This is a genomic window from Paenibacillus sp. Soil750 (assembly GCF_001428045.1).
GTDB classification, from domain to species: domain Bacteria; phylum Bacillota; class Bacilli; order Paenibacillales; family NBRC-103111; genus Paenibacillus_E; species Paenibacillus_E allorhizoplanae.
Map to the genome: position 1 here is coordinate 1 of NZ_LMSD01000025.1, position 97,012 is coordinate 97,012.

Annotated in this window: 67 protein-coding genes and 6 pseudogenes; 6 read left to right on the top strand and 67 right to left on the bottom strand. The window is 45.2% G+C overall.

The annotated features are described in order from the left end of the window. Positions 1–225: 225 nt before the first annotated feature. From ASL11_RS23070 to ASL11_RS23085, 4 genes are all read right to left on the bottom strand, one after another. Complete coding sequence (locus ASL11_RS23070) at positions 226–1,707, bottom strand: glycoside hydrolase family 68 protein (RefSeq protein ID WP_056620318.1); 1,482 nt, start codon at positions 1,705–1,707, stop codon at positions 226–228. 208 nt (positions 1,708–1,915) lie between these two features. Beyond that, positions 1,916–3,196, bottom strand: a complete 1,281-nt coding sequence (locus ASL11_RS23075) for an ABC transporter substrate-binding protein (RefSeq protein ID WP_056620319.1) — start codon at positions 3,194–3,196, stop codon at positions 1,916–1,918. Further along, entirely contained in the window at positions 3,193–4,413 is a 1,221-nt protein-coding gene (locus tag ASL11_RS23080) for a response regulator transcription factor (protein WP_063795673.1), read from the bottom strand. The genes ASL11_RS23075 and ASL11_RS23080 overlap by 4 nt, the downstream gene beginning before the upstream one ends. A 4-nt stretch (positions 4,414–4,417) precedes the next feature. Continuing rightward, positions 4,418–6,199 (bottom strand): cache domain-containing sensor histidine kinase, encoded by a 1,782-nt coding sequence (locus tag ASL11_RS23085; protein ID WP_056620320.1) that lies wholly within the window; start codon positions 6,197–6,199, stop codon positions 4,418–4,420. 776 nt (positions 6,200–6,975) lie between these two features. Between ASL11_RS23085 and ASL11_RS23095 the strand changes: the two genes are divergently transcribed. Genes ASL11_RS23095 through ASL11_RS23105 form a run of 3 tightly spaced genes read left to right on the top strand, consistent with a single transcriptional unit; the run spans position 6,976 to position 10,626 of the window. Continuing rightward, positions 6,976–8,442: a spore germination protein gene (locus ASL11_RS23095; RefSeq protein WP_056620322.1), complete on the top strand. Its 1,467-nt coding sequence runs from the start codon at positions 6,976–6,978 to the stop codon at positions 8,440–8,442. A 26-nt stretch (positions 8,443–8,468) separates the two neighbouring features. After that, positions 8,469–9,536, top strand: a complete 1,068-nt coding sequence (locus ASL11_RS23100) for a Ger(x)C family spore germination protein (RefSeq protein ID WP_056620323.1) — start codon at positions 8,469–8,471, stop codon at positions 9,534–9,536. A 1-nt stretch (position 9,537) separates the two neighbouring features. Further along, positions 9,538–10,626: a GerAB/ArcD/ProY family transporter gene (locus ASL11_RS23105; RefSeq protein ID WP_268796223.1), complete on the top strand. Its 1,089-nt coding sequence runs from the start codon at positions 9,538–9,540 to the stop codon at positions 10,624–10,626. 283 nt (positions 10,627–10,909) lie between these two features. On the opposite strand, the pseudogene ASL11_RS35970 reads toward ASL11_RS23105, so the two are convergent. From ASL11_RS35970 to ASL11_RS23110, 3 genes and pseudogenes are all read right to left on the bottom strand, one after another. Next, positions 10,910–11,172 (bottom strand): annotated as a pseudogene (locus tag ASL11_RS35970) (cell wall hydrolase); the annotation flags it as partial. Positions 11,173–11,280: 108 nt separating this feature from the next. Further along, positions 11,281–11,445, bottom strand: a complete 165-nt coding sequence (locus ASL11_RS36645; protein ID WP_157257017.1) for a hypothetical protein — start codon at positions 11,443–11,445, stop codon at positions 11,281–11,283. Positions 11,446–11,529: 84 nt separating this feature from the next. After that, positions 11,530–12,108 carry a DJ-1/PfpI family protein gene (locus ASL11_RS23110; RefSeq protein WP_056620325.1) on the bottom strand — a complete coding sequence of 193 codons (579 nt, stop codon included), beginning with the start codon at positions 12,106–12,108 and terminating at the stop codon, positions 11,530–11,532. 387 nt (positions 12,109–12,495) lie between these two features. On the opposite strand from ASL11_RS23110, the gene ASL11_RS23115 reads away from it, so the two are divergent. Next, on the top strand, positions 12,496–13,407 hold the full coding sequence (locus ASL11_RS23115; protein ID WP_056620326.1) for a LysR family transcriptional regulator: 912 nt from the start codon (positions 12,496–12,498) through the stop codon (positions 13,405–13,407). Between the two features lie 930 nt (positions 13,408–14,337). On the opposite strand, the gene ASL11_RS23125 is transcribed toward ASL11_RS23115, so the two are convergent. The 20 genes and pseudogenes from ASL11_RS23125 to ASL11_RS23235 all read right to left on the bottom strand — a co-directional run bounded on the left by ASL11_RS23125 (position 14,338) and on the right by ASL11_RS23235 (position 40,038). After that, the gene (locus ASL11_RS23125) at positions 14,338–14,664 is read right to left on the bottom strand and encodes an alpha/beta hydrolase (protein ID WP_327205113.1); all 327 of its coding nucleotides are present in this window, start codon (positions 14,662–14,664) and stop codon (positions 14,338–14,340) included. Continuing rightward, positions 14,607–14,864: a hypothetical protein gene (locus ASL11_RS23130; RefSeq protein WP_157257018.1), complete on the bottom strand. Its 258-nt coding sequence runs from the start codon at positions 14,862–14,864 to the stop codon at positions 14,607–14,609. Before ASL11_RS23130 ends, ASL11_RS23125 begins: the two co-directional genes overlap by 58 nt. Positions 14,865–15,051: 187 nt before the next feature. Then, entirely contained in the window at positions 15,052–15,387 is a 336-nt protein-coding gene (locus tag ASL11_RS23135; protein ID WP_162261675.1) for a sulfatase-like hydrolase/transferase, read from the bottom strand. Positions 15,388–15,606: 219 nt separating this feature from the next. After that, a pseudogene (locus ASL11_RS23140) lies at positions 15,607–17,890 on the bottom strand (beta-glucosidase). Between the two features lie 310 nt (positions 17,891–18,200). Further along, positions 18,201–19,037, bottom strand: a complete 837-nt coding sequence (locus ASL11_RS23150) for a tyrosine-protein phosphatase (protein WP_056620332.1) — start codon at positions 19,035–19,037, stop codon at positions 18,201–18,203. A gap of 118 nt (positions 19,038–19,155) precedes the next feature. Then, positions 19,156–21,636, bottom strand: a complete 2,481-nt coding sequence (gene galA, locus ASL11_RS23155) for a beta-galactosidase GalA (protein WP_056620333.1) — start codon at positions 21,634–21,636, stop codon at positions 19,156–19,158. A gap of 36 nt (positions 21,637–21,672) precedes the next feature. After that, positions 21,673–22,449, bottom strand: a complete 777-nt coding sequence (locus ASL11_RS23160; RefSeq protein WP_056620334.1) for an MgtC/SapB family protein — start codon at positions 22,447–22,449, stop codon at positions 21,673–21,675. Continuing rightward, a complete protein-coding gene (locus ASL11_RS23165) occupies positions 22,446–23,429 on the bottom strand; it encodes an alpha/beta hydrolase (RefSeq protein WP_235550559.1) in 984 nt (327 codons plus the stop codon). Before ASL11_RS23165 ends, ASL11_RS23160 begins: the two co-directional genes overlap by 4 nt. 35 nt (positions 23,430–23,464) lie before the next feature. After that, positions 23,465–24,112 (bottom strand): SGNH/GDSL hydrolase family protein, encoded by a 648-nt coding sequence (locus ASL11_RS23170; protein ID WP_056620336.1) that lies wholly within the window; start codon positions 24,110–24,112, stop codon positions 23,465–23,467. Between the two features lie 26 nt (positions 24,113–24,138). Continuing rightward, positions 24,139–25,014: a carbohydrate ABC transporter permease gene (locus ASL11_RS23175; protein ID WP_056620337.1), complete on the bottom strand. Its 876-nt coding sequence runs from the start codon at positions 25,012–25,014 to the stop codon at positions 24,139–24,141. Positions 25,015–25,028: 14 nt separating this feature from the next. Beyond that, positions 25,029–25,970 carry an ABC transporter permease gene (locus ASL11_RS23180; RefSeq protein WP_056620338.1) on the bottom strand — a complete coding sequence of 314 codons (942 nt, stop codon included), beginning with the start codon at positions 25,968–25,970 and terminating at the stop codon, positions 25,029–25,031. Positions 25,971–26,836: 866 nt separating this feature from the next. Further along, positions 26,837–27,850 carry an alpha/beta hydrolase gene (locus ASL11_RS23185; RefSeq protein ID WP_056620339.1) on the bottom strand — a complete coding sequence of 338 codons (1,014 nt, stop codon included), beginning with the start codon at positions 27,848–27,850 and terminating at the stop codon, positions 26,837–26,839. 429 nt (positions 27,851–28,279) lie between these two features. After that, a complete protein-coding gene (locus ASL11_RS23190; RefSeq protein ID WP_056620340.1) occupies positions 28,280–29,722 on the bottom strand; it encodes a M20 family metallopeptidase in 1,443 nt (480 codons plus the stop codon). A gap of 260 nt (positions 29,723–29,982) precedes the next feature. After that, complete coding sequence (locus ASL11_RS23195; RefSeq protein ID WP_235550560.1) at positions 29,983–31,509, bottom strand: ABC transporter substrate-binding protein; 1,527 nt, start codon at positions 31,507–31,509, stop codon at positions 29,983–29,985. A 168-nt stretch (positions 31,510–31,677) separates the two neighbouring features. Further along, positions 31,678–33,252 carry a response regulator transcription factor gene (locus tag ASL11_RS23200; RefSeq protein ID WP_056620342.1) on the bottom strand — a complete coding sequence of 525 codons (1,575 nt, stop codon included), beginning with the start codon at positions 33,250–33,252 and terminating at the stop codon, positions 31,678–31,680. Positions 33,253–33,262: 10 nt separating this feature from the next. Further along, positions 33,263–34,999, bottom strand: coding sequence for a sensor histidine kinase (locus ASL11_RS23205; protein WP_235550561.1), 1,737 nt, complete (start codon positions 34,997–34,999; stop codon positions 33,263–33,265). A gap of 697 nt (positions 35,000–35,696) precedes the next feature. Then, positions 35,697–36,255: pseudogene (locus ASL11_RS23210) on the bottom strand (GNAT family N-acetyltransferase). A gap of 881 nt (positions 36,256–37,136) precedes the next feature. After that, a complete protein-coding gene (locus ASL11_RS23220; RefSeq protein ID WP_056620345.1) occupies positions 37,137–37,424 on the bottom strand; it encodes a hypothetical protein in 288 nt (95 codons plus the stop codon). Positions 37,425–37,824: 400 nt separating this feature from the next. Next, the gene (locus ASL11_RS23230; RefSeq protein ID WP_056620347.1) at positions 37,825–38,223 is read right to left on the bottom strand and encodes a hypothetical protein; all 399 of its coding nucleotides are present in this window, start codon (positions 38,221–38,223) and stop codon (positions 37,825–37,827) included. A gap of 870 nt (positions 38,224–39,093) precedes the next feature. Continuing rightward, positions 39,094–40,038: an alpha/beta fold hydrolase gene (locus ASL11_RS23235; protein WP_056620348.1), complete on the bottom strand. Its 945-nt coding sequence runs from the start codon at positions 40,036–40,038 to the stop codon at positions 39,094–39,096. Positions 40,039–40,138: 100 nt separating this feature from the next. Between ASL11_RS23235 and ASL11_RS23240 the strand changes: the two genes are divergently transcribed. Further along, on the top strand, positions 40,139–41,050 hold the full coding sequence (locus ASL11_RS23240) for a helix-turn-helix transcriptional regulator (protein ID WP_056620349.1): 912 nt from the start codon (positions 40,139–40,141) through the stop codon (positions 41,048–41,050). Between the two features lie 363 nt (positions 41,051–41,413). On the opposite strand, the pseudogene ASL11_RS36650 reads toward ASL11_RS23240, so the two are convergent. The 16 genes and pseudogenes from ASL11_RS36650 to ASL11_RS36655 all read right to left on the bottom strand — a co-directional run. Further along, a pseudogene (locus tag ASL11_RS36650) lies at positions 41,414–41,509 on the bottom strand (macrolide ABC transporter ATP-binding protein); the annotation flags it as partial. Further along, positions 41,469–41,887 (bottom strand): annotated as a pseudogene (locus tag ASL11_RS23245) (sigma-70 family RNA polymerase sigma factor); the annotation flags it as partial. The pseudogenes ASL11_RS23245 and ASL11_RS36650, both read right to left, overlap by 41 nt. 160 nt (positions 41,888–42,047) lie before the next feature. Next, positions 42,048–43,220 carry an oligogalacturonate lyase family protein gene (locus ASL11_RS23250; protein ID WP_056620350.1) on the bottom strand — a complete coding sequence of 391 codons (1,173 nt, stop codon included), beginning with the start codon at positions 43,218–43,220 and terminating at the stop codon, positions 42,048–42,050. Between the two features lie 19 nt (positions 43,221–43,239). Beyond that, on the bottom strand, positions 43,240–45,450 hold the full coding sequence (locus ASL11_RS23255; protein WP_056620351.1) for a glycoside hydrolase family 88/105 protein: 2,211 nt from the start codon (positions 45,448–45,450) through the stop codon (positions 43,240–43,242). Between the two features lie 139 nt (positions 45,451–45,589). Further along, positions 45,590–49,621 (bottom strand): LamG-like jellyroll fold domain-containing protein, encoded by a 4,032-nt coding sequence (locus ASL11_RS23260; RefSeq protein WP_056620352.1) that lies wholly within the window; start codon positions 49,619–49,621, stop codon positions 45,590–45,592. 64 nt (positions 49,622–49,685) lie between these two features. Continuing rightward, positions 49,686–50,315, bottom strand: a complete 630-nt coding sequence (locus ASL11_RS23265) for an SGNH/GDSL hydrolase family protein (RefSeq protein WP_056620353.1) — start codon at positions 50,313–50,315, stop codon at positions 49,686–49,688. Positions 50,316–50,374: 59 nt separating this feature from the next. Beyond that, the gene (locus tag ASL11_RS23270) at positions 50,375–52,591 is read right to left on the bottom strand and encodes a helix-turn-helix domain-containing protein (RefSeq protein WP_162261676.1); all 2,217 of its coding nucleotides are present in this window, start codon (positions 52,589–52,591) and stop codon (positions 50,375–50,377) included. 119 nt (positions 52,592–52,710) lie between these two features. Further along, positions 52,711–54,255, bottom strand: a complete 1,545-nt coding sequence (locus ASL11_RS23275) for an extracellular solute-binding protein (protein ID WP_056620355.1) — start codon at positions 54,253–54,255, stop codon at positions 52,711–52,713. Positions 54,256–54,331: 76 nt separating this feature from the next. Beyond that, on the bottom strand, positions 54,332–55,249 hold the full coding sequence (locus tag ASL11_RS23280; protein ID WP_056620356.1) for a carbohydrate ABC transporter permease: 918 nt from the start codon (positions 55,247–55,249) through the stop codon (positions 54,332–54,334). After that, complete coding sequence (locus ASL11_RS23285; RefSeq protein ID WP_056620357.1) at positions 55,249–56,145, bottom strand: ABC transporter permease; 897 nt, start codon at positions 56,143–56,145, stop codon at positions 55,249–55,251. Before ASL11_RS23285 ends, ASL11_RS23280 begins: the two co-directional genes overlap by 1 nt. 136 nt (positions 56,146–56,281) lie before the next feature. After that, positions 56,282–57,469, bottom strand: coding sequence for a hypothetical protein (locus tag ASL11_RS23290; protein ID WP_056620358.1), 1,188 nt, complete (start codon positions 57,467–57,469; stop codon positions 56,282–56,284). Continuing rightward, positions 57,457–58,746, bottom strand: coding sequence for a glycoside hydrolase family 28 protein (locus ASL11_RS23295; RefSeq protein WP_056620359.1), 1,290 nt, complete (start codon positions 58,744–58,746; stop codon positions 57,457–57,459). The genes ASL11_RS23290 and ASL11_RS23295 overlap by 13 nt, the downstream gene beginning before the upstream one ends. Positions 58,747–59,157: 411 nt before the next feature. Further along, a complete protein-coding gene (locus ASL11_RS23300) occupies positions 59,158–59,349 on the bottom strand; it encodes a hypothetical protein (RefSeq protein ID WP_056620360.1) in 192 nt (63 codons plus the stop codon). 55 nt (positions 59,350–59,404) lie between these two features. Then, positions 59,405–59,503: pseudogene (locus ASL11_RS35975) on the bottom strand (sigma factor-like helix-turn-helix DNA-binding protein); the annotation flags it as partial. After that, on the bottom strand, positions 59,493–59,933 hold the full coding sequence (locus ASL11_RS23305; protein ID WP_056620361.1) for a hypothetical protein: 441 nt from the start codon (positions 59,931–59,933) through the stop codon (positions 59,493–59,495). The pseudogene ASL11_RS35975 and the gene ASL11_RS23305, both read right to left, overlap by 11 nt. A 167-nt stretch (positions 59,934–60,100) precedes the next feature. Further along, the gene (locus ASL11_RS36655; RefSeq protein WP_157257020.1) at positions 60,101–60,265 is read right to left on the bottom strand and encodes a hypothetical protein; all 165 of its coding nucleotides are present in this window, start codon (positions 60,263–60,265) and stop codon (positions 60,101–60,103) included. A gap of 141 nt (positions 60,266–60,406) precedes the next feature. Between ASL11_RS36655 and ASL11_RS23310 the strand changes: the two genes are divergently transcribed. Next, complete coding sequence (locus ASL11_RS23310; RefSeq protein WP_056620362.1) at positions 60,407–61,327, top strand: AraC family transcriptional regulator; 921 nt, start codon at positions 60,407–60,409, stop codon at positions 61,325–61,327. A 5-nt stretch (positions 61,328–61,332) separates the two neighbouring features. On the opposite strand, the gene ASL11_RS23315 is transcribed toward ASL11_RS23310, so the two are convergent. The 24 genes from ASL11_RS23315 to ASL11_RS23435 form a co-directional block, all read right to left on the bottom strand. After that, positions 61,333–62,766: a sulfatase-like hydrolase/transferase gene (locus tag ASL11_RS23315; RefSeq protein ID WP_056620363.1), complete on the bottom strand. Its 1,434-nt coding sequence runs from the start codon at positions 62,764–62,766 to the stop codon at positions 61,333–61,335. 26 nt (positions 62,767–62,792) lie between these two features. Then, entirely contained in the window at positions 62,793–64,316 is a 1,524-nt protein-coding gene (locus ASL11_RS23320; RefSeq protein ID WP_056620364.1) for a sulfatase-like hydrolase/transferase, read from the bottom strand. Between the two features lie 28 nt (positions 64,317–64,344). Continuing rightward, complete coding sequence (locus tag ASL11_RS23325; RefSeq protein WP_056620365.1) at positions 64,345–65,883, bottom strand: sulfatase-like hydrolase/transferase; 1,539 nt, start codon at positions 65,881–65,883, stop codon at positions 64,345–64,347. Positions 65,884–65,905: 22 nt separating this feature from the next. Further along, the gene (locus ASL11_RS23330; protein WP_056620366.1) at positions 65,906–67,384 is read right to left on the bottom strand and encodes a sulfatase family protein; all 1,479 of its coding nucleotides are present in this window, start codon (positions 67,382–67,384) and stop codon (positions 65,906–65,908) included. After that, positions 67,381–68,907 (bottom strand): arabinosylfuranosidase ArfA, encoded by a 1,527-nt coding sequence (gene arfA / locus ASL11_RS23335; protein WP_056620367.1) that lies wholly within the window; start codon positions 68,905–68,907, stop codon positions 67,381–67,383. The genes ASL11_RS23330 and arfA overlap by 4 nt, the downstream gene beginning before the upstream one ends. Positions 68,908–69,042: 135 nt before the next feature. After that, complete coding sequence (locus tag ASL11_RS23340; protein ID WP_056620368.1) at positions 69,043–70,647, bottom strand: extracellular solute-binding protein; 1,605 nt, start codon at positions 70,645–70,647, stop codon at positions 69,043–69,045. Positions 70,648–70,701: 54 nt separating this feature from the next. Further along, positions 70,702–71,595, bottom strand: coding sequence for a carbohydrate ABC transporter permease (locus ASL11_RS23345; RefSeq protein WP_056620369.1), 894 nt, complete (start codon positions 71,593–71,595; stop codon positions 70,702–70,704). A 14-nt stretch (positions 71,596–71,609) separates the two neighbouring features. Beyond that, positions 71,610–72,521: an ABC transporter permease gene (locus tag ASL11_RS23350; protein WP_056620370.1), complete on the bottom strand. Its 912-nt coding sequence runs from the start codon at positions 72,519–72,521 to the stop codon at positions 71,610–71,612. A 445-nt stretch (positions 72,522–72,966) separates the two neighbouring features. Next, entirely contained in the window at positions 72,967–73,308 is a 342-nt protein-coding gene (locus ASL11_RS23355; RefSeq protein WP_056620371.1) for a hypothetical protein, read from the bottom strand. Positions 73,309–73,436: 128 nt separating this feature from the next. Next, complete coding sequence (locus ASL11_RS23360; protein ID WP_056620372.1) at positions 73,437–74,048, bottom strand: hypothetical protein; 612 nt, start codon at positions 74,046–74,048, stop codon at positions 73,437–73,439. A 129-nt stretch (positions 74,049–74,177) separates the two neighbouring features. After that, a complete protein-coding gene (locus tag ASL11_RS23365) occupies positions 74,178–74,678 on the bottom strand; it encodes an SMI1/KNR4 family protein (protein ID WP_056620373.1) in 501 nt (166 codons plus the stop codon). 59 nt (positions 74,679–74,737) lie between these two features. Then, positions 74,738–75,211, bottom strand: a complete 474-nt coding sequence (locus ASL11_RS23370; protein WP_056620374.1) for an SMI1/KNR4 family protein — start codon at positions 75,209–75,211, stop codon at positions 74,738–74,740. 404 nt (positions 75,212–75,615) lie between these two features. Further along, positions 75,616–75,840: a hypothetical protein gene (locus ASL11_RS23375; RefSeq protein WP_056620375.1), complete on the bottom strand. Its 225-nt coding sequence runs from the start codon at positions 75,838–75,840 to the stop codon at positions 75,616–75,618. 168 nt (positions 75,841–76,008) lie between these two features. Further along, positions 76,009–76,194, bottom strand: a complete 186-nt coding sequence (locus ASL11_RS23380; RefSeq protein ID WP_157257021.1) for a hypothetical protein — start codon at positions 76,192–76,194, stop codon at positions 76,009–76,011. Between the two features lie 139 nt (positions 76,195–76,333). Then, the gene (locus ASL11_RS23385) at positions 76,334–76,606 is read right to left on the bottom strand and encodes a hypothetical protein (protein WP_056620377.1); all 273 of its coding nucleotides are present in this window, start codon (positions 76,604–76,606) and stop codon (positions 76,334–76,336) included. Positions 76,607–77,170: 564 nt separating this feature from the next. Beyond that, positions 77,171–77,821: an ABC transporter ATP-binding protein gene (locus ASL11_RS23390; protein ID WP_056620378.1), complete on the bottom strand. Its 651-nt coding sequence runs from the start codon at positions 77,819–77,821 to the stop codon at positions 77,171–77,173. A 425-nt stretch (positions 77,822–78,246) separates the two neighbouring features. After that, on the bottom strand, positions 78,247–84,507 hold the full coding sequence (locus ASL11_RS23400; protein ID WP_056620380.1) for an alpha-amylase family glycosyl hydrolase: 6,261 nt from the start codon (positions 84,505–84,507) through the stop codon (positions 78,247–78,249). A 351-nt stretch (positions 84,508–84,858) separates the two neighbouring features. Next, positions 84,859–88,797 (bottom strand): OmpL47-type beta-barrel domain-containing protein, encoded by a 3,939-nt coding sequence (locus ASL11_RS23405; protein ID WP_082595744.1) that lies wholly within the window; start codon positions 88,795–88,797, stop codon positions 84,859–84,861. A gap of 234 nt (positions 88,798–89,031) precedes the next feature. Then, on the bottom strand, positions 89,032–90,255 hold the full coding sequence (locus ASL11_RS23410; protein WP_056620382.1) for a hypothetical protein: 1,224 nt from the start codon (positions 90,253–90,255) through the stop codon (positions 89,032–89,034). 62 nt (positions 90,256–90,317) lie between these two features. Further along, positions 90,318–91,193, bottom strand: coding sequence for a carbohydrate ABC transporter permease (locus ASL11_RS23415; protein ID WP_056620383.1), 876 nt, complete (start codon positions 91,191–91,193; stop codon positions 90,318–90,320). A 14-nt stretch (positions 91,194–91,207) separates the two neighbouring features. After that, positions 91,208–92,122 carry an ABC transporter permease gene (locus ASL11_RS23420; RefSeq protein WP_056620385.1) on the bottom strand — a complete coding sequence of 305 codons (915 nt, stop codon included), beginning with the start codon at positions 92,120–92,122 and terminating at the stop codon, positions 91,208–91,210. 193 nt (positions 92,123–92,315) lie between these two features. Continuing rightward, positions 92,316–93,833, bottom strand: a complete 1,518-nt coding sequence (locus tag ASL11_RS23425) for an extracellular solute-binding protein (protein ID WP_235550562.1) — start codon at positions 93,831–93,833, stop codon at positions 92,316–92,318. A gap of 200 nt (positions 93,834–94,033) precedes the next feature. Continuing rightward, positions 94,034–96,307 carry an AraC family transcriptional regulator gene (locus ASL11_RS23430; RefSeq protein WP_056620386.1) on the bottom strand — a complete coding sequence of 758 codons (2,274 nt, stop codon included), beginning with the start codon at positions 96,305–96,307 and terminating at the stop codon, positions 94,034–94,036. 134 nt (positions 96,308–96,441) lie between these two features. Beyond that, positions 96,442–96,750: a hypothetical protein gene (locus ASL11_RS23435; protein WP_056620388.1), complete on the bottom strand. Its 309-nt coding sequence runs from the start codon at positions 96,748–96,750 to the stop codon at positions 96,442–96,444. Positions 96,751–97,012: the final 262 nt, after the last annotated feature.

The following is a 97,012-nucleotide window of genomic DNA, read 5'->3' on the forward strand; positions in this document are numbered from 1 at the left end:
TGGCTTCGTTCTTCTTATTGCTTTCTGAATAATGTACCACTAACCCTATCGTCATCAAAATAATGAAACAAATCATAACTACACCTGTTCGTTTTGCTGCTTTCTTATAATTTATTGTATCGTTCAAGCTGACACCTCCTCTCTTGCTGCTGCTTAATCCTTTTTACAAAAAAGAAAACGCCGATTTACATCGGCATTTTCTTTTGCTTTATTGTGGATACTTCATTATTTTTTGTTTATCGACTTCGTGTCAATCGTTAATTGCCCTTGTGCAAGGATACTATCTTTGACAACCGAAGTCTTCGAACCATTAATGTTCAGCAAGAAACTCGGCGCAAAGGTAGATTTGTGGTCTGCATAGAAACCTCTGTTGGTCATGTAACTTGTGATAACCACATTTTTACCGTCAGCTTGCGGTACTGCAAAGTGAGAATAAGTCCAAGTAAGATCTTTAGGATCAAGATTCATGTTTAATACAAGTCCGCTGTCATTTAACGGTTTGTATGTTCCCGTTAAGGAATCGGACACATAACCTAACATGTATACATCATTCGCGCCGATTCCATCAATCGTCATTTTGGAACCCCTGGAATCTGTGAACAAATACCATTTGCCATTCATTTTAAATACGTTGGCACGTTCGATTTCATCTGTTACAGTATTCGATGCAATTAACGGTTTCATGACTTTTTTCAACGTATAATCATCGTTCAATTCAATAATACCCAATGCGCCATTCGCTAACTCAGCAGCACGTTTTTTAGGACCTTGCAGCAATTTATTTTTTTCATCTTGGAAGAATTGCTTCTTTCCACCGTAGAAAGCTTTATTGAAGAGCGATGCCTCTCCTTGGTAACCAACTTCCGTTCCTGTGTTGGCTTCGAAAACAAGGTATTTATGACCTTTGTCTTCCACATAGTGAGGGTCTCTTAATGTATGATTATCTGAATAGTTCTCCGCTTCGATTCCTTGCATAACGTTTTGATAGATTTTGCCGTCTCCGCCATCAAAAATCGATTTCAGATCCTGAACGCCATCAATTTTCAGCGTACTTTTATCTGGTTGAGATACATTGACTTGGGCCGTTGTTAAAGTTTGTTTACCATAGAACCCGTGATTGGGGTCCCAACCCTGACGATCTGTATAGAATAAGCGAACTTTTCCATCCGATGTTAAGGTTGCGGAGCCTGACCATTCTTCTGCTTGATATTTGAGAAAAGGATCGTTAGGAACGAATTTATCGCTATCCTTAAATACTCTGCCAGCATTTTTCCAGCTATCAATGGAAGTATCACCTACTTTTTGATAAAACATGTAGACAAATGTGTCCCATCCTCTTTTAGGGTCTCCTGCTAAAGCAAAAACGATATTGTAGCCATTATAATTTGCTACTGTTCCATCAGCATTTTGCAGCGGCCAGCTATCCCAAACATCGATATCGATCAAGTTGCCCTGCTCATCATAACCTTTTGCCGAAGAAAGATTTTTTATTGTTGATGCATCGAATTGAGGCGCTTGAAATTGTGCACTCTTTTGTTGTTCAGGTATTTTCAGCATGTCAGAGCGTGTAATATGGGAAAAACCATAATTTTCATTGTAATCCATAGTGTCTTTCTCTTTCGCAAATGCTTGAGCACCACCCCCTACCAGCATTGCTGTCGTCAAGCTTACTGTTGTTGCTCGTTTAACCAATTTTTTGATGTTCATTACCTTACAACTCCTTTTTCTATGTTTTTTCTCTCCACAATTACTAGTTTAAGGCAAAGGAAAAGTTAAGAACATGTCGTACATTGATAGATTTACAGGCTTATATTGATTCTTGCAGACGGGAATACTCGATTCCCAACACAAAATAACCCTTACCGCCTTGATACTAAGTATCAGAGGCGAAAGGGTTATGAATCTAAAAAGTCAATTATTTTTGCTCAGCTTTTTCCCAGGATTTCTGGAGCTCCTGCAGCAATTGATCGCGGTTAAGCTGTTTGCCTACATAAGCTTGCATTTCATAGCCGAACTCATCTTTTGCCCGCGAAGAAAATTTAAACCAGTACCAGGACAACGTTTTCTTCTCCTTTGTGTAACGAATAATATCGTCCACGAGTGGTCCTGAACGGTCCGTCTCTATATTTTTAAACGCAGAAATAAAATGGAATTGGTCCTTCATAAACGTTTTGCCTTGTTCCGATGAAACCATCCAGTTTAAGAATTTCTTGGCTTCTCTCTTTTTCTCCGGTGAAGATTCTTTATTTACAACCCAGTTATTGGATACGCCCACCGGCAAGGCATCGTTTCTGGCATCATCATTAATCGGAATGGGCAAAAAACCGATACTCATATATGGCGTTATTTGATCAATCTTTGCTTGAGCCCAATTTCCTTGTTTCAGGATCGCCGCTTTGCCGGTAGCAAACAAAGCAACTTCGGCATTATAGTCGGTCGTCAGATAATCTTTATTTCCATATTGAACGGTCAAATCGAGCATGCGAGTCAGATCTTCGAACTTTTTATTCCCTTCGATGGATTGCGTCCCGTCGTTCAATGCTCGAATAAAAGCGTCTGGGTCATCCTGCTGGGCAAAAGCAATATTCAACATGAGAATGAAAAACCAACTATCTGAATATCCGACTGCAAAAGGGGTAATACCAGCGGAATGCAGCTTTTCCGCCGCTGCCTTTAATTCAGAGAGCGTTTTTGGCAGTGTGTCGATACCAGCCTTTGTGAATAAATCCTTATTATAGATAAAGCCGTAGCCTTCCAAATTTACAGGCATCCCATAAATTTTCCCGTCCATCTTCATCGGCTCAAGTGCCTCATCAACTATATTTTTCACCCACGGCTGATCGGATAAATCCTCCAGATACCTTTTCCATGCCTTCGCTTCTTCGTAACCGCCGTTAGGGAAGATATCGGGACCTTTATTTGCTGCAAATCTTGCTTTCAATTCTGCAAGGTAATTTGCCCCTCCGCCAAAGGTTAAAATATCCAGTTTAACATTCGGATTTTCCTTCTCGTATTCCTTTGCCATCTGCTCGAACTCCGTGGAAATTTCCACTTTGGGATTAAGCACCTCCAAAGTGATGTTCTGATTAGCACGCTTTGTATCCACTTCTTTTACCGAACGATTGTCCCCCCCGCATGCAGAAAGCAATAGAGTAAGCAATCCGGCTAAAATGTACGGATAAACCTTGATTATCATGATTCCCCCTCGTTACATTTACAACTTTTATGAAGCAATCCCAATTCCGTTATTCCCCGTTTTCCCTCCTCATTCCGATATTCAAGAGGCGTCATGCCAACAATTCGTTTAAACAATTTCGAAAAGTAAGTTTCATCCTGGTACCCGAGCTTTAATGCAATCGAGTACATTTTCTCGTCCGTTTGGCTTAACCACTGTTTGGCTTGTTTTATTCTTAATTGAGTAACGTAGTTGGAGAGGGTCATCCCTATTTCTTGCTTGAATCGTCGCGAAATATGTTCGCGGCTCAGAAAGAACCGGGTTGACAGTTTGTCCAAACTTAACTCTTGCATATAATGTTCATTTACAAAAGTAACAATATCATGCATACGCCTGGCATCATCCAAATCCGTCAAACGATGTATGGATCTGAAGTTTTGCTCAGCCAATGCCCTTTGGGCAGATTGAAAAGATTGCGGGAGTTCTGTAAGCGAAGTCATTGGTTCGCCGCTAACCAAACGAACAGGAATATCAATGTGTTGGGTAATCCATTCCTCTATCGGGAAGAATTGGCCGTGAACAGAAAGTATCACACAAACATTAGGGTCGTTCTGAAGAGCATAGGCATTTCCCCATTCTCGAGTAACCAGCTCATCCGTCAAATGCTGGAGGTAGGGATCCAAATGATGGGTTTGGTAAAAATAAATTAAAGTAAGATCGTATGCGTCCGCTTGCGGAAGAGACATGGCTATTTCGTCGGAATCAAACAGTTCCCCGTTACATGCCGCGGTAACTCCCCTGTTTAAGAGAAGCTTCTTGGCCTCTTCATAGACGCCTGTCTCTACATTGCTGCGTTCTTCCTCTTCTTTTTTCCAGGTTTCTACCGCTCCCGCAAGTGCTTCATTTAGCATTTCATTTTCGATAGGCTTCAACAAATAATCGTAGCTGCCGTGCTTAATCGCTTTACGCATGAAGGAATAGTCGTCAAACCCTGTAATCAAAATCACTTTTCCTGGATAGGAATTGGCATCCAACCACTCGATCAACTCAATCCCGTTCTTTTTGGGCATTTTCACGTCTGTCATGATGATTTCCGGACTTTCCAGATCAATCAACGCTTGTGCCTCTTCACCATTTCTGGCTTCCAAAATATCGGTAATCCCATGTTTCTGCCACTGTCCCATAAAGCGAATAATTTTCCTTACATTGGTCTCATCATCGACGATAAGAGCTTTCATTACGTCATTCCTCCTTTAGATAGAATGGAATCACCAGCTTCACGGAAAACCCTTGTCCCTGCATCGAATCAAGTAGGATTCCTGCTGTCGGATCATAATTAAGAACCAAGCGGTCATGAATGTTTTTCAAGCCGATATGCTGGGGCGAGTAGTTTCCTTCGTAAGCCGGCGTGTAGATTTTATTTTTTAATGCCGCCAGCTCATCACTCGTCATACTGCGGCCGTTATTTTCCACAACCAGATTCAAATATTCACCTCGCACTTCACCGTAAATACGCAAATGGGCTTGTTCGAACCCCTCTTCATAACAGTGTTTAAAGAAGTTTTCAACGAGCGGCTGCAAAATCATACTCGGAACTGAAATATCAAGAATGTCCTCGGGTATGTCGATGGAATAGCTAAAATCAGTTTGAAAACGCTCCTCTTGAAGGTTCAAATACGCTCTTACATAATCCACTTCACTCCGAACTGTGGCCTGTTGATCCACACGAATGGCGTACCGCATCATTTTGGATAAGGAGACTACCAATTGGTATACTCGCGGAGATTCGCTAAATAGGGCAACCGCACCAATGGATTGGAGAGAGTTGTATAAAAAGTGAGGATTAATCTGGGACTTTAGCGCCCTATGCTGGTTCTTCCTGTTCTCAATCTCCAGCTTGTACTCACGGTCGATGTGACGATTGATCCGGCTCATCATTTCCTTGATATGCTTCTCCAGATTGCCGATTTCATCCTCCCTCTTATCGTCAAAAGGAGCATTCATGTTCCCTCCTTCAATGCTCAGCACTTTTCGGCTAAGCAGCTTGATCGGACGAGTAATTTTGTATGATATGATGGCTATCATGATTACGCCCAGAACTCCCACGATGACACCGACGATGATGTTCGTGTAGGCGGTTTTCCTCACGTCACTAAATAAGAATTTGCTTGAGGTTATCTTAACAAAGTGCCATTGATTTAACGGTTCCGACAACGTTCTGGAAAAGATAATATCGCCATTCGAAAACAGAGCGCCTGCAGCCGACTGATTGATTTTCTTTTTTAGTTCTGCCGGAACGGCCTTGCCAATCATGGCTTCATCACTTGCATAGATGACATGACCTTCCGAATCGGATAGCAAAACGGATTCTTTATTTTTTTGAATAAAATGATTAGATATGCGAGCAAATTTGTCCAAATTGATGTCTATCGTGATGATACCGAGAAATTCTTTCGAAAGTGCGTCCAAAATTTTGTGATGAATCGTCAAAACCATCGTTTTATCCGATGGGGGAATAATTGCTGTATCGTTATAATTTTCAATTTGATGAGGCGGTTCGATTAAAAAGTTTGAATCAGACTTTATTAGCTTCTGAATAGAAGCTTGTTTCAATAAATCCGGCTGCCGCTTACGGGCACTTATCATCGCATTATAAACCGTAAATGAGTTTTTTCCTTCCTCGATGTATAACCGAACCTGCCTAATTTCGTTCCTCATCAGATAAAAGGTTGTCATGCCTTTATAGATTTCAAGCTGGTTGAGATATAGGGAACTTTCGAAGCCTTTTTCGAAAATCATGAACAAATCGGGATTTCGGTATAAAATATACGGAAGATTAACGATGTCATCAAAGTATTGCTCCAGGTCTTCGGACGCCTGCCCAATTTGCTCGCGGCTGTTCTCAAGCTCATGCTGTTCCACATTCTCTCTCGTTTGCCGATAAATCAACAGCATGGACAGAAAATACGGAAGGATAATAAACAAAAGCAGCATGATTAATAAACGGCTTTGAATGGTTTTCACGAAAAATACTCCTTTATTAATAATCGCCTTGCTATTATTCTAACCTTAGCAATGTGATTTCTTTCACAAATATCAGTAAAGAATTCGGTCTTTGAAGATAAAATCAGTCCGTAGTACTGTTTCAAGTGCATTTCAAAGGGTATGTTCAAAGGAACAACTGTCCCTGTATAGAAGGAAAAAAGCCTTCTGCTGGAGGCCGCACTTCAGCCGTACGGCGTATCTCCCGTCTTTGACCAGCTGTGCGATCACTTTCGCATCTTTAATGTCATTCTTTGTTGGAGAATTGTCATCTAATTCTTTACTTTTTTTCACGTGCAGTGGATCTGTCGCTGGCCAGCAACTGGGATCCATAAACATCATACCAAGGAGTCTTTTTATTTCTCAAATCTCGTAATTCCTCATAATAGGAATGCTGCCCGATAACGTAATGGAGGTTGCCGATTATACTGGCAGCCTCCCATTGGTGTGTTTATTGAACAAACTTTCTCCGTTAGCTCAATGATGCTCTTCGATATCACCTTGAAAAATTGAGTAATGTGCCGGATTCTTTTCAGAATAAGTAATAACTCTCCAGAATCTTTTCCCCACAACTCAACAAAATAGAAGTAGTTAAGGGGTAAGCCTTATTTTCTAAGCCTTTCACATCGTCGGGATAGATTCTGAAAGGAACTCCCACGGTATGTATCTCGGTTACGAAAAAGGTTATAAAGAGTGCATAATTTTCCATCTAAATCAGCAACATAAGAACAAAGCTATAACAGGGCGGTATTCGAAAAATGGAAAATATTCTAGTTTTGTTACAAGCAGCTTCCAAGTCGGATGATTTTATGCAATCCGATATGACGATCCGACATATGCTTCTACATTTGTCGTTTTACAATTCCATTATTAATCACGAAATGCTGCATCGGGATCTATTCACCGCTATTCAATACTCAAACGCAGAAATCCATGATTTAAACGATCTGAAAAATGTCATCCCCATTGAAGGTATCAAATTTTCATCAAACCTAAGTGAGATTTCACTCAGTCTTCTTCATGGTTTCATCTATATACAATTGGATACCAATCTAAATGAAGGCTTATTAATTAATATTGCCGATGTAGAAAAGGGCTATCGCAAAAATAACTTATCCGAAAACGAATATAGCGTAATCGGTCCGCAAGTGGCTTTCGTCGAAGATCTCGATACCAATTTGAATTTACTGCGAAAAGAAATTATCTCAGATAAGCTGGTTTTTGAGGAACAAATCAAAGGTTCTATTTCCAAAGCAAGAGTCGTCATCGCCTATATGGATGGGATCGTTAATCCTCAGCATCTAAACACAGTAAGACAAAGACTCATGGATTTGGACTTTGACGTGATCTTTGATACCTCTACACTCGCTCAAATTATGTCCGACAACTCCAATACACCGTTCCCTTTAATTATGTCGACCGAACGGGTGGATCGAATGAAGTTTAACCTTATTAATGGGCATGTTGCTGTTTTAAGCAGTGGTTCCCCTTATGTCATATCAGGACCGACCACCATGTTTGATTTTTTTTACTCGCCAGAAGACTTTTATTTGCCATGGGTCCTGGGGTCATTTTTTAGACTCATTCGTTATGTGGGGGTCACATTTTCCATTTTTGCATCGCCCATATACGTTTCCGTCATTACCTTTCATTATTCAGTCGTTCCAAGAGCGCTGTTAGGTCCAATTATCGAATCAAGAACAAACGTACCCTTCCCTCCTTTTTTGGAAGTACTCTTTATGGAGATAACCGTTGAGCTGTTACGCGAGGCTGGAGCCAGGCTTCCCACTAAAGTAGGTCAAACGCTAGGGATCGTGGGTGGTGTCGTTCTAGGCGAAGCAGCAGTTCAAGCCGGCTTAACGAGCAATAACTTAATTATTATAGTTTCGCTTTCCGCGCTAGCGTCTTTCGCAACGCCGATTTTCAAAATGGCCAACACGATACGCTTCCTCAGATTTCCTATGATCTTCTTGTCAGCCGCATGGGGCGGCTTGGGGATAATGATTGGAGTAATGTTCCTATTGGGTCATCTGCTGCGTTTGAAATCTTTCGGTGCCCCTTACCTTGTTCCGGTATTCCCTTTTCGAGCCAAAGGGTTTAAAGAATTTTTACGCCTTCCCTATAGCCTGACATGGAATCGACCTGGTTTTTTACGTCCACGCTTTGCTAGAAGATATACCGTCCGAAAGCATAAAGATATCGGTGACGATTACAATAATGAATAAACTTCGCAGTAAAGGAACTAGCATGAATGAAAATGTATGTAAGCATTCTTCTCGTTTGCTTCCTTTTATCCGGGTGTGCAAAACGAGATATTATAGATCAGATTAAAATTGTGCAGTGCCTCGGTTTTGACGTCCAAGGAGATACATTTAAGACAAGCGCCTCTTACGCTTCATATCAAAAGAAAGAACGTTTGCGATTGATGATCGCAGAAGCGCAAACATTTTCCGGAATTTGGATCCCTCACAATAAGCAATCGGATGAACACATCGTAAGCGGACAAGTAAGGTCACTCGTTATTAGTGAAAAGTTTGCAAGAAAAAGCATTCAAGATCTAGCCAGCAGTCTTCTTCGAGATCCTGTTATGAGTAATAACGCTACTATCGTTATAACCAAACAAGAGGTAAGCACAATTATGTCTGAAACCTTAAAAAATCCCCCATTCTATCTGTCAGATCAAATCAATCAAAACATGAAAAATGGGAATACACCTTTGACAAATGCGCATTTGTTGCTTGATCAATATTATGGAGAAGGTCAAGATGTATATTTACCTCTACTGGATCAAGACAAAAATGGCCTATTTCGCTTGGATGGGGTTGGTGTATTTAAAGAAGACAAATTACGCCTTTTACTGAACGATAAAGAAGCCCTCATGCTGAAACTCCTAAAGGATAAATCGAAAACGATGACCGGCGCCTACGAATTTTTGGGAAGAGAAAATAAACCGATTTATTTTAAGATATTGCATGGAAAAGGAAGTATATCGCATGAGCAGAATGACTCTGTAGTTATTTCCTTGAAACTACATATACAACTTAGAGAACTTCCAAAAACAATAAGCTCTGTCAGTAAAAGCGATTTACTTGAACTTAAACATGACATCGAACAACATTTTACAAGCGAAATTAGTGACATGTTGAAAAAATTCCAAATAAATGCTGTTGACCCAATTGGTTTTGGTGAGATATACAGAAGCAAGAATAGAAATTGGAACGAGCTAGAATATAAAAATAAAACGTACCCTAATATCAAATTTGAAGTGAATTCAGAGATTAATATTTCTCACTCGGGAGTTGGCATTGGTGCAGAATAGCGTGAAGGAGAATTACTTGATTTCAGGATTTTTCGTGTTTTTCTTGATCTTTGCTACACAGTCTGGCATTGGAGGTCTAGGTTCTTCAAATATCGTGTTTACATACGCGGGTCAAGATGCCTGGATCTCCGTGTTCATCATGGGTTTAAGCCTTCATTTAATTATCTGGATGATGTTTAAGATGCTGGGTAATCCCGCTAAGGACATCATTGACTTGCACCAAATGATTTTCGGGCGTTTCTTGGGCAATGCCTTCTCGTTACTAATGATCGGATATTACTTCATCTCAGCCTTATATGTCTTCCTAACTTATATTGACATTGTACAGGTATGGGTATTTCCGACCATAAGAACTTGGGAATTGGCCGCCTTATTCATTTGTTTGATTTATTATCTTGTTTCCGGAGGATTCAGGGTTTTAACCGGATTTGCTTTGTTCTCTACGGTAACTGCCTTCCTATTATTACCCCTGATTTATTTCCCGATTGAATTTGGAAACCTCAATTATTTAATGCCAGTATGGAATCATTCCGCTCCTGAGCTGCTCAAGGCTTCTAAAGCTTCTTGCGGCATCTTTATTGGTTTCGAAGCGCTTCTCGTTTACTTTCCTTTTATTAAAGCAGTTGAAAAGCAAGCGAAATGGGCTCATTTAGGCTTGTTAAGTAATACTCTTCAATTCGTTGTATTAAACATTTCCATCCTGCTGTTTTACAGTCAGGGCCTGCTAAAAAACACGCTCTATCCCCTTTTAGGCATAACCAAAATTATTCAGTTTCAATTCATGGAAAGAATCGAATTTATATTTATTATTTGTTGGCTTATCATGTTTATTTCATCAGTTTGCATTTCAATCTGGAGTTGCACGAGAATTTTGAAGAGAGTCACGAATCTCAAACCCCGAATATCCTTAATCTTGATATTAACGATATTCTTCATAGTTGTTGTTCAATTCAACGAAAAATTGAAGATTGATGCGCTAGGAAACTTCACTATTAATATTGGAATTTATTTTGTTTTCACCTACATACCATTACTTTTTATTCTTTACTTAATCCGTAATAAAAGAAAAGCTAAGTTGAATGTAGTTTAATTCCTTTAACTAGAAAACAGCGCCTATACGTCTCGAACTTTCGACGCGCAGGCGCTGTATTTTTTGAGCCATTATGCTGTCCCGTCCTATATCGACTAAGACATCTCGTAAGTAGTGTCCCCTAAACAACAAAATCGGTCTTGTTGAACGGCCACGATCGCTGAGAATTGATAGAACGGACTGTTAATTTCAATACATCTTTGCCTACTCCTTTATTGACAACGAAAATATATGTGCGGACCCCGCGGGGTTAAGAGATCATGAGCTCTTCACGTTTATAAATTTAAAAAGTATTATATACATTTTCACATTCTTTCGCCGTCGGTTCATAGAAACAGCCCTTCTTCCATCGTCCTACGAGCGGCTGATTATACCAAGTTGGCGGACATGGTCCGGGATTTTCGAACGTTCCTGGACGGAAATACCATAGGGAGAATTTACCTGGCCAATTCCGCTCCCCATTCACGGCCCGTTGCGCCAGACGGCGTTCCCTCTCTCTTGCGTTTTGATAGTACAAACCATGTGCAATGCTTCGAACGCATGCGTGTGCGATAATAAATTGCCTCATCCCACCACGCTCTACTGCCCTTTAGTTCAACGAATAGCAGCTAATCATTTTAATCGGCTGCCGCGGTATTCATATTTATCTAACTTTTACCGAGGGAGTGTAACGCGGCTACCGTTCCACGCCGGCGTGTTATTTAGCTCCTCTATATCCATCCATGTCTTAGCGCGGTCCGTCGGGAATGTCATAATATTATTATCGATTTCAGGAATGTTCTTGTCACCCGACATCGTTGGACAAGAACATATATCCATACCCCTTATATCCATACCCAACCGCAATTTAAAAATAAGAATAACCGCCGATTGGCGGTTACTCTTAAAACCTTAATTTCATAATTACAAAGCAATCTCAAGCCCCTTGCCGACAGGCTGAACCGTCTCCAGAACACGCTGGGTCATTTCATTCCCCATCAAAGAATCAATCACCCAAGCGGACAAATCTTGTCCGGCCAAACACCCGGCGGCCGTGCTGATGTTACCGATATTTACAAAGCTCTCGTTAACGACCTCTACGCCAAACGCGGCTAACTGTCCGGCCGCAGTCGGATAAGTGGTAGCCCTCTTTCCTGTCAAATAACCCAAAGTTCCCAAGAACAAAGCTCCCGAACACATGGATCCGATCAATTGCCGATCCGGAGAAAGTTGCAATCGGCTTAGATAAGCCGGGTCCTTGAACAAGGGTTGCACCCCTCTTCCGCTTGCGAACAGGACGGCATCCAATGTATTCGCCTCCTCAACCATCCCATGCATGGGGATTCTTAATCCCGCCATAGATACATGCGAAGATGCGGTCCCCAGCAGCTTTACTTCCCAATCGGTGATACCACCGACCAATCGCACTCTATTCAACAAATCCCAAGGCAGGAACACATCAAGATCCGTAAAATCATCAAAGCAAATGATAGCTATTTTCATTTGTAAACAGCCCCTCTCACCTTTTTTTTGGGAAACGATACCAATTCCCTAGTTTAGCGCATCTTTACGAGTTTACTATTCTTAATTATTTTCTTTTTTTATAACAAAATTTCTATATAATTATCAGATGCTTCAAAACAATAAGGAAAACGGAGGATTTTTAAATGCTTACTGTTTTAAAAGAAAAGAAAAAACCTATGAACTACGCGACTTTTAAAATTTTTTCATGATTGCCGGCTTCATCTATTAACCTCCATTCCCAAGAAAACCAAACTGTGCTTTTGTTGATGATTACTTTACTACAGTTAAATTGATAAGAAAAAGACATATATGTTATTGTAGCAATATGATTTACTTATATCTTGAGAATTAGGTGATCTCGGAAATATGGAGTTTAGACAATTAACTTACTTCGTTGAAGTCGCGAGATTGAACAATTTTACACGAGCGGCTGAACGGCTGAAAGTCGCCCAACCGGCGCTCTCGCAGCAAATCAGAAACCTGGAACGAGAACTTAGTGTAAGGCTGTTTAACCGCTCTGCCCGCGGTGTAGCGCTTACTGAGGCAGGAAAGATATTTTTTATTGGTGCAGAAAAAACATTAGCTGAGGCGGAACGGGCCAAAGATTCCGCCAAAGGATTCAATAACCAGCTAAGAGGGAAGGTAACTGTAGGTGCGCTAGAATCCGTAGTGCAAACCAGACTACCGCGAATGCTGGCAACCTTCGGGATTGAGTATCCGGGGATTAAAGTATTTATAAGGGAGAATACAACCAGATCGCTTCTTGAGGCACTTAAGAAGGGCGAATTGGATCTCGCTCTTGCACATGAATGGGATGATAAATATTTTCCACAGTTGGAAGATTCAAATCCTCCGTCTGGAATTTGTGCGAAATCGCTGTATAATGACGAGTTAGTTCTTGCCGTTGCTAAGGGTCATCCATTGGAGAAACATAAAGCGGTTTCTATCCGGGAATTAAGGGAAGAATCGTTTGTATCTTTTAAAGAGGGATCGAGATTACGCTCACTTGTATATGCGGCGTGCATCAGAGAGGGTTTTGAGCCAATCATTACCTACGAATGCGCTTCTCCGCGGATACTGGTGGCAGAAGGCCTCGGGATTTCGATACTCCCTAGGCTGATGGCAGAGACGCCAGGGCCATCTATTTCGATTATCCCACTGGACCTTCCTCTATCTCGTTCGGTGGCCGTCTTTTCCTTCGAGGGACGTTATCTCTCGCCGGCAGCCGATATTTTTATGCGTTATGCAGAAAAGTATCTAGGTACGGGTATTCCATGAGGGGATAGACTCACACTCTCATCAACACTCCCGCACTTTCCCCAACAAATTTTTTATGGTAAGGTTCACCTTAACGGTCATAACGGCGAAAAAGGCGAAGGAGCTACCTCGGCGGCTCCCTTTTAGTTGCTATACTTATTACGCTATTGTCTCCCGTTAGCTTAAAGGTTTATTGAGTTATCGTCTCTTATTAACAACAGGGTTTACTGCTTAAATGGAAGTATATGTTCATACTTTTCTATATTTAAATCTTGAAAATAATCCTATTAAGAGAATACTAGCTGAAAATAATACGCCAAGAAAATATAAACTTAAATTATCAAATTTAACTGCGTATCCGATCCTAGAGGTTTGAATTAACGGAAAATTTTCCATATTGTCCAAGTACAGATGAATTACAATTAACGAGAAAAAAGAAAACAGAGTGCCACTTACGATGGATATTATGAATATTCTTCCAATATTCCCTGCCTTTAATCTTTGGTAAAACATAGAAGGCATAATCAAAACGATTGGGAGAGCACACCAAAAGTAATAAAGAACTGCACCAATATATGGGTTGCTAAAATTATTAGAAAATATAGCGGATCCAATAAAAAATGATAGAATGAACGATATTAATACTGAGAAACAGCTTAAAAATAAAACAAAAATTGTAACTTTAATGAATTTACTTTTTTCAATACCCATTGCTTTTCACCTCCTGATACCTTGTTAATTCCATGATCAAAAAGTCTTGTAAGTGATAGCTGCTCAAAGAAAATACTTCATATTCCTTACTGACCCCCAGATTACCCAACAATGAGCGCAACGGCTGTGTTTATGGTGAATCAAGTGGAAAATACCGTATCTGTCATTCGCGGGTAAACGGAAAGAAAGGCCACCTGGAGTCAATGACGCCAAGTGGCCTTTTGGTTTGCGATGAGCAGGCTACGTCCGAATATACTTCGCGATAAATGCGGTGACGCGGCTTTCGTATCCGGTCGGATCCGTTTGGTACGCTTTGCCGTGGCGGGCCTGCGGGACGACGAACAGCTCCTTCTCGCCGCCGGCGGCATCGTAAAGCTCGCCGGCCATCTCGAACGGCACGAACGTGTCGGCATCTCCGTGAATGAACAGCACGGGCAGCTTCGTTCGCCGTACCTGCTCAAGCGCCGACGCTTCCGCGAAGCCGTAACCGGCAATCCCAATCGTACATACTACTCTTCCGGTGCCTGTTCGCGTTCCAACGCTTGAATCAACAATTCCGTATAGGATGCAATCAGTGCCTCGTCCTCAATGGGTGCCAACAGACCGTAATCGGATTGATATGATAGAGTAGAGAAAGCTGCCCATAGAACGCCGGGCTGGCTGATCGGAATTTTAAATACAGGATAAGCCGTGTAGGGCAAGTAACGACCGGCCTGAATGCGTTCCGGCATTTGATTGCCGATGCAAGTACCGAGAGTTGTGGGCATGGCGGTGTACATATGGCACGGGTGATTATCTTCCCGGATTGGCGCCCGCAAGTAGGTGTAGGTCCCGTCCGTCATTTTCACGGTCGTACCGAACATGCCGTAAAGCGCGTAATCCCGTATTTTAGTTTCGCTTCCTTAAATAAGCGGCAGTTAGGACCTCCCTCTAACCGTCTGAGGATTATCGATGCTAAAATAGCCAAGGATCGTCGGCATCAAGTCGATGTTTTTGTGTGATGGCCGAAATCCTGTTGGAGTCGGGATCAGTCCCCGGCAGATGGATCATGAGCAGAGGATGGGCAATTTCGTTATAGGTATGCATAATATTTTTCCCAGTCAACTTATGCTCGCCTAACAGAAATCCATGATCGGTTGTCATAATAAGAAGCGTGTCATCCCATAGGTTGTTCCTATCCATGACATCCAACAATTTTCCCAGCCAATGATTGATCATGACGGAGAACTTGATCCGATAAGTAAAAAGCCCGCTAATGTAGCGAGCTTGATTCTGACAGCATTTAGTCATTCGACATATCATGTCATTTTCAGGAATCCTATTAACATTGGAGCACGCGCGCCGAATAGGGCAAGCTGCCTGCATAACACCTGTCGAACGCGACCATTCTTTCCGAGAGCCTTTCAAAGTTGGGTGCTTTGATCCAATCGCATCCGTAATTCGAAAGCATATTTTTATTCAACGAATCGAACATAAGCATGAATGCTCTCATACCTGTTAACTCTCCTTTTACATATCTGATCCGGTTCCATTCAGCCGTTCAACCATATTATTTAGCATTTCTTCCGTAAATGCTCCCTGGCTAAAGGCTGCGGCGGCACGCAAAGGCATGAATTTCAGTATGGCGGCGAACATCTCCGATGTACCTTCGTCGTTCGCAGCACTGAACAAAGGATTTCCTTTGAATCCCCGTAAAATTTGTTGTGCGATATCTGCAGCATAAGGATCCGCCAGTAAATCTCCGATCGTTGTATTTCGCGTGTAAGTTCTTCGAATGAGAACGGTGGATTGTATTTGTACGGTTTCTTTCAAACGAATTTCGGCTGCTGATTGCCCGATCATCATTTCGTAATCACCGCTTTCTACGTGCCAATCTCTGATGTCCGTGTTGTAATACGCGAATGCCCGCTTATCGAGGATAAAACGTACCGTCTTCTCTTCACCGGGCTGCAAAGCGATTTTGCTAAAGCCTTTAAGCTCTTTAAATGCTTTGCTAACCGTGCTTTCAACGTCCCTCACATAGAGCTGCACGATTTCTTTCCCGGCTACGTCACCTGCATTTTTCACCTTCAGGCTCACCTGAAGCTGATCCGTATCCAGCATAGCTTTGCGATCCAGCTTCAAATCAGAGTACTCGAACGTTGTATAGCTTAGCCCGTGACCGAACGGAAACAACGGTTCGATCTCTTTTTTATCGTAATACCGATAGCCTACGAACAAGCCCTCGCTATATTCGACCGTATCTCCTTCACCCGGGAAGTTCAGGTAGGACGGGTTATGCGACAACTTTTGCGGAAATGTTTCGGCAAGCTTCCCGCACGGATTCGCATCGCCGAACAGCAAATCAGCGATCGCTCCGCCAAGCGCTTGTCCTCCCAGATAACCTTCCAGCACGCCTTGCACCTTATCGATCCAAGGCATTTCAATCGGAGCTCCGTTGCTTAATACGACAACAATATGCGGCTGAACCTCGGCGACTGCATGAATCAACTGCGTTTGATTAACCGGGATTCTCAGATGCTCCCTGTCATAGCCTTCGGATTCATAGCGATCGGGCAACCCTGCGAAAATAACGGTCACCTGCGATTTCCCGGCAGCTTCTACGGCATCTTTTACAAGCTGTTCATCGATCTCGTCGTTCTCCAGGTTATAGCCCTTCGCATAAGACATTTGGGCCTGACCGGCTACTTTCTTGGTCATTTCTTCATAGATGTTATCCAGTTTCGTCGGCTTTATGTGGGAGCTTCCCCCCCCCCTGGTATCTGGGCTGCTGCGCAAAAGCTCCGATCACGCTGATAGCGGCGTCTTTGGACAAAGGCAGAATGCGCTGTTCATTTTTTAGAAGCACCATGCTTTCTCTGGCCGCTTCTCTCGCTAATTGATGATGCTCCTCCTGGTTGAAGATCACAGCCTTCTTATTCTCCGCCGCCTTAAAAACCACAGTTAATATGCGTTCTACCGCTTTGTCGACTATATCCTCGGAAATGCTCCCGTTCCGTACAGTCTCGACTATTTTACGATCGCCCGCTCCGTTGCTTGAAGGCATCTCCAATTCCAGACCGGCGATCAAACCAGGAACCCTTTCATCCACGGCGCCCCAATCCGAAACGACGAACCCTTCCAATCCCCATTCTTCCTTCAAAATATCGTTCAACAAGTACTTGTTCTCGGAGCAATACTCTCCGTTCACCTTGTTGTATGCGCACATGACGGTCCAAGGCTGAGCCTGTTTAACAGCACCCTCAAAGCTGGACAAATAAATTTCACGAAGGGTTCGTTCGTCTACAACCGCATCCACGGACATTCTTCGGTGCTCTTGGTTATTGACGGCATAATGCTTGAGCGACGTTCCTACGCCTTGACTTTGAACGCCTGCGATATGATTCGCCGCCATCTCGGTTGACAAATAAGGGTCCTCTGAAAAGTATTCAAAATTTCTGCCGCATAACGGGGAACGTTTGATATTGGCAGCCGGCCCAAGCAAAATCCCGACATCCTCCGCTTGGCATTCGACGCCAAGCGCCTCGCCGACCTTACGGATCAAATCCCGATCCCATGAACAGGCTAATCCTGCACCGGAAGGGAAGCATGTAGACGGCACGCTATCCATAATACCCAAATGATCGGAATCGCCTTTTTGTTTGCGAAGACCATGAGGTCCGTCGGTAAGCATAATGGACGGGATCCCCAGCCGTTCAACGCCTTTTGTATGCCAGAAATCCAGGCCCGAGCATAATCCGGCTTTTTCCTCCAGAGTCAGTTGGCTGATCAATTGCTTGATTCGGTCTTTCAAATCGAATCCCTCCACATATTCAATGTCGTTATCCCTTTACCGAGCCCGCGATTCCTTCCACAAAATAACGCTGGAATAGAATGAAGATTATGATAATCGGTACGATCGCGATTCCCGCCCCGGCCTCCCGACTTTATCGATTCGACTAACGTTTTCAGTTGCTCGCGATCATTCGTCATCCCGATCGTACAAAGCAGCTGTCCGACTTTTCCTCACATCCATCGCAGCCAGCGTTTCTCGGACCCAATGAATATCCTCTTCCTGCAAAAAAACGGATTTGCCGCCAAATTTACCACGATTGTTTTCCTCTTTATTCCAAACACATGCTCTGCAAATCTTCCCGTCTCGACTTTGTTAAGCCGAATTCTTCAGAAAAATAAGCATCATAACCTCCATACGTATTCTTGATAGACCCCAAAGTGGCTGACAAGAACGCTTCGTTAACCGTGAGTATATGGTTCAAATTTTGCAAAACTGCTTCGTCCGCATGTTCAGCCAACTGTTTCAGAAGTTTCCTGTTGAACGATTTCAGCGTCTCATTACTTAAGAGATAGTCTTCCATGACCGTTTGTTCGGAGACACCCAGCGCAAGTAAGATGAGAGCGGCTCCGATCCCGGTTCGGTCTTTGCCCGACGTACAATGATGCAGTAGCCCCAATTGATCCGGATCCTGGATCGTTTCCATTAATCGTTTGAACGAATGATTGTTAATCGGAAGTTTCGTATACAATTCCGTCATGTAGGTTTCCGCTTGGAAACTTTTGAAGAAGTCGTTTTTAACCAATTCTTTCAGAATATGACCTTGCTGTTCCTCCCCTTCAGGAGCGGCCGGCAAATTCATTTTCTCATGCTGATCCTCAGTGTTCGCCGGTATCCGTATATTTTTTGCATTAGGGAGAACCGGATCCGGCATTATGCGCGATTCATGATCGCCGCGGTAATCGAAAACCGTTTTGATATTCAACGTTTGCAAGAATGTTAAATCCTGCTCCGTTAAACCGGTCAAGTGATCGGAACGAAAGAAAAGGCCGTATTTTACTTTGCGGCCATCGGACGTTTGATAGCCTCCCATATCTCGGAAATTATGTACGCCTTCGAAGGGAATGACCCGATTGGCGGGATATGCGGCAAATTGGCTTATTGACATAACTGCACCTCTTTAGCGGAATATTTATTATTCAATCTCATCACCATAAAAATCCCCCCCTCTTCTCGATATGGCTTAAGAACAGAGGGGGAAGGCTTTTTTAATAATCACTGATCGTTCAATTCGTTAGGTCTTTCCGGGATTGAAGGGTCAATACGGCCGATACTAACCCTTCCGAAGACGCCTCAATGCGTATCTCTCCTGCCTCATCCAGTGACTGAATCAATGCCAAGGCGTAGCCATTGAACAGGCTTCTCGCATCACCTCGATCTGGCTCATGACATCCCGGATCTCCATTTCCCAGACCAAGCAGCTTGCCCTCACCTGTAACATGGAACTGGATCCGATTATTGGCAATAGGCACTACCCGTCCCGATTGATCCTTTACCGAAACTGTAACCATCGATACGTCCTGGCCATCGGCGAGCAGTTCCGACAGGTTAGCCTCCAAGTGGATAGAGTATTCGTCCGTAGTAGTTTCTTTCCGTTCTGTTGCTACCACCACGCCATCCCGATAAGCGATGGCCTCGAGAACACCGGGTTCATAGGCTACCTGCCACGATAATGTGTGCTCGCCCGCTTCAGCATCCGCTTGCTTCTTGCCCAAGCTTTGGCCGTTCAGTACCAGCTCCACCACGCTGCAGTTGGTATATACGCGGACTTCCACCTGCTGTCCAAGCCGGTCCGGCCAGTTCCAGTGCGGCATAAGATGGACGATAGGCTCGTCCTTCCAGATCGATTGATAGAAATAGTACGAGTCCTTGGCAAATCCGCAATAATCCAGGATGCCGAAATGCGATAGCACAGACGGCCACTGGAATGGCGTCGTCTCCCCGCGATAATCGAAACCCGTCCATATGAACAATCCGCCCGAAAAACGGTTTTCTAAGAAATAACGCCAGCTTCGTTCAGGCGTTGACGTACCGCCCGCTCCGCCCAGATTACCTACATCCATCTCCTTGCCTTGCATATTATATCTCGAGCCGTAGCTGGAGCAGCGCCCGCCTTCCGGATCATCCTCATAGACGCCTCTTGCCGAGAAGAAAGAGACATTTTCCGTATTCAGCACTTTGGCTTCGGGATGGGATTGAAACCATTCACCGATCGATTGACCTATTTTTACGGACTCACCGTAATTAACGCCATTAACCTCGACGTCCATACCTTTCTGACTTAGATTGGCTGCCGTAACAGGACGGGTGGGATCGATTCGTTTCGCCAAATCCTTAGTGCGCTTCAGCATCCGATTGGCTTGATAACTGCCGCTGATCTTTTCTTCATTACCGAGGCTCCACATAAAGATACTTGGATGGTTGCGGTCACGGTACAACATGGATTTCAGATCATCGAGCTTGATCTCTGTACTCTCCGTGATCCGGTTCTCGTTCATAACCAGCATCCCGAGTCTGTCACAAGCATCGAGCAGCTCCGGGGCCGGCGGATGATGGGCACAACGGTAAGCGTTACAGCCCATTTCCAGCAGGCGTTTGATTTTATATTCATGCACGCGGTCCGGCAGCGCGATGCCCACGCCGGCGAAATCCTGGTGATTGCAAGTACCTTTCACTTGTACGTACTTACCATTAAGGTATAATCCATCCTGACGGTATTCCACCGTACGGATGCCGAAAACGGTCCGATACGTGTCGACAATTTGCCCTTCGTGCAGCAGTTCAGTTACGGCCTCATACAGATGAGGCGTGTCCTGCGACCAGAGCAGCGGCTTCGCCACTTGAACCGATTGAAGAACTGTTTGCTTGTCGATTCCGGGCGTTTCGCAGTCGGTTTCCGTGATAGCAACGAGTTCCCCAGCCGGATTCAGAATACTCGTTCGGATTCCGTACTTCATCTTCTGCGGATATTCGTTGCTCACCGTCGTTTCGACCGTAACCGCGGCCATTTCATTGTCAACTTGCTCAGTTCTGACGAAGGTTCCCCAGCGGTCCACATGCAGGTAATCATGTTTAGTTAACCAGACATGACGGTAAATGCCCCCGCCTTCGTACCACCAGCCTTCATCTCCGCCGGTCGTATCCGTTCGGACGAGGATAACATTATCCCCTTCCTCATCCCCATATTTCAGCAGGTCCGTGATGTCATAATGAAAGCTGGTATAACCGCTGAGATGGTCACCGACGAAGCATCCATTCACCCAAACCGAACTGCTCCGCATCACACCGTCAAATTCGATGATGATTTTCTTGCCTTCATCCTCCTGTGGAATTTGAAATACTTTGCGGTAATAGCCCACTCCATTAGGCAGATAACCTTGAAACGCGCCACCGCGTTCCGGGTTGTACGGCTGTTCCAACCGCCAATCATGCGGCAGATTAACACCCACCCAGCCTGTGATCTTATCCTTGGGCGTATCCGAGCCGTACATTTGGGTAAGATCGAAGTTCGGATCTCCCAGATATTCTCGAGCGATGTTCTGGATGATACGTGCAGCTTCGCCCATCGCAAATGGCTCATGTCTCTCTTCCCCCAGCGCATTCGTCAGCCCGGCGATCATGCCGGCTTTTTTTACCGTCTTGACAATTTTCCCTACCTCACCGACATGAAACATCCAATTTCGATCAAAATTTTCTCTGGTTCTCATAAACAACGGCTCCTTTTGCGTCTAAATCTTATTTATTCATAGATTCGTCGAATTTTTTCCGGTTACCGGAATAGCCGGTTTCAAAGTAGGCAAATAACTGGATTCCGTCCACAGCACCATGTCCAGTGCCTTAATTTCTTCCAGCGCTTGGACGATATTTTCTTCTTGATGATTTTTGACCGTGAAGCAGAGTTGCATCGTAGGCATACCCCCAGCCTCAGGCGGCGCATGTTCATCCGGCATCATTTTGACGTTTGCGATTTGGATCCCTTGTTCGCCCAATTTGGAAGCAACCTTCCCAAGAACGCCTGGTATATCGATAATCGTACACTTGACCTCAACATTTTTGCGGTGGCGCATCAAATGTTTCTCCCACTTGTTCAGCACATATAGACTGATGATGACGAAAAACGTACACAGAAATGCGACAAACAAAAACCCCGCTCCGACGCAAAGGCCGATTGCCGCCACAACCCAAACCGAAGCCGCCGTCGTGAGCCCTTTGATGACAGACCCGTTGCGCAGAATCGCGCCCGCACCCAAAAAGCCGATTCCGCTGATCACCTGAGCGGCTAGACGGGCAGGGTCAACCCGGACGTTGGATTCGTCAACAAAGTCGGAGAATCCGTAAATCGAAAGCAGCATAATGGTGGTCGAGCCGAGACAGACGAGAATATGGGTGCGGAACCCTGCCGCATGGTTGTTCCACTCCCGCTCGATGCCGACCAATCCGCCCAAAACAGCGGCGAGGACCATGCGTACGAACAAATCCCAATGACCAAGTTGCCAAACATTAGCAGCAGCGACAGTCAATATTGTCCCCTCCCCGATTTCAAGTCTTTTAAGATGGCCGCCATTTTCTCGTCCGTAAACATCGGATCGGAAAAATTGAACAGCGACTTCAACGAAAACGCTTTGATATAGTCGATCTTCGGCGATGCCAAAAGATCCGGAAGATACCGCTCCAATACGGCACTGCTGCAATCATCGGCCAGCAACTGGCCTACTTTTGTATACTCGTCAATCACTCGTTCCACAAGAAGGAAATTCCTGGATTTCAACCATGCCTCGCACAGCGTTGTCCATGCTTGCGCTTCCCGATCGCCACTGGCCAGTCCGAGTCCATGAGGGCCACTTTCAAAAAGATGCATTTCGAAAGAAACCCTAAACTTCCTGAGCGCTGCCGCGAACATTAAACAATTCTCAGCCTGAACGACCGGATCGTCTGCCGTGATCCACATAAAAGTCGGCGGCGTTTCCTCCGTTACTTGCTTTTCACTTGATAACAGCTCGATCAGAGCACGGTCGTTCTGCCGCTCCCCCATCAATACCGACTTGCACGATGCATTCGTAAATTCGCCCATCGTAATGAGAGGATAACAGAGCACGAGCGCATCGGGACGGCTGCTGTATCGCTCGATCGGATCATTGGCTTGCGGATTGCCGTTGTCAAAACGTGTACCTGCCATCGAAACAAGATGGCCTCCTGCTGAAAATCCCAGCATTCCGATTCGCTCGGGATCAATATTCCATTCCGTCCCTCTGTGCCTGATCGTTCGTATGGCCCGCTGAGCATCATGAAGCTGGCTCGGATATTGTGCCGGAGAAACCCTATAATGAAGGACAAAAGCCGAAATGCCGATCGCGTTCAACCACTTGGCGACAGGCTCGCCTTCATGACCAGCCCGATGCGTATAGCCTCCGCCAGGACAAACGATGACGGCAGGAAACGGTCCTTCCCCTTCCAGCAAGTACGGTGTTAAGCTGGGACAACCTTCGTTGAATCCCTGCAATGCGGGTTGGTCGTGCCACAAAGGAATGTTCATTGTTAGGACTCCACCATCATACTTTTTATTTTTTCCGCAACGGCACTTCCGAGCTTCCGGTGTTGTTCCGCTTCGAAATGAATGCCGTCTGCATCACTGGAAACGATCACGGTCGAAGCATCCATAATAGAAGCGTCGGTATACGGACTAAGCATTGCGAATGCCTCGCCCAATTGTTTGGACTTCTCTTCCCCGCCCTTGAACATGCCTGCGAATAATCCAGTTTCCTTGATTGGCGGCGGAACTAGAATTAGAACCTGAGGGACTATCGTAATCCCCGGCCTTGAAAAAGTCGTTTTTACGAGTCCGGCAAGCGACAGGGTGCTCATCGCGATATCCAGCGCCGAGACGGAAAACCGCTCTTTCAAATCATTCGTTCCGAGCATGATCACGACAAGATCAAGCGGCCTGTGAGACAGCAGGCAGGACGGCAAGTACTCTTTTCCACTCATGATTCCATCAATCGGATCCGTCCACACTGTCGTCCTCCCGGGCAAGCCTTCCTCGACAATGTCGTAACCGTCTCCCAGTTCCTTACGCAGTACGCCCGTCCACCGAACATCCGCCGGAAACCGAACTCCTCGATTCTGCGGATCGGCTCCCCATGTATTTGAATCTCCGAAGCATAAGATCGTTCTCGTGCCGGTCATCTGTAACCACCTCCAACATAATAGTTTCAACCTTTGACGGCGCCAACCGTCAGGCCTTTTACGAAATACTTCTGAAAGAATGGGTATGCGACCAGTAGCGGAACGACCCCGATCGCGGCTATGGCCATGCGCATGGAGGTGAGCGGAAGATGACTTGTCGCGACAATCTCCGTCGATGACTGCAAAAATTGCGCATCGAGTAAAATCCGGTTGAGCATGTTTTGAAGGCTGAAGTATCGGCTATCGGTAATGTAAATCAGTCCGTTAAACCAATCGTTCCAGTACATAATCGTATAAAACATCCCGACCGTAGCCAATACCGGCGTCGATAACGGCAATACGATTGTCGCGAAAATTTTCCATTCCTTCGCCCCGTCGATATAGGCCGATTCGATGATCGGCTTCGGAATCGAGCTTGCAAAGAACGTTCGCATCAGGATGACGAAAAAACCGTTCATCAACAGGCTCGGAATGATCAGAGCCAGTATCGTATTTTTCAAATTGAAGAAATTGGTGTATAACAGGTAGGTCGGCACAAGGCCTCCGTTAAACAGCATCGTGAAAAATACGTAGAAGGACAGTATCTTGCGAAATGGCATCTCGGTCCGTGACAGCGGATAGGCAAGCAACGCCGTTAGCGTCAATCCTGCAGCTGTTCCGACTACCGTCACGAGAATCGTAATTCCATAAGCGCGCAGTATATTAGCTGAGTTCGTCCATAAATATTCGTATGCCGAAAAACTAACGACTCTCGGGAAGAAAGCATACCCATGACGAATGATTTCCATGTCGTCCGTAAGAGAAGCGGAGAGCAGCAACCAGAATGGCATGATGCAGAAACATGTAAATGCCAGCATGACGATGTTGATCGTCCATTGATAAAGTTTACCGGATGATAGCATGGGAGCGCCCCTTTCTAGAACAGTGCATTGTCTTTGTTGAATTTTCTCACGACCGCATTGGAAGCCAGTACCAGAACAAATCCGACGAGCGCTTGATACAAGCCTGCGGCCGACGACATCCCGATATCGCCCATATTGATCAGCGCGCGGTACACATACGTATCGATCGTGTTCGTGACCGGCATTAAGGCGCCCGTGTTAAGCGGCACTTGGAAGAACAGGCCGAAGTCGGAATAGAAAATGCGCCCGATCGCAAGTAGCGTCAAAATTGTAATAACCGGCGCAATGAGCGGAATCGTAATCGTCCGGATTTGCTGCCACCGGTTCGCGCCGTCTATTTTAGCCGCTTCATAGTACTCTTGATCGATGCCGATAATCGCAGCCAAGTAGATGATGCAAAGTTGTCCTACACCTTTCCAGGCGTGTACGATCGTCAGGATCCACGGCCAGTATTTTGTTTCGCTATACCAAGAGATAGGCTCTAGGCCGAACAAGGGGAGCAGAGTCTTGTTCATAAAGCCTTTTTCGACGTCCAGGAAACCGAGCACGAGGTAACCGACGATCACCATGGAGATCAAGTACGGAAGCAGGATCATCGTTTGGTACGCTCTCGATAAAATGCGCTTGCGGATTTCAGTCAGCAGGATCGCAAGCGAAATCGCGATTGCCGTATTCAAGAAAATGAAAGAGAGATTGTACAATAGCGTGTTGCGGGTGATGATGTATGCATCCTTCGTCTTAAACAAATACTCAAAGTTCTTAAAGCCGATCCACTCGCTCCCCCATATGCCCCTCGCGAAATTGACGTTTTTGAACGCGATGACGATGCCGAACATCGGCAAATAATTGTTGATGAGAAAGTAGAGTAGCCCCGGCAGCGTCATGAGCACGAGCATCCGGTATTTTTTTGCCTTCCTCATCTCAAGCCGCAACACCGACATTTTGCTTGCCTTCATACGTTACAACCACCTTTTGCTGTCATTGTTTTGTGCATGTTTTCATCTTATAGCAATTTGTCCGCCCCTACTTCCATGATCCCGACATCCTATTTTTGAGTTTCCGACATCGGCTTGACTGCATCCGCGATGGCCTAAAGAATCCCCCCGTTCGATGGCAGTAATGATCTTATTCTCAGGGTTCTTTGGTGTTCTGAAGATAGATCTAAAATAAATGTGATGAACACGACAAATTCGTTGAAAGCAGGGATTCCAAATATGAAAGAACCACTTCAACCATTACATCCAAACCAATAACTGGATTCATGACATCACTCCCGTAGTAAATTCACCGGCAACCCCTAACCTTCTTGTCTTCCACACTATCGCATGTGATACGGGATCAACGTCCCAACCAGCCTAACCATGGTTGAACAAGTAGAGGGGATGAACTGAATAGCCCTCGGGATCCAAGTCCCACGGGCAGATACGTTCAATCCCCGGCTACCGCAATTTTACGACCATACAAAAAAGAGGCCGACCAGAAAAATCTGGTGACCTCATAATACGAACAGGCAGATTAGTTGAAGATCAATCACGGTGAACCGTACCATAAGTGACGACGAAAAATTTATGTCGTTGGACAACTCGGACTCCAGTTGACGAAAACCAGGCAATATATTTCACTAGCGCTACCGGAGCGGTTCCGTCCCGGTTCAGGTTTTCAATGTCCTGAGGGGTATTGATGGTTGTATGGTTCATTCCTCCCGAAACAGTCAAAGCCCCTCGAGAAAGGGAGCTTCGATTGGTTCAAGAACATTTATGGTTGGAAAGGTAAATTGTTTCAGCAGTACAAGGGCAATTTAGAGGAGTCGGGTTATTTTCTCTTAGCTAGAGGAAGTGTCTTCCTTAAGAAACTCCTTTGTCTGCTTCAGGCTACGTATGCTAGCCTGGGAGGCCATATCAAACTGATAGCCATGACCTGCTTTCATCACTGCGGGGTCGAAAAACAGAGAGGTGACCGGAACGCCCTTTTCTTGAAGAGCAGTCACGAAAACCCTAGCTTGCTTTTCAAACGAATTCGTGTTGCCGTCGGTTACAAATGCAGGGGGAAAGTCTTTTGTGATGTACTTTGACAGATTTAAGACATCAAACTTCGGGTTGTTCATCCAGTTCTTATCGCCCAAAATGCCCCAGCCCATACGCTTGAGCATGAATTGTTGCACGGGCTTTACATCGCTATGTTGAAATGCTGTGATATCGTAGGGAGCGCTATATAACAATAAGCCCTTGATTGTATTAGTCGGCACGAGTTGTGGGACCCCCACGAGCTTTGCATATTCGGTATTGGTTTGGATCAGGGCAAACTCCCCGGCCAAGAAAGCCCCCGCTGAGGAACCGGCAAAAATCACCCGTGATGGGTCCAAGGGGTATTTCTGAGCCAACTGCTGCAAATAAGACCATACCTCGCCGACTTGTTTCGTCTGATCGAACAGAGTTGCTTTGGGTGCCAACTCGTAGTTCATTGATATTACGGCAAAGCCGTCAGAGGCCAAAGCCCTTGAATAGTTGGCGGGCATAAATTTATCTCCCGTAACGAAGCCTCCGCCGTGGATAAAGATGATGACGGGCAGCGGCTTCGAAACACCTTGAGGGAGGTAAAGGTCGATTTTATTTTCGTGGTACTTGGATGGATATGAGATGTCGGAGAACACATGTGTTTGCACCATGAGCTCGGGATGATCGGATGGCTTGGAGCCATAATTGTCCGGACCGATCTTTCTGGTTAGAAAGCGGGCCAGCCAAATGGTTGGCTGAGGTGTCCAGATGGTGAAGGCAGCCGGGATAAGAACAATCGTCAAGACAGCAATCAATATAAGGGATACTTGTACTTGTGTCATCGGTTAGCCTCCTGCAGTCATTTTATGGTGTCGGATACGAAGTTGAGTTTCAGTGCCAAATATATGGACCCTATATACTGTTTTAAGTCGCATGCGCATGAATGATGAGCATCGAAAAGCGTATGTGGGAAAACCTCATGTATGATTTGGTAAGGAGAGGCTGAATTTTACTCAGCCCTTCACTCTAGTTCGAAGATGGAGGGATCAGGTTTAGCGCGAACGAATTGGGATAAGAATTTCAATCAAGTAGGCTAGGATTTGCTCCGGATCGAGTCCAAATTGCTTTTGAATAACATGACCTCGAGTTGCCATTCGAAACACCATGCTTGTGAGGGTATGCGAGATCATGCTCCCAAGCAGGACGGGATCAAAGTAAGAAGAATCGATCCGTCTTTCATGCCCTTTTCAAAGCTTCAACCAGGCAGGAAGTCAACGACTCCCTACATGTTTAATTTCAGACGGGATCGGGCTTATATAGCTGGCACCACCCAATCTTTCTCTCAGCTCTGCTTTTGCCTGGTCAATGACCTCCTGACGGAGAAGCACTTCAATTGCGGTGGAGGCCATTACCTTGCTTGCTTGAAGCATCCCTTTGTGGCCGATAGATGTTCCTACCTGGGACACAGCCTGCCAGGAATGTAGTTGTGTCCCCATTGCAAAGCAAGTGGTCACGCATTGCACAGTGGGCACGACCCAACTGACGTCACCCACATCGGTTGAAGTGGACAAGTTAAGCGTTTTGTTTAGATAAGGAAGAAGATCGGTGGAAAGCTCTAGTTCTTTCAACTGCTGCACGAATTCCTTGCTTGCCTGGACCGGTAGGAGCGCCAGGAGATCCAAGACGCTTTGCTTTTCCGCTTCAGTTAGGGATTTACGGATTTGACGAGCAAATTCCTTTTCCGCTTCGTCAAAAGTATGTACACCCAACTCATAGAAGTTGTTGTACATGATGGTTTCCAGTGTTTGGTTGGGAATCAGGCTGGAGCATGCCTTGTCAAAAATAATTTCTACTTCCGTCTCCGTCATCATGGCGGCACCACGGGCAACCTTGCATACGCGCTGATAGAGATCTTCCACCTGCGGCGTTTTCGGAGCGCGAATCAGGTAGAGCACTTCCGCTTCCGCCTGCACAACATTGGGGGAGAATCCACCTGAATTCGTTATGGCATAATGAATACGGGCTTCCGGCATGATGTGTTCACGCAGATAGTTACACCCGATGTTCATCAACTCGACGGCATCCAGCGCACTACGTCCGAGATGAGGAGCGGCTGAGGCGTGGGACGCCTTTCCCTTAAACTTGAAGAAAACCTGATAATTGGCCAGATTGGTTACAGACATTACCGCGTTCACGATTTCAGGATGCCAGCAGATGGCGATGTCCGCATCGTCAAACAAGCCTTCGCGAACCATGATAGTTTTTCCGGAGCCGCCTTCTTCGGCCGGGCAGCCGTAGTAACGGATCGTTCCTTTAATCTGGTTTTCCTCCATATAATGGCGAACTGCGATCGCTGCAGCAAGCGAGCCCGTCCCCAGTAAGTTATGTCCGCAGCCATGCCCATTGCCGTCTTGCTGAATAGGCTGATGGGATACTTGCCCCCTTTCCTGGCTCAGTCCGGAAAGCGCGTCATATTCCCCAAGGATAGCCACAATGGGTTTGCCGCTTCCATAGCTGCCGATAAAGGCGGTTTCCAAGCCGCCGACTCCTCGTTTTACCGTAAAATCTTCTTCTTCGAGTGTCTTGCAAAGCAGGTCGGCAGAGCGGAACTCTTTGAATTGGGTTTCGGCATAGTCCCAGATGTTATCGCTCACATTGATGAATTTTTCCCTTTTTTGTTCAATGATTTCCGTAATTCTGACACGATTAAACATGAAGAACACCTCTCTTTTTTCATCTTGTCTTGCCACGGTAAACCGTTAACTGTTTGCAGCAGTTCTATCTATCTATCTATCTATCTGTGAATTTGAAAACGTTTTCTAAAGCAATTCACCTGCTCCCTTTGATACCTCAATGATTAAGGATAAAGGTACAGCTCCTCATTTTTTTGAGGAGCTGTACCTTTTTAGTTCAAAGAAGCTTTTTCAGTCGCCTCGTTCGAGACATTACGTCTTTTACAGGAGGATCCGTCGGATTATTTATTGGCCGCTGCCCAAGCGTCAAGCTGCTTTTGCTTCTCGGCAATGACCTTGTCGACGCCCGCCGCTTTCATTTGCTTGATATACTCGGGCAATACCTTAGCGGGATCCACCGTGCCGGTCTCCAAAGCGAGAGCGTACTGGTTCGTCACATTCTTAAGAGCCGCGATTTCTGTCTTAACAGGCTCCGGATTGTAAATGAAGCCGAGCGCTTTCGATTTTTTCGAGTTCTTAATGAATTCCGTCAGCTTCTTGTTACGGTCCGGATTTTCCCCGTTGAACAAATAGGAGAGGAACATATTTCCGAATAGCCAGTTTTCGGAAGGGTAGTAGCCGCTATTCGAAGCATTGACGCCCTGTGGGAAATCGATGACATTATCCGATTTTTTTACGTAATGCTGCCCTTCGATCCCCCAGTCGAGCAAATTGATAAAATCTTTGTCTGTATACATCAAATTAAGCAGCATCATAGACCTTTCCGGGTTCTGCGCGTTTCTAGGAATGCTCCACATATACGAGGTGATGTTGGTAGTGGTCGCGACGGCCGGCAACAGGCGCACCTCGACCAAATCTTTTCCTACAGTTAAGGAATTTGCCGCTTCGCTAAATGGACTCATATGATGTAACGTCGAGAAGACCTTTCCTGCCTTCATCAAATTTTGCCAAATTTCATTACTGGTTGCCGCATCTTTAGCAACATATCCGGCCAAATACCATCCTCTTGTTGTATCCAGCAGCTTGGCATATTCCGGAGTTTCAACCCAATTGACTACCTTCATCCCGTTATCGTGCGCCGGCAGCACACCGAGTCCGTCTCCCAAAGGATCCAGCATGCCACCGACGAAAGGGCTGCCCAGAATCGAGTTGGCAAACTTGGTCACCGGAATCACATCAGGCTCATTCTCCTTGATCACCTTGAATACGGCGTCAAGGTCGTCCAGCGATCTGATCGCTTTCGTATCGATTTTGTACTTGTCCACAAGATCCTTGCGCATTGAGATGCCGAAGTCGTTCGCAAAGTCCCGGATACTCGTTATCCCGTAAGTTTTCCCGTTGATCCTGGGCGCTTTTAGGTAAGCCGGATCCAAATCGTCCAGCACTTTTTGAACGCCTTGACCGTATTTGGCAATGTAGTCGTCAAGCTCAAGATAGTTGCCCTTGGCTACTTGCTGCTCGTATGTGCCTCGGCCGCTTACGATGAGGTCCATTTTCTCGTTGCCGGACAGCATCAGTGTGGTTTGCTGCGCCCAGGCGCCTTTCGTGATCTGAACGAGCTTCACGGTCGCATTGATTTTTTCCTGCGTAATCTTGTTGATTTTTTCTTGTACCGCTTTCAAGTCTTTCTGCTCGCTGTCAACCGGAAACACCATCGTCAGTTCAACGGGCTTCAGGTCCGGCTTCGCGCTGCCCGACAGTCCAGGAGCTCCGCTCGCATTCGGTTGGTTGCTCGAGCCCGAGCTGCAGGCCGTGACCAGAGTAGACGTTGCCATTACGGAAATCAGAAGTATTGCAGCGCTCTTCATTTTTTTCTTCATGTAAGAACCCCCTATTTTGATTGGTCTTGCCGCTTGCTATTATTATTTTATTGAAGTTCCCGTTTACCCGCTTTCAAGAATCCGTTCTCTCGGTTTCGAGATTCCGTCCACATAAAGAGAAAACGCCAGTCGGCGTCCTTGATGTACATATTTCGTTTACATGCTGGAAGAGAATCTTTTCCGATATTCTTGAGGCGTCATCAAGACTTCCTTCTTGAAGAGGGTGGAGAAATAAGAGAAATTAGCGAAGCCTACCGCCAAAGCGACGTTGCTTATCGAAGTTTCCGATTTGGCCAGTAGTTCTTTCGCAAGATCGATCCTTTCTTTCAGAATATACTCCGATATCGAGAGACCTGTTTCCTTTTTGAAAAGCTTGACAATGTGGTCGGGACTGAGCCCAATGTAGTCGGCAATGTACTGTCTGGACATCTCCTGATCGATATTCGTCGATATATACCGCTTGATCTTGTTCACCACTGTCTCGTTCGAACCAAGCGCTTCGATGGAAGTCATTGCAAATTCAAGGACATCCGTTACCCAGTCTTGCAGATTCCTGACGCTCTCAGCGGCAGACGAAATACGTTCCGGCGCGAAATGATCCGCTAAAATATCGTCCAAATACAACCCTTTCTGCTGAAGCGTATGCAGAACCATCTGCAGGAAGCTTAAATAAAACTGCTGCAGACTTTTCGAGTTCAGCCCTTCGATCCACTTAAGCGACTCCAGAAAATCTTGCGACTCAGCCATCAGCTTCTTCTTGTCCCCCTGCTTGATCAGCTCGGACCATATTCTCATCGGAGGCATGGGAAAAGGCGTTTCATTTGGCATTTTCTCGTCGATAAGCACGACGCGGTCGACGGCGTTCACTTGATTCTTTCTAAGCGCTGCCAAATTTTCAACCATATCGCGAACGCCGTGTATCTCTGACGGTTGACCGATATAACAGGATAAATGGCAATAAAAATATCGGTTACACGTCTCGATGAACAAACCGCAGCGTTGTATGAGCTCTTTGCGGAACTTCTCTCCGCTCACCTCTAACTCATGTTCCGTAAAAAACACCGCCAATAACTGATTGGCCTTGACGCGAACGATGTGAGCCGCTGCAGCTTGATGGATGACCAATTCCTCCAAGGCGTTCGTTAGCGCGTACTCCATAATTTGGGCATCGCGAGCGCTCAGTTCTTTTTTCCAATGTTGAATGCCGATCAAAATGGGTAAAAACTTCATCCTGCTCGTATACGGTATATTATGCTTCCCGATAGCCTCCATGATTTTGTCCGGCTGGGATGGAATGACCTGCTGCAGTACATCCTGCCAGAACCGCTCGATGACGATCGATGACGATTTCCGGTCTTTGCTTATTTTCTTAATCAGCTCTGTCATGACTTGCTCCAGCTCTTCGGGTGGCGCAGGCTTGAGCAAATACTCGAAGCTCCCTAGCTGGATCGCTTTTTTCGCGTATTGAAAGTCGGCATGACAAGTCAGAAAGACACACTCCGTCCAAGGATGCTCTTCCCGTACCCACTTATAAAGTTCGAGTCCGCTTCCTTGCGGCATCTCAATATCGCATATCATCATATCGAATGAATGTTCGCCAAATTTCTCCTTCGCTTGACGTGCATTGTTCGCTACAGATACGTGAATGATGCCGAATTTTGACCAGTTCACACTTGCCCTAATGCCGTTCGCGGTAAATTCTTCGTCGTCCACGATCAATAACCGGTACATACTCTCGCCCCTATCCTTTCATGATCGGCAAATAAATATCCACAATGGCGCCGTTATCGTTTGAAAACCCCATGATCGCCTGACCCCCGTACAAAAGCCGCAGTCTTTGCTGGGCATTCCAAATCCCGATATGCTCACCTTCTTCAGTCGTCAGCTTAATCTCTTGTCTCAGCTTCTCGAGCACCTCGTTCTCATAACCCATGCCCGTATCGCGAATCCGGATGTGAAGCCGTTCCTCATCATTCCGGCTATCCCGTTCGATTGAAATCTCGATATGGGTAGGCTCGTCCGTGTTGACCGTATGCTTGATCGTGTTTTCTGCAAAGCTTTGAATGATCAGCGGGGGAATACAACAATCGAGCAGGTCATCCGGGACGGTAATGCCGTACGTCAAGCTTCCCGGAAACCGAATCTTCTGGATGTTCAAATAATTTTTCGTATGACCCAGCTCGTCCCGAACTAGAACATGATCCGTATGGCTGCGAAACATGAAGCGGAAATATCTGATTAATGAGAGGGAAAGCTCTTGAATCAACCCGTATTTCCTCTCCTGAGCCAAATAATAAACGACATTCAGACTGTTCAAAAAGAAGTGCGGATTGATTTGCAGCTGCAAATGCTTCAGCTCCGCTTTCTGACTGATCAATTGCTCCTCATAGACATCGATTTTCAGCTTCTGAATGTCGGTCACCATGCTGTTGAACATCTCGTTCATCAGTTCGAATTCGTTAGAGGTCGGTTTCTTCGCTATTCGCATCTCCAAGTGACCCTCTTTGATCCTGCGCATGGCCAGTACGATTCGGTTAATCGGACGGAGTACGACTCTCCTCATGAAATAGAAGGCTAGTAGTAAGATCAAGACGGTCCCTGCCGCAATTAGTAAAATGATCCTCTGCAAATAAGGCAGCTTCTGGAGAATGCTTTGATCGGGAACCACAGCGACCAGTCCGAAATCCCCTTTGCCGGAATGCTCTCCGATCACCAGATACCCTTCATCGAAACCGCTTAAACGGTACGACTTAGACGTATAGGAAAGATCGATTCCCTGTTCTCTAAAAAATGATTCGTCCTTTAGCGGCTTGTGGTTGCCATCGACCAGCAGCGCTCTCCCATCGGCGCCGAGATCCAAAAGATTGAGCGGCCCCGTCACATCCTGCGTATTTACACCAGCCCCGATATATAAACCACCAACCTTTATGAAATATAACAAATAATCCTTTTCATAAACGCGAAATACGGACCATCTCCCGGTCTGAAAACTTTCTGCCGATTGCCCGTCAACGATAAGCGAGACAATGGCATCCTTTATAGGCTGATTGTCGGAACCAGCCGAGCCTGTCTGCTTGGGAGCAAACACCAAATCGTTGTTAATGGGCGAATATATGAAAAAATAGTCGAGTCCCTCGTAGTAAGTCACATTATTCTCCAGTTGTTTGAATTGCCAAATACGTTCCATTTTATACAAATCGATATCGATCTCAGGAGACCGGTCGAGAACGTGCAGTCCTGTTTCCTCCGAGGCATACTTCAGCAAATAGCTGTCAATGTCGGCTAACGACTTGTCGATCAACCCCATATAGAGGCTGATCATGTTGCTGTTAGATTGCCCTACCTGGTTGCGAACAACCTGGATCGAATAGAAGTTTGAATAAATCAGGAAGAGAACAATCGGCAGCATTATAAGCATGAGTCCCGTGATCAGCTTAAATCGGAGCGAATTGAATATTGTAAAAAGTGGTTTTCTCATGTTGTTCATTTTCCCTTCGTCCCTTTAATGATAATTATTTTACCACATGGACGGTATGACTTTACGGCTCGTTTCCCCTGATCTTCTTGACAATGATACCTGATTGCCAAAAACATTCCTTATGTTTTGCCATCTATTCGTTTCTAGTCAGTTATAGCGCCTATAGTCATTTGTGGTGATCTTACCCTTTATAATAAATGTAGAGATGGGTTGTCCGCTTTCAAAATTCCGTCTTATATTTTTTGAGTTTCCGAATCATCAGTCCTCTCCCATTCATCTCAAACAGGATTTCTAAATCCAACTCCTCAAGAAGGTTTAGAAACAAAGAAAAAGCCCGTTCCATCTAGGTACGGACCAATGACACGAGATGACGTTCTATTGTTCAAACAAGGCAGCCGCAAGATGTCGCAGCTGCCCGCGGCAAACTGCTCCTTTTTTTCGTTCAACTAAAGTTCTCCGTTAGCGTAATCCTATGATCGCATAATAACACGGCAAACAGATTAAGATAGGAGCAGTAAGTTTCTTTTTTAATTGATCGACTAAATTTGGATGGGGGGTGCCATCAAAAAGTATCAGTTCTGAATCTTGCTTTTTGTCACCACAAGACTGACATTGTGCCAAATTCCCTAACTCCTTTCAAAATACCGTTTCTATCATTGAGCTATCGTTCTCCCGTTAGCTCAACGATGAAAGATCACTACACCTTGATTTCCCACTCACTTTTACTAAGTTTGTAATAATTATATCTTTCGGTATCAATCTCGATAATACTTTGAAAATTTAAACCGCATTTTTGTATTACCCTCGACGTTCGTATTCTCAAATAAATACTTGATTATCCCTTGTGCAGCTTGCGTGGTATAACCCTTGCCTCTATGATCCTTTGATATTGCATACATGATCTCTCTGTTTGGAGGCGGTAATTCGTCTTTTATTCCCGTACAGCACCAACCRATAAACTCACCCGACTYTTTCGATATTATTCCCAAACGAAGACCGAGTTCACCAATGTCTCCGCCTTCCGATACAGCATTTAGAAACTGTTTGTTCCCTTTAATTTCGTAGTTTATAAACCAATCTTCCCGTTGTTCTTTAGATACGTTCCAACCTGGCAAGTATTCATGTATTTCAGGTTGCCAGGTTAGAGAATGAAACCTGTCTAGATCATCAATTATGAATTCTCTTAAAATAATATCCTTACATTCAATCGTAAAAATGTTTTCTTCCAAAGTGGAATGAGTATTTGTCCTTTTCATATATCTCCCTTTTACATATCTAACAAATGTTTTATTACATATAATAACAAACTGTTCGAGATCATAACTGGTAAAAATTAATTATTGCTAAACTCTCCTGCCCAATACTTCAAAGTTACATAAATGGCTTTCCGCCACGCTCTACTGCCCNACAAACTGTTCGAGATCATAACTGGTAAAAATTAATTATTGCTAAACTCTCCTGCCCAATACTTCAAAGTTACATAAATGGCTTTCCGCCACGCTCTACTGCCCGTTAACGTAATGGAGGCTGCCGATCATGCCGGCAGCCTCCCATTGGTGTGTTTTATTGAACAAACGTTCTCCGTTAGTTTAACGCGGGGGAGGTTCTACTACTTCCCCGAAGCAATAGCAGTAATAATCCGAATAACTTGGTATATCATAAATGATGCGAATACAAGGACAGAAATAGTAGCAAATATTCTCTGAGGATTTTTATACCACTGTGGAAAATGGTCGAGCCTTTTGGGAACTTGGAAACCAGAAACAATATCGACATGTTTGATTACATCATTAAATGGAGCCCTATCTTCAAGGGAACTCGTTTCGGTTTTATTATCAGTAAGATGAAGCGTCTCGTCATTAAATGGATTATAGGAAGTATTTTTCATTTTAGACTTCAAGGGAACTCGTTTCGGTTTTATTATCAGTAAGATGAAGCGTCTCGTCATTAAATGGATTATAGGAAGTATTTTTCATTTTAGACCTCCTCAAATTTCACTATCCATATTATAACATTTTTTATAAGTGACAGGAAGGAACTAATAAACTATCCTGCCCGTTAGCACAACGCGGCTGCCGATCCATGTCGGCAGCCGCGTCTTTTTTATTTATTAAGCTATAGTTTTCCATTAGTTGAATCATTTAGAAACAATAATTTCGTCGAACCGAGTAGCTAACTCAATAAACTTTTCACCCCAACCACTATCAATGGATATTTCTTGGAATGAACCAGTTGGAGCGAATAAGATTTTTAGTTCAGATATTACTTTATTATCTCCAAGTTCTATCCGCCTTTTGAGCATATCCAATGTATTTAGTACTTCCTTAACGGAATCGAATTGTGACCATATGACATTAGTATTTGGCGAATCAATTAAAGTCCTCACTTCAGCTAACAAACCTAATAAATCATTGATATTTCGCAATTTGAACCACTCCGATAATAGATTAGTTTGTTATTTGAATATTTCTATAGGTAATAGACTGTTCTGCCCTTTACTTTAACGAGGCTGCCTATTCATGCCGGCAGCCTCGTTAGTTATAATACCAAAAATAGCGATAAGGGAAATAGGCATGATAGATTGTATCTCTTTTTTCCAATTACTTAACTTAACCAAGTATATTCTTCCAAAAAGATAGTAAATAAAGATATTAAATAATCCAAGTTCAATTGGTAATTTAAAGGAAGTTAAAAGTACTATTATGATTGTTAGCACAGAAATAACCAAATGAAATAAAAGCGATCTAAAAAAATTTATCAACAATAAACAATCATCCCCCAATTCTGTAAACTTACGTTCATCGTTAGCGTAACGCTGCTTGCTCTTATTTTTCCTCTTCTTGAATCTCTTTAAGAATGTCCGTAATTAGGACTGCCTTTAACTCTACAAGATCATTTCTCAACCAAGCCATACATTCCTCTGAAAGGCTATTGCGTTCGCCATTTAGAAAGTGATTTATCCATGCAAACACCTGTTTTGACTCACTTATACCCATGTAAAACATTGGACGAACGACTATTTTCAAAAGCGCCCGCTCGAGATGCTGACGAGCAAGAATAACTTCAGAGACGACTTCTAAAAATCCGTCCGCTGCAGCTTCACAGTTATAGCTTGGGATCCAATTACCAATCATTTCTACGATCCGGTTGTCTTCGAGATCACATGATCCATCTTTAATGCTATTAAGCAGTGTGTTAATCTGTTCCCAAGAAGTTCTTTGCATATCTATAAGTCACCTCAATACATATTTTAACATGTCCTTGACAGTTACTTGAATAAACAAAAAAAGAGCTGCCGCGATGAAAGCTCCTTCACTATCGTTCTCCGTTAGCTTAATCAAACCTGAAGTCTATATCAGCTTGGATTTTAGTTACCGAAGCAAATCGTTTCAGGTCTTCAATACCTGTTAAGAGGTATTCTTGATCATATATAAACCCACCACTCAAGGTAGTCCTTACGAATTCATTCTCCATAAACTTTGAGGCTGATATTGAATAAGAAAGAAATATATCGCCCTTACGATTTATTCGTTCAAGTGACAAAGTAAAATCATCTGGAGACATCGCACTAATACTGCATTTTGCTGATAAATTGTCTTGTTCCAGACGGGTAATAAATTGAATCAATTCGTCTATAGAAAACCAGACATCTATGTTCCAGCCTGTGAATTTGTTATCAAGCACTTCAATGGAACAGGATAAGCTAGGTAATCTATTATGTATGTACTGTTCTATTGAGAAAGTTATATATGAATCCCTATCATCGGAGCAAATCCTAAAGTCATAATCCGTCTTTGGACTGAAAATAAAAACTCCCCCTTTTCCAGATCTATAATATTTCGGCTTACTATTTCACTATCCTGCCCGTTCGTATTAGCTGAACAGGCTGCCGAATTGCCGGCAGCCTGTTGTCGTTGTACTATCGTTACCCTTTAGTTTATTGACTAGTGATACGGTTCAGCTTAACGAGTCTATCGGCGAAAAATGCAAAAGGAGCTGTCACTGCAGCTCCTTCGTTGTTTTTCAGAGGATTATCTCATTCCACCCCTCCGGTCAAGCCGGAGGGCAGGCTCAACCTTGAAACGCTCTTAGGACTAGGTGGCATCCTGCTGTTCCAGCCATTTCAAAATCGCTTGGTTTGTTTCTTCCGGCTTTTCTTGCTGAATCCAATGACCGCTATCCAGATTGACCACTTCCACATTGGGCACGAACTTTGTCAGGTTTTCAGACCTCTGGATCAAATCCCGGTCGCCGTAGATCATGAGGGTCGGCTGTTGGATGATTGGGTTCACCTCCGCCAATAAGCGCCAGTTGCGGTCAAGGTTCCTGTACCAATTTATGCTGCCCGTGAACCCTGATGTTTCAAAGGCGGAGACGAAAACGGCCAGCTCGCTGTCGCTCATCAAAGGCTCACCCAGTGGTGTTTCTGCTCTGGCGAGATTGATCCACACCATACCTGGCTGAGGCGCTGTGGGGGGCTCGTTCTTCCTGTACAGGTTGCGAAGGAACTGGAATGTATGGTCTTCTAATACGGCGTCCGCGACGCCTGGCTGTCGATTGAAGTGGACGAAATAGAAGTCGCCGCCAAGTATTTCTTCCATGAACTCGATCCAGGGTTTTTCTCCGCGCTCTTGGTAAGGCAAGCTCAGATTTATCACTTTGTTTACACGGTTTGGATGCAATAAGGTCAGTCCCCAAACGACCATTGCACCCCAATCATGACCGACAAAGGTGGCATCTTCGTATCCGTAGTGATCGAGAAGTGCGATGAGATCACCCGACAAGTGTTCAATGTCATAGTCTGTTACTTCGGTCGGACGGGATGAGTTGCCGTAACCTCGCTGGTTTGGGACGATGACATGGTAGCCCGCTGCGGCAAGGGCGGCCATCTGATGGCGCCAAGAAAAGGCATGCTCTGGCCAGCCGTGACAGAGGACAATGGGTTTTCCGGCATTTTGTCGGCCTGCTTCAAAGACTTCGAGTTCCACACCGTTAACTGAAATAAGGGTGGGCTTGGGAAAATCGGTTGGATTAAACATTGAATCAAAACCTCCTTCTTGTGATACATGTAGTATAATGGACAAAAGGTGACATCTTAGTGTCACCGTTCTGAAATCATGTAGAAAAAAGAGGGCAATTATGGACAAAGTGGAGAGACTTATTTCGATTATCATGATATTGCTGAAAAAAGAGGTTGTTTCTACAAAGGAATTCTCACAACTATTCAATGTTTCCAAAAGAACGATCCTTCGCGATATGGAAACATTGAGCTTATCGAACATCCCGATCTACTCTGTCAATGGGGTCAAAGGCGGCTACGGCATAATAGATGAATACAAGGTTGATAAACGCCTTTTAAGCAGCTCCGATTTACAGAATATTTTAACTGCGCTCGGCGGATTGGAACAAATCCTCCTTACTGAAGAAGTTGAAAGAACGATAAAAAAAATAGAGGCAATGGTTAGTCCATTGTCTCTGAATCGTTCCATTCAACTGTCGTTTTATGATTGGGAAGGTCGGTCCGAGATTCTTGAAACCTTAAAGACATGTCACGAATCCATTTTAAAGAAAAGGCTGGTTTCGTTTGATTATACAGATAAAGACGGGGCTGTAACGAATAGAATGGTCGAGCCCTATGAGTTGCATTTTAGCGAATCGAGTTGGTACTTGAAAGGATTCTGTTTACATCGACAGGGATCTCGAACATTCAAGTTATCTCGGATCGATCATATTACTATGGATGAACGCGCGTTTCATCCTAGAGACGATTGGTCAGAGCAAGGACACGAAGCAAGTTATCTACCGCGACTCGTCACGATTAAGGCATGGATATCGCCTAGCATAAAAGATCAAATCATCGAAAGGTATGGTCGAAGAAGTATTGAAGACCATAGTTCTGGATTTTTATTAGCAACCATTTATGTCCCTCAAAATCGTAGGGGATTTCAATTATTAGCAAGCTTCGGCACTCATCTAAAAGTTGTAGAGCCCAAAACCTATGTTGAAGACTTTCGAAATTATTTATATCAAATGATGGAGAACTATTCCTGATAAAGGTCTCGTCTCGGCATATATGACCGATTCCACATGAGTTGGGTCTTTACGCGCTTCTTCATAGATTTACCATCGAAGCTTCAACCTTCAACTCAACTTTTCGCCGTCACTTATGGTAAGGTTCAGTGCGAATAATCTTAAATTATCCTGCCCGTTAGCTTAATGCCCACCGGAAGTCTATATCTTTATTTGCCGGTCTCCTCATTAACTAATAACGAACCTCAAATACTAAAAAAGTGATGTTCACAAAAGTGAACACCACTTATATATCCCATGGAGTCCCTATCTTCACCATCTTATTCTAAACACTCTCTAACAACCGCCCATCCCGAAACCTCACAACCCGCTTCGCCTGCTGCATTCCACATTCTCATATGCACTTAATCGGGGTAGTAAATTAAAGTTTTGAAACACGAATCCAATTTTCCGATTCCGTATCTCGGCCAGCTGCCAATCCTCCGACTACGACTTCTTTCTCACGATCGTCCAATATCTCTAGATTCCGATAAATTTTCGACTTCTCGATCTTGAGCTGCACCGCATCCACCACATCGTCCGCCTCGCTACCGAGGATGTCAATAAGTGTAATTTCATTCCCCTCTTTATCCGTTCCAATGGGATCATGCAAAGACACATCTTTCCTTGTTTTTTCAAGGATCGCAGATGCATAAGGATCTCATTCTCAATGCAACGTGCTGCAAAAGTCGCTAGCTTCGTGCCCTTATTCGGCGAGAAAGACTCGATAGCTTTGATCAAACCAATAGTGCCGATGGAGATCAAATCTTCCAAATCTTCCGCTGTATTGCCGAATTTTTTGAGGTTGTGAACACGAAGCAACGTAAATTTCCTGGATATTTATTATAGAATAATAACTTAATCACGACTTCAAAAAATCCCGTCAATCTAACTGGAGCACATCATTTTTTTTATTCTATGCAATCTCATTGCTGTTCAAAATAATAAATCGTTTTTCATAATACCGGTTGTCTTTGGCTTACCTTTCTATCCGCTTATCACTCTTCAACGTTTTATCCCAATCTGCTCTTGCCATGTATACATTGGATTTGCCGCCTCTGTCGGAGGAGAACAGGATATGCTGGTCATCTCGGGTAAAGATGGGATGCGGATGTGACATCTGGCTGCCCCAGGAAGTGCCATGAGTACAAAGAAGGCCGACTTCTATCGAATCCCCTTTGTATTTCAACAAGGACATGTAGTTTCCACTATCCTTCATCACTTCACGAATGTGCGCACGATCACCGACACCTATCGTTTCCTGGTAGTTCATCTGTACATGGGAAGGTCGAGTGAAAGGGTAATAATATCTTCTCTCGTTCGAACCATCTGTGTTTATGAAAATATCGCCATGCAACAAAAATTCATCTCCCACCCGTTCCCTAGATGAATACTGAGCACCCACTCTTCCGCTGGCGGTAAAAAATTCATGTCCGATCCGTTCCAACCCTATCTTCTGATCCACTAACGGATACACCTTGTCATGGTCTATGCGCGCTGTCCACATTCTCTGAACCTGAAGCCAGGGACCTTCATGGCAAAACAAAATCATATTCGAATCGACCGGGCTTATATTTACATGAGAGATATATTCTCCTTCTCCCCATACCACATAGGGAACTTTCCGATCGATATCAAAGCGAATCACTACGCTCCTTGGTCTGCGGAAATGTTTTTCCCTGTGCGTTGAATAGGTGCCTCCACTATCCGTACAAAGCTCCATATGCTCTACATACGAAAAAGCGAGATATTTTCCAGTATTGTCGACAGATAGATCGCTGGGCTGAAAACCACGTGGAATTTCCATGAGTTCCTCGGTCTCCAGATCATCAAGTCGAACGCACATCAGCATGCGATCTGCAAAATAATAAACAATATGATGCCAGGCATCGAGTACGGAACTGAAAGGATTAATCCCCTCCCGATCGGTGATTTGTACCATTTGTCCGTCCTTAAACCTCAGTGTGTATAATTGCATCAAACCGGAACGATTAGACGCCAGAAGAATGTAATTATTTTCAGAATCAATCAATGTTTTGGTGAAATAGGGATGATATGTATCCCCAGAATTGTCGGTGAGCTGTATCACCTCTACACCCGTCAACTCATCTTGCTTTTTGGTTATCGTCGAGTAATAGACATCGCCTTTCATATTTTCCACTCCTCTTCATTTATTCCGCAGCAGGTAAGGTTGATAACATTCGGTTCATATTGTCGGCTTCGATGCCGGCAAGCAAGACAATGCCAATGCCATGTGGATCATTCGTAACCGCTTTAAGGTCATATTTGTAATAATCAGGGGAATAGGAATATTTCGATCCGCAGCACACACCATGCACCGATCCATTGCCTTCAAAGGCATGGTTGATCAATCCGCTCCACGCTTTGCGTACAGCCTCTGCATACAGCTTGATCTCATCCAGCCAGCCGAATCGAACCCCTCTGGCAAAGGCATAAACAAACATGGATGTACAGGATGTTTCCTCGAACGATCCCTCATCTGTTAACACTTGATGCCACAGGCCTTCCTTGCCTTGACGAGCAAGTAATCCTTCAGAGAGCTCTCTGAAGAAAGCGAGCAAATCCCCTCTGTCCTTATAGTCCTCTGGCATTGTCTCTAGGAGCTCCGATAGAGAAAAAATAACCCAACCGTTCCCGCGTCCCCAAGGTATCCCATTAGCCATATTGAATTTGAAGTCATAGACATGCGACATCAGTTTGATATTGGAGAGATACAAGTATTTCTTATAAAGCTTGAACTGTCTCGCAGCATCATCCAGCCATTTACGTTCACCTGTCAGTTTGTAGTATCGGATCAGAAATGGGGTGCTCATGTACAAGTCATCCGCCCATAACGTATTTTCCATGTAATAACCTTTGGATTCACGATAAAATGCACCGTCACCCTGCCGTTCCTGTGTGTTTGCCATATACTCGGCAATCCGATGTGCCAGCCTGACAAAATCGTCATCCTGTACCTCTTGATTTGCTTCCAGCATGGCACTGCCGATCGAACCACAATCGTCCAGCATCTTCATATCAACCAGTTTCGTATTCATCGCCGGATACCCATATTGCTCACGGTCCCACATCGCGTAGTCGTACATCGTCGTACACGTTTTCAAGTGTTGTAATATGTATCTTACGACATCCGTTCGAGCGAGCTTTCTTCCGGTCTGGAGAAGACCGTACAGTGTCACACCAATCGGATAATTCCATCTTGCATAACGGGCATTGTGCAGGTAAGGTCTGATCCACACGCCAGGCCTATCTATTCGCCAGTACGTATAATGGCCAATACCTGCTGCATCATCCCCTTCAAACAAACGGTACATTGTTTGCAGCTGTTCCGGGACGATATCTTCCGTGCGCTCCATCGGTCCTAAGTAAAACCAACATTCATTTGTACCTTTTACGGGGTGTGGCTGACGAAATGAATACCCTTCATTTCCAGCAGATGCTTCCAGTGAAAAGCCCCAATCTTCTTTCCCGCAAGCAGACTCAACTAACCAATTGTGGAAGCCATATGCGAGATTAACCTCCAACTCAAAAGGCCCTTCTGTCTCGGACATTGCGACGAGTTCACTGTTAACCCAGATGCGCAGCTGGCCTGCTGACCATCCCTTCACAGTGTACCGATTTCGGCCTGGGAGGACGGAGTTCCCTTTCGCCCAAGCATAAGCCACCTTATTCGGCTGGATGCCGAAAATTCTTGCGCAGTTCATTAGCGACTGTTGATCAGCCGTCCGCACTTGAGAAGGAAGCCACCTGACAGAGGAGTCCGATTCGGATCCGTTCACATCCGGGAAGTTGGTTTCATCGAATCGTTCATCATCTAGCGGCTCCGAATACAGCCAACCGCCGCAGTCATATCGATCTTGGAATGGGTTCATAAAATCTAAAGGCGTCGAATGGCTGCGGTTTGAACCGAATATGCAGCCAAAACCGGAAGCTACTTTTTGGAAAATAAGCAGAAAAGCATTCCAGCCCTGCTGCAGCTTTACTTCAACAATTTTGCGTGTCTCTACATTTACCTCTTCCGCTACGCTCGATTTATAAAGCAGCTTGCCATTGAGCAGCAGCTTAGTCGGACCATAACAATTGAGGGCTGTTTCAACCGACCTGATGTTGTCACTCCACAGCATGCCAAGTGCGAAGGCATATTGACCATAAGCCGCTTCGGGATGTTTGTCATGCAGTTTAAAATCAAATCTACCATCCTGCAGCTGTGGAATTGAAAGTCTGTCATAGCATCGGAATACGAACGGATGAGGCGGATTATTTGCGATATATGCGCCAGCTATCGTTTCAAGGATAGTATCCGTTTCCTGCTCTGCCAGTCTATATGCCATGCTAGCTTCTAATTCAAAATAACGTTTCATTCATTCCCCTCCTTCCGCCTTACATGGAGGTTCCTTGCTTGGAACCTTTAGCGCCAGTGTCGATGCGTTGCACGACATCTTGACGACTGGCGTGGCTGGTTCCAAAGCTAGAAACCATTATGAATTGCGGTGTTGTCCCCTAGTTACCTGCAAGCGCAGCAACATCCGTACTCGTCAATGCATTGTTAAAAGCATACACTTCGTCAATTTTGCCGTTAAAGGCATTCGAAAAATCCGGCCTTCTTCCTATAAACACATGTTGATTGTTGTTATATTGGGTAGACGGTATTGAACTCAGATTGGAGCTGCTTAACACGCCGTTGACGTAGATCCTTAACGCAGTTCCCGGCTCGAATATGCCCGCCAGATGAACCCATTCGCCAACCGGCAGCGTCCCTGCCGTCACCACACTTATGGAAGAAGTTGCACCGGTTGCGATCTGAAAGACACCTTTGCCTCCGGAATTCATATACAGACTCCAAGATCTGGAATTGGAGCCGTTCTCCTTCGAGATGATTCTGCCCTCACTCGCGTAACTGTCGATATAGACCCAGGCGGCCAGAGACATGGCGCCCGTAAATTGCAGTTCAGTGGGAGTTCCCAAATCGACTTCATCGTTCGTACCATCGAAATCCAGGCTGTTTCCAATCTTGCCTGCTGTCCATACGGGGCCATTAATCAAGGTTCCATTCAAAAGATGGCCTGAGGAATCCGATGCGACGGTTCCCGATGTCTCGTCAAGCTTCCAGTACCCCACAGGGGATACTGAGCCAGAGCCAGACGATACTGTAAACTGAAGCGTATACGTATTGCTCGTCGTGCCATCGGAAGACGTCACAGTTACGACTGCGTTACCAGGCAGATTCGCTGCTAAGTCATACGTAATCGTAGAAGGCGAAGCTGAGCTGGCATCCAGCGATGCCGCCGACACTGTCGGTACGCCGGAGCCTGCCGGCAGTGCGACAGTGTAGCTGTACGTACCCGGATTGAACCCCGTAACTGACTGCCCATTCACCTGCAGGTCACCGAGCATCGCCGGCACGCGCACTCTGTACTCTGCTTGGTTGACCCCATTAACTGAGCTATTTGCCGTAATTGTTGCTGTACCAGCATACATGCCAGTGACGTTAACAGACGATACGTCGGTCACCGACGATGAGGTAAGCGCAGCCGCCGAACTGCTCGATATCCAATTCGCATTCAGATTTGCAGTGTTCGGATATGGCTTCGTAGCATTAAGTTGGATCGTTTGCCCTAGCGGCACCGTAACGGCTGTATTCTCTGCTTTGATGGTAATCGGTACCGAATAGCCATTGGCCAACCTCACAAACAGCGTCGAGTATTCGACAGCCCGGTTAAATGAAGCTTTCGTGCGGTCCACGTTAACCGTAAACGTTACGGAAGTGTTGCTTCCGAAGGTTCCCGTGGATGGCGTAACCGAATACCAATCTTCTTCTGCATTACGTCGAATCGTATAACTGCCGGATCCGCTAAGTGTGCCTGTCGAGATTGTAAACGTAGCTGAGTTGCTTGTTTCTGGGATGCTGACCAAATACTTATCTGATTGGAACGGGATCGGCCGTTTCGGGAACAAGCTGCTCGCCCCTTGCTCGAAAGCCCCGATATCAGGAGACGCACCAGCATACGCATCCGCAAAGTTATTCACGATTGTTCCTTTATCCACAACGTTAACTTCCCTTGCCGTGTTGATGCTAGAAGCCGTCGGTGTAAAGACACCTGCATCCGGATTCGTCATCTTGCCAATTTTGAACAGGCCATGAGCTTCAGCTCCGGGATTGGCATAAATATCCCCGGATCCATCCCCATCCGTGCTGCGTCCCAAGGCATCATAATCGAAATTCGTGCCGGGGTTCACGGACGGATTATTATCCTCAATGTTGTAAAAATTAGACGAGCCCTTGGTGAGATCCCTCATCACCACAATGAGATTATTCCGGGTACCGCCATACCAGTTCTTCGGCGTACTGCTGCCTGTAATCGCTTTGGGAACGGCATAAATCGTATTGTTGAAAAACCACGTCTCACCTTTGTACACGGTGCTGCTGTTGCCACCCAATTTGACGACCGACCCCGTACCTGTTCTTCGATAATCATTCAGATTATGAAACACATTATTGAACGCGTAGCTCGGTCCAACCATGTTCGGAGCAAAGCTAGTGCCGGAATAGCTCATCTCGAACCGATTGTCGAACACCCGAATATTCGATTGTCCTCCGTCAAATTCGACACTATCATCATTGGCATATCCGAAGAAATTACCGTAGATATCTGCATCCTTATAAAAGCCACCGCTCTCCGCATTATTATAATAGCCGCTGATCACGTCATTGTAGCGGTGGTACTCATCCGTTCCACTGAAATCGTTATATCTGACTACCATACCGCCTGCGCTTCGGAGATACATCGCCTCAGGTCCTTGAGGATGAGAATTGCTAAACACTTGCCCATCCGAGGTGACACCGCCCCACGGATTGGCATAGCCTCTCGGCTCATGCACATAGCTGCGTTCTACAACGATGTTCTTTGCGTCCTCGATCCGGAAGCCGGCATCACCTTCCAACATATCTCCTTGCGCATCAATCGGTGTGCCGTAACCTACATCACTTTTACCGATATGAGCCAACTGTGCAGCCGTATGCACGGTATCAACTGCCGTGCGCCCCCAGCCGGAAATATCCGCGTTCGTAATCCGGACGTCGTGATCCGTGCTGTCCAGGTAGATCCCATTCTTGCTGCCACCTTTAACAATAAAACCATCCAGAATCGTATACGCCGTATTCGTAACTGTAACAGCATTCTGAGTCAGCGTACCGGCATCGATGGTGAGCCCTGTATCGTTAACAATTTTGATCCAACCGCTATTCGTTCCGGTCAGCCCGTTAATGACCAACCCGCCGCTCGAATACAAACTGGATACCGAAATCGTCTGCGCGATCACGGGGTTGGAGGTCCAGGTTTGAACCGTTCCCGTTTCAGATTTTATCAGTGTGCTTCCGTAGTACACATCCGACTTGACATCGTAGGACGTATTCTCATCCAACCTCACAATACTGCCTGAGAAAATCTCCTTGCCTGGAATATAAATGGGATCCAGTGCATTTTTCCATACCGTGTCCGTTGTCTTCTTATAATATAGGTGACGGATCAGATCATCTCGCCCGCCTGCAATATAAGCACTGATGGAATTAAAAGATGGCGTCAGCGTCAACCCGTAAACCGGCGTAGGCATTCCGGCCGTCACCGTCACTTGAGCCGAAGCGGTGTACACCGCAGGGGTTGTGCTCGGCGGCGTAGTTGTCGTAGACGTGGCTGAGATCGTCGCCGTTCCGGTATTCACTGCGGTGACAAGCCCTGTGTTGGCATCGACCGTAGCGACAGAGGAATTGCTGCTGCTCCAGACGACGGCCTGCGGTGCGCCGGATGGCGCTACCGTGGCGGTCAGTGTTTCCGTACCCGCCTTCTCAATCGACGTCGACGTCTTATTCAAAGTGACGCCTGTCACGGAGCTCGGTGCCGTACCACCGGTTTGCACGAGGCTGATATCATCGACATAAGCGGTCATGCTGCCGCTGACGGCACTGCTGGAGAACACGTAGATCCGCATATATTTCGCGTTTGCGGGCACAGTGAAGTTATTTTGATACAATGTGTATCCAGATGTCGTCGTCCCCGTAACCGATCCGACGACGACATCCGAACCGACGGTTGTGGACCCGGTCGTGGAGAAGTTATCCGGCACTGCCTTGTCATAAAACCGGACGACCATTCCCGTCGATGAGGCCGAGTTCGTACAAGCCGTTACATTCATATAAAAGGAAATGTTGTAGGTCTGACCGGGAATGACCGACACGAATTGCTGCGCCGGCGTCTTTTGGCTGCCCGAACCTGCCGATACCTTCAAGGCATTGTTGCCGGAATGGGCATAAGTCGAACCCGCCGGACTGCCGTTTGTAGCCTTTGACCCCGTCGAATCGATTTTCCAATTGTTAAAGATGAGAATGCCTGAACCTGTTGCACTTTCAAACCCGTCGTTCAGCAAATTTCCATTCCCATAGGCTGCGGCAGGCTTCGCCATGCCTAACGGGAGATAACCCAATACCAAGCAAAACATGATGAGCTTGCATAATCGACTTTTCAACACGTTACTCATTCAGTAGTTCCTCCTTTATGATGGATCCTAACAAACTAGTACGTTTTGCGCGTTATGAGCTTCGTTATCGAATATTGTGCAAGAAGCCGGCAATGAATGCAGCCTGCCGCATGCGTATCTCCGAATTGTAGTGCACGTGGTCGCTGAACAGCGTGTAGCCATCGCCTAGGCTTAATGTGTAGCTGTATAAATCGATAGATTGGACGCCAGCAGCCTCCATCAACCGATCAGCAACGCCGTTATAGGTAATGACGTCGCGATTCCACCTTGCAAATTTTTTCATCCGCTCCTCATGAATGACATCATCGACAGGCGTGGTTCTCACCCAAACGATGCGAACAGGAAGAGGCTGCATGAGGTGTAGAATCGCCTGTAAGTTGGCTTCGTACTGCGCTAATGGAATTTGCAACTCACCCGTCGATACATTCCGTTTCACATCGTGCAGTCCGCAATTCAGCATCAATATGTCATGATCGAACAGACGATTAGCTACGAGATAAGATAAATATTGAAGTACCATACCGCTGTCCCCACCGTTTGCACCTCTCATCGCCTCGAGGAGATCTTGGTTTTCGTTAATAGAATCCCGATCCTTCTTGCGATCGTAAATCATTCTCCCTTCCAGCATTGGCTCCAAGTAGACCCCGTAATCGATGGATATGCTGTCCCCTACAATGAACAATTTATCCAACATAATCCCTCCTTTTCAAATGGCCAATTTACATGTAAGAACCACCTCCTTAGGCGGTAACTTTACTGTTTCGTTTGATCTCGATATTTGCCGGGTGTAATGTTCTCCGAACTTTTGAATGAGCGAATAAAATTGCCGGAATTGCTAAAATGCAGCTTCTGCCCGATCTCATTAATCGTCATATCTGTTTCCCGCAGCCATCGTTTCGCGATGCCTAGACGTACTTTAGCAAGATACTCGCCGAAATTAATGCCCATTTCTTGTCGGAATACACGACTGACATACACAGGATGGTAGTTTAGCCGCTCTGCGCATAGTTCCAATGTAAGATTAGTCTCTGCTTCGTTGTTAATCATCGTACAGATTTCTTTGGAGATGCGATGATGCGCCTTGTCTTTTTGCTCACCAATCAACTTGACGACTGGCGCGATCAACATTTGCATAAACCAACCTTCAATTTCCGGAATCGTCTTAATTTCAAACAATCTTTCAAATAACGAAACCGTTCCGTCGTATGGCATAACACCACCTATTTCCTGATGCAGTCGAAGCAGATCGGTAAGAAGTCTCGCCACAAAGATTTGGTAATCCCGATGGTTAGCCGCATTCTTGTAAATTTCCTGCAGCAATCCGCTGAGCTTCTGCCGAATCTCTTCTTCATTGCCTAATTTAATTGAATCGATTAACTCATTCTCCATCTGCATTGGAAAAATAGGGGGCAGCTCTCGGTTAGGCTGAACATCGTCGAAGAAAAGCAGCGATTCTTGCTCATAGCGAATTCGGTATTTGAGGGCTTCTACCCCTTCTAAGTAAGCCATCGGTATTTCCTTTAAATCTGTATGCACCCTGCTTACACCGATGCTTAAAGGCAAGCGCAAAAACGCTCTCACCTTTTGCTGAATGTCCATCGCACGTTCAAAAGCCAGAAGTCGAGCCTCCTGAGGGTCGTCGCCCTCACTCCCTATGATCAACACTTGCGAATGGTTAATCACAACCGTCTCGAAGCGCTCATGAGCCGGAACGATCTCACCTGCAATATTGCTGATTGCAAACATTAACAAATAGCGATCCTGCTCTGTATAACCGGTCCCCTCAAGGGTATCGATTTCCGATACAAGCACCATATATTGCTTCAAATTGGTTGGGTAATTGTAGCTCCTCATCATCTCTTCAATTTCATTACGGCGCCATTCGCCTAGTAGGAGCTTGGTTACGAAAAACTGCTTCAACTGTTCGCCCATTTGCTGCCGTAAGTGAAGCAATGACTTCAACTTTCCGCTGATAATGTCAATCTCGTTCCCTTTGTCCGAGCCCGACACTAGATCACGGAGCACGCCATACCATCTTTTGATAGGTGAATAAATCACACGTGAGCTGTAAAGCGAGACCAGGAAGGTGAGAATTAAAATTCCCGTACAAATATAAATCGTGTACCGGCCAATTTCCCTTGAATCTATCGAAATATCATCTAACGAGATAACCGACAAATACAACCAATTATTGTAGCTTGAACGGTAGGGAATAATTACAGATGGCTTGCCGTTCAGTTGGGCAGTAACAGCCTTATCATTTTCAAGATTGCCGATTTGCGCCACAGCAGTGTCGAGTGCACCTTGTAGATGCGAATCCGAGCTCGTTCCAGCTACAAAATTTCGGTCTTCGTCCATAATGAACATTTCGCCAAACTCTTTATTTTTGGCAAGGATGGCATCAAGGTCATCAAGCGAAATGTCGACGAGCAACAAGGCAATAGGATTGGCTGAATGCAGAGGCAGCCTTTCAACGACCGTGACGGTTTTGTCGGATAGGTAGTACCGATTAAATTGCTGGCCTGCTTCCGTATAGCGAGAAAAAAGCGTTGGATCTGAATAGTAGGTAAAACTGTTAAAACGGCCTCCACTGCTGATCAACCAATTTTTTTGAAGATTGACAAGCACGACATCCGAGATCCCAAGCTCATAGGACTGCATAAAAGAAATTTCCTGTTGAATTTGCCCCACTGCCTGAAAGTCATGTTGGGTAACGGTTTTGTTTAGCGTCTGGGCGACTAGCGTGGAGTACATTAATTGATTCATCATTTTATCAACCAGACCTAATTCCCTTTCCGTTCGCAGATGAATCTGAGCTAAGATCAAATCGTTCCCACGGATCACTTTCTCTTTAATCGAATTGGAGGAGATCACATAGGAAAGTAACCCCAGCGTTATAACCGGAATGGCACCCAGTAATATACTGATTGCCAGCAGCTTGGTAAAGTATCGAGACACTCCTATGTTCATGCGCTTTCTTCCCGACCCAATAGAAGACTTCATGGCTACTCCTCCGTTATGACGACTGGGGCTACCTCTGTCCGATAGTCCAAAAAAAGCCCAGGCATTGTTAGCTAGTAGATTATTTGCTACTTCTTAACCGCCTGATAAGCGGCGTTTATTTCATCAATGTACTTGGTACCTCCGCTGCTCTTCCATTGCTCAACCGCTTTTTTCCATCCCGCTGTGTCAAGCTCGCCGAGAATAAATTTGCTTTGAGCATCGTTGACGGTTTGATCCAACGTCTTGCCGAGTGTGGTATAGGTGGCCGATTTATAAGGTGCCGCAGGATTGAACACAGCAAACTTCTCATTTTCCCTGCGGACTTCTGTCGATCTAGCGACTTGCGGATCGTTCGATTTTAATTGCGGCAGCAAATCAGTCAATATATTCATGTTATAGATGCCTGGACCCGCGCCTGTCGACTTGGTGAAGCCATCTTGATCTTTCCACACGACCTGTCCGCCGTCCAACGTATAGTTGACTCCTTCAATGCCATAGTTTAGCAGGAGCTGTGCTTCCTTACTGCCCAATTTATCAATAAAACCTAAAACCTGGCGCAGCTGCTCTTCTGTCTTTACGTTTTTCTTTGGAATCATCATCATCAAGTTAAAGCCGGATTCACCACGTGTTTTGATGCCTGCCGGACCTGTAAATTGGTTAATCATAATCACTTGTGCCTTCGGATCATTTTTCTGGACTGACTTCTCCCGAGTAGAATCAGACACCTGATAATAAATACCCGCTTTGCCGCCATAGAAGATTTCGTTCTTCTTGTTAGAATCGACCAGTAGGAAATCCTGATTGACGCCATGCTCGTCATATAACTTTTTCATGGCATTAAGGGCCTCTGTGTACTGTGGTGTCAGCACAGCCGGAACCAACTTACCACCGTCTTCCGCCCATTCGTTCGGTCCGCCTAGCCAGGTCAATAACGCCTTGAAATCCGAACCACCATTATCCATCACCCATCCGGTTGTATCTTTCTTCCCGTTCTTGTCGGGATCACCAGTTCCAAAAGCAACCGCTGTATTCAACAGCTCCTGCGGCGTAGAAGGCGCTTTAAGCCCCATATTGTCCAACCAGTCCTTGCGAATAAATATTGTACTTCTCGCTTTATCTCGAGCACGGTAGATCCCGTAATTTTTTCCTTTGTAGGAAGCATTGTTCAGGACACCCGCATCAAGGCGCTTCAAATTAGGGTAATCTTTGATATAGGGCGTTAAATCCCAGAAGACACCAGCATCGACAGCATTGGTAACTGCTGGTAGATTGAGATCGGCAACAACAATTGTAGGCAAATCTCCTGCCGCGAGGGAGGCGGTTAGCTTGTCATTGTATGCCGCGTTCGGCACCCAGTTGATGTTCAGCTTAGAATTGGTAACCTCCATCAGCTTCTTCATGACATCACTATCGGCTGCCGGTGCATTTGGCGAGGTGTACATGGCCATCATGGAGATACTTACCGCTTCAGCTGGTTTCGCGCTGGACGTGGCTGGTGCCGCAGTCGCGGATGATGGGGTTGCTTTTGACGTATCACCACTTGTTGTTCCTTCGCTGCATGCCGCTAGTAACGCAGTGCTTACTACTAATACGAGCATAGCTCTCTTTTTCTGATAAGTAATCGTTTTCATTTCTACCATTACCCTCTTTCTATTAAAATTATATATTAAATGATGACGAACTGCACTCCCGAAAGCCATGCCAACATCATCCTTTAACCGAACCGAGTAGAACGCCCTTGGTAAAATATTTCTGCAGAAACGGATATAAGAGTAAGATTGGAAGCGTCGCCACAACAATAACAGCCGCACGAACGATGTTCGAAGGTGGAATGTAAGTGAACTCGTCATCCCCGATCCCGGCCGTACTGACCGTCACGATTTGCCTCAGCAATACCTGAATTGGCCATTTGGCCTGATCATTCATATACAGAATCGCCGATAGGAATGTATTCCAATGACCCACCGCATAGAAAAGAGAAATCGTTGCGACGGCCGGTAGCGACAAAGGCAGAATGATGCGAAACAGGATCACGGGGTCGCTCGCGCCATCGATCTTCGCTGATTCCTCCAATTCATCTGGAAGTGCCTGAAAGAAGCTTTTAAGTATGATTAAAATGAAAGGACTAACTAGCCCGGTAAGCCATAACGACCAGTAGGAATTCAGCAGCCCCATCGATTTTACCAGTAAGAAATTAGGAATCAGCCCGCCACTGAACAGCATGGTGAACAAGATCATCAACATAACTGGATTTCGAACTTTTAAATATTTTCTCGATAGCGGATAAGCGATTAACGATGTCACAATAACATTAAGTGCGGTCCCCAGCACGGTAATGAATATTGTATTCAGGAGGCTTCTTGGCAACGTGTTGGAGGAAAAAATAAACCGGAATCCATCCAAGCTGAATTTTGTCGGTATAAGAAGAAACGAATGCGCTGCCAACTGAGAAGAATCCGCGACAGATGTTGCAAAGACATGCAAAATCGGAATGAAACAAATTAATGCATAAAGAAGTAGGAGGGAATAGTTAATCCCATCGAATAGCAGGTTTCCCGAACGCTTCTTGGACGCGATGATTGGCAAAGATACGTTTCCTGTGGCTGTCGGTTTCGTCTGTTCCATTACCATATACCCTCTTCTCCGAACTTTTTGGCCAAGCGGTTTGCGAGAAACACCATAATCAGACCCGCTACCGATTTGAATAGACCCACTGCTGTACTGTAGCTAAATTGACCACCTAGAATCCCGACATTATAGACGTACGTATCGAATACATCCGCCACACCTCGATTCATGGAGTTCGACATCAAAAACACATGGTCAAAGCTAAGATCCATGATATCCCCTACTTTAAGAATGAGTAGAATGACAACGACATTGCGTATGCCTGGCAAAGTAATATGCCAAATTTGGCGTAGTCTGCTTGCTCCGTCAATCTCTGCTGCCTCATAAAGACTCGTGTCCACACCAGCTATGGCAGCTAGATAAATAATCGTGCCCCAGCCCGCATCATGCCAAATAGACTGAATCGTATATAACGGTCGGAACCATCCGGCATCGAGCATAAAGTTAATTTTATTGCCGCCAATCGAAACCAACATATTGTTAACGATCCCACCTTCCGTCGTCAGCATGAGGTAGGACAGCGAAACCACTACAACCCAAGAAAGAAAATGCGGTAAGTAAATAACCGTCTGAATAAATCGTTTAAAAAACTGCTTTCGGATTTCATTTAACATGAGTGCGAGAAGGATTGGAATTGGAAAAGCAAATACAAATCCATACACAAACAACATCAAAGTATTTCGGAGTAACACAAGAAACGTATCTTCCGTAAATAGCCTGTGGAAATGCTTGAACCCCACCCAAGGACTACCCGAAAACCCGAGAAACGGCTGATAATCTTGAAAAGCGATTATGTTACCGAGCATCGGCAAGTAACGAAAAATAATAAAATATAAGATACCGGGAATCATCATGAGATATAGCCAACGATACTTACCTAACTCCAATTGCACTACCTATAACACCACCTTGTCGAGTAATTAAACGCTTGCAAGCTCACTATAGCCGGATTCAAGATTATCCGTATATTCTCTTTGAACAACGACATGCTAGACAGCGCTGTTTCGAACTCGATTATCATTAGTTAGCCTAATTATCATTCGTTAGGATTGAAGCTAAATCCATCTGATAGACGTGTCGCTGTCCTTCATGCGTCGAATCGAATGAGATACACGTGCCTTCTCGATTCCAACGGGGATGTAAATCGCAGCGGATATCACCGTCCAGTTCAGGCAGCGAATAATACGAGGCGAGTTTGATTCCCTTTTGCGTTTGTAGATTGTAGATATACAAATGTCTATACGAATCGCTATCTGGATAACTGTCATAGAGCATGAACCGCCGATCCGGGGAGTAGCTGCAATGTCCATCCTTTAGAAAAAAAGACTTATCAATCGTCGCTGCCTCACGCTTCATGTCTTTCCACACATATAGCTGCTCTCCCTCAGGATTGGTCGCCAATTCACCAGCATGGATAGCTAATTGCTCGCGGTCCCGCCAATGATAATGAGACGCATAGCCATAGTCGGCAAGCAGGAATAAATCGGAACCGTCCGTATTCATTGTCACAACAGCTGTTTTCCACACCTTATCTTTATCAGGGAAACAGCGCACCAGAGCGACAAGACGTGAGCCGTCCGTGTTAAAGGTGATATGGTTGATCAATATTTTTCTATCCTCACCTTGAAAATACGATTTGGTAAATTCCCATAAATGCTGTAAAGAAATTGTCAGCCGACTGATTCCTGACAACAGGTCAATCAGATAGATACCATCATCTTCCGGATGGGGGACGTTCGAGTAAGCGTCTATTTCTCCCGCATACCCGTATCCCGGTCGAAAATCGTACATGCGTGGGAAATTGATACTGACTGCATATCGACCAGTCGGATCGACATTAGCAACCGGCCTTTCCAAGGGATAGGACTTACCCGTTGATATATTCAGCACGATACCTTCATAAACGCTACCGTTCCTCTGATTAAATATAACCGTGTCCTGCGGATACGCGGGATGCCATTGCAGCATACTGCCCTGCTGAAAGTTCCATGCCGTTGTTTCTCCGATGACGGTGAAGCTGTTATTCCGCAAATCGATAAAACCAAGCTCGGCTCGGTCTTCCGCAAGCGGAAGACGATCACAAAAGGCGACTCTATGGCATAGATGATACCGATCGTTTCCGCTCCATGCCGGCGTGTCATAATAACCGAAAAAATAATGACCGTCTTCGTTTGTTAGACGCTCTGCTCTCAACACTTCATCCTTTATCCGATCCATTGCTCATTACCTCCCGCTTCAATAGGCGCGTGATCGTAGAGAACATTCTCCGAATATGCGAGACATAGTTTATGGCGCCTATGCTCGGCCGCTTCTGTGCATTCGAAAACTTGAATATGATCAAGTCTCACGTTCTTTCCATACGCAATCGTCATATAGGCGGGCTTGATCATAAATTCAGTATCCCGCTGCTCTTTAAGCATCCTTTTGCCCGTAATGGGTTTATTTCTATTGCTGTAAGGCGTATAACCGGTAATGCGCATCGTTATATTTTGAAATGAAATATTATCGAGCAAGCTGTCCGGTGCTCCTTGAACAACAATTGTGCTTTGCGTATTAATGAAGAGATCGCGAAATGCTATATCTCTCACACTGCCCATTTTTGAGTCAGCATGCCGCTTCTCGATATCGATGAACAGCGGTAATACCGGCTTGATATGATACAAGTCTGCTGATTCAATCGTAATATCACTCATTCGCACTCTCTCTACGCTGCCTCCGTCTTTGACGAAGAAGCCGATCCCGATCGATGCATGAATGGTGCAATGATTGAAAGTAATATCGCTGATATTCCCGTACGTCTCCGTTCCTAGCTTAATGGCTGTATTCGGTGTCTCTAGGATGCAATTCGTCACGAAGATTGGCCCGCACGCCTCTTGCTCCGTGCTTTTTATTGGGATGCAATCGTCACCTGTCGATAGGTGACAATCTGAAATGAAAACATGGCGGCAGCTGTCTGGTACGATACCGTCAGTATTCAAATGATAGCGATAATTCTGTATCGAAATGCGGCTGATATATACCGTATCGCAATGTTTTAAATGAACGGTCCAAAACGAGCTGTCCCGAATACGAATATCCTCCAACGTGACCGAGCGGCAATTATCGAAGAAGCAGGTGCAGACCCGCAGATCAGGCGGCTGCGGTACTCCCCACCAAGAGCCGAACTTCTCTGTCCCGAACCCCCGAATCGTTCCTTTCCCTGTAATACCGAATAAATCTGCATTCGTCGCTTTAAACAAAATCCTGCTCTCGTACACGCCAGACCAGTCTTCTCGATAATCAGCACGATTCGTCGAAGCCCAAAGCGTAGCGCCTATTTCTAGATGTAGCAAGACACCGCTCTTCAGTTCGACACTTCCAATTAAATATTCGCCAGCGGGAACGTTAACCGTCCCTCCGCCAATCCGGTGACATTCGTCTATCGCCGCCTGAAACGATGGACTGTCCAGTATGGATAGATCACCGACAGCTCCGTAAGCCTTCACATCCAACATGTTCGACCACGATCCTTTCTATAGTAAGTGCTGTAAAGAATAACCTTCGTCAGTACAATCTAATAAGGTTCTTGAGCACGGAAGTATCGTAACGTACTTGTGAATTATCCGTATATATTCATTACCTAACTATCTTTGAAATTTCGGTCTACTCACAGCGCTTCAATATCTGCGGAGTAAATAGCTGCAGCGGAGTACCCCGTATCTGCAAATCCATTCGGATCATAAGCCGTATATCCGCTAGCATGCAGAATATTATATAGATTGTTGAAGTCAGTTTTTTAAATATGTGTTTGAAAAAAAGAGAAGTTTTTCGACATTCGTAGGATACATATATGAAACCGTAAACACGTAAAAACCCTACGATATTATCTATTATCGTAGGGTTTTTAGAGCTTATTTTATTCGAATCTAATGAACCAAACGCCCATCCCGAAACCGCACAATCCGCTCCGCCTGCTCCGCAACGGAGCCCGAAGGCCCCATGATAGCGACAAACTCGCCCTGCGCGATGTCTAGTGAAATGTCATCTAACGCTCGGATCGTTTCGCCGCCCATGTGATAAAATTTGCTGACATGCTCAATTTGAATTAAGGCTGTCATTGTCTTCGCCCCCATTATTTGAAGCCAAATAAATGAAGAATACGATCCAATTCTTTTACCGCTTCGCCTTATAAAATTCATGATACAGCCTCATCAACGCCCGCTTCTCAATACGTGATACATACGAACGCGAAATACCCATATTAAGGCTTATACGGCACAATATTTGAAGTGCTACTACTATCCCCATCTGTATTCGAACCAACCACTCTGTAATAATACTGCGTTCCTGCTGTTAAGCCGGTATCCGTAAATTCATAGAATGGAGCTGCAGATACCGTCCCCCTAAGCGTCCCCGGACCCGGATAAATATTCGATGCCCATGAAGAACGATATACTTTGTAATTACCGGTTGGCAAATTTGATTTACGTAGAATGAATTGATCGAACATGGTTTGTTGGTTCTTGCTGAAAACTCCAGCATATCCTTGCGTAAAAGAGGTGTCGGTTACAGGATCACTGATGACATCTTCATTCAACATGCCTACAAGTGAAGAGCCATTCACCTTTAAGCTTAAAGTTGCTTTTGTCAGCGTAACACCGATATACTCGTCATCAATATCCGCGATTGACTTACATACCAAATCACCTGCAGGACTGCCGTTAACAACTTTTTGAAGCTTAATATACTGCTGACCAGATGCAGTTGAGCCGGAACAATCGGCACTCGCAAGACCAAGCCGGTAATAATTGTTCCCTGCTGCATCAGAACGAACAGCAACTCCTGCTAAGCTAGACCAGGTTCCAGCCTCTACCTTGTATCCCCATATCCCAGATCATCTGCATAGATTAGAATCACATTTGGTGCAGCATTCACTTTGGGAGAATCGGACATTCCCATGAGAATCGCTGCCCCGGTTGCAATAAAAAGAGTCTTTGCAATTATGTTCCAGTTTACATTATCCGTAATAATCATCACCCTCCAAATATCAATCAATTTTCATACCACATAAAACCTAATCTCTCATTTGACGGTATTGTCGAATCATGTAACATTGCTTATACTTTCATATAGGGATGAAAGGTTCATACACAGTTGGTAGATGGGGTGTTTACGTTGGGATATTTGACTAAGATTAAACAATTAAACGAGCTGCGTTTAACACTCAAATGGATTTATGAGTGGAAGCTCCCTCCTGAGCATGAACTTTTCAAGGCCAGCTTCCCCTCTACGGTCATCTGGGTCATTCTAGAAGGGCAGAAAAAGGTGCAGATTGGCGAAGTCCTTTACGAATTAAAATCAGGCGATATCGTTATTATCCCACCTCTTACATCTCGCACTGGATTTCAAGAGAAAGCTTCCAATAGTGATTTTCACTACATTACATTAGCAGCTGATATTCATGTTGGCTCCCTGGATTTTGTCAAATTGTATGCCATGCCCGTTGTTTATCAAATAGAAGAGCAAGAAATTTGGCTTCCGGTTGTAGAGCGCACTTATCATCTTCTAAAGCAATCCGACCAATTGTTGGAAAGTATGCAGTTGGACAGTCAATGGAATAAAGATGTGACTGAATTTACTTCAGAGCTGTCTACACTTCAAACCATTGAGTTGCTCGATGTGCAGCGTTTGTTTTATGAGTGGTTTCTCCAGCTATGCCGACTTGTCAGTTCCCTTTTGCCGGAGCAACCCATACAAACGGATAAGCGCCTAAGAGAGGTTTGCGAATATATCCATAGAAATATTGGAGGTCATTTAACTCCCTCGCATCTCGCTGCTGTCGCTTATGTGAGTGAGAGTCACCTCCGCCTTCTGTTCCGCAAAGCGTTCGGCAATTCACCTATGGAATACGTCCTCAAGGCTAGGATCAAGCATGCGAGAGAGCTATTGTTGGATAGTGAGAACAGTCTCGGAGAGATTGCACGCCGGGTTGGCTTTGATAACACAAGTAAATTCAGCCGCCATTTCTCGAAGTTGGAAGGACTCAGCCCACGAGATTATAGAAAACAATTTCAAAATCCGGGGAAAGGGCATTAATCCATTCATGCTAGCAGCTTCTTCATAAACATCTGGATGGCAACTCTGCGAAGCTCTGCCAATTCATGCACATATGCAGGATAGGACACTACGTTCTCAAACTCTTCAGGGTCCTTCACCAAATCGAACAATTCTTCATGTTCACGCCCGTTTTTAGCTACATGAATATATTTGATACGCCCATTGCTAATCGTTAGGAAGCCCTCTCCCTCGCTGATCACATAGTTGTATCCTCCTGCTTCTATCCCTTCTTTAAAATCGCGGCCATCGGTAGCAATTGGCGGGGTATCAGCCGACTTCAGGCAAGTTGCCATAATATCGGTCAGCATGACCATTGCATCCGTTATCTGATGCGTGCTTTCCCCAGGATACTGTACGAGTAACGGAACGTTAAGCACGTCCTCATAGCCGCAGTCTCCTTTTCCCCATATCCCATGATTACCAAGCATTTCACCGTGGTCCGCCGTGAAAATAATGAGCACGTTATTGCCCCAGCGCCTTCTTACTGCCTCTAAAATGTGCCCGATCTGGTCATCAATAAGAGCAATATTCGCATAATAGCTTTTTCGAAGCTGAAGCCAATAGGCATCGTTGTAGTTTTGCTGCGCATAATTCGGTGCGCTGTAAGAGCCATCGGCGATGCCTCGCCCATCCCCGTAGTAGCTTTTATGGTGGATTCGGGCTGTGTCTTCGAATTCATGATCCCGTCTAACCATCCGTTTATCCCTACTCATATCCACACGATCAAAATAGACGGCAGGCGGATCAAATGGGTAATGCGGCCCGCTGAACGATACCCAACATAACAATGGTTCTTCTTCCGAATAACCTTCGATGTATTCTACCGCCTTACGCCCCACCCAGCTGTCGGGATGCCATTCCTCTGGACCAGGGAACGGAAATACTTTGGCTTTATTCGAATCCCACGTATCCCTCCGATAAGCATCTAGATAGCCAGCTGCCTCCAGCTCCTTTGCGTAATCATCATAGAACCACACAGATACCTGCTTGTCGTCCTGTAAATCCAGATGATCTATGCCAAGGGACAAGTAATAGTCTCGGAACGTCTCATAGGGCAATGTGAGGTCAGGTCTCGTCTCTCCATAGGGCACGGGTGAGAAGTGGCATTTCCCATGTACTGAAGTGTGATAACCGCTTCTTTTCAATTCCTGAAATAAGTTAGGAATTTCTGTGCCCAGTTCACATTTGCGAAAATTACTATATGCACCACTGTTATGAGGCAGTTTTCCCGTCACCAGAGCACAGCGGGAGGGCATGCACCACGGACTCGCTGTGTAAGCGCGTTGGAATTGGATAGCTTCTGATGCCAATGCATCCAGATGTGTTGTCGTGATCGCTTCGTTGCCATAGCAACTCAATGCGTCCTTCCTCAACTCGTCCATGGTAATCAGTACAATATGCGGTCTTGAAGAAGTCATATCCTTTCCTCACTCTCCTATCCTTTTTATGTCGCGAATCCTTCCAAGACTCCCCGTTGAATCAGCTTATTCGCTACAATCTCATGCAGGAACGGATTCGCTTCCTTCAACTCCTGCAGCAGCAACCCCCTAAGTTGTTTAAGAGTCTCTCTACTTGAAAGAGAGGCGGCGATATTCATATTTTCTCCAGCATCCATTTCTAAATTGTACAGCTCTTCTATATCTCGATAACGGAATACATATTTATACGCCGAAGTGCGGATTGAGAAATTGACACTATCCGTATTCACATTAAACTGCTCCGGTCCCCCCCGCTCTCCACCAACGACAGCACTCTCTGATCCACCAATCTTAAACGTCTCGGCGAGCACGTAGTCCCTGTGTGTCGATGTTTGTCCGTGAAGCAGCGGCACAAAGGATCGACCTTCGTGTTTCTGCTTGATGTTAACACCGGTCAACTCCGCCACCGTAGGCAGTAAGTCAATGAGCGAAACCAGTGCGTTGCTGCTCGCCGATGACCGATAATCTTCACCAGTGCCTGCAAGGATGAGAGGAACGCGGAGCGCTTCTTCGTAATGAAGCGGAAACCCCTTCTTGATCAGCCCATGGGAACCCATCATATCACCATGATCGGAAAGGAATACGATAAGCGTATCCTCATAGAGCTCTTCCCGCTTCAAATAATCAACAACGATTCCGACCTGTTTATCAATCAAGGCACACAGCCCCAAATAATGGGCAATATAGGAGCGCCATTCATTATCATCCAAGCCATTCAACTCGGAGAAATAGGAGGATTGCAGCACCTCGGATGGCTTCCCGTCTATCCCCTGCAAAAAGTTGATCGGCAGCTTGACCTCGTCAGGTTTAATCAAGGTATCATAAGGGGCAGGTACGATCATCGGGAAATGCGGAGCATTATAGGAGCATACCGCAAAGAACGGCTGATCATCCGGTCTGCGGTCGAGTGCCTCCGTAAATCTGTCCGTTTGCCAGGTCTCGAGAAAATGCTCTTCCTTAATTTCGGCTGTTCCATAGGGTGCTTTCCCCTCCCGCTTAAGTTGTCCGATATCGGAATGCGTCAAATTCTCGATATGAGTCTCATGCAGCTGATATCCATGTGTTTGTGTGTATTCACGGTACTCTTCAATGAATCTGCCCCGATCTCGGCCCTCGATCACGGCTGGAATCGCTGAAACATCGTCGAAATGAAACCGCTGCGGCGTCGTACCTGGCACATGCCACTTGCCTGTATAAATGGTATGGTAACCAGCTTCTTTGAAATTAGAGATTAGTCCTTCATCCTGCAGGTCCTCTCGAATGCTTTTCCAATTGCCGGTCACTTCATGCCCATGGGGCATAAGTCCCGTCCATAGGCTGGCACGAGCTGGGCAGCACAACGGATATGCGGTGTAGCTGCGATCCAACGAGATGCCTTGGGCTGCAAGCGCATCGATATTTGGCGTTACAGAACGTTCGCTGCTGAGACTATTCAACGTATCCCATCGTTGTTCATCACTCATTAGAATAACGATATTTTTCGGTTTCACGTGGCACTACCTCCATAGTTGTCATTTCTTAAGGCTTCAACTTCTTCTGCTCAATGAGTCGATTTGTATCTTCGGACAAGTCATCATGATCCAGTAGCTGCTTGTGCAGGCGATGCTTCATCTCTTCAAGCAAGTTTCGCTTATCAGATGCATGTATTAAATTTTGAAGTTCAAATGGATCCTGCTCTAAATCATACAACTCATCGGAATCATCCAAATGAGCGACGTACTTATACGTCTCCCAGTAAAGAGCTCTCTGAATCTTCTCGTAATCCTTATGACCGAAATGAACGGCCATAAGATCTTTGCGCCATGTGCTAGGAATCCCAAAGTCAGAATCATTTGCAGAATTGATATGCGTTATCAGCCCTGCCAAGCTAAGTCCATCCATATGCACAGGAACTTGAACACCGCTCCATTCCAGAACCGTGGATACAATATCCATATTGCTTACGAGTGCTTGTGTGCTACAGGCTTGCTTCGTCACACCTGGCCATTTTACGACGAGTGGAATCGCCATAGTTTCCTCCGTCAGCATAGCGTCCTTATCGAACAGTCCACCGTTCGTGGCCAGAATATCACCATGATCTGCCGTATAGATGACAATGGTGTCCTCTGAAATCCCCAAGCGATCTATCGTATCCAGTACCTTCAGGAATGCCGAATCTGTCTGAGCAAAATGCTCATAAGCTCTCGCAAGCAGCGGCTGCCATTGGTCCCATTCGGTGAACCCAGTTCGGTTCCGCCAATCATCTCGATCACGCTTATGGTAATCAGGGCGGTCCGCAAAACTATTGCTGAAATTTGGATATTCAGGAATACGCTTAGCATCCATTGAGTTTCGAAACGGTTCAGCTACGAGATAAGGCTGATGAGGGCCCCAAATATCGACCCGAAGTAAGAAAGGCTCTTCTCCCTGAGCAGCCTCTTCTAACCAATCACATGCAAGCTGTGAGACGAAGTATGCTTCGGTAGCCTCCACAGGCGATTTAAAGTGTGCTGTACTAGCAGACCGAAAGCCGTTAGTACTAGCTCCCGCAAAGGATTCCACGTCTTTCATGTTGATGTCAGACAAAGAAGCACCGGAAATGCTCCACTCCACATCCACAATCGGATCGGGAAGGTCAAACCGCTTCAAGTAACTCGCGTATGCCTCTGATTGGTATGGCGTACCATACCCCTCTAAAGAAAAACCTTCAAAACCATATTCCTGTGCATTCTCCCTCCCGGCGTGCCACTTGCCAAAGTAGCCGCACCGGTAACCCACAGACTTCAAGAACTCACTCAATACGGGCGTTTCCAAGTTCATTGCCCCTTTAAGACTTCTCGAATCGTTTCTGGTAATACCGTGCTTATGTGCATACACGCCAGTCAACATACTCGCCCTCGCAGGAGAGCAGAGAGGCGTTACGGAATAGGCCCGGTCAAATGTAGTCCCTTCCGTGGCAATTCGCTCATAAGCGGCTAGTCTCGGCTTCGGCCCCTTCGTATCACGAAAATGCTTCCAAACAACATGATCCTGCGTCAACCAAACAATATTCGGTTTTCTATTCGGTGTAGCTCCCATAGTCACAATCCTCGCATTCGTTTTAAAAGTCGGCCTGTCGTTCGGGCAGCGGGTCGACCGTCCACGCCATACGATCCGTCATCAGTTCCATCATCTGCAGTTTCACCACTAGATAGGCAGGATCGTCGTAGAGATTACTCGTCTCTGCCGCATCCTTCACTAAATCGTAAAGTTCACCTTGCTGAGATGAATGGACACGAACCAATTTATATCTGCCGTCAGATACCATCGTACAGTGCGGCGGCAGATCAGGATGCCAAGGCTGCGCATTATAATATTCACAGTAGACGCTGTCCCGGTGAGCGTCATGCGGTACCTCCCCTTTGAGCAAAGACCAAAGTGACTTTCCCTGAATCCCCGGCGCCACATCAGCCTGAATGGCATCCAGTAGTGTCGGGGCCAAGTCTACGAGTTCCACAAGAGCTGATGTACGAACACCCGATTGGATAACGCCCGGCCATGCAATCAGAAGGGGCACCTTGACAAGCGGCTCATAGAAATATGGACCCTTCCAATATATCCCATGATCACCCAGCATCTCGCCATGATCTGACATAAATAGGACGAGTGTATGCTCCAACTCCCCTGTCTTCTTGAGTACTTCCATCAGCAGCCCTATCTGTTCATCCACATGCTCCATAATGGCCCATTGTGAAGCACATATTAGCTTATGTTCATATTCAGTCATTTCCTTATAATTCAAATGCTTAGCAAAGTTATATGCTTTCTCGCTGTCCATCTTCTGATAGTCCGGTTTGTTGTCCAGCTCACCGGGTATGTAATTGGGCAACGGAACACGATCTAGATGTTCCATGTATTTATCTAGCAGCCGCTTTGGCGGATCGAAAGGATGATGCGGATCAAAAAGATTAAGCGAGAAGAACCACTTATTTCCCTGCTTGGCATTGGAGCGAATGAACTTAGCAGCCTCCTCTATGCACCACGTACCTTGACGGTATTCTTCGTCCTCCCCGTAATAGACTTGGCGGGAGCCTGCAATAGCTTCTCGTTTCAACTCTTTTCCCTTCTCATTCAACCATTGTGTATGTTCATTCAGCGCCCATTCGTGAGTGCCACCTGTCGCTGGAGACCAGCGGAACACTTGGTATCCGTCATCCCCCCGTTCCTCAACGCCAGGACATACGGCTGGGTGAGTAGGAGCCAAGTGCAGCTTTCCTGCAAGTCCGCAGACATATCCTTGTTCCGCAAATCGCTTTGAAATAAGCTTCTCATCAGAAGGAAGCTTCTGGCCGTTTTGTCTGCACCGGGTCGTACGCGGGTATCTCCCCGTCATGAAGCTGGCGCGGCTTGGTGTGCATACAGGGCTTTGACAGTAGGCTCTCTCGAAAAGAGTACCCTGGGATGCGAGTTTATCAATATTCGGGGTATTGACATTTGGATTGCCGTAACAGCCCAGCGTATCTGTTCGCTGCTGGTCCGTGCAGATCCATAAGATATTGGGCTGACGACGGACGTCCCCATTCCCTGATTGGATATTCATTTCCTGTTCCCTCCTGCCGGTTTAAATCTCCAAACGTTCCACGACAACGGCAGCAGCCTCGTGCTTAGGCGGTTATCATTGACTAGGGGGACAAAACCATTTCTCGGAACAATCGTATCTGGAGCATCTGCTTTATTGTAAGCAGAAGGATTCTCATGCTGCACAACAATGCTTTCATGGCCTATTAACGCATCAAAGCCTCTCAGTTCCAAATTCATCTCAAGCTCCTCGCTTAAACTGCGATTCACCGCAAAGACCGTCAGCACACCAGAATCATCATCAAATACCGATACCGCTTCAATAAGAGGTGCCTCTCTTTTCTCATTCGTCACATACGATGGGGCTTGCATCTGGACCGGTAAGGCAAGTCCTCTCCCAAATCGGGAGGCATGCAGAAATGGGTAATAAATCGACTGCTTCCATACCCTTCCATCGGAGTCTGTCATGATAACACCAAAGACGTTCACGAGTTGTGCAATACAAGCGATCCGAATCCGATCGCTATGCTTCAACAGTGAAATCAGCATCGAGCCGAAAACGATCATATCAGCTGTTGTATGACTTCCTTCACACAGCGCTGGACCAACAGTCCACGACTCGGCATCATTCCCTTTCCACGTACTCGGCACGACATTCCACTCATCAAAGGACAAATACATCCGCTTACTCGAGCGCTTCTTCGCCTTTACGAAGTCACAAGCAGCGACGATTGAGTCAATATATTCATCCATGATCAATGATTTCGCCAAATATGCCTCCAGATCGTCCTCTTTATTGTCCAGATACATGTGGACCGAAAGATAGTCTGCTATGTCATAGCAGTATTCCATTACGGTTGCATCCCAATCAGGATAAGTGGGAAGATTTAGGGAGGAACTTCCGCAGGCGACCAACTCAATCGTAGGATCGAGTCGTTTCATCACCTTTCCAGCCTCCCGGGCGAGAAGACCGTATTCCGCTGCTGACGTGTTGCAAATTTGCCATGGACCGTCCATTTCGTTGCCTAGACACCACAGCTTGAACGAATATGGCTGTTCTCTGCCATGGGCGTTTCGCAGCTTACTAAAGCTGCTTTCCCCCGCCATATTGCAATACTCTAGCAGATGAGCCGCCTCCTCAACACCGCGGGTTCCGAGATTGACAGCCATCATAACCTGTGAGCCTACTTGCGAAGCCCACTTTGCAAATTCATCCAGTCCAACCTCGTTCGTTTCCAAACTTTTCCATGCCAAATCCATACGTGTAGGGCGATTCACCTGTGGTCCGACGCTATCCTCCCAACGAAAACCAGAAACAAAGTTTCCACCAGGATATCGGATGACCGATACATCCAACTCTGAGACCATGCCCGCAACATCGCGCCGAAAGCCTGCTTCGTCAGACTCCGAATGCTGCGGCTGATAGATACCTCCATATACACAGCGCCCCATGTGCTCGATAAAGCCGCCATAAATTCTCGAATCAATGCGTGATATGACGAAATCGCGATCTATCACAGCTCTCGCCTTTTGAACTCCAGCCATCGTTCACTCACTCCATTTCAAAAGTAAAACAGCTGGTGAAGGGAATCCAGCCTCGGCTGCTTTCCACGGAAGCCTGTTCTTCATCCATGTCTCACCACGATTTGCCATCACCTTGCCAGCTGTATCTCGTTTTGTTTATTTTCCACCTTTAAGCAGGCCATCAAGTGATTCCTGGAACATTTTCTCCAGCTTATCCACGCCCATTTTCTTCAAGGTTGCTACATACGCATCCCACTCGGCAAAAGACTGATCGCCTGAGATAAACTTGGCACGCATTTCGTCTGTATAGGTATCCAGATCGGTGCGAATTGCGTTCATTTGATCTTGCTTTTCTTTGGATAGAAGCGGTAGAGCATATTGTTTTTTAGGCAAAAACGGCTGAACAAGCTTGAAGTCCTTAGGTCGGGTTGAGCCTTCCAGCATTGGTGATAAATGTTTGTCCGTATAATAGCCGAACTCCCCTCCACCTTGCCAAATGGTCATGGACCCCAGTTCCACTGTAAGCCCTCGTTGGCTATTCAAAATTTCCTTTTTATAGCCTAAGCTTCCATTCTCACGCTTCTCGTAAGTGACACCCTCCTTGCCCAAGTAGAGCAGAGTCGCACCTTCGTCTCCATAAAAATAATCGAACATACGCATCGTTGCTTCTGGATTCTTGTTAGCTTTTGTAATGATCGCCTTACCACCGTTAGCATTAACATCCTGCTTCAGATTCCATAACTGGTCGCCATGAGGCCCTTTAAGTGGCGTAATACCTGAATAGTCTCCTGCAAATTTGCCAGCATTTTGAGCTTGCAGCAATGGCGTGAAGCCTACCTTATTGTCAGCTAGCTTCGCAAAATACACTTGATCCGTCTGCGTGAAAATATCCTTATCCAGTAAGCCTTCCTTATAGAGCTTGCTTGTATATTGCAGCAGCTCCTTGTATTTCTCATCCGCGTACCAAATATGCACCTTATTATTGTCGTCTATGTTCAACTTATAATCCAAATTACGCTGCAGCCCATACATACCTTCAAGTCCACGCATCGCCCAGTCAATTGTATGAGCCGTATATGGAATTTCATCGTTCTTGCTGTTGCCATTCGGGTCCTTTTCTTTAAACAATTTCAACAGTGAGTAGAGTTCGTTCGAATCCTTAGGAGCCTGCGCTCCAACCTTATCGAGCCATTTGATATTCAGCATCGGGAAACGCGGAACACCGAGCAGGTCGTAATCGACAATTCGAGGCAGCGAATATATATGTCCATCGGGAGAGGTAATGGCAGCCTTTACCTCTGGCTTCTTCTTTAACAGCTCACGCAGATTAGGTGCATACTTCTCGATCAATCCCTCCAGAGGAATGAAAATGCCAGTCGAGCCATATTTCGTAATATCCGCATCCTTGATAACACCTTTGATGAAAAAGTCGGGCAGTTCGCCGCTTGCCAACACCAGATTGACGCGCTCTACAGCGTTTTGCAAGGAAGGCGTATCCCATTCGATATGAATATTCGCTTTCTCCTCCAGCTCCTTCCAAAGCAGCATCTGGCTGTATTCACCCAATTGCGGGTCCTTTCGAGCAAATCCTTTTAAAGTAACCTTTTCCTTAACAATCGGTAAACCGGTTTCGTTGACATTTGCAGGTATCACCGAAGCCGTAGTTGTAGCCGTCCCCTCTTGTGACGCAGATTTATCCGCACACCCTGAAATAACTAGCACCAAAGCGACCGGGACCGTTAAAAGTAAATTCTTTTTCATAAGATTTGACCTCCAATAGTATATGTATAATTTGAATTGCTTTAATAATCAGCCTTATCCTTTTATCGAACCGATCAAAGCGCCCTTTACAAAAAAACGCTGCATAAAGGGATATAAAATCAGCATAGGAAGGCTGGCGACCATAATAATGGCATATTTGATCCCTTCCGAATCAAAAATTCGATCTGTAAAGCCCTTATCCAGTGTTGCAAAATCATCAACTTTGGATTGAATGAGAATTTCTCGCAGAACCAACTGGAGAGGAAACAGACTTCGATCCGATAAATAAATGAGACCGTTGAAGAAATCGTTCCAATGATGAACAGCATAATACAATGAGATTACAGCCAGGATTGGCTTAGATAACGGAAGCACCACATCAAGTAAAATGCGCGTGTTCGAGCATCCGTCTATAAAAGCAGCCTCCTGCAGCTCCTTCGGAATCGTGTTCATAAAATAAGTGCGCATAATGATGAGATTAAAAGTATTTATTGCGCTTGGCAGTATCATCGCCCACATGGAATTCACCAACCCCAACTGCTTCACGACCAAATAAGTTGGAATGATACCGCCTTGAAAATACATGGTTAAAATAAGAATACCCAGAATAACACGCCCGCCCTTAAGGTCAGACCTCGATAGTGGGTAGGCCGCCAGCACTGTTAACACCACGTTAATAGCCGTGCCTAGCACCGTGTAGAGGATCGTATTTCGGTACCCGTTCCAGACTGCACTGTTCTTGAGTACGTTGATGTACGACTTTAAAGTCAGTTCCTCTGGCCAGATTAGGATTTGGCCTTTGGCAACAAGAGCAGGGCTGCTGAGCGAACTACTGAACACATGCAGCAAAGGGAATACAATAAACAAGGTCAATACAACGAGAAAGGCATACATTGCCAAATTGAACCAAACGTCATTGTTTTGGATGGCATTTTGTTTTTTCAGCATCTTATTCCCTCCCTTTACCATAAGCTGTTGCTCGTCAGTCGTTTAATGGAATAGTTGGCTATGATTAGCAGTGTGACATTGATCAACGTATTAAATAATCCTACTGCGGTTGAGAAGCTGTATTCACCTTGCAGAATACCTATCCGGTAGACATAGGTTGAAATGACATCAGCCGTCTCCAGATTCAGTGGATTTTGCAGCAGGAGTATTTTTTGAAAGCCTACATCCAACAGATTACCTATTTTCAAAATAAAGAGGACGAGGATCGTTGAGAGAATACCGGGAATAGATACGCTCCAAACCTTATTCCACTTACTTGCCCCATCCATCGTCGCAGCTTCATATAACTCGGGATTAACGGCTGCTAGTGCAGCGATATAGATAATGGCCGACCAACCTGTATGCTGCCATATTTCCGAAAGGACATAAATCGTTTTGAAATACTCCTTATGTGTCAATAAATTCGCCGGTTCATACCCAAACCAAGCAGAAATGGTATTGATCACTCCGGTAGAGGAGGTGAAGGCCGTAATCATCCCCGCAACCACAATAACCGATACAAAATGAGGGAAATACGTGATATTCTGAATAATCCTGCTCAACCTCAACCACTTTAATTCTTGAAGTAACAGAGCCAGAATAATTGGCAACGGAAAACCAATGATTAAAGAATAAAGACTAAGTTTTACCGTGTTCACAATCAGCCGTTCCAAATAAAACGAGGAGAAAAACCTTTCGAAATGATGTAGCCCATTCCAGGGGCTGCCCCATATCCCGAGCGAAGGAATAAAATCTTTAAAAGCAATCTGCAGCCCATAAATGGGTATGATGTGAAAAATAGTGTAATAAACCAGAACAGGCACTAGCATGATATAGAGTTCATAATTTCTGAGAATGCCTAAACTGACTTTTTTCCGTTTGTTCATAAGGCTACCTCTTTAACAGTTAGTTTGTAAAAAAAGACACACTTCTCCCCCCTTAAAGGTTAGAATTGCGTCTCCGTTCGTACGGTGAACTTATTCTTATAATTCCCATTATTTTTATCGGAATTATTACTAGAAAATATTAGTTATAATTTTACATGCAGATCCTATTGTATGAAAATGCGCTATTCATGCAAATATCCGATATTTCCGATAGGATATACATAAATATATCTGATATTTCCGGTTAAATATATATCATTTGTGATTATTTTTTGGCTAAAAGTGATTATTAACAAGATAATTCCTTTTGTATTAAGCCTTCGATTATTCTGTTCATTGCTCAAACTTTACAAATAAATTATACCTTCTTGATATTTTAGCTTGTTATTCCATGTAAAGCATGAAGGACAGGAGAAATATAAAAGTAATGGATAAATCGAAGAAACTAAATACCTATCATTGAATTGATTTCATCAGACAGTTCAAGTATTTTCATCCATTGAGATGAGTGCCTCACCGCATTAATATTCCATTCATCACTTTGCTGTAATGCTAGAACCTTAATTCTTAAGGTTGAGCTTTTACGCATTATCTCATCACTAATTAGCCCAGCTTCGACCAGCCTTTGTAAGTTGTCTATGTGTAAAAATGATGTAGCTCCTATATCGAACTCTTCAAAGATGTTATATCCGATCACTGAATCATCCGAACTAATTAAATAAGTTCCACATTTCTTAATAGTCTCAACATATAGTTCATTTAGTTTTTCTATTGATATATTCTCCATCACACATTCCACCTTGATTCTGAAACAGGGAGCATCTGCCGTGGCATTCTACTCCTTGTTTTTAATTGAACTATCGTTACCCGTTAGTTTAATAAATCAGTCCAGCCATTTTATATAGTTTATTTACTTTACAATTTTACTCTCAGAAATTTGGACTTAATTTCCTCTTCAAAATCATCAAACCAATCGGCTTTTATAGATAGAACTGTATCAAACTCTTTTTCAAGAGGGTCTATTAATTCCATTACATCAAGCCCGAGTATCTTTTCCAATACTTTCACATCACTTTTAATATCTAAAGTATTTACCAAGGCTATGAGGTCACCATTAGTAATTTCCAATCCATAGTCCTCAGCTGTTCCTTCACTAGAAACAAGTATCTTTGTAATTTGTTGTCCGTTATTAAACACATTAAGTTCAAAAACATCATCATCAAAATAACCGACAGAAATCAGAGGTAAAGTTATGTGCCTAGATAACCCAGCTGCGAAATCAGCAATACTTTCCCAATTAAACTCTTCATTTAACAAAATAGTCCAATCCGTAGTGATTTGCCCTATATAATATAATTCTTCTTCAGAAATGCCTACATAAGATTGACTAATTCCTAGCATTTTTGCAAGTGCACTTTTTCTAGCTTTCTTCTCTTCCTTGAAAGACTGACCAAATATCTCAATTGCACTTTTTACATGTTCAATATCATTTGTTCTCACTTGAATATTTGCAAATTTAGTACCCATCTATTCGTTATTCCCTTCTAAATTGGATCTGTTTTTTGTATGCCATTATCCTACCCGTTAGCGGAACAGGCTACCGAGAATAAATCTGCGGTAGCCTGTTTTGGCAATTTATTGTGCTATCGTTCACCGTTAGCTCAACGATTCATTGCAATCGTAGGCATCTCCAAGTGTTTTAAAATCTTCTTTTAACCAGTACCATCGTTCACCGTTATTCTGAACCAATTTATTAAGCAAATCAGTGAATGATTTAGCAATTACTGGACAGTTACCTGAAACTGCATGTCTATCCCAGTAGCTATCGTAACATTTCCCTAATCGGTCTGGATGAAGATCTATAGAAATGTAGTCGCCATTTCCATCATGGCCAATGATGTACCAATGTGAAGATATATCCTCGTCTACTTGTTCCCCAACTATGACTGGATTAGAAAAGACAAACTCTTCAGTCCGGACTATTTTACAACTATAATCCTTGTTTTCAAAAAGGATTACTCCACCGCATATCTCATAAAAACGTTTAAGATCTGAAGGAAGGCTATGCTGATTCGTCTGTGGCAATCCGTTCATCGGAGTCACTCTACAATTAGGTAACCCCTTTATCTGGTTTAATAATGCCTCTATGTCATTCAAGACATCGTCCTCCCATTCGCAATCCACTATCGTTCTGCGTTAGCACAACTATCCGTGTCCTACATTAAATCGAGAGAAAATAATTTTTTCAGAAAATCATCAAAGCTTGATGCGATGTAATAGTCTACAAGATCTTCATCATAAAAGTACACAACTGATGGATCTGTTAACGAATTTCTATAGTCCAAACACACATAACCATGGTTCTCAACACTGATAGGTAAAATCATTTTATACGATTGATAGATATCTCTATTATGATCGCTAAAAGCTAACTGCTCTTCAATTATGTTTATATGTTCCTGGAAGTTAATAGCTACTTTTTCTAAAGGATAAAACCTCCCCGTGCAAACAGATTTTGTTCCCGTTTTCTTTTCACAGTGAATTACGTTTTTTTGTAATTCGCCACCATTCTGAATCCCTAATAATTCTATATAGCTTTTTGGTAATTTGTATCCCAAAGTTGTTTCAACTTCACCCACAATATTTAAATCTAGTGGTTTGTATTTATTTTCATGATCAATGCGCCACAATAGTATAGCCTCCTACATACGAAATTCTTGAAACCGTAACGAGATGCTGATCATCTGCTGCAACCTCTAACTCATATCCATATTTTAACACAATTTATTGAAGAAAACTGCCCGTTAACGCAATGACGGCTGCCTTACGGCAGCCGTTTTGTGTTGAACTTTCGTGTCCCGTTAGTTCAATACGGCAAGTCCAAGAGATAGGACTTGTCTTACATTTGGTTATTGGACAATAACAGCTTCAGTTTTTGTAAGCCAACTGTCAATAGCTTTCAATGGGAAATATATTATATTCCCAATTTTCACATACGGGATTTGACTTGTAGTTGTAGCCCCCATGGATTGCGGACCCAGTTTGTCTACCGCAGTTTCACTAATACCTAGGTATTGGGCTAATTCAGAACGGGTTAAAAGCTGATTCTGAAGATTAGAAGATGGAACCTCAACGCTACCGCAGTTTCACTAATACCTAGGTATTGGGCTAATTCAGAACGGGTTAAAAGCTGATTCTGAAGATTAGAAGATGGAACCTCAACGTTATTTTTGATAAATGAATTTGATATGAGCCAGCATCCAATTATTAAACAAACACCTAAAAATACAATGGTCAATGCATTTACAGAATTTTTCATTTTTTCCTCCTGCAATATATTTATTTTTCATATTCGTCCACGTAATAATAAACTCCTTTTACAAGGTAGTTATTATTTTAAATTACGAATGCTGCCCGTTAGCGTGGAAAAGGCAGCCGATCATCATGGCCGGCTGCCGAGGTGTCTTTATTCAGCTATCGTTCCTCGTTAGTTTAATGATGCTGATACCCCAATAGACCAAATGGATAAAGCAAAAAATAAACCGCTCCAAAACATTTCAATGCCGTAACCTTTTTTATTAACAATTTTTTCAATTGCTTTAAGCAAACTGATTACAAAAAGAAACCCAAAAATCGGTACAAGATATACCGCACTAAAAAGAAAAACCACCATAAACGGAACACTCCCTTTCACTGATGGAGCTTTGTTAGATTGATACCATAAATACGCTTCCAATAGATGGGAAGTTGCATTATCCTCCCGTTAGCTGAATCCCTAAAGTTATTAAGTCACAATGCAAATAGTAACATTACTATTTCTTTTCTTTTACGAAAGTTCCAATGTCAAGAAATAATACTTCTGTTTGTGAATTTAATTCCTTTTTACTACGGGCAATAGCATTAACATGATAATATTCTTCAATGGTTGAACGTCTAAATTCTCCATATTGGGTATAAATGCTGAGTGTTGATTCATTTACCGAATCTAAGTTAGTTGGATATTTTATTAACATAGCAATTGTAGAAAATACAATGCCAATAAAAATAGTCACAATGAATATTCTTTTGGCTTCCGCTTTATTCATTGGCTCAGCCTCCTGAATTACATACATTACAATTTCATCTCTTTAAAGTTCTTATCTATATGATACCATATATTGGAACTAAACTGCCCGTTAGCTTAATGCCCACCGGCAGTCTATATCTTTATTTGCTTGTCTCCTAATAACGAACCTCAATAATAACGAACCTCAAATACTAAAAAAGTGATGTTCACAAAAGTGAACACCACTAACACACTTTATTTTCCACTTACGATCTTTATTTCCCTTGATCAGCAGCAAGTTGCACCTCCATAAAATAAGAGTATGATATCACTCTGTTTTTCCCGGATTTCTTTGTAACATACATATTTCCATTATTGACCTTCTTACACTAAGTACATTATTAACCCACTCTCTATTCTATCAGGTAATTCTAAGCAGACTATCACAAATGAAGATTTATTGTTCGAACGAAGTCATCATTTCCCTCTCACCAATATAAGAGGCCTCACTCACTGAATAGTGAAAGAATAACACCAGTTTTTTTGACATAAAAAACAGAACCCCACATATATCCCATGGAGTCCCGGTCTTCACAATCTTATTCTAAACACTCTCTAACAACCGCCTATCCCGGAACCTCACAACCCGCTTCGCCTGCTGCGCTATCGCATGATCATGCGTGATCAAAATTATCGTTCTACCTTGATCATTTAACCTAGCGAATATATCCATAATATCAATGCCCGTCTTCGAGTCCAGTGCTCCAGTCGGTTCATCCGCCAAAATAATCGCAGGATCTCCTGCGAGCCTTCGTGCGATCGCAACCCGCTGCTGCTGCCCGCCAGACAACTCCGAAGGCAGATGCTTCCTGCGATCCACCAAATCGACAGCTTCCAAAGCTTTCAATACAAGTGGCTCTCGTTCTTTCCGCGTCATCCCCCGATAAATTAAAGGCAACTCCACGTTCTCATAGGCACTTAATCGGGGCAGTAAATTAAAGTTTTGAAACACGAATCCAATTTTCCGATTCCGTATCTCGGCTAGATGCCAATCCTTCATCTGGTTAATAGCTTTGCCGTCAAGAACGTACGATCCCGTGTCAGACACATCTAAACACCCGATGATGTTCATCAGCGTCGACTTCCCCGAACCTGAAGGCCCCATAATCGCGACAAATTCTCCTTGTTCAATTACTAATGACATCCCCCGTATTGTCGAATTTTTTGAGGTTGTGAACACGAAGCAACGTAAAATAGGCGCTCACCCAGAGAGTGAACGCCATTGGATCAATTCAGTTTCAGTTGCACGCGAGTTTACTATTGATTTCACTCATGATGCTCTCTCTGTTCATGGCCGGTCCAGTCCCCATCGATTAAGAACGATCAAAAAGCGACCGATTAAGGTCGCTTTCCTGAACAATGAGTATGATTCAAACAGAAAAAGATACCGATTCAAAACATATGCACAAGCCCTAGCCACTCCAGATACTATTAAGGAGCCAGAACAGGAATCCCAAATCGTAAAACCAGTGGGCATTAAAAAAGATGACTCCTGATGAATTCAGAAGTCATCTATTGGCTGCTTAAGCCAGGGATGTCCCTTTATTCAAACTGTCCACAACTACGGTTACAGTTCGCATTTCGCTGAAAGGTCTTTTTTTCTCTGAAGATTTTTACATTTTACTTCCCTGAATGCAACAGGTTAAGCAAAACCTGAGCGCATTCGGTGCGGGTGGTGATGCCGACTGGAGCGAACTCACGCTCGCCTCGTCCTTGCATCAGTTTCAGCCCGACCGCTGATTGCACGAAGTTTACAGCCCAAGGCGCAATGCCGGCTGCATCGTCGAAGCCGACAGGGATGTCTGCTGCTGGGGCGTTTGTGCCCGTATGGACGCCATAGGCACGTACGACCATCGCCGCCATTTCCTGGCGGGTAATCGGAGCGTCAGGTGCGAATGTCGAACTGCCACGACCGCTGACGATGCCATTGCTGTAAGCGATTGCTACCACCGTCGAGTACCAAGCGCTGCCTGGCACATCAGAAAATGGAAGCGACGCTTCTCCTTTGGCGGACAGGTTCAATGCACGTACGAGCATAGCTGAGAATTCAGCTCGTGTCACTTCACGCTCGGGTGCAAACGCTGCATCGGTGATGCCCTCCACGACATGCTTTGCGGCAAGTTCCCTCACAGCGTTGGCTGCCCAGTGTGCTGCAGGCAGATCATTGAATGATTTGTTGTATTCCAGTACGGCATATTTGCTGAAGTGAAATACTTTTGCCGTCAAACCGCCATTTTCCCAAGTACCGCCAATATACGTGAGCTCTCCTGCATCGCTCACATAATACACGCCGCTCAGTGGAATGTTTGCTCCATCCTGGACGTGGAATGTCAGCGTGACAGGTTGGTCAAATGTCGGCAGTTTTAGCGTTTTTCCGTCTTTCGTTAGAGCTGATAGGGTGAAATCGTACACGGTGCTAACAGGTTTGATGATTGCTCCTGTGCTTGCAGCTCCCTGATTAATCAGCTTTTGAGCGGCTTCGGCTCCTACGGTGTTAACCGCCAGTGAAAGTTGGGCGCCCTCTGAGCTTCCGCCCGGAATCAGTATAGCCAGCGCTTTGAGCAAGCTTGACGGTACTTCGATCGAGATGCCGCCTTGTTTAATCTCCAGTGTCTTGGAGCCCAACAGTTCAGCCGCATTGACCGGAAGCTTCACCTCACGCTCGCCTGAGCTCAGCTCGATGCCTACTTTTCCGTCCTTGCCGTTCGTTAAAGCAGCTTCGTCGATCTGTTTCGTCGTTGAGGGCTTATCAGCCGGAGTTGTTGCCATAGTATCGCCACCGCTTCCTTCATTAGATGGAGCAGAAGAAATGTTCAGCGTGATTTCAGCAGTTTTTCCTCCGAAAGAAGCTGTGATTTTCACTTCCCCTTGCGATTTCGCTGTAACTAGTCCCTCTGGCGTTACGTCCGCGATATTCGTATTGCTGGAAGTGAATTCAACACCTGTCAGACTCTTTTTTGAATCGTCCGAATATTCGCCTAACACCTGAAGTTGGCGTGTATCGCCAACAGTGAGAGCCGTGTTCACTTCACTCCACTGCAGTTGATTCAATACCGGCTCCTGAGCGCTTCCACCCGATGTCCGCGTAATGTCCAGCGTAATTGTCTTCGTAGCCTGACCTGCGCGTCCCTTATCTTCATACCAAGGAAGGAGCAGCGTTTCCGGTGTCGGTTCTATATGCAGTTCGAAATGATTCGATCCCAGTGCCAACGGAATGGCATCCAGTTCCACATTACCTGCGGCATCCATGCTGTTCTGAGGAATCGGCTGCCCGTTAATGGAGAAGTTGACGCCGTAAGGCACGACTCCTTTCAGCTTGAAGCTGCTTTCTTCCGTCGAATACGCAACGTTGCTGCCGTAAGTGATACGCGGCATGGTCAGAATCATCGGCATGTCGACCCAGCGCAGCACGTAATCGTTCACGACCATCTGATTGCCGCCATCATTTTTAATCGTCAGCTTCATATTGGTAACGGTCGAACTGTAAGCCCAGTTGCCGTAATCGGCCGTATCGCCCGGAGTCCGCGTGTGCGACGTGAAAGCTTCCGTCTCCCAAGTCCCGCGGGTATATTTGTATTCGATGGATTTGCCGGCCATCATTTTGAAGCTGTATTCCACCACGCCCCGATCGGTTGCACCGCTAGGTACATGAAGTTTCGTCGAGCTGGCATTCCAGCCGTTAAAGCTACCGGCAATGTTGATATCGTCGCTCGTCGGTGTGTAATCCGGCAAATGCAAGCGCATCAGCACATCCACCATCACAAGCTTCGGCGTTACGGACTGCTTTTCCGAAAATGCGCGGTTATAGGATTGGTCGAATGCCGCCACCTGATACGTGTAAAGCACGTCGTTGCTCACGGCATAATCCGTGTAATCGATGGCCGTAGCGGCAAGCGTAGCGATTTTCTGATAAGTCGCATCAGTAACCGATTGACGGTACACGTCGAAGCCCGCGATGCTGCTGTCCGATGCCGTCCATTTCAAATACGAACGGTTCGATTCGACCGCGATAGAATTAAGGGCCGGTGCGGCAGGTGCCGTTGTATCGTTCGGGTCCCCATATACTTCAAGAGTGACAGTATCGGATTGGGTATAATGCTCCCCGTTGTCCGTCGAAACTTTGGCAAAATAGTTGTAAACGCCAGCTTCCGTCGGCTCAAAAGATCCCCAGTACATCTTGCTGCCTGACTGGTCACTGTCATAGCGAAATTTCGTATCCTGAGCGGCAGCCGGGTCGGTACCCTCTTTATAGAAGCCAAGTCTCGCCAACAGATTCGGCGCTTCCTTGCCGGCTAAAGCGGCATCGTCCGTTAGTCCCGGAATATTCACGTTCACCGTGATTCGTCCTGTCGCTTTACCTACACCTGCATAAACGTTATCCGTTACTGTGCTTGGAGTTCCCAGAGATGCAATCTGGAATGCCGGCGTTGCAGCGACCATGTCGCTGAAGAAACTTTCGCCTGAGCCGATGCGTGCCGTAACGGCATAGTAATATTTCGTTCCGTTTACCACATTGACATCAAGATGGTTGAGGTCGGCGGTGGATCCGACAAGCTGTACGGCTCCGCCTTCAATGGCAGCACGGTAAATCTGATAGGATTCCGCTCCGCTCACACTGTTCCAGGAAAGCATTACTTTCCCCTTGTCACCTTGCGCCTGCACGCCAGTTACCTGCGGTACCGCCTGCAGTTCATCATCCGAAACCATCATAAAACCGGTTAGTGCCGGGACAGTCAGAGAGATTTTACCCGAAGCGACAACAGCCTTGGTACTTCCGTAGAGTTGATCGGTCAAAGCGAGCCCATCCGGCAGGAACCCGGCCACATCCACTTCGATCGACTGAGGGTTCGCTCCCCGGTTCACGACGAGCAGGGCTCCGCGGGAATCGTTTTTACGTGCATAAGCGATAACGTTTCCTTGTGAATAGACGGCTTTGAGGTCGCCGGTCCGGAACACGGCATTGTCTCCGCGGACTTTAGCCGCTTTTTGGTAGACACTCAAAAGATTCTGGTAATCGCCTGTACCGCTGAACGTACCGTCCCCATTCGCTACAACCCGTTCCCACGGGAAAAAGCGCCGGGAATCTGGATCTTTCGTACCTGTCAAGCCTACTTCATCCCCATAGTAAATCGTAGGAGCACCAGGGTAGCCCATTTGGAAAATGGCCGTCAGTTCCTGGAGCTTTTTCGCATTCGTGCTTGCCTCAGGTGCGATGACGAGATGCTCTTCCTCCCACTCCGGATGGTCGTATTTCGTAATGGAACGTGTCGTATCATGGGAATCCACGAGATTCATCAGTGCTTCCCAAGCTTCTTTCGGGTAATCTTCGCGGATTGATTCCAGCGCCTGATTGAACGTATCGGCATTGCCGCCCGAAAGGAAGCTTTGCAGAGCCCCGCGGAACCGGTAGTTCATGACGGAGTCAAACTGGTCTCCTAGCAGAAACTTCGTGGCAACGCCCCACTCTTCGCCGATAATAACCGGCTCATCGATCACCGTGCCGTTCACATTCGTACGGCCTGCGGCCGATTTAACTGCTTCGCGGAACTTGCCCCATGTGCCTGCAGACACATCCGGCGCCACGTCCAACCGCCATCCGCTTGTTCCCATCCACAACCAGCGTTGGGAGTTCGCAAACTGCATGGCTTTTTGCGCATCCGTCTCGGTTAATCCGGTCAGGCTATGCCCAATAACATTGTCCCGGTAATGGATATTGTTCCACTCGTGCTGCCCGGGAAGGAACAAGGTATCAGTCGGCAAATACACCGTAGGTGCTGTTTGCGGGTCTTTAGCATCCATCACCGGCAGCGAATCATATCCCCACCAGGCATCATATTTGTAATGCAGATTATCGTCGTCGCGGTCTTTCACCTTATCATTCGTCACTGTAAACCAGGAGACATACCTGAAATCGTCTGGCCACTTGTAATTCTGGCCCGTCATCGGGTTGATCTGGCTCGTGAACAAGGCGCGAACATCGGCTTCGGCCTGCTCTTGCGTAATGGAAGCCGCGTTCATCTTATCGTAAACGGCTGCCCAATACTCGTAAGCACCTATCTCCGGATATTTGTCATACCGGTCAAAATAAATCGAATCGTCACCAACGTGGTTAAACACACCATCGTTAATCACTTTGATTCCAGCAGTACGGGCTGCTTTCGTGAAGTTCTCGAATACTTGATCTGAGGCTTCCCGAGTTTTAACGTAATCCAAACCGGAAGCAGGATCCCCCGACGTATTATAAACTGGCTGTCCGAACATCGGATCCAGATGCTTGTAATCCGTTGCATCATATTTGTGATTGGACGCCGCCCATGAAACAGGATTCAAGTAAACCGCCGTAATGCCCAGCGATTTCAAATAGCCAAGCTTCTGTTCAATCCCTTGAACGTCGCCGCCGTAAAATTCATTCGTCCAAGCCCCATCCGTTTTCGCATTCGGGTAATACGGTTTGTTCTCCGGCTTGGTCCGGTCCGGATTCTCCGGCACGATGGAAGTCCCGCCCCAAACCTGAGCTGGCGTCGGATCATTCGGCACGCCACCGTCAAAATACTGGAGCTGCTGGCCATTCTTGCTTGTACCATATTTCGGATCGATGACACCGCGCGCGCCATCTACCGTCTTGGCCCGATTGTTATCCTTCGATCCGTCAAAAAACCTGTCCGGAAATATCTGATACACAACCGCATTTTTCATCCAATCGGGTGTCTTGTAATCCGGCGCATAAACCGTCAAATCATAAGGAACGGCGCCTTCATCCGCTACCGATCCCGAACCGCCCCGGCTGCTATCGTCTCCGTATTCTGCTTTCGACGAACCGTCGACAACAATGAATTTATAGCCCCAAATCCCAACCTTGCCTGCAAAATCAGCTGCCGGCACCGTAACTTCCCAATATTCCTTGTCGGCTACGGCTGTCACTTTCTTCATCAGGTAGGCATTGGACGAGCCATCGGGAGCGGTCAATTCCGCCTTTGCCGTCTGCAGGTCGCCCTTTGCCGCCGCCATACGCAGCGTGACATCCTGTCCGCCCGCCGGAATGGCGCCGAACGGCTTTTTGTACGTTACCGAACGGCTGTCAAAAAAGAGGCTATCCTTCTTGATTTGACCGTCAAAAGCACCGTCTTTTGCAACGTAATCATGGGTAAGCGCTTTCGTTTGGGCTGAATTATCAAAGGTAAAAGTGACATCAGCCTCGTCTACCGTTGCAATCTTCACATTTGCTCCGGTTGCCGTTCCGTAATTCGGCGCATCCCAATTTTGACCGAAAACGATTTTAGCTTCATAGCTGCCAACCGGAATATGGCGCTGCAGCTTATATACCGTGTTATTAAAACGATAATCGACGAACATCTGGTTCGCTCCGTCCGGTGACCATTCGGCTTCTCCGAACAAAGGTTGAATGCTGCCTACAAGTCGTGGCTGCTCGTTCAAACCGAGCGCCGGCATGTACTGCTGGATCCCTGCCACTCCGGGGAGTGAAATCCGCGCTTGGCCTATCTCATCGTTCACATAAAAATTTACCTTCGTCGTTTCTCCCAAGCTGAAGGAAAAGTTATTGCTGTTGTTTGAATAACCGTCCCAGGAGCCGCTTTTAACGATCTTAAATTCATAAGATCCGGCAGGAAGCTCTTTGGTAAAAGCATAAAATTCACCCACCAAGTGCTTCATCCGAGTATCCGTCGAAGCGTTGTCCCAGCCTTGAAAGCTTCCTACAACGACCCATTTGCTTTTGCCCCCAGGCTGCTCCGTAATTTGATCCGCTGCCGCAAGTACGCGAGTTGAACCTGCGAACAGTCCGGTAAAAAGCTGAACGATCAGTAGAAGTGCGGATAGCGCAGACAAAAGCTGCGTACCTCGTTTTCGATGCCATAAACCCATCGTTATTTATCCTCCTTATGATGTTTAATAATTAAAGCGCTTTCTTCAAAACATCATAGCATGCAGCCTCTACCCGCGTGGGTGTAAAATATTGACGACATACTCGTATCTATGTGACTTGTTTTATGAAGAAAACGGGTTGTGGTGCAAAGCTCTAAATTAATGGAAGCAATATGAATCGGCGATCATTTTACTAACTGTGAGATAGTATTTGATTCAGTGGAAGTATTTATATAGAGCCGTTGATTCTATGGGGAAACCATGCTGGCATCAGCTCCATTATTGTAAAAGTTCAACGATAAATGGCCCCCACAATTAGAGTGAGAGCCATTGTTTATCAGATCATCCTTGTCATTGGTTCTTCGGAACGGTTACCGTCAATATTACTGTTTTCTCGTTTCCTGCATAATCCGTAGCGACGTAAGTAATGGTGTATACCCGTCCTCCTCCGCTTCCGGATCGCTCAGCCCTCAAATCAAACATATAATCCGGTGTGTCAAAGTCTGCATTTTGAATATCCTGGGAGGTGTCTCCGTCACCAAGACCATCATCCGGTTCGTTGGAGGTGATGGATTTTAAAACAATGGACTGAATGCCGGAAATCGGGTCTATTGTGCCGTAAGTGCCTGCCGTTACGGTCACAATTTTATGATTAGCCAGCCACAGCTCGTTCTTATTCTGATTCATTTGTATTTCCGGTGCTGTTTTATCTACTTTCACGAATACACTTTTTAGCTCTTCCGTGTTTCCTGCATTATCCTTGCTTTGATACTCTATCGTATTCGTTCCTTCAGCGGAAACATCGATGGCGCCATCATAGATTAGCCATTGGCCGCCATTGATCCGATATAGAACTTTATGGATACCGGATAACGGATCCGACGCATTTAAGGTTAAATTCACATCCGAATGATACCATCCGTTGGCATTGGCCGGAGGTAATCCAACTGTAGTGACCGGAGCCGTCTTATCTATGTTGATAGACACGCTCTTCGGGGATTCGGGGTTTCCGGCCTTATCGACGCTCATATACTCCAGAACGGTATTACCCTCAGCGGAAACAGTAATTAGATTCGAATACGGTTGCCACTGCCCGTCATTATTCCGGTATTGCGTGTTTTCGACACCGGATTGATCGTCAGTTGCCTCCAGCGATACCATTACATCCGTATTCTTCCAGCCAGAAGGCGCATCATCTGTAGTAACCGGTGGAATCTCATCTTGCGCAGCTCCAGGCTGCTCATATACCTCAAATTCCCACAGTGAATAACCGTAACCGGTACCTCTTTTTATACCCAGCATCCTTACATACCTTGCGCTAGTTGCCGAAAAAGAGATATCGTCTATGCCTCCATTGCCTATATTGGTATTGTATACATCGGTCCAGTCTACAGCATTGTCCGACACCTGAATCTTATATTCTTTACCGTATGCTGTCTCCCAGTTAAGTCTAACCCTGCTTACAGTCTTCATTGAGCCGAGATCCGTATAGATCCACTCATTGTCGGTATAGTTCGATCCCCATCTCGTAGTTGTCCTCCCATCGACTGCATTCCCGGCAACTAAAGCAGCCGTTTTGGATGAGCTAGCCGTAACCGGTCTGTCCAAGGCGAGGTTAATCCCGTAAGCATGAACATTTTCCAACCCGGCATTGACGGTCTTCATGATATTTACCATATCTGTATAGGGCTGATCCTGTTGGTTTACTAAGCCTATATTGAAATTCTCACCGTCTTTACGCCATGTAACCGCTTGATCGAAGTACGAAAACCAGCCTGAGCCAATAAATAACGGATGTGAAGTTTCGCTTTCCACGAAAGACTTGTAGGCCATACCTCTATCCGCAATACTAGCCACACTTGTAGCCCCATTTACGGGTGACAACCCACGCTGGGTAGTACTAAATGTATATTCCAGATTCAATAATGGTTTTCCGAAAGCTTCATATCTGGAAATCCAACTTGGATCGTTCGTGTAATTGTCCACTGAAAATGCATCTACAAACTCCATTGCCGCCGAATCCCATTCCAGACTGGTCCGCCAGGTGGGAACTACAGACGAACCTAGGAACAGATGGTTTGTATCATGTCTTTTGATAATATTTTTGACCGTTGAGAAATAGGTTCTGGACGCTAGCTTGATATACTCCGATACATCCGCAGCAGGCACCTTGGTTATATTGATCGAAATATTCTTTAACTCGTCAAAAGATACCGCGCTCGTACCTAAAAGCTGATTGACGGCAGTAATATCATTGTTGTACCTTAGTGCAAGAAAATTCACGAAAGCGCTTTTAGCCGCAGACGACGAATTATATGTCAGTACATCTTTTACAATATCGGTTGTCCATCCGGCCTCATTATCGTAAGTATAACCGATTAGCCACGGGTCATTCTTCGCTTTATCAAGCTGAGGGGTCAATGCAGTCTCTATAATGGCTTCACTCTGCGGGTCAAAAACATCGTAAGTCCATTGAATCCTTTTTAAGTTGCCGGGGTCTTGCAGGACATTAATGTACGGAAAAGTTATATTTTGGGGTCTGGTCCACTTGCTGAAGGCATTAAAGCCCCAATCTATCAAACGTTTCTTTGTGATATCCTCCCATTTCGACTCATAGTTACTGCCGTATTTTTTCATAATATTGGCGACGACGAAGCTTACTCTTTCGCCATTAGAATCGTTTGCATAGGCAGGAGCATAAGCGACTGGATCGGGAAGTTCCTCAAACACCCCTCTTGGGGTACCGTCAGCTTTTTTAAGTGCCGTCCCGTATCCCCACTCCCATATACTTGTGGCATCCACGCCTTTTAGAATAAATTTATTCCCGTCCGGTGAAATAAACCACCATTTGTTATCGATTTGCTGAAGTCTGAAATAACCGCTGCTTGTATAACTTCCTCCACTTTTAATCCCGCCATACTGATCGAATTTTGCAAGATCAAGTGAAACATTTGACAGTGCATTCGCCTCATTCGTATATTCCTGCTGCATCTGCTCGTCGGATGTTACCTTTCCAGGCCAGGTTTCATAAACCCACTGCCCGTACTTGTCTGCCATTAAGCCGTCTTTTTTCAGTTCGAGAGCCATTTGCCCCGCAGTAAGCGCAGGTCCGGGATTCACGCCTTCCTGTCCAGTCCCTTTATAAATTTGAACTTCGGTGAGAGGGATATGCTGAAAGGCATGAGGACGCTTAATATCGATGACAATAAATCTGGCCGTCTTGTTCGACATCGGTATGTTGACTGAATAATTCCAGGTTGAGCTTGGGCTCGTTGAGACAATTCCAGGTGTTCTGATGTGTTTGTCAGCAATATAATAATAATCCGTTACAGCCTCAGGGCGGTATTTTACCGTAAACTCTTTAAATCCCCAAGCCGAATTGGGTGAATTCAGGACGACGTTTATACGGTCAAGCGGGTAGTCCTTCAGCAGGTCAAATACCACTTGTATAGTTCCTGGGGCAGTCGCGCTCCCCGTCCATCCTGCATATGTTGTCGTTAATCCGTCAAGCAGCACGCCATTGGTTGAGGATACGAGCCCGGTTGCTCCTTTGTCTGGACTATTGCCTCCATTCGGGGCAACGCTAAAGTAATAATTTCCGGTTTTAAGCAAATTTTCTGCCAATAAGCTGTCTTTGTTCAGTTCGAGGGCCATTTGCTCCGCAGTCAGCGCAGGTGCGGGATTCACGCCTTCCTGTCCGGTCCCTTTATAAATTTGAACTTCGGTGATAGGGATATGCTGAAAGTCATGAGGTCTCTTTATATCGATGATAATAAATCTGGCCGTCTTGTTCGACATCGGTATGTTGACCGCATAGTTCCAGGTTGAGCTTGGGCTCGTTGAGGTTATTCCTGGTGTTCTGGTGTGTTTGTCAGCGATATAGTAATACTCCGAAGCCTCCGGGCGGTATTTTACCGTAAACTCATTAAATCCCCAAAACGAATTGGGTGAGTTCAGCACAACGTTAATACTGTCCAACGGGTAATCCTTCAACAGGTCAAATACGACCTGTATGCTTCCTGGAGTACCAGTGCCGCTACCCATGAATCCGGCATACGTTGTGGTTGATCCGTCAAGCAGCACGCCATTGGCTGAAGATATCAATCCAGTTACTCCCTTGTCCGGAGAACTGCCCCCATTCGGTGCGACACTGTAGCTATAATTGCCGGTTTTAAGCAGAGTTCCTGCCCCATGAACACCTCCGGCAGGGATAAACGCTGCTGCCATGATGAGTGCCAAAAATACTGTCAAAACACGGGTTGGATACCATTTACGCCATTTCCCCATCATTTTTAACCTCCTCTTTCTTCCTTCAAGTTTTTAGGAATTCGCTTAAAAACGAAAAAACTTACTTCGAGAGCATCTGTTTAGTCTTCTTTATGAAAAATTGATTTTGATGCTGCATATCGACCACCTCCTCTCATTCTATCGAGAAATATAAGCGCTTACAATATATTGGGTTCAATCGGCACATCATCGATATCCTCGATTTCTTGCGCCGATTCAATACTTTACTCGTCTGTATTACTCCTCCATCTTCCGGCCTTCAGCGTCAAATTGCTTAACATACGCAACCAGCTCAGCGAAATTCACCCAAGAAATACCCACCTTTTGATCTGCAGCGCCATAAGACATAATCAGATCATCTCCTGCAATAATTCCACCTGTTGTAAACAAGCAGGGCGTAGGATAATCGCTCGGCATTTCCCAAGCCTGTTGAGCGTACATTAAACGCTTAGAGCATCGATGCGTCACAAACGGGAAGTCGTTATCCTGCTCGCGAACAATCAGGAAGGATTGTGTATACCCAAAGTGGATATCTTTCTTACCATGATAAGAAACGAGCCATTCGTTAGCTGAAATCTTGAGCGGCGCCCAGCTTGCTCCGATCCGGTTGTCCTCCCAGTGGAATTGGCTGGTTGCCAGCAGTCGGTGGGTTACCCGGTCCGTTGCGAAGTCCTCCAAATTCTCCGCTGCAGCGAGGTAGATCGATGGTTTCTTTACTTGAGATCCTTGCGGGAATAATGCAGGTTTCATCGGACGGTGGAGCATCACATATTGCATTTTCCCATCAATTCGCATCTTATCGGGGAACAGGAATACATCGCGGTTATCGCTTACATGGCCTTCCGTCAAAGGGCATACATAGACAAAAGCTTCTTCATAACGGCTTGCTTTCAGCCTATCCAAATCCAGCTTATACAGGACGGTTACGGTATTGTTGGTACGCGCTGCAATGCTGAATGCATCATCACCTTCTTGCACCCACTCCGGCACATAGTCGTTGCGTGTATCAACCGAAGGCTCCTGATCAATGAGCCAATACGGACCCGGCGGAAACATTCGGCATGCCACGGAAAGATACAGCTCCCCTTCCACTGGAAATATGCGCGGATCCTCGATGCAGCCGTTGGAATAATCGCGCACCCGATTACCGTGTATATCTGTAATGTAGATGTCTTCGAACCCCTCATTCAGAGCAGGAGCAAGTGCTGGCCTGGAAAAGTCGGCATCCCACGTCTTGCCTAGGTCGCCGCTTGCTGCGTACCCCAGAAAGATCGGATATGGGTCGTGCTTACCTTCCTTGCGCTTTTGAGACCATGGACCCGTAGCCCGAAAGAGCATATGCAGCTTATCAGAAGCCGGATCTTTTACAATAGCTGGGTTTAGCACCATTTTGCTTGCCCACTCACAACCAGGAACCGGTTCGAGTACCGGCTGCGGGGAATATCGGAAATGCGGCTTCATGAAAATGTTCCTCCTATTTTTGAGATAATGAAATCCACAGACTACAATGTAAGTGATCAAAACTATCCCTTGACCGCGCCAATCGTTAAGCCTTTGATGAAATAGCGCTGTAGGAATGGATACAAGAAGATGATCGGCCCGATCGTAATACATACCGCCGAAAGCTGAACACCTGACGCAGTAACCGCAATGTTAACATTCGCATTTAAATAATCCAGATTCTGCGCATTGGACACGATTCTTCTTAACATCATCTGCAGCGGATGATTCTCCGGATTATCAATAAACAACAGCGCATTAAACCAGTCATTCCAGTACGAAAGCGCATAGAACAGGGTGATGGTTGCAATGACAGGCATCGAGACCGGCCAAATAATCCGGAAGAAGATATACATCTCATGCGCCCCATCCATCGTCGCCGCCTCATTTAATTCAAACGGAAGCGTCCGGAAATAGGAGGTCATCAAGAATGCGTTGAAAACGGAGAACATATGCGGTAAGATCAACGCCAATAACGAGTCCCGCAAGTCCAGCCAGTTGGAGATGAGCAAATAATAGCCGACCAAACCGGGTGCAAACAGCAGCGTTAAATAAATATAAAAGGAAAGAAAATTCCGATATTTCACCTTCAGATGAGAGGTGACATAGGAAAACATGGAAGTCATGAGCACAGCCCCGACGGTACCGACCACAGTAACGAATATGGACACAAAGCCGCTTCTATACACTTGACTGCCTTTAAATAAGAAAAGATAGGAATCAAGCGTAAATTCCGTAGGGAAAATTTGGAATCCTTTAACAATCTGATGTTCCGCTGTGAACGACCCGATATACACAAGCCAGAAGGGAATAAGGCAAATTAGAGCAAAAAAACCTATGAATACATATGCCACGGCGGACACGGTCCATTGAGATGCATCTCGTTGTTTCACCATCATACTTAAGCTCCTCTCTAGAATAACTTTGAGTCATTATCAACTCGGCGGACAATCCAATTGAAGAAAAGAATGGTGATAAAACCCATGGCCGACTGGAATAATGCAATTGCCGCAGCATTGCTGTAGCTGTTCATATTCGAGAAATCCCTCAAGGATCGGTACGTATAAGTATCAATAACATCCGTAGCCTTGTAGAGCAGAGAATTGTCTCCTATAATTCCATAAATCAAGCCAAAATCACCGTAGAAGATCCGCCCCAAAGCGAGAAGCGTCAGTACGATAATGGTCGGCCGCAACAACGGCAAGGTAATGTGCCAGATCTGCTGCCAGCGCTTGGCACCGTCAATTCGCGCGCTTTCATAGTATTCCTCGGAGAAGCCGGTTATGGTCGCAAGATAAATGATCGAACCCCACCCTGCGCCTTTCCACACGAATATGATCGTCAGCAACATAGGCCAGACCGAAGGGGTCTGAAACCAATTAACCGGCTGAAAGCCAACGTCCTTTAGCAGCTGATTGATCATGCCGTCCTGCCCGTTAAAGAAATTAAGGACCATCAGGTTAACGACGATAATGGAAATAAAATGAGGCAAGATCACGAGTGACTGGGTCACCTTCTTGAAGAAAACATGTCTGATTTCATTCATGAGCAGGGCAATTAATAAAGAGCTCACTGTACCTGCAGTAATGAACAGAAGGTTCAAGAATACTGTGTTTAAAGTAACCGCCAACCAATCCGGACCCGTGAAAAAAAACATGAGATTGTCGAGTCCCACCCATCTGCTCCCCCAGATACCTTTAACAGGTATAAACTGCTTGAAGGCCAATACATGAGCTGACATCGGTAAATAAGAAAAAATAAAAACGTACACAATTACGGGAAGCGCCATAGCATACAGCCACTTGTTCTTCCTGAGTTCCAGCATCATAATGCTCACCTTTCCTTTCGTATGTGACTGTATCTTACTCATTCGTAGAGCTGGCGTATAGTCTTGCTTTTATCAATGAGTTTGAACTGTAACAGCCCATGGAGGTTTGAATTCTATCACACACGGAAGTCCGGAGTTTACTAATATTAAAAGCCGGCGGACCTTGGTCAAGGTCGCCGGCTCTTAGGGCAGTTTACTTCTTTTTACTGGCTAGGTACGCATCCAGCTGTTTTTGATACTCAACTTGGACTTTCTTAACATTAGCATAAGCCTTATCCTTAAACTTCGCTAAACCCTCTTTCGGTTCAATTAGACCCAATATAATCGGATCATACAACTCTTTACCCACATTGCTCAATTGTGCAATTTCATTGGATACCGGGCTTGGATCGAAAGTAAATCCGGCAAGAATATCTGTTGTAAAATTGTTAGGATCCCGCTGCCACTTGTTCAACTTGATAACATCTTCAGGCAAGCTGGCATCGATCCGGTCCAACTTGGAGTTCCAGCCCCACGCGAAAGGAATACCAGCATAAGTGCTTTCTTTGATGGGTTTGAAAAGGCCCTCGCCCGAATCTTCCCAGTTCTTACCCTTTATTCCGTAAGCAAGCAAGTCGTAATTATCCTTCTGGTTTAACCAATTGACGAATTGAATGGCGCGTTCTTTGTTTTTGCTGACTACTGGGACGGCAATGAAGTTTCCTGCTTTGAAAGTTGAGGCCATCTTCATACTTGGATCATACAAGCTGAATGCTTCTGCGGAAGCTCCTGGAACTGACTTTTCCAGAGAAGTTCTGGTGCTAAGAGCTACACCGAAATCATTGAAGGTTGATACAGCTGCTTTTCCTTTAGCAAATTCCGCATTTTTAAGAATGAGGGCATCTTTGGCAAGAATCATATCCTGGTAGAACTTGTGATTTTGTTCGAAATTTTTCATGATCATCGGGTCCATATTATCAAAGATATTATAGGCCTTTCCATCATTGCCTTTGGTATACAGCCCAGGATAATTCGAGATAGCGGCAAGATTGGCTTTCGGATCCAGCATACTTGCCATCTTCAAACCAGTATGTTCGGTGCCGTTAGGAATATACGGGGTGATATCCGGAGCCTTCTCTTTCACAGCATACATAAATTTGACCAGATCATCGTAGCTCTTGATCGGAGCAATGCCCAGCTTCTCCCGGATGTCCTTGCGTATAACAAACGTCCACGGACGAATGAAATTCACTTCAAGCGGTACCGCGTACAATTTACCGTTCACTTTGTTGGCTTCTAGCAGTTGCGCAGAGCGGTTGCTCTTAATCTCAGGTCCATACTTATCAATGAATGAGTCTAATGGTTCATAGAGCCCAGCTGCAATATTTTGATACGGATTATTGTCCCAAATCAGATCGTAATCTTCCGCGGAGGACAATGCGACTTGGCGTTTCTGAAGGACATCCGCCCATGGAATAAACACCACGTTCAGCTTCACATTAAGCGAACCGGCAAGACGATTCTCCATCTCTCCCTTCACTTCACTCCAATTGGCTGGCGGATCTCCCGGGAACATGATTTTCAATGTAACCGGATCTAATTTGGCCACCGTGGAAGCTGCTGGTTTGCCGGTTGGGGAAGTTGCCGCCTCCTTCGAACCGCAAGCGGCCAATGTTCCTGCCAGTATTAGCGATGTCACCATTAATAAGGTACTTTTACTTCTTAACTTCACTGTTTAACCCCTCCTGTTTTATGATCAACCGAGCAACGACATAACCATCGTACGCATTTTGGTTTCGTGTGTCCGGTGTGCTCGGTTCGTACTAGATCATACCCGGATTGCTCAGCTTCCGTACAGTCCGGTATCTATCAATCAGTATGAAATATTATAAAGGGGGGAGTATCAATTGCCCAACAATCAGAGTACGAATTTCAATGCTCTACATCATGTTTTCCCATACGGTATTGGTTCGGCGTCATCCCGGTCGCTCGCTTGAATGCCGCAAAGAAGGTGCTCTTAGTTTGAAATCCAGACTGTTCCGTTATATCTGCAACGGTCCAATCGGTCGTTGTAAGCAGCTTGATGACATGCTCGATCCGTTGGTCTGTAATATAATCGGATAATGAGCAATTAAACTGATCCTTGAATATTTGTCTGGCATAGTTCACAGACATGGATACATGTGCGGCAATGTCATCTACGGAAAGCATCGGATTGTGAAGATGATTGCGTACATATTCGATCATCTCCGCAGCGACCTCATCCTTTCGGCTCGAGGCATTCTTCTTCCGGTTCTGTTCTATGGTCTGCAGCATCACCTGGTACAGCCACGCTTTCACTTCACCTAAGGTGGCGAATTGTTCCAGAAAAGAATGAATACTCTTCATCCCTTGAAATGTTTTATAGTTTTTGAAGCTTTTCATGATGGAATAAATGATGTGAGTCAACTGCAGTTTGCATTCCTGATAGCTTAGTTCCTGCATATGCAAGGTGAGGTGATCCAAATAACCTTCAAGTGCTTTATCATTCTTAAGCTGAACAGATTGAATAACCTGTTTCAGCAATGCTTCATCGAGATCACTGTCTTTGCCTCGTTCATATCGCTCCAAATCATCAGAAGTAAACACCCTATCCTCATGATTAATGAATCCCATTAACGTCAGTTCGTAAAGCTGGTTATAGATAATTTGTAGATTCTCCTCAACATCAAGCACGGAACTGATAGCTGCATGCACTTCCAGCTTAAGCCATCGACTGATCTGAACCTTTACGTCATCCATCGCTCCTATTGCTAGTACCATTTCTTCCTCTGAAGTAGACAAAGAAATGAGCGCCACAATGTGATCAGAGCCGAAATCGACTGTTTCCGCAACAAACCCGTGATTCGAAAGAACTTCGACCATAATATTCCCTAATGCAAAGCGCAATAGTTTGCGCGAGGCAAAGTCAAACTGTTCTTCGAAGCGTCCGTACGATTCCAGACGAATGACCGCCATACGGAATGATCCCGTTTCGAGAATTTGCGTTTGGTTCCTAATAAACTCTTCAATTGGTTTGGATGACTTCGAATTAAGAATCCATTGACGCAAGAAATCATCCTTCACCAGAGCTTTGCTGCTTTTGATCGATGAATCCAATTGTTCAATCTTCTCAACAAGCGAATGGAAACCGGAATGAATCCATGCCATTTCATTGCCGGCATTTGATGCTTGTAGGATAGCATGTTCCTTGCCTAGTTTGCTTCGTATTTGAGAGGCCAAGTCGCTTAGAGGCTTTAAGCTGCGGTATGATTGCCAAAACAAATATAACAGCAAGGCTAACAGCAGAAAGATCGAAGAACCAATAATTTGGATACGAATCTTAGCAACCTTTGCTTGCCATAAGGAGATCGGTGCCATGTGATATATATTCCATCCTTCTACAGGAAACCGTTCTGACTGAATGGACCAGGTTTCATTGCCAAAATTCCATTTCCAGCCCTGGTCTACTGCCGATTTATCTATTTCCATTAGCGCTTGGGTTAACGCAGGGTCCGTATTCCCTAGGATGAACTCTTTATTTTTGCCTTCAATATAAATTTTATTGGGATCATCTGCTGAAATCTGCAGCATGTTCTCATTCAACAATGGTTTACTGAACAGAATTGCAATAAATCCCTGAAAGTTCTGATTAGGTCCGGCTGCTGGTACGACAAGTGCAAGAAACGATTCTCCTCCCACTTCATGGTTAACATACTGCAAATACGGCGTTTTTTGATTCTTAATGTAGTCCAACATCGTTTGGTCATAAAAATCCTTTGTCGTATAGATGCTCGATTCAGAAGTGTAGATTTGATCAATATTAAAGTTAATTAAATAAATGCCTCGAATGAAAGGCTCACTGCTCATAAATCCCCTTACACTTGTCGCTGCTTTATCCAATGTCAAAGGGGAATACTCGTCCTTCCCCATGTTTATCCAGAGCGCAATGCTTTGATCCGAATAGATTCTTAGCGCAAACTGGCGTAATTTTTGCAGGGTAAATTCCGAGGTTTTAACGATTTGATTAATTTTCACCTGATTGGACTTGTCCGTTTCATCCATCGCGCTTTTAGCGAACTGTTGGCTGAGGAACACGGTAAATACTAGGGTAAGTAAGCTCACTGCAATGCAGGAATACATAAATATGTTTAAATACATCTTCTTTGGCTTTATCCGGCTCCACATGGCATACCCTACCCTTCTTTCTCAATATATCACACGAAAACAATATGACAGGATTCCTGCTTTGTCCAGTATGAATCTTAACAAAGAAGTGTGAATTTTATTACATGAGCAGAGTCATCTTCGTTTAAATCATTCTACCAATTCCCCATCATTTTTTGCTGTTGGGAGACAAATATAAGTTTGAAATAATTATTAATGGTCTCTTCCATGCGTTTCCTAAGGACGAAGAAAGAATAGAATAACTTCTTCAACTTATTTGCTAATATGCCAACATTCACTACAGCTCGTTCTTTATCTAATTTATGAGGTCCCGATTTTTCAATTGCATTATCAATAGCATTTAAAAAATCAAACCAGTCTTGATCAGAAAAAACGTGACCTTTGTTTCTTAAAAAATCGGTTTGATCTACAAACTGATCACCACATGCACATTGGATCTTCATTAGAATTCCTCATTTCTAATATTAAGGAAATTGCGTTTAATGACCATTATTTGAACATAGTGATAATGTATTCGCAGGGCGTTTAAACAATCCTGCCCTTAGCTTAATGAAAATAGAGCAGCCGCTGATCGCAAACTGCTCCATGGTGCGTTCAACTAACGTTCTCCGTTAGTTTAGTGACCTGACTTTTATTTATACTACGGTATACCATACTAATTCATAGAGGCAATATCATATCGTATTTGGTCAACTTCATTGTTAG

Excerpts from the sequence above, each read along its gene's own strand:
- ASL11_RS23410 (WP_056620382.1), bottom strand. The coding sequence starts at position 90,255 with ATGAAGCCGCATTTCCGATATTCCCCGCAGCCGGTACTCGAACCGGTT.
- arfA (WP_056620367.1), bottom strand. The coding sequence starts at position 68,907 with ATGGCTGGAGTTCAAAAGGCGAGAGCTGTGATAGATCGCGATTTCGTC.
- ASL11_RS23240 (WP_056620349.1), top strand. The coding sequence starts at position 40,139 with ATGGACAAAGTGGAGAGACTTATTTCGATTATCATGATATTGCTGAAA.
- ASL11_RS23355 (WP_056620371.1), bottom strand. The coding sequence starts at position 73,308 with ATGGAGAATATATCAATAGAAAAACTAAATGAACTATATGTTGAGACT.
- ASL11_RS23095 (WP_056620322.1), top strand. The coding sequence starts at position 6,976 with ATGGAAAATATTCTAGTTTTGTTACAAGCAGCTTCCAAGTCGGATGAT.
- ASL11_RS23290 (WP_056620358.1), bottom strand. The coding sequence starts at position 57,469 with ATGGATCGGATAAAGGATGAAGTGTTGAGAGCAGAGCGTCTAACAAAC.
- galA (WP_056620333.1), bottom strand. The coding sequence starts at position 21,636 with ATGAGAACCAGAGAAAATTTTGATCGAAATTGGATGTTTCATGTCGGT.
- ASL11_RS23115 (WP_056620326.1), top strand. The coding sequence starts at position 12,496 with ATGGAGTTTAGACAATTAACTTACTTCGTTGAAGTCGCGAGATTGAAC.
- ASL11_RS23075 (WP_056620319.1), bottom strand. The coding sequence starts at position 3,196 with ATGATAATCAAGGTTTATCCGTACATTTTAGCCGGATTGCTTACTCTA.
- ASL11_RS23230 (WP_056620347.1), bottom strand. The coding sequence starts at position 38,223 with ATGCAAAGAACTTCTTGGGAACAGATTAACACACTGCTTAATAGCATT.
- ASL11_RS23070 (WP_056620318.1), bottom strand. The coding sequence starts at position 1,707 with ATGAACATCAAAAAATTGGTTAAACGAGCAACAACAGTAAGCTTGACG.
- ASL11_RS23415 (WP_056620383.1), bottom strand. The coding sequence starts at position 91,193 with ATGATGGTGAAACAACGAGATGCATCTCAATGGACCGTGTCCGCCGTG.
- ASL11_RS23360 (WP_056620372.1), bottom strand. The coding sequence starts at position 74,048 with ATGGGTACTAAATTTGCAAATATTCAAGTGAGAACAAATGATATTGAA.
- ASL11_RS23400 (WP_056620380.1), bottom strand. The coding sequence starts at position 84,507 with ATGGGTTTATGGCATCGAAAACGAGGTACGCAGCTTTTGTCTGCGCTA.
- ASL11_RS23270 (WP_162261676.1), bottom strand. The coding sequence starts at position 52,591 with ATGAACATAGGAGTGTCTCGATACTTTACCAAGCTGCTGGCAATCAGT.
- ASL11_RS23430 (WP_056620386.1), bottom strand. The coding sequence starts at position 96,307 with ATGTGGAGCCGGATAAAGCCAAAGAAGATGTATTTAAACATATTTATG.
- ASL11_RS23420 (WP_056620385.1), bottom strand. The coding sequence starts at position 92,122 with ATGATGCTGGAACTCAGGAAGAACAAGTGGCTGTATGCTATGGCGCTT.
- ASL11_RS23385 (WP_056620377.1), bottom strand. The coding sequence starts at position 76,606 with ATGAATAAAGCGGAAGCCAAAAGAATATTCATTGTGACTATTTTTATT.
- ASL11_RS23195 (WP_235550560.1), bottom strand. The coding sequence starts at position 31,509 with ATGAAGAGCGCTGCAATACTTCTGATTTCCGTAATGGCAACGTCTACT.
- ASL11_RS23235 (WP_056620348.1), bottom strand. The coding sequence starts at position 40,038 with ATGTTTAATCCAACCGATTTTCCCAAGCCCACCCTTATTTCAGTTAAC.
- ASL11_RS23265 (WP_056620353.1), bottom strand. The coding sequence starts at position 50,315 with ATGTTGGATAAATTGTTCATTGTAGGGGACAGCATATCCATCGATTAC.
- ASL11_RS23380 (WP_157257021.1), bottom strand. The coding sequence starts at position 76,194 with ATGGTGGTTTTTCTTTTTAGTGCGGTATATCTTGTACCGATTTTTGGG.
- ASL11_RS23275 (WP_056620355.1), bottom strand. The coding sequence starts at position 54,255 with ATGAAAACGATTACTTATCAGAAAAAGAGAGCTATGCTCGTATTAGTA.
- ASL11_RS36655 (WP_157257020.1), bottom strand. The coding sequence starts at position 60,265 with ATGATTATTACGGATAATGTAAACTGGAACATAATTGCAAAGACTCTT.
- ASL11_RS23330 (WP_056620366.1), bottom strand. The coding sequence starts at position 67,384 with ATGAATATCCAATCAGGGAATGGGGACGTCCGTCGTCAGCCCAATATC.
- ASL11_RS23405 (WP_082595744.1), bottom strand. The coding sequence starts at position 88,797 with ATGATGGGGAAATGGCGTAAATGGTATCCAACCCGTGTTTTGACAGTA.
- ASL11_RS23180 (WP_056620338.1), bottom strand. The coding sequence starts at position 25,970 with ATGAAGGCAAGCAAAATGTCGGTGTTGCGGCTTGAGATGAGGAAGGCA.
- ASL11_RS23185 (WP_056620339.1), bottom strand. The coding sequence starts at position 27,850 with ATGACACAAGTACAAGTATCCCTTATATTGATTGCTGTCTTGACGATT.
- ASL11_RS23255 (WP_056620351.1), bottom strand. The coding sequence starts at position 45,450 with ATGAAACGTTATTTTGAATTAGAAGCTAGCATGGCATATAGACTGGCA.
- ASL11_RS23205 (WP_235550561.1), bottom strand. The coding sequence starts at position 34,999 with ATGAGAAAACCACTTTTTACAATATTCAATTCGCTCCGATTTAAGCTG.
- ASL11_RS23250 (WP_056620350.1), bottom strand. The coding sequence starts at position 43,220 with ATGAAAGGCGATGTCTATTACTCGACGATAACCAAAAAGCAAGATGAG.
- ASL11_RS23345 (WP_056620369.1), bottom strand. The coding sequence starts at position 71,595 with ATGCTGAAAAAACAAAATGCCATCCAAAACAATGACGTTTGGTTCAAT.
- ASL11_RS23375 (WP_056620375.1), bottom strand. The coding sequence starts at position 75,840 with ATGAAAAATTCTGTAAATGCATTGACCATTGTATTTTTAGGTGTTTGT.
- ASL11_RS23110 (WP_056620325.1), bottom strand. The coding sequence starts at position 12,108 with ATGAAAATAGCTATCATTTGCTTTGATGATTTTACGGATCTTGATGTG.
- ASL11_RS23340 (WP_056620368.1), bottom strand. The coding sequence starts at position 70,647 with ATGAAAAAGAATTTACTTTTAACGGTCCCGGTCGCTTTGGTGCTAGTT.
- ASL11_RS23300 (WP_056620360.1), bottom strand. The coding sequence starts at position 59,349 with ATGACAGCCTTAATTCAAATTGAGCATGTCAGCAAATTTTATCACATG.
- ASL11_RS23435 (WP_056620388.1), bottom strand. The coding sequence starts at position 96,750 with ATGAAGATCCAATGTGCATGTGGTGATCAGTTTGTAGATCAAACCGAT.
- ASL11_RS23325 (WP_056620365.1), bottom strand. The coding sequence starts at position 65,883 with ATGGGAGCTACACCGAATAGAAAACCGAATATTGTTTGGTTGACGCAG.
- ASL11_RS36645 (WP_157257017.1), bottom strand. The coding sequence starts at position 11,445 with ATGGATATATGTTCTTGTCCAACGATGTCGGGTGACAAGAACATTCCT.
- ASL11_RS23150 (WP_056620332.1), bottom strand. The coding sequence starts at position 19,037 with ATGTCAATAAGCCAATTTGCCGCATATCCCGCCAATCGGGTCATTCCC.
- ASL11_RS23295 (WP_056620359.1), bottom strand. The coding sequence starts at position 58,746 with ATGTTGGATGTGAAGGCTTACGGAGCTGTCGGTGATCTATCCATACTG.
- ASL11_RS23175 (WP_056620337.1), bottom strand. The coding sequence starts at position 25,014 with ATGCTATCATCCGGTAAACTTTATCAATGGACGATCAACATCGTCATG.
- ASL11_RS23315 (WP_056620363.1), bottom strand. The coding sequence starts at position 62,766 with ATGACTTCTTCAAGACCGCATATTGTACTGATTACCATGGACGAGTTG.
- ASL11_RS23350 (WP_056620370.1), bottom strand. The coding sequence starts at position 72,521 with ATGAACAAACGGAAAAAAGTCAGTTTAGGCATTCTCAGAAATTATGAA.
- ASL11_RS23200 (WP_056620342.1), bottom strand. The coding sequence starts at position 33,252 with ATGTACCGGTTATTGATCGTGGACGACGAAGAATTTACCGCGAACGGC.
- ASL11_RS23100 (WP_056620323.1), top strand. The coding sequence starts at position 8,469 with ATGAAAATGTATGTAAGCATTCTTCTCGTTTGCTTCCTTTTATCCGGG.
- ASL11_RS23170 (WP_056620336.1), bottom strand. The coding sequence starts at position 24,112 with ATGACCGGCACGAGAACGATCTTATGCTTCGGAGATTCAAATACATGG.
- ASL11_RS23135 (WP_162261675.1), bottom strand. The coding sequence starts at position 15,387 with ATGACTAAATGCTGTCAGAATCAAGCTCGCTACATTAGCGGGCTTTTT.
- ASL11_RS23260 (WP_056620352.1), bottom strand. The coding sequence starts at position 49,621 with ATGAGTAACGTGTTGAAAAGTCGATTATGCAAGCTCATCATGTTTTGC.
- ASL11_RS23080 (WP_063795673.1), bottom strand. The coding sequence starts at position 4,413 with ATGAAAGCTCTTATCGTCGATGATGAGACCAATGTAAGGAAAATTATT.
- ASL11_RS23280 (WP_056620356.1), bottom strand. The coding sequence starts at position 55,249 with ATGGAACAGACGAAACCGACAGCCACAGGAAACGTATCTTTGCCAATC.
- ASL11_RS23130 (WP_157257018.1), bottom strand. The coding sequence starts at position 14,864 with ATGCCCACAACTCTCGGTACTTGCATCGGCAATCAAATGCCGGAACGC.
- ASL11_RS23190 (WP_056620340.1), bottom strand. The coding sequence starts at position 29,722 with ATGTTTAATCGTGTCAGAATTACGGAAATCATTGAACAAAAAAGGGAA.